Annotated in this window: 97 protein-coding genes and 1 pseudogene (2 of these 98 running past the window's edge); 58 read left to right on the top strand and 40 right to left on the bottom strand. The window is 62.4% G+C overall.

Features of this window, described 5'->3' with window-relative positions:
* The 11 genes from B9N88_RS02480 to B9N88_RS02430 form a co-directional block, all read left to right on the top strand.
* Window positions 1–913 carry the 3' portion of a glycosyltransferase family 2 protein gene (locus B9N88_RS02480; RefSeq protein ID WP_027608682.1) on the top strand. 23 nt of this gene lie to the left of the window's left edge, so the window shows 913 of its 936 coding nt (coding positions 24–936); the start codon falls outside the window, past its left edge; its stop codon occupies window positions 911–913.
* Between the two features lie 69 nt (window positions 914–982).
* Entirely contained in the window at window positions 983–2,104 is a 1,122-nt protein-coding gene (gene gmd, locus B9N88_RS02475) for a GDP-mannose 4,6-dehydratase (protein WP_027608681.1), read from the top strand.
* Window positions 2,105–2,106: 2 nt separating this feature from the next.
* Complete coding sequence (locus B9N88_RS02470) at window positions 2,107–3,084, top strand: GDP-L-fucose synthase (RefSeq protein WP_027608680.1); 978 nt, start codon at window positions 2,107–2,109, stop codon at window positions 3,082–3,084.
* The gene (locus tag B9N88_RS02465; RefSeq protein WP_027608679.1) at window positions 3,084–4,292 is read left to right on the top strand and encodes a glycosyltransferase WbuB; all 1,209 of its coding nucleotides are present in this window, start codon (window positions 3,084–3,086) and stop codon (window positions 4,290–4,292) included. The genes B9N88_RS02470 and B9N88_RS02465 overlap by 1 nt, the downstream gene beginning before the upstream one ends.
* Before the next feature lie 5 nt (window positions 4,293–4,297).
* The gene (locus B9N88_RS02460) at window positions 4,298–4,756 is read left to right on the top strand and encodes a GDP-mannose mannosyl hydrolase (protein WP_027608678.1); all 459 of its coding nucleotides are present in this window, start codon (window positions 4,298–4,300) and stop codon (window positions 4,754–4,756) included.
* A 23-nt stretch (window positions 4,757–4,779) separates the two neighbouring features.
* On the top strand, window positions 4,780–6,189 hold the full coding sequence (locus B9N88_RS02455; protein ID WP_027608677.1) for a mannose-1-phosphate guanylyltransferase/mannose-6-phosphate isomerase: 1,410 nt from the start codon (window positions 4,780–4,782) through the stop codon (window positions 6,187–6,189).
* Window positions 6,190–6,367: 178 nt separating this feature from the next.
* Window positions 6,368–6,607: a hypothetical protein gene (locus B9N88_RS02450; protein ID WP_027608676.1), complete on the top strand. Its 240-nt coding sequence runs from the start codon at window positions 6,368–6,370 to the stop codon at window positions 6,605–6,607.
* 87 nt (window positions 6,608–6,694) lie between these two features.
* Window positions 6,695–7,807: a polysaccharide biosynthesis/export family protein gene (locus B9N88_RS02445; protein WP_027608675.1), complete on the top strand. Its 1,113-nt coding sequence runs from the start codon at window positions 6,695–6,697 to the stop codon at window positions 7,805–7,807.
* Window positions 7,808–7,819: 12 nt separating this feature from the next.
* Window positions 7,820–8,473 carry a YjbF family lipoprotein gene (locus B9N88_RS02440; protein ID WP_223841601.1) on the top strand — a complete coding sequence of 218 codons (654 nt, stop codon included), beginning with the start codon at window positions 7,820–7,822 and terminating at the stop codon, window positions 8,471–8,473.
* Complete coding sequence (locus B9N88_RS02435) at window positions 8,470–9,237, top strand: capsule biosynthesis GfcC family protein (protein WP_027608673.1); 768 nt, start codon at window positions 8,470–8,472, stop codon at window positions 9,235–9,237. The genes B9N88_RS02440 and B9N88_RS02435 overlap by 4 nt, the downstream gene beginning before the upstream one ends.
* Window positions 9,234–11,309: a YjbH domain-containing protein gene (locus tag B9N88_RS02430; protein WP_027608672.1), complete on the top strand. Its 2,076-nt coding sequence runs from the start codon at window positions 9,234–9,236 to the stop codon at window positions 11,307–11,309. Before B9N88_RS02435 ends, B9N88_RS02430 begins: the two co-directional genes overlap by 4 nt.
* Window positions 11,310–11,516: 207 nt before the next feature.
* On the opposite strand, the gene B9N88_RS02425 is transcribed toward B9N88_RS02430, so the two are convergent.
* The 5 genes from B9N88_RS02425 to B9N88_RS02405 all read right to left on the bottom strand — a co-directional run bounded on the left by B9N88_RS02425 (window position 11,517) and on the right by B9N88_RS02405 (window position 16,439).
* Window positions 11,517–12,908 carry an undecaprenyl-phosphate glucose phosphotransferase gene (locus tag B9N88_RS02425; RefSeq protein ID WP_027608671.1) on the bottom strand — a complete coding sequence of 464 codons (1,392 nt, stop codon included), beginning with the start codon at window positions 12,906–12,908 and terminating at the stop codon, window positions 11,517–11,519.
* Between the two features lie 242 nt (window positions 12,909–13,150).
* Window positions 13,151–13,798, bottom strand: a complete 648-nt coding sequence (locus B9N88_RS02420) for a winged helix-turn-helix domain-containing protein (RefSeq protein WP_027608670.1) — start codon at window positions 13,796–13,798, stop codon at window positions 13,151–13,153.
* Between the two features lie 31 nt (window positions 13,799–13,829).
* Entirely contained in the window at window positions 13,830–14,534 is a 705-nt protein-coding gene (locus B9N88_RS02415; protein ID WP_027608669.1) for a YuxH family protein, read from the bottom strand.
* On the bottom strand, window positions 14,527–15,255 hold the full coding sequence (locus tag B9N88_RS02410; protein ID WP_027608668.1) for a winged helix-turn-helix domain-containing protein: 729 nt from the start codon (window positions 15,253–15,255) through the stop codon (window positions 14,527–14,529). The genes B9N88_RS02415 and B9N88_RS02410 overlap by 8 nt, the downstream gene beginning before the upstream one ends.
* Window positions 15,256–15,575: 320 nt before the next feature.
* Window positions 15,576–16,439, bottom strand: coding sequence for a LysR family transcriptional regulator (locus B9N88_RS02405; protein ID WP_027608667.1), 864 nt, complete (start codon window positions 16,437–16,439; stop codon window positions 15,576–15,578).
* A 101-nt stretch (window positions 16,440–16,540) separates the two neighbouring features.
* Between B9N88_RS02405 and B9N88_RS02400 the strand changes: the two genes are divergently transcribed.
* The gene (locus B9N88_RS02400) at window positions 16,541–17,545 is read left to right on the top strand and encodes a quinone oxidoreductase family protein (RefSeq protein WP_027608666.1); all 1,005 of its coding nucleotides are present in this window, start codon (window positions 16,541–16,543) and stop codon (window positions 17,543–17,545) included.
* A gap of 62 nt (window positions 17,546–17,607) precedes the next feature.
* Here the strand turns inward: B9N88_RS02400 and B9N88_RS02395 are convergent, their stop codons facing one another.
* Complete coding sequence (locus B9N88_RS02395) at window positions 17,608–18,072, bottom strand: phage infection protein (RefSeq protein ID WP_081744503.1); 465 nt, start codon at window positions 18,070–18,072, stop codon at window positions 17,608–17,610.
* Window positions 18,073–18,217: 145 nt separating this feature from the next.
* A complete protein-coding gene (locus B9N88_RS02390) occupies window positions 18,218–18,940 on the bottom strand; it encodes a pirin family protein (protein ID WP_027608665.1) in 723 nt (240 codons plus the stop codon).
* Between the two features lie 181 nt (window positions 18,941–19,121).
* Between B9N88_RS02390 and B9N88_RS02385 the strand changes: the two genes are divergently transcribed.
* Window positions 19,122–20,072, top strand: coding sequence for a GlxA family transcriptional regulator (locus tag B9N88_RS02385; RefSeq protein WP_027608664.1), 951 nt, complete (start codon window positions 19,122–19,124; stop codon window positions 20,070–20,072).
* 95 nt (window positions 20,073–20,167) lie between these two features.
* Window positions 20,168–21,691 (top strand): winged helix-turn-helix domain-containing protein, encoded by a 1,524-nt coding sequence (locus B9N88_RS02380; protein WP_027608663.1) that lies wholly within the window; start codon window positions 20,168–20,170, stop codon window positions 21,689–21,691.
* Here B9N88_RS02380 and B9N88_RS02375 read toward each other — a convergent pair.
* Window positions 21,638–24,400: an ATP-binding protein gene (locus B9N88_RS02375; RefSeq protein ID WP_027608662.1), complete on the bottom strand. Its 2,763-nt coding sequence runs from the start codon at window positions 24,398–24,400 to the stop codon at window positions 21,638–21,640. The two genes, B9N88_RS02380 and B9N88_RS02375, sit on opposite strands and share 54 nt — an antisense overlap.
* Before the next feature lie 58 nt (window positions 24,401–24,458).
* A complete protein-coding gene (locus B9N88_RS02370; protein WP_027608661.1) occupies window positions 24,459–24,857 on the bottom strand; it encodes a helix-turn-helix domain-containing protein in 399 nt (132 codons plus the stop codon).
* A gap of 204 nt (window positions 24,858–25,061) precedes the next feature.
* Between B9N88_RS02370 and B9N88_RS02365 the strand changes: the two genes are divergently transcribed.
* From B9N88_RS02365 to uvrA, 7 genes are all read left to right on the top strand, one after another.
* Window positions 25,062–25,970, top strand: coding sequence for a LysR family transcriptional regulator (locus B9N88_RS02365; RefSeq protein WP_027608660.1), 909 nt, complete (start codon window positions 25,062–25,064; stop codon window positions 25,968–25,970).
* Window positions 25,971–26,062: 92 nt separating this feature from the next.
* Window positions 26,063–26,680 carry a transcriptional repressor LexA gene (gene lexA, locus B9N88_RS02360; protein WP_027608659.1) on the top strand — a complete coding sequence of 206 codons (618 nt, stop codon included), beginning with the start codon at window positions 26,063–26,065 and terminating at the stop codon, window positions 26,678–26,680.
* Window positions 26,680–27,294, top strand: coding sequence for a translesion DNA synthesis-associated protein ImuA (gene imuA / locus B9N88_RS02355; protein ID WP_027608658.1), 615 nt, complete (start codon window positions 26,680–26,682; stop codon window positions 27,292–27,294). The genes lexA and imuA overlap by 1 nt, the downstream gene beginning before the upstream one ends.
* A 7-nt stretch (window positions 27,295–27,301) precedes the next feature.
* A complete protein-coding gene (locus B9N88_RS02350; RefSeq protein WP_027608657.1) occupies window positions 27,302–28,717 on the top strand; it encodes a Y-family DNA polymerase in 1,416 nt (471 codons plus the stop codon).
* A complete protein-coding gene (locus B9N88_RS02345; protein ID WP_218188764.1) occupies window positions 28,693–31,785 on the top strand; it encodes an error-prone DNA polymerase in 3,093 nt (1,030 codons plus the stop codon). Before B9N88_RS02350 ends, B9N88_RS02345 begins: the two co-directional genes overlap by 25 nt.
* A 109-nt stretch (window positions 31,786–31,894) precedes the next feature.
* The gene (locus B9N88_RS02340; RefSeq protein WP_027608655.1) at window positions 31,895–33,607 is read left to right on the top strand and encodes an ATP-binding protein; all 1,713 of its coding nucleotides are present in this window, start codon (window positions 31,895–31,897) and stop codon (window positions 33,605–33,607) included.
* Window positions 33,604–36,123: an excinuclease ABC subunit UvrA gene (uvrA, locus tag B9N88_RS02335; protein WP_027608654.1), complete on the top strand. Its 2,520-nt coding sequence runs from the start codon at window positions 33,604–33,606 to the stop codon at window positions 36,121–36,123. The genes B9N88_RS02340 and uvrA overlap by 4 nt, the downstream gene beginning before the upstream one ends.
* Before the next feature lie 119 nt (window positions 36,124–36,242).
* Here uvrA and tkt read toward each other — a convergent pair whose 3' ends face one another.
* Window positions 36,243–38,300 (bottom strand): transketolase, encoded by a 2,058-nt coding sequence (gene tkt / locus B9N88_RS02330; protein WP_027608653.1) that lies wholly within the window; start codon window positions 38,298–38,300, stop codon window positions 36,243–36,245.
* Between the two features lie 175 nt (window positions 38,301–38,475).
* Here tkt and B9N88_RS02325 point away from each other — a divergent pair, with 175 nt between their 5' ends.
* A complete protein-coding gene (locus tag B9N88_RS02325) occupies window positions 38,476–38,700 on the top strand; it encodes a DUF465 domain-containing protein (RefSeq protein ID WP_027608652.1) in 225 nt (74 codons plus the stop codon).
* A 158-nt stretch (window positions 38,701–38,858) separates the two neighbouring features.
* Here the strand turns inward: B9N88_RS02325 and B9N88_RS02320 are convergent, their stop codons facing one another.
* A complete protein-coding gene (locus tag B9N88_RS02320) occupies window positions 38,859–40,235 on the bottom strand; it encodes a 2-oxoadipate dioxygenase/decarboxylase HglS (protein WP_027608651.1) in 1,377 nt (458 codons plus the stop codon).
* 288 nt (window positions 40,236–40,523) lie between these two features.
* Between B9N88_RS02320 and B9N88_RS02315 the strand changes: the two genes are divergently transcribed.
* Both B9N88_RS02315 and B9N88_RS02310 read left to right on the top strand, forming a co-directional pair.
* Entirely contained in the window at window positions 40,524–41,933 is a 1,410-nt protein-coding gene (locus B9N88_RS02315; RefSeq protein WP_027608650.1) for an OprD family outer membrane porin, read from the top strand.
* 69 nt (window positions 41,934–42,002) lie between these two features.
* On the top strand, window positions 42,003–44,639 hold the full coding sequence (locus tag B9N88_RS02310; RefSeq protein ID WP_027608649.1) for an MGH1-like glycoside hydrolase domain-containing protein: 2,637 nt from the start codon (window positions 42,003–42,005) through the stop codon (window positions 44,637–44,639).
* Window positions 44,640–44,706: 67 nt separating this feature from the next.
* Here B9N88_RS02310 and B9N88_RS02305 read toward each other — a convergent pair whose 3' ends face one another.
* Window positions 44,707–45,021 (bottom strand): SCP2 sterol-binding domain-containing protein, encoded by a 315-nt coding sequence (locus B9N88_RS02305; RefSeq protein ID WP_027608648.1) that lies wholly within the window; start codon window positions 45,019–45,021, stop codon window positions 44,707–44,709.
* A gap of 56 nt (window positions 45,022–45,077) precedes the next feature.
* Window positions 45,078–45,788, bottom strand: coding sequence for a histidine phosphatase family protein (locus tag B9N88_RS02300; RefSeq protein ID WP_027608647.1), 711 nt, complete (start codon window positions 45,786–45,788; stop codon window positions 45,078–45,080).
* A gap of 195 nt (window positions 45,789–45,983) precedes the next feature.
* Here B9N88_RS02300 and sohB point away from each other — a divergent pair, with 195 nt between their 5' ends.
* Window positions 45,984–47,009, top strand: a complete 1,026-nt coding sequence (gene sohB / locus B9N88_RS02295) for a protease SohB (RefSeq protein ID WP_027608646.1) — start codon at window positions 45,984–45,986, stop codon at window positions 47,007–47,009.
* Window positions 47,010–47,243: 234 nt separating this feature from the next.
* Here the strand turns inward: sohB and B9N88_RS02290 are convergent, their stop codons facing one another.
* Window positions 47,244–48,752 carry an MFS transporter gene (locus tag B9N88_RS02290; RefSeq protein WP_027608645.1) on the bottom strand — a complete coding sequence of 503 codons (1,509 nt, stop codon included), beginning with the start codon at window positions 48,750–48,752 and terminating at the stop codon, window positions 47,244–47,246.
* A gap of 150 nt (window positions 48,753–48,902) precedes the next feature.
* Here B9N88_RS02290 and B9N88_RS02285 point away from each other — a divergent pair, with 150 nt between their 5' ends.
* Window positions 48,903–49,799, top strand: a complete 897-nt coding sequence (locus tag B9N88_RS02285) for a LysR substrate-binding domain-containing protein (protein ID WP_027608644.1) — start codon at window positions 48,903–48,905, stop codon at window positions 49,797–49,799.
* On the opposite strand, the gene dhaL is transcribed toward B9N88_RS02285, so the two are convergent.
* The 7 genes from dhaL to B9N88_RS02250 form a co-directional block, all read right to left on the bottom strand.
* The gene (gene dhaL, locus B9N88_RS02280) at window positions 49,756–50,403 is read right to left on the bottom strand and encodes a dihydroxyacetone kinase subunit DhaL (RefSeq protein ID WP_027608643.1); all 648 of its coding nucleotides are present in this window, start codon (window positions 50,401–50,403) and stop codon (window positions 49,756–49,758) included. The two genes, B9N88_RS02285 and dhaL, sit on opposite strands and share 44 nt — an antisense overlap.
* 3 nt (window positions 50,404–50,406) lie before the next feature.
* Window positions 50,407–51,408, bottom strand: a complete 1,002-nt coding sequence (locus tag B9N88_RS02275) for a dihydroxyacetone kinase subunit DhaK (protein ID WP_027608642.1) — start codon at window positions 51,406–51,408, stop codon at window positions 50,407–50,409.
* 87 nt (window positions 51,409–51,495) lie between these two features.
* Complete coding sequence (locus B9N88_RS02270) at window positions 51,496–52,611, bottom strand: MDR/zinc-dependent alcohol dehydrogenase-like family protein (RefSeq protein WP_027608641.1); 1,116 nt, start codon at window positions 52,609–52,611, stop codon at window positions 51,496–51,498.
* Window positions 52,612–52,638: 27 nt separating this feature from the next.
* A complete protein-coding gene (locus B9N88_RS02265; protein ID WP_027608640.1) occupies window positions 52,639–53,394 on the bottom strand; it encodes an SDR family oxidoreductase in 756 nt (251 codons plus the stop codon).
* Window positions 53,395–53,545: 151 nt separating this feature from the next.
* Window positions 53,546–54,553 (bottom strand): substrate-binding domain-containing protein, encoded by a 1,008-nt coding sequence (locus B9N88_RS02260; protein ID WP_027608639.1) that lies wholly within the window; start codon window positions 54,551–54,553, stop codon window positions 53,546–53,548.
* Between the two features lie 36 nt (window positions 54,554–54,589).
* The gene (locus B9N88_RS02255) at window positions 54,590–55,567 is read right to left on the bottom strand and encodes an ABC transporter permease (RefSeq protein WP_027608638.1); all 978 of its coding nucleotides are present in this window, start codon (window positions 55,565–55,567) and stop codon (window positions 54,590–54,592) included.
* Complete coding sequence (locus B9N88_RS02250; protein ID WP_027608637.1) at window positions 55,564–57,051, bottom strand: sugar ABC transporter ATP-binding protein; 1,488 nt, start codon at window positions 57,049–57,051, stop codon at window positions 55,564–55,566. Before B9N88_RS02250 ends, B9N88_RS02255 begins: the two co-directional genes overlap by 4 nt.
* A gap of 283 nt (window positions 57,052–57,334) precedes the next feature.
* On the opposite strand from B9N88_RS02250, the gene rpiB reads away from it, so the two are divergent.
* The 3 genes from rpiB to B9N88_RS02235 all read left to right on the top strand — a co-directional run bounded on the left by rpiB (window position 57,335) and on the right by B9N88_RS02235 (window position 60,963).
* Entirely contained in the window at window positions 57,335–57,796 is a 462-nt protein-coding gene (rpiB, locus tag B9N88_RS02245) for a ribose 5-phosphate isomerase B (protein WP_016969738.1), read from the top strand.
* A 63-nt stretch (window positions 57,797–57,859) separates the two neighbouring features.
* The gene (locus B9N88_RS02240; RefSeq protein ID WP_027608636.1) at window positions 57,860–58,840 is read left to right on the top strand and encodes a sugar-binding transcriptional regulator; all 981 of its coding nucleotides are present in this window, start codon (window positions 57,860–57,862) and stop codon (window positions 58,838–58,840) included.
* Between the two features lie 554 nt (window positions 58,841–59,394).
* Window positions 59,395–60,963, top strand: coding sequence for a TerC family protein (locus B9N88_RS02235; protein WP_027608635.1), 1,569 nt, complete (start codon window positions 59,395–59,397; stop codon window positions 60,961–60,963).
* 22 nt (window positions 60,964–60,985) lie between these two features.
* On the opposite strand, the pseudogene B9N88_RS02230 reads toward B9N88_RS02235, so the two are convergent.
* Window positions 60,986–61,273: pseudogene (locus B9N88_RS02230) on the bottom strand (thioredoxin family protein); the annotation flags it as partial.
* 75 nt (window positions 61,274–61,348) lie between these two features.
* Entirely contained in the window at window positions 61,349–61,597 is a 249-nt protein-coding gene (locus B9N88_RS02225; RefSeq protein WP_027608634.1) for a hypothetical protein, read from the bottom strand.
* Window positions 61,598–61,929: 332 nt separating this feature from the next.
* Between B9N88_RS02225 and B9N88_RS02220 the strand changes: the two genes are divergently transcribed.
* The 8 genes from B9N88_RS02220 to B9N88_RS02185 all read left to right on the top strand — a co-directional run bounded on the left by B9N88_RS02220 (window position 61,930) and on the right by B9N88_RS02185 (window position 68,425).
* Window positions 61,930–62,778: a transporter substrate-binding domain-containing protein gene (locus B9N88_RS02220; protein WP_027608633.1), complete on the top strand. Its 849-nt coding sequence runs from the start codon at window positions 61,930–61,932 to the stop codon at window positions 62,776–62,778.
* A gap of 52 nt (window positions 62,779–62,830) precedes the next feature.
* Window positions 62,831–63,493: an amino acid ABC transporter permease gene (locus tag B9N88_RS02215; protein ID WP_027608632.1), complete on the top strand. Its 663-nt coding sequence runs from the start codon at window positions 62,831–62,833 to the stop codon at window positions 63,491–63,493.
* Window positions 63,494–63,504: 11 nt separating this feature from the next.
* A complete protein-coding gene (locus B9N88_RS02210) occupies window positions 63,505–64,167 on the top strand; it encodes an amino acid ABC transporter permease (RefSeq protein ID WP_027608631.1) in 663 nt (220 codons plus the stop codon).
* On the top strand, window positions 64,164–64,946 hold the full coding sequence (locus B9N88_RS02205; RefSeq protein ID WP_027608630.1) for an amino acid ABC transporter ATP-binding protein: 783 nt from the start codon (window positions 64,164–64,166) through the stop codon (window positions 64,944–64,946). Before B9N88_RS02210 ends, B9N88_RS02205 begins: the two co-directional genes overlap by 4 nt.
* 16 nt (window positions 64,947–64,962) lie before the next feature.
* On the top strand, window positions 64,963–65,352 hold the full coding sequence (locus B9N88_RS02200) for a RidA family protein (protein ID WP_012723821.1): 390 nt from the start codon (window positions 64,963–64,965) through the stop codon (window positions 65,350–65,352).
* Between the two features lie 168 nt (window positions 65,353–65,520).
* Complete coding sequence (locus B9N88_RS02195; RefSeq protein WP_027608629.1) at window positions 65,521–66,285, top strand: IclR family transcriptional regulator; 765 nt, start codon at window positions 65,521–65,523, stop codon at window positions 66,283–66,285.
* A 9-nt stretch (window positions 66,286–66,294) separates the two neighbouring features.
* The gene (locus B9N88_RS02190) at window positions 66,295–67,503 is read left to right on the top strand and encodes an amino acid deaminase (protein ID WP_027608628.1); all 1,209 of its coding nucleotides are present in this window, start codon (window positions 66,295–66,297) and stop codon (window positions 67,501–67,503) included.
* A gap of 10 nt (window positions 67,504–67,513) precedes the next feature.
* A complete protein-coding gene (locus B9N88_RS02185) occupies window positions 67,514–68,425 on the top strand; it encodes a sugar kinase (protein WP_027608627.1) in 912 nt (303 codons plus the stop codon).
* 81 nt (window positions 68,426–68,506) lie between these two features.
* Here B9N88_RS02185 and B9N88_RS02180 read toward each other — a convergent pair whose 3' ends face one another.
* The 12 genes from B9N88_RS02180 to B9N88_RS02120 form a co-directional block, all read right to left on the bottom strand.
* Window positions 68,507–68,782 carry a peptidylprolyl isomerase gene (locus tag B9N88_RS02180; RefSeq protein WP_010564624.1) on the bottom strand — a complete coding sequence of 92 codons (276 nt, stop codon included), beginning with the start codon at window positions 68,780–68,782 and terminating at the stop codon, window positions 68,507–68,509.
* 31 nt (window positions 68,783–68,813) lie between these two features.
* Complete coding sequence (locus B9N88_RS02175) at window positions 68,814–71,321, bottom strand: PAS domain-containing hybrid sensor histidine kinase/response regulator (protein ID WP_027608626.1); 2,508 nt, start codon at window positions 71,319–71,321, stop codon at window positions 68,814–68,816.
* Between the two features lie 134 nt (window positions 71,322–71,455).
* Window positions 71,456–73,414 carry an acetoacetate--CoA ligase gene (locus tag B9N88_RS02170; protein WP_027608625.1) on the bottom strand — a complete coding sequence of 653 codons (1,959 nt, stop codon included), beginning with the start codon at window positions 73,412–73,414 and terminating at the stop codon, window positions 71,456–71,458.
* 61 nt (window positions 73,415–73,475) lie between these two features.
* A complete protein-coding gene (locus B9N88_RS02165) occupies window positions 73,476–74,249 on the bottom strand; it encodes a 3-hydroxybutyrate dehydrogenase (protein ID WP_027608624.1) in 774 nt (257 codons plus the stop codon).
* Between the two features lie 7 nt (window positions 74,250–74,256).
* Complete coding sequence (locus B9N88_RS02160) at window positions 74,257–75,648, bottom strand: GntP family permease (RefSeq protein ID WP_027608623.1); 1,392 nt, start codon at window positions 75,646–75,648, stop codon at window positions 74,257–74,259.
* A gap of 293 nt (window positions 75,649–75,941) precedes the next feature.
* Window positions 75,942–77,333, bottom strand: a complete 1,392-nt coding sequence (locus tag B9N88_RS02155; RefSeq protein ID WP_027608622.1) for a sigma-54 interaction domain-containing protein — start codon at window positions 77,331–77,333, stop codon at window positions 75,942–75,944.
* Window positions 77,330–78,904, bottom strand: coding sequence for an ABC transporter ATP-binding protein (locus tag B9N88_RS02150; protein ID WP_027608621.1), 1,575 nt, complete (start codon window positions 78,902–78,904; stop codon window positions 77,330–77,332). The genes B9N88_RS02155 and B9N88_RS02150 overlap by 4 nt, the downstream gene beginning before the upstream one ends.
* 10 nt (window positions 78,905–78,914) lie before the next feature.
* Window positions 78,915–79,937: an ABC transporter permease gene (locus tag B9N88_RS02145; protein WP_027608620.1), complete on the bottom strand. Its 1,023-nt coding sequence runs from the start codon at window positions 79,935–79,937 to the stop codon at window positions 78,915–78,917.
* Entirely contained in the window at window positions 79,937–80,998 is a 1,062-nt protein-coding gene (locus B9N88_RS02140; RefSeq protein WP_027608619.1) for a microcin C ABC transporter permease YejB, read from the bottom strand. The genes B9N88_RS02145 and B9N88_RS02140 overlap by 1 nt, the downstream gene beginning before the upstream one ends.
* Entirely contained in the window at window positions 80,998–82,857 is a 1,860-nt protein-coding gene (locus B9N88_RS02135; protein WP_027608618.1) for an extracellular solute-binding protein, read from the bottom strand. Before B9N88_RS02135 ends, B9N88_RS02140 begins: the two co-directional genes overlap by 1 nt.
* Before the next feature lie 130 nt (window positions 82,858–82,987).
* Window positions 82,988–83,269: a peptidylprolyl isomerase gene (locus B9N88_RS02130; protein WP_003208024.1), complete on the bottom strand. Its 282-nt coding sequence runs from the start codon at window positions 83,267–83,269 to the stop codon at window positions 82,988–82,990.
* Between the two features lie 585 nt (window positions 83,270–83,854).
* Entirely contained in the window at window positions 83,855–84,349 is a 495-nt protein-coding gene (locus B9N88_RS02120) for a DUF1543 domain-containing protein (protein ID WP_027608617.1), read from the bottom strand.
* A 106-nt stretch (window positions 84,350–84,455) separates the two neighbouring features.
* Here B9N88_RS02120 and B9N88_RS02115 point away from each other — a divergent pair, with 106 nt between their 5' ends.
* Complete coding sequence (locus B9N88_RS02115; protein WP_027608616.1) at window positions 84,456–85,277, top strand: aldo/keto reductase; 822 nt, start codon at window positions 84,456–84,458, stop codon at window positions 85,275–85,277.
* A 53-nt stretch (window positions 85,278–85,330) separates the two neighbouring features.
* Here B9N88_RS02115 and B9N88_RS02110 read toward each other — a convergent pair whose 3' ends face one another.
* Window positions 85,331–85,846 carry an Hcp family type VI secretion system effector gene (locus B9N88_RS02110; protein ID WP_027608615.1) on the bottom strand — a complete coding sequence of 172 codons (516 nt, stop codon included), beginning with the start codon at window positions 85,844–85,846 and terminating at the stop codon, window positions 85,331–85,333.
* A 478-nt stretch (window positions 85,847–86,324) separates the two neighbouring features.
* On the opposite strand from B9N88_RS02110, the gene tssA reads away from it, so the two are divergent.
* From tssA to B9N88_RS02030, 16 genes are read left to right on the top strand one after another with little or no spacing between them, the layout of a single operon-like run.
* Window positions 86,325–87,872, top strand: a complete 1,548-nt coding sequence (gene tssA / locus B9N88_RS02105; RefSeq protein ID WP_027608614.1) for a type VI secretion system protein TssA — start codon at window positions 86,325–86,327, stop codon at window positions 87,870–87,872.
* Between the two features lie 31 nt (window positions 87,873–87,903).
* Window positions 87,904–88,401 (top strand): type VI secretion system contractile sheath small subunit, encoded by a 498-nt coding sequence (gene tssB / locus B9N88_RS02100; RefSeq protein ID WP_027608613.1) that lies wholly within the window; start codon window positions 87,904–87,906, stop codon window positions 88,399–88,401.
* 28 nt (window positions 88,402–88,429) lie between these two features.
* Entirely contained in the window at window positions 88,430–89,905 is a 1,476-nt protein-coding gene (gene tssC / locus B9N88_RS02095) for a type VI secretion system contractile sheath large subunit (RefSeq protein ID WP_051429442.1), read from the top strand.
* Between the two features lie 14 nt (window positions 89,906–89,919).
* Window positions 89,920–90,321: a type VI secretion system baseplate subunit TssE gene (gene tssE, locus B9N88_RS02090; protein WP_027608611.1), complete on the top strand. Its 402-nt coding sequence runs from the start codon at window positions 89,920–89,922 to the stop codon at window positions 90,319–90,321.
* Window positions 90,311–92,098: a type VI secretion system baseplate subunit TssF gene (gene tssF, locus B9N88_RS02085; RefSeq protein WP_027608610.1), complete on the top strand. Its 1,788-nt coding sequence runs from the start codon at window positions 90,311–90,313 to the stop codon at window positions 92,096–92,098. Before tssE ends, tssF begins: the two co-directional genes overlap by 11 nt.
* Window positions 92,062–93,069 carry a type VI secretion system baseplate subunit TssG gene (tssG, locus tag B9N88_RS02080; RefSeq protein ID WP_027608609.1) on the top strand — a complete coding sequence of 336 codons (1,008 nt, stop codon included), beginning with the start codon at window positions 92,062–92,064 and terminating at the stop codon, window positions 93,067–93,069. The genes tssF and tssG overlap by 37 nt, the downstream gene beginning before the upstream one ends.
* Before the next feature lie 12 nt (window positions 93,070–93,081).
* A complete protein-coding gene (locus B9N88_RS02075) occupies window positions 93,082–95,520 on the top strand; it encodes an AAA family ATPase (protein ID WP_027608608.1) in 2,439 nt (812 codons plus the stop codon).
* Window positions 95,517–97,049, top strand: coding sequence for a sigma-54 interaction domain-containing protein (locus B9N88_RS02070; protein WP_027608607.1), 1,533 nt, complete (start codon window positions 95,517–95,519; stop codon window positions 97,047–97,049). The genes B9N88_RS02075 and B9N88_RS02070 overlap by 4 nt, the downstream gene beginning before the upstream one ends.
* A 59-nt stretch (window positions 97,050–97,108) precedes the next feature.
* The gene (locus tag B9N88_RS32790) at window positions 97,109–97,240 is read left to right on the top strand and encodes a type VI secretion protein (RefSeq protein ID WP_081744502.1); all 132 of its coding nucleotides are present in this window, start codon (window positions 97,109–97,111) and stop codon (window positions 97,238–97,240) included.
* A gap of 16 nt (window positions 97,241–97,256) precedes the next feature.
* Complete coding sequence (tagH, locus tag B9N88_RS02060; RefSeq protein WP_027608606.1) at window positions 97,257–98,441, top strand: type VI secretion system-associated FHA domain protein TagH; 1,185 nt, start codon at window positions 97,257–97,259, stop codon at window positions 98,439–98,441.
* Between the two features lie 5 nt (window positions 98,442–98,446).
* On the top strand, window positions 98,447–98,947 hold the full coding sequence (gene tssJ, locus B9N88_RS02055) for a type VI secretion system lipoprotein TssJ (RefSeq protein ID WP_027608605.1): 501 nt from the start codon (window positions 98,447–98,449) through the stop codon (window positions 98,945–98,947).
* Window positions 98,934–100,262: a type VI secretion system baseplate subunit TssK gene (gene tssK / locus B9N88_RS02050; RefSeq protein ID WP_027608604.1), complete on the top strand. Its 1,329-nt coding sequence runs from the start codon at window positions 98,934–98,936 to the stop codon at window positions 100,260–100,262. The genes tssJ and tssK overlap by 14 nt, the downstream gene beginning before the upstream one ends.
* 5 nt (window positions 100,263–100,267) lie before the next feature.
* Entirely contained in the window at window positions 100,268–101,131 is an 864-nt protein-coding gene (gene icmH / locus B9N88_RS02045; RefSeq protein WP_027608603.1) for a type IVB secretion system protein IcmH/DotU, read from the top strand.
* A gap of 15 nt (window positions 101,132–101,146) precedes the next feature.
* On the top strand, window positions 101,147–104,521 hold the full coding sequence (gene tssM, locus B9N88_RS02040; protein WP_027608602.1) for a type VI secretion system membrane subunit TssM: 3,375 nt from the start codon (window positions 101,147–101,149) through the stop codon (window positions 104,519–104,521).
* A 5-nt stretch (window positions 104,522–104,526) separates the two neighbouring features.
* Window positions 104,527–105,243, top strand: a complete 717-nt coding sequence (locus tag B9N88_RS02035) for a PP2C family protein-serine/threonine phosphatase (RefSeq protein WP_092357246.1) — start codon at window positions 104,527–104,529, stop codon at window positions 105,241–105,243.
* On the top strand, window positions 105,240–106,082 hold the full coding sequence (locus B9N88_RS02030) for a serine/threonine-protein kinase (RefSeq protein ID WP_027608600.1): 843 nt from the start codon (window positions 105,240–105,242) through the stop codon (window positions 106,080–106,082). Before B9N88_RS02035 ends, B9N88_RS02030 begins: the two co-directional genes overlap by 4 nt.
* 8 nt (window positions 106,083–106,090) lie before the next feature.
* On the opposite strand, the gene B9N88_RS02025 is transcribed toward B9N88_RS02030, so the two are convergent.
* Window positions 106,091–106,420: a DUF6388 family protein gene (locus B9N88_RS02025; protein ID WP_027608599.1), complete on the bottom strand. Its 330-nt coding sequence runs from the start codon at window positions 106,418–106,420 to the stop codon at window positions 106,091–106,093.
* A gap of 287 nt (window positions 106,421–106,707) precedes the next feature.
* Between B9N88_RS02025 and B9N88_RS02020 the strand changes: the two genes are divergently transcribed.
* Entirely contained in the window at window positions 106,708–108,783 is a 2,076-nt protein-coding gene (locus B9N88_RS02020) for an EAL domain-containing protein (protein WP_027608598.1), read from the top strand.
* Here the strand turns inward: B9N88_RS02020 and B9N88_RS02015 are convergent.
* Genes B9N88_RS02015 through B9N88_RS02005 form a run of 3 tightly spaced genes read right to left on the bottom strand, consistent with a single transcriptional unit; the run spans window position 108,780 to window position 112,054 of the window.
* Window positions 108,780–109,613 (bottom strand): metal-dependent hydrolase, encoded by an 834-nt coding sequence (locus B9N88_RS02015; protein WP_027608597.1) that lies wholly within the window; start codon window positions 109,611–109,613, stop codon window positions 108,780–108,782. The two genes, B9N88_RS02020 and B9N88_RS02015, sit on opposite strands and share 4 nt — an antisense overlap.
* A 15-nt stretch (window positions 109,614–109,628) precedes the next feature.
* The gene (locus tag B9N88_RS02010) at window positions 109,629–110,519 is read right to left on the bottom strand and encodes an SDR family NAD(P)-dependent oxidoreductase (RefSeq protein WP_027608596.1); all 891 of its coding nucleotides are present in this window, start codon (window positions 110,517–110,519) and stop codon (window positions 109,629–109,631) included.
* The gene (locus B9N88_RS02005) at window positions 110,516–112,054 is read right to left on the bottom strand and encodes a flavin-containing monooxygenase (protein WP_027608595.1); all 1,539 of its coding nucleotides are present in this window, start codon (window positions 112,052–112,054) and stop codon (window positions 110,516–110,518) included. The genes B9N88_RS02010 and B9N88_RS02005 overlap by 4 nt, the downstream gene beginning before the upstream one ends.
* Before the next feature lie 275 nt (window positions 112,055–112,329).
* Between B9N88_RS02005 and B9N88_RS02000 the strand changes: the two genes are divergently transcribed.
* The 3 genes from B9N88_RS02000 to praA form a co-directional block, all read left to right on the top strand.
* Entirely contained in the window at window positions 112,330–113,328 is a 999-nt protein-coding gene (locus tag B9N88_RS02000; protein ID WP_027608594.1) for an alpha/beta fold hydrolase, read from the top strand.
* A 294-nt stretch (window positions 113,329–113,622) separates the two neighbouring features.
* Window positions 113,623–114,903: an alkane 1-monooxygenase gene (locus B9N88_RS01995; RefSeq protein ID WP_027608593.1), complete on the top strand. Its 1,281-nt coding sequence runs from the start codon at window positions 113,623–113,625 to the stop codon at window positions 114,901–114,903.
* Between the two features lie 117 nt (window positions 114,904–115,020).
* On the top strand, window positions 115,021–115,343 hold the 5' portion of the coding sequence (gene praA / locus B9N88_RS01990) for an alkane oxidation protein activator PraA (RefSeq protein WP_027608592.1). 172 nt of this gene lie beyond the right edge of the window; the window shows 323 of its 495 coding nt (coding positions 1–323); the start codon lies at window positions 115,021–115,023; its stop codon lies beyond the right edge, outside the window.

Raw genomic sequence — 115,343 nt, 5'->3', positions numbered from 1 at the left:
GATCATCCTCACCTACAACGAAAGCCTGCATATCGCCCGGGCCATCGAGTCGGTACGGGCCTTCAGCGACGAAGTGCTGGTGGTCGATTCGTTTTCCACCGACGACACCTGCGACATCGCCCGGCGCCATGGCGCGCTGGTGGTGCAGCACGCCTTCGTCAACCAGGCCAAGCAGTTCCAGTGGGCGCTGGATCACCTGCCGATTACCGGCAACTGGACGATGCGCCTGGACGCCGACGAAATCATCGAGGCCGACCTTGCCGCCGCGATCAATACCCGGCTGCCGACCCTGGCCCGGGACATCACCGGCATCAACTTCAAGCGCAAACATATCTTCATGGGGCGCTGGGTGCGCCATGGCGGCCGCTACCCGTTGAAGATGCTGCGGCTGTGGCGCACCGGCCAGGGGCGCATGGAGGACCGTTGGATGGACGAGCACATCTCGGTCGCCGAGGGCCGCACCATCACCCTCGACGGCGGGTTTGCCGACCATAACCTGCATGACTTGACCTTCTTCACCCACAAGCACAACCAGTACGCCACCCGCGAAGCGATTGAAGTGCTTAACGCGCGGCTGGGGCTGTTTGCGATACGCGATGAACTGCATGCCGGGCAGAGTTCGTTCCAGGCCAAGGCCAAGCGCCTGGTCAAGAACCGCGTGTACAACCGCGTGCCGTTCACCCTCAGTTCCACCGCGTATTTCCTGTGGCGCTACATCATCCAGCTGGGGTTTCTCGATGGCCGCAGCGGCCTGGTCTATCACCTGCTCCAGGGCTATTGGTACCGCTTTCTGGTGGGCGCCAAAGTGCTCGAACTGGAAACCGCGATTGCGCACTTAAACGATAAGGAAGCCATTGTCCGGGAACTCTCAAAGTTGACCGGCCATAACTTGAACCTGCCCACACCGAAGTAACTGAGCGTTTTCAACAAACACCCAAGTCTGGGTGTCGGCCTTCGCTCGCCTATCAATTGGGAGACAGACATGAATAAAGTCGCGCTTATTACCGGGATCACCGGTCAGGATGGCTCGTACCTGGCCGAGCTGCTGCTGGAAAAAGGCTATACCGTGCACGGCCTCAAGCGCCGTTCTTCGTCGTTCAATACCCAGCGCATCGATCATATTTACCAGGACCCCCAGGCCCTGCGTAAAAACCTGATCCTGCACTATGGCGACCTGGCGGATTCGTCGAACCTGACGCGTATCATCCAGCAGATCCAGCCCGATGAAATCTACAACCTCGGCGCCCAATCCCATGTGGCGGTGAGCTTTGATTCGCCGGAATACACCGCCGATGTGGATGCCCTCGGCACCTTGCGCATCCTCGAGGCGATCCGCCTGCTGGGCCTGGAAAAGAAGACCCGTTTCTACCAGGCCTCGACCTCCGAGCTGTACGGGCTGGTGCAGGAAACCCCGCAGAAGGAAACCACGCCGTTCTACCCGCGTTCGCCCTATGCGGTGGCCAAGCTGTACGCCTACTGGATCACCGTGAACTTCCGCGAAGCCTATGGGCTGTATGCGTGCAACGGCATCCTGTTCAACCACGAGTCGCCGCGTCGCGGTGAAACCTTCGTGACGCGCAAGATCACCCGCGCCCTGAGCAACATCGCCCTGGGCCTGGAACAGTGCCTGTACATGGGCAACATGGATGCACTGCGCGACTGGGGCCATGCCAAGGACTACGTGCGCATGCAGTGGATGATGCTGCAACAGGAACACCCCGAGGACTTTGTCATCGCAACCGGTGTGCAGTATTCGGTGCGCGACTTTATTCGCTGGTCGGCGGCGGAACTGGGGCTGCATCTGCGCTTTGTCGGCGAGGGCGTGGAAGAGGTGGCGGTGGTCGAGCGGATCGACGGCGACCTGGCGCCGGGCATCCTGGTGGGCGATGTGATTGTGCGCGTCGACCCGCGTTACTTCCGCCCGGCGGAAGTCGAGACGCTGTTGGGCGACCCGTCCAAGGCCAAGCGCCTGCTCGGCTGGGTGCCGGAAATCAGCGCCCAGGAAATGTGCGCGGAGATGGTCCGCGAAGACCTCAAGGTCGCCCAGCGCCACGCCTTGTTGCGCCTGCACGGGCATGACGCACCGATTGCCGTGGAGAACTGAGCATGGCACGTGACTTTGATGCGCGGATCTTCGTGGCCGGCCATCGCGGCATGGTCGGCTCGGCCATCGTGCGGCGCCTGTGGGCCTTGGGCTACACACAGTTGCTCACCGCCGGTCGTGACGAACTGGACCTGCTCGACCCGGCCGCGGTGCAGGCGTACTTCGCCCGGCACCGTGTGGACCAGGTGTACCTGGCGGCCGCCAAGGTCGGCGGGATTCACGCCAACGCAACGTACCCGGCCGATTTCATCTACCAGAACCTGATGATCCAGGCCAACGTGATCCACGCCGCCCACAGCCATGGCGTGGAGAAGCTGTTGTTCCTGGGCTCGTCCTGCATCTACCCGGTGCATGCCCCGCAACCGATGATCGAAGCGGTGTTGCTCGACGGCGCGCTGGAACCCACCAACGAACCCTACGCGGTGGCCAAGATCGCCGGGATCAAGCTGTGCGAAAGCTACAACCGCCAGCATGGCCGCGATTACCGCAGCGTGATGCCCACCAACCTGTACGGGCCGGGCGACAACTACCACCAGCAGAACAGCCATGTGATCGCCGCCTTGCTGCGGCGCTTCCATGAGGCGACCCAGCGCGGCGATGAGGAAGTGGTGATCTGGGGCAGTGGCAAGCCACGGCGCGAGTTCCTGCATGTGGATGACATGGCGGCGGCCAGCGTGCATGTGATGGAGCTCAGCCAGGAACGCTACCGCGAGCAGACCCAGCCGATGCGTTCGCATTTGAACGTCGGTACCGGGGTGGATTGCACCATCGCCGAACTGGCCCAGGCGCTGGTGCGGGTCACCGGCTTCAAGGGGCAGTTGCGCTTTGACGCGAGCAAGCCCGACGGAGCACCGCGCAAGCTGCTGGATGTGAGCCGGATCAATGCCCTCGGCTGGGAAGCCTATGTGCCGCTGGAAGAGGGCCTGCGCGACGCCTACAACGCTTACCTCGCGGCCCTCGAACAGCCTCGGGGCCACTGATGAAGATCCTCCTGTACGGCATCAACTACAGCCCGGAGCTCACCGGCATCGGCAAGTACAGCGGTGAACAGGCGCGCTGGCTGGCAGGCCAGGGCCATGAGGTGCGAGTGGTGACGGCGCCGCCGTATTACCCGCAGTGGCAGGTGGGCGAGGGCTATTCGCCGTGGCGCTTTCGCACCGAGCAGGACGACGGCGTGACGGTGATTCGCTGCCCGCTGTATGTGCCACGCCAGCCCACGGCGTTGACGCGCCTGCTGCACCTGATGAGCTTTTCCGCCAGTTCGTTTTTGGCGGTCATGGGGCACTGGCGCTGGAAACCGGACCTGGTGATCCTGGTGGTGCCCACGCTGTTTTGTGCGCCCCAGGCACTGTTGTTGGCCAAGCTGAGTGGCGCGCGCTCGGTGCTGCATATCCAGGATTACGAAGTGGACGCGATGTTCGGCCTCGGCATCGGTGGCGGCTCCCTTGTGCGGCGCCTGGCGTTTGGGCTTGAACGCTGGCTGTTGCGGCGCTTTGACCGGGTCTCGACGATTTCCAGCGGCATGCTCGACAAGGCCCGGGGCAAAGGCGTGAACGGCAAGCGCCTGCTGTTCTTTCCCAATTGGTCGGAGACCGCCCGCTTTCGCCAGGTGCCCCGCAGCCCCGGGCTGCTGCAGCGCCTGGGTGTGGCGCCGGGCCAAAGGGTGTTGTTGTACTCCGGCAATATCGGCGAGAAGCAGGGCCTGGAACTGATCCTCGACGCTGCCCAGGCCTATGCCGATCGCCCGGAGCTGGTGTTCCTGATCGTCGGCCAGGGCACCGGCAAGGCCCGCTTGCTCGAGCGTGTACAGCGCGATGGCCTGCGCAACGTGCTGTTTGCGCCGTTGCAGCCCTACGAGGATCTGCCGGTGCTGCTGGCCTCGGCCGACGTGCACCTGGTGATCCAGAAGCGCGGGGTGGCGGACGCGGTGCTGCCTTCCAAGCTGACCAATATCCTCGCGGTGGGCGGCCACGCCATCATCACCGCCGACCCCGGCACCACCCTCGGCCGCCTGTGCGAGGAACACCCGGGCATTGCGGTGCTGGCTGAACCGGAGTCCGTCGCCGCGCTGAACACCGGGATCGAGCGGGCACTGGCATTGCCTGCGCGCAATGAGGTGGCGCTGAACTACGCCAAGGAGTTCCTCGACAAGGAACGTATTCTGCAACGCTTTATGGCACAGGTCTGATGGGTATGTGGCTTGATTTACCGACCTTCAATACGGTCGTGGCATCGACGCCGCTGGTGGCGATCGACCTGGTGGTGAGAAACGCCCGTGGCGAGGTCCTGCTGGGCCTGCGCGTCAATCGGCCGGCCTATGGTTTCTGGTTCGTGCCCGGCGGGCGTATCCAGAAAAACGAACACCTCGACAACGCCTTCCGGCGCATCACCCGCGACGAACTGGGACACCCGTTCGAGCGCGCCGAGGCGCGGCTGATGGGGGTGTACGAGCACTTCTACGACGACAGCGTGTTCGCCAACGCCGGGGCCGGGCCGGACACCCATTACGTGGTGCTCGGCTATTGCCTGGACCTGGGCGAAGGCCAGACCCTGCAACCGCCCACGGAGCAACACCAGCATTACCGCTGGTGGTCCGAGGACGAACTGCGCATCAGCCCGCGGGTGCATGAACACACTCGCGCCTATTTCTGACTCTCTCTCCCGAGGACGCTCTCATGTTGTTACCGGTGATCATGGCAGGCGGTTCGGGGTCGCGCCTGTGGCCGCTTTCGCGGCAGCTGAACCCCAAGCAGTTCCTGCGCCTGACCGACGCGCACCTGTCGATGCTGCAGCAGACCATCACGCGGCTGGAAGGCGCCAACGTCGCGCTGCCGCAGTTGATCTGCAATGAGCAGCATCGCTTCCTGGTGGCCGAGCAATTGCGCCAGTTGGGCATGGAACAGGCCAGCATCCTGTTGGAACCGGTGGGGCGCAACACGGCGCCGGCCATCGCGCTGGCGGCGTGCAAGGCGCTGGCCGAGCACCAGGACCCGATCCTGCTGGTGCTGGCGGCGGACCATTTGATCGAAGACATCCCGGCGTTTCATGCCAGCCTGGAAGTGGCGCTGCCGCTGGCCCGCGACGGAAAGCTGGTGACCTTCGGGATCACGCCCACCTGCGCCCATACCGGCTACGGCTATATCGAACAAGGCGCGGCGGCGGGCGAGGGCGGTTATCGGGTCAAGCGCTTTGTGGAGAAGCCGGACGCCGCCACCGCTGCGGCGTACCTGGCCAGCGGCGGGTATTACTGGAACAGCGGCATGTTCATGTTCCGCGCCAGCCGGTACCTGGAGGAGCTGGAGCGCTTCCAGCCGGCGATCCTCGAGGCCTGTCGCGTGGCGCTGGAGGGCGGCAGCCAGGATCAACCCTTCACCCGCGTGCATGCCGCGACCTTTGCCGCGTGCCCGGACGATTCCATCGATTACGCGGTGATGGAAAACACCCATGACGCGGTGATGGTGCCGTTGCAGGCCGGCTGGAGTGATATCGGCTCGTGGTCGGCGTTGTGGGAGGCCAGCGAAAAAGATGCCAGCGGCAATGTGATACGCGGCGACGGGCTGAGCCTGGACACCCGTGACACCTACGTCCACGCCGACAGTCGGCTGGTGGCCACGGTGGGGGTGCAGGACCTGATCATTGTCGAGACCAAGGACGCGGTGCTGGTGGCCCACAAGGACCAGGTGCAGCAGGTCAAGGCCATCGTCGACCTGCTCAAGCAGGCCGGGCGCCATGAGCATCTCAACCACCGCGAGGTGTATCGGCCATGGGGCATGTACGACTCGGTGGACAACGGCCAGCGCTATCAGGTCAAGCGCATCACGGTGAAACCGGGGGCCAAGTTGTCGGTGCAGATGCACCACCATCGCGCCGAGCACTGGATCGTGGTCAGCGGTACGGCGCGGGTGACCAATGGCGAACAGACTTACCTGGTGTCGGAAAACCAGTCGACCTATATCCCCATCGGCCAGGTGCACGCCCTGGAAAACCCGGGGGTGATCCCGCTGGAGTTGATCGAAGTGCAGTCGGGCTCTTATCTGGGCGAAGACGATATTGTGCGCTTCGAAGACAAGTACGGCAGGGCCTGAGGTTTTCCGACAATTAATAACGTTTTTAATAACTTTACCGGGCGCAATGCATTGAAGGCCGGGGCTTGCCGGGAAAACGTTATTTTCAACTAAGTCGGCTGAATATTATCTGTCTGGTGTGCTGTTTAGTTGAATGGCACTATCGGTTTGCCTGCTCACTGATGATAAGGAGTCTGAAATGAGAAAATCACTGGCTATTTTGGTACTCAGTGTCTTGAGTACCTCGGCGATGGCCGACGAGTTGCCGTTGGGGCTTGATACCACAGTGGCCGGAACCGTTACGGTGGGGCAAACGTTGTTGGTCGGCACTGCCCTGGTTGCCGGTGTTGCCGCTGTTTCCAACAGCGGCGGCAGCTCCAATGGCGGCACCACCACGGGTACTACCGGCACCACCGGCACTACGGGTACCAGCAACTAGTCGTACACCTTCCGCTTTTAAGACCGCTTGGAATCCCCGCCCAAGTGGTCTTTTTTTCTTGTCGTCTATCGCGAGTGTCCTAGCACTATGATGCGTATTTTTTCTATTGCAGCCGTGGCCGCTGCATTATTGCAAGGCTGCATGTTTGCCCCGGGTCAATCTATGGACACGGCCGCCCTGACCGAAGAGGGCGGGCCTGAAAACAGTCGCGTGGATTTAATTCCGATCACCCCAAAGTTATTGGCCATGGACGCGGCAAGTCATGTGCCTTATTCCATTCCAGCAGAACTCTTGAGTTATAAACCCGGGCCGTATTTGATCGGCGCCAATGACGCGCTGTATATCACGGTGTGGGATCACCCTGAACTTACCGCGCCGTCCGGCCCGCAGCAGCAGATCGATGCCAACGGTCGCCTGGTCAGCCCCGAGGGCAACCTGTTTTATCCCTACGTCGGCGAGGTGGTTGCCAAGGGTCGCAGCATTGAAGCGCTGCGCAGCGAGATCACCGACAAGCTGCGCCAGTACATCGACAGCCCCCAGGTGGATGTCAGCGTGTTGCGCTTTGCCAGCCAGAAAGTGGTGATCAGCGGCGCGGTGCTCAAGGCCGGGCCGGTGCCCCTCACCACCATTGCCATGAACGTCAGCGAGGCCCTCGGCGCCGCCGGGATCGACCCGATCAACGCCGACCTGTCGAACCTCACCCTCACCCGTGGCGGCAAGCGCTACACCCTGGACCTCGACACGCTCAACCTTGAGCAGTCGCGCCTGAATGACATCTACCTCAAGGACGGCGACCAGCTGTACCTGGCCTACAACGACCGCAAGCGCATCTACGTGATGGGCGAGGTGATGCAACCCCGCGCGCTGAGTTTCAAGACCCGCAGCATGAACCTCTCCGACGTGCTGGGTTCAGTGGGCGGGGTCAACCAGAACACCTCCAACGCCGATGCCATCTACGTGATTCGCGGCGCGCAGAACATCGATGTGGAACCGGCCAAGGTGTTCCAGTTGCAAGCCGGCTCCCCCTCGGCCATGGCCCTGGCCACGCGTTTTGATGTGCAGCCCCAGGACGTGGTGTTTGTCGGCCCGGCGAATATCACGCGCTGGAACCGCTTTATCAGCCAACTGGTGCCGTCCGCGTCGATCATCGGCATTGGTGCATCCACCCAGAACAACCTGAGCGAAGCCAGCAGCCGATAGGGTGGTACCTGCGTGAACAGTTTGAAAATCGGTACGTACGCAGGGTTGGCGTGGCTGTTGGCTGGCTGCAATCCGCTGATGCAGGCCTCGCTGGATACCTTCAGGGCTGCCGTCGGCGGGCCGCCGCCGCTGGTGTTGAGCCAGGCCCAGGTGGATGCGGTGCCGTTCCCCCAGATCAAGGTCACCACGGTGTCCGGCGCAGGGGTAATGGCGCTGATCCGCCAGCGTGACGACCTGCAGTTCTGGGTGGCATCCGGCAAACAGGTGCTGCTGCTGCGCGACGGTCTGGTGGTGCGCACGGTGGGCCTGGGCACTGACCTGGATGGCACGCGCTGGCAAGGCCGGTCACCGTTCCAGCAAGGGTTGCATCGTGTCCCGGACGGCTATCGCAGCACGCGCCAGATCGACGTGGTCGACGGCTATCGCCTGGGCGTTACGGTCAACAGCCGCATGACGCGCCAGGGGCTGGAGAGCGTCGAGATTCTCGACAAATCCTATGCCTTGCTGCGGGTGGATGAAGACATCGAGGCCGCCGGCTTTCACGCGCGTAACCGTTACTGGGTCGACCCCGGCGACGGTTTTATCGTGCAGAGCGAGCAGCACCTGACGCCCGACCTGACGCTCACCATTACCCAACTGCAACCGACCCGCAAGGATGCCCCATGATGCTGCGAAAATTGGCCGCGCTGGTGCTGTTGTGCAGTGGCGCCAGTGTGACCCTGGCGGCGATGACCGTCAGCGGCGAGGTGCGCAATCCGGGGCCGATCCCCTTGGCGCCCGAGGCGCGCTTGCTGGATGTGATCACCGCGTCGCAACCGGATGCCCAGGGCTATTGGCTCGGTGCGGCCTGGCTGCGCCAACCCTTGCTGGCACAGCAGGCACGGCTCAAGGCCGGTGTGCTGTTTGACCTGCAAACCCTGCAGCGTGCGGCGTTGGCGGCCGGTCGCGAAGGTCGCGCGCATGCGGCGGCTCGGCTCTATCAACAGGTGCAGGCCTTGCCGGTGACCGGCCGCCAACAGGCGATGCTGGATCCGGTGGCGGTGGAAGTCGGCTTTGCGCCGAACCCGCTGGTCAGTGAGGGCGACCGCCTGGTTTATCCGCCGAGGCCGCACAGCGTGCGCGTGGTGGGGGCCGTCGCCGCAGCCTGCACGTTGGCATTCCAGCCGATGCAGCGGCCCCTCGATTACCTCCACGCCTGTCCGGCCCTGGCGGAAGCGGACCGCGATTACCTGTGGCTGATCCAGCCCGACGGCCATGTCACGCGCCTGGGTATCGCGGCATGGAATCGCGAGGAGGGCACGCCTCCCGCGCCGGGCAGCACGTTGCTGGTACCGATCCGCAGCGACGACCTGGACCCGCTCACCCCCGAACTCAATCAGCAACTGGCCGAGTTTCTTGCCACCCAACCCCTGGCCGAGGTCACGCCTTGAAATTATGTATTGCAGCCGTGCTGCTGGTGCCCTGTGGCGTCGCCCATGGCGATCCCCGTTACACCCAAAGCGATTTCGGCGGCGTCGGGCTGCTGCAAACCCCCACCGCCCGCATGGCGCCCGCCGGCGAACTCAGCGTGAATGCCAACCGCACCGAACCCTACAGCCGCTACAGTTTTTCGGCGCAACCCCTGGACTGGCTGGAGGGCACCTTTCGCTACACCGCGATCACCAACCGCCCCTATGGCGCCGAGTCCTTCAGCGGCGGCCAGAGCTATAAGGACAAGGCCGTCGACGCCAAAGTGCGCCTGTATCAGGAAAGCCACTGGCTGCCCGAGGTGGCGCTGGGGTTCATGGACCTGGGTGGCACCGGGTTGTTTTCCAGCGAGTACCTGGTGGCCAACAAGCGCTACGGTGACGTGGATTTCAGTGCCGGCATCGCCTGGGGGTACCTGGGCAGTCGCGGTGATTTCGGCAACCCGTTGGGCGCCTTGGATGATCGTTTCAACCAGCGGCCCACCGCCGAAGGGTCCGGCAGTTTTTCCAACGGCTACTTTCGCGGCCGGCCCGCGTTGTTCGGCGGGATTGCCTATCAGACGCCCTGGGCACCGCTGAGCCTCAAGCTGGAGTACGAGGGTAACGACTATCAGAACGAACCCCGCGACAACAACCAGCGCCAGGACTCGCCCATCAACCTTGGCCTGGTCTACAAGCTGGCCGACTCCATCGATGTGAGTGCCGCCTGGGAACGTGGCAACACCGCCATGTTCGGCATCACCCTGCACACCAATTTCGTCAGCCGCAAAGCCCCGGTAAAAACCTACGACCCACCGGCCCCCAAGCTGCCTGCCAGGGCCCCGACCACACCGATGGACCAGGTGGATTGGGCCGCCGTATCCCGGCGCCTGCACGATAATGCCGGCTACAACGTGCAGCGCATTACCCAGCGCGGGCCGGAATTGTTGGTGTACGGCGAACAGCAGCGCTACTTCTACAGCGCCAAGGCGGTGGGCCGCGCCAGTCGGATTCTCGATAACAGCGTGAATGACCAGATCGATTGGTTCACCCTGGTGAGCGAGCGCTACGCCATGCCGATCGAAGAAACCAGCGTGCCGCGCGAGACCTTTCGCGAGGTGGTCAACCACCGCGAGGACCTGCAGAACCTGCATCGCCAGGTCGAGGTCAATCGCGCCAGCAACCGCAGCCAGACAGTGCTGTACACCCAGCCACCCAAACCCTTCACCTATGGTGTGGGGCTGGGCTACAAGCAGAACGTCGGCGGGCCGGATGGCTTGCTCTACCAGGTGTCCGCCGACCTCGACGGCGAGTATCGTTTCACCCGCAATACCTGGTGGAGCGGCCTGCTCAGCGTCAACCTGCTGAACAACTACGACGGGTTTACCTACGATGCGCCCAGTGGCTTGCCCCGGGTGCGGACCGACCTGCGCCGGTACATGACCACCTCCGATGTGACCCTGCCGACCTTCCAGCTCAACCATGCGCAGCAGTTGGACCAGGACCTCTACGGCATGGTCTACGGTGGTTTGCTGGAGTCGATGTACGCCGGTGTCGGCAGTGAAGTGCTGTACCGCCCCATGGGCCAGCGCTGGGCGTTGGGAGCCGACCTGAACTACGTGCGCCAGCGCGGTTTCGAGCAGGATTTCAGCTTGCGCGATTACCGCACCGTCACCGGGCATATCACCGGCTATACCGATCTGCCCTTCAACATTCAGGGCGCCTTGAGTGTGGGGCGCTACCTGGCCAGGGACTGGGGCGCGACCCTGGACCTGTCGCGGGAATTCAACAATGGTGTGCGGATTGGCGCGTGGATCACCCGCACCACTGCATCCAGCGCAGAGTACGGCGAAGGCAGCTTCGACAAAGGCCTGTACCTGTCCATTCCGTTCGATGAGTTGATGAGCCTGTCGACGATGCGGCGCGCCAACCTGGTATGGGCACCGCTGACCCGCGATGGCGGCGCACGCTTGAACCGCGCCTACTCACTGCATTCGATGACCGATGGGCGCGACAGTGAGCTGTTCTACAAGAACATCGACAAGATCACTGAATAGACCCCGCTACCTCTTCGACGTAGCGCTGTCGCGCAGCAAACTGGGACCTTTGTGGTGAGCGGGCTTGGCGAAGTGTCGCACCGCCCGCGTTGGGGTGCGAAGCGCCCCTGATGAAGACGAATGCGGTGTATCAGGCACTCCTCTGGGCCTGGTTTTGGGGCTGCCGCGCAGCCCCTCCCACATTTGAACTGTATTGATTGTCGGCTATCAGTAGATGTCCTTGGACAGCAGCGTAAACGGCGTCTTCAGCAGAATCTTGATGTCCAGCCACAGCGACCAGGTGTTGATGTAGCGCAGGTCGATGTCGACGCGCTGTTGCATCTTTTCCAGGGTCTCGGTCTCGCCCCGGCAGCCATTGACCTGGGCCAGGCCGGTGATGCCGGGTTTGATCCGATGGCGGGCCATGTAGGCGCGGATTTTCCCCGAGTAGTAGTCGTTGTGTGCAATCGCATGGGGGCGTGGGCCGACCAGTGCCATGTGGCCTTGCAGCACGTTGAACAGCTGCGGCAATTCGTCGATGGAGGTGCGCCGGATAAACCGGCCGACCGGCGTAATGCGCGAATCGTTGCGACTGGCCTGGCGTACCTCATGGTCGTCATGCACACGCATGGAGCGGAATTTCCACACCTTGATCACCTCGCCATTCCAGCCGTGGCGGTCCTGCTTGAAGATCACCGGGCCGGGGGACGTCAGCTTGATCAGCAGGGCGACCAGCAGCAGCAGCGGGCTCAGCACGATGATTGCCAGAGCCGCCAGGCTCTTGTCCAGCAGCGACTTGCTCAGCGCCGCGGTGGGGCGGCTGGTCAGCGGGCTTTCGTTGAGGTAGATCGCCGGCAGTCCATCCACTTCGGCCACGCAATGGTTGAGCAGCAGCATGTTATTGAGGTCGGGCACCCAGATCACATCCACGCTGATCTCCAGCAGGTTGAGGTACAACGCCTCAATGTGGGTGGCGTCCTGCAATGAATGGGTGATGTAGAGCCGACGGATGCCGTGTTGCCGGATCAATTGGGGCAGTTGCGGCAGCTCGCCGAGGATCTGCGCTTGCGCATCCTCGGTCGCCTCGGCACGGCTGCCGACCAGACCCACCAGGGGCGAGCGTTTTTGCCGTGAGAGGGTCCTGGCCAGGTCCACCGCAAGCTTGCCAGTGCCCACGATCAATGATTTTTGGCGTTCGTGAAGTTGGCGGTGGTAATACCGGGACAGGCTGTGCAGCGGTATGTAACACAATGCCAATAACGGGTAACTGACCGCCGCCCAGAGTAATAAGGTTTCCACAGGGAACAGTGCGCTGGCATTACAGGCTACGCCCACGGCAAACAATATACCCATGGTTAACAGCCAGCCCATGAACAAGCGTCCAAGGCCCACGGCATAATCATCTTTCTTGCTGTAGACATCGCACAAGGTATACGCCGGGAGAGAGGCCAATATCGTAAAGGCGGCCAGGACGCGGTAGTAATACTCCAGTTGGCCAGTCTTCAAGATAACCAGCGTAAATAACAGTGCAACAACTAAGCTCGATGCGAGTGTCCATTGCCCCCAGAACGTCAAACCCCTGGGGGTCAGGTTGCGATGCATTCTAGTGTTATTAAGCATAGTTCTGCTCCCGGTGATGACCGCGCACGTGGTGGCAGGCGTTAAGGGTTAACGGTTAACTTTTATAAACGACAGGCACGCGCAGGCGCGTGCCCATTGATAGTAATGAACGGCAGGGGGCAGTGGCTGACGACTTATAACAAGGTCAAGAGGGTCTGGCGGAGTGAATGTTATAAAAGGGCAGGTAGAAGAGTTTTTAATAGGCAGGGTGAATTAAAAAGTCTGGGTTGTTTTTATTTTTGTTAACGGCGTGGCTGACTAAGCTCGAGCGGCTTTTTGATTTTTTGCGTCAGGCAATAACCACGGTTTCTTACCGCACGAAACAGGCGTTCACCGTCGTTGACCCGCTTGAACTTTTCCTGCAAACGACTCAGGCACATTTCCAATCCGCGATATAAATCGGGTTCACGACCTATATTACGGATCAACTCTTCTTTGCTGACCACGCGTTCTTCATGGTGCAGCATCTTTTTAATCAGCGCCGATTCAATAGTGGTCAATGAAATGCGCAGGCCGCCCTTGACCAGTGCGCGATCATGTTGGGTGAGCAGCCAGAAATCCTGTGGATACAGTGGCGTTCGTTCGGCGCTGATCTCTTGAGTACGCGTATGGTTATTCGGCGCGCTGTCAGGGGCCTTGGCGGTTGGCATTCTGGATTCTTGCCGCTTGGGGTTAAACGATTGTGAGGGCAAGTTAAGGGTGTGGGTAATAATGTAGGTATTAAAATGCGGAGTGATCTGTGGTTGGGAAAACGCCGGATTTGTATCGGCGGGGTCCGTGGTCGCGGGGGCGTTTACATCGTAATAGAAGAGCTCTGCGTTGGGCGTGAAGTCCTGCAGTGCGATAGACGCAAGTGTTGGAGCGAAGGCGTGTTTCTTGAAAGAACTCATAGGGTCCACCCATATCAGGAAGATGCAGTTGTTAAAGGCAGTCAGCGGGGGAGTAATAGCCGCCCTGAAAGTATTCGAACGGCAAGTTTTTAGCCAGCATGGCGCTGTCGGCAAACTCGACCTGATCGGCGATGAAGCAGACCCTGCAGGCACTGATCAGTTCCAGCATGTGATCGTAAAGCCGGTCGTACAGGTCCGAACGCGTGTTGAGGCTGAGCCTGAGGGCAGAATCCGGAAAGGGCATTTTTATATAGTCGTAGAGCTCGAGGTCGACCAGCAGGTCTGCCGGCTTTGTATCGAGTCTGTAGTTGTTGTAGGCCAACGTGATACCGCTATGGTCTTTCAACTTATACAACTGACGCACCATCGCCCGGCGTTCTACCGGACCGGGCAGGGCGTCCAGTGGGTTGTCGAGACTGAGGGTGAAGGGTTGTTTGTGGTCTTCCAATGCCCGCGCGGCTTGAATGATCGCCTTGAGGATGTCGTCGTTCATCAGGGCCGATTGACCCATGCGCAGAAGCGTATGACTCGTCGCCGGGCTGACTGCCTTAAGCGTTTTGCGCGGTGGGTGGATATGGCGCAAGGCCTCAGTGCAGGCACTTTCAAGTTGTTCGGGATCAACGCCATCCGCTACGCTGATTTCGCTGCCCCACCAGGCATGACCGCGATCAACGATGGCTTGCCTGATGATCTTGAAGTGCGGGGTATGTACAGGGGGCATTTTTTCACTATTCACGGCTCGGCCCCTCCTTAGTGGGTTGGAAATGGCTGGCGCAAATAAGACCCCGGCTGAGTTTATAACCATAACCGCGAATATTTTGGATGATGTTTTCACCGTAGTGCGCCTTGATTTTACTGCGCAAACGGCTGATGGATTTTTCCAGTGCGCGGGAGTCGTAGTACTTGGTATTAAGTCCCATGACACGGGCGATCTCATTATGACTGAGCAGTCGGTTCTGAATAAGCGCTTCCAATACTTTCATTTCGACGAAGGATATTTCCAACTTTTTCCCGTCGCCATACAGGCACATGCGGTCCTGGTCGAGAATCAGGTCGCACTGATTGAGTCGAGCGCTTTCACTGAGAAAGGCATCAAACAGGTTCAACTTTTTTTCGGGTGAAGTTTCGATTACCTTGATGCAGTAATCGGCGCCAGCCAGGTAGTATTTTGTTTTGCTCAGGGTCGACGCAAAGGTGATCACGACGAATATCGTGCAGTCGGGGTTTTCAGTTCGCGCTTTTTTTATTATGTCCAGGCTCATATTGCTGGCGGAGGGTGTATCAATTTCTATAATGATGGCACGGTAATGTACGTGGCTTTCCTGGGTGTCAATTAGTTGTCCGTAGCAACGTGTATCGACTTTTAAATTATTCGCTACAGTGCGAACTAAAAGCGCCCGAAAGTCCTCTGATTTCGATTGAGTCCGTGCAATAGCGAGGACGTTGGAAAAATGCATCACCTACTCCCTTTTCCGGCATGCAAGGCCGTCAGTTCAATCGCTGCTAGCGTTTAGATACTAATCGAATTGATTCCGCTAAAACGTGACAAATTTTAACATTCACCACTTGGTTTTTACGAGCGCAGGGGGGATTAGGGGAATATTTCACGGCAGGTTGTACCGACTTACACATATGCTAGTGCAAACTCTTAATGCTCGATAAGTATTTTAGTTCCAACGATTTTTTTTGACGGGTGCAGGTTTAAGCGTTGACCTTCTCAGGCAAAAAAACGCCTGCAGAGCGCCCCGAAGGTTGGCGGCCGTCCCCTCGGATGGGCTCAACGGCGCAACTGCACTTCGGCCTCGATGCACGCCACCAGAAACTCCATGACCACCTTCACGGACGGCGAGCGGCGCATGTCGGGGTACACCGTGAGCCAGATATCACGCAAAGGGCCTTCGACCGCAGTGGGCAGCCTGACCAGCAACGGGTCGTGATCGCCCACCAGGGTCGGCAGCACCACCGCGCCGACCTGGGCCCTGGCCGCCATTTGCTGGGTGGCCAGGTCGCTTGCGGCAAACGCGATCTCACGGCCGGCGCGCAGTTGGTGCATCCAGGCTTGCTGGGGCAGGTGGTCACGGCTGCTGTCGTAGGCGATGAAAGTCCACTGCGCAGCCGGCAATTGCTGGAACGTCGGCGGGCCATACAGCCCGAAGCGCACCACCCCGACTTTCCTGCGTACCAGGGCTTCCTCATCGGGACGCACCGTGCGCAGGGCAATATCCGCTTCACCTTTGTCCAGCGCGGCCAGTTGGGTCGACGGCATCAGCACCAGGTTCAACTGCGGGTATTGGGCGCGCAGCCGCGCTATATGGGGCGCAATGCAATAGTGGGCGATAGACGGCGGGCAACTGACCCGCACCGTGCCGGCCATTTCGATCGACGCGACCCGCGACAGGCGCATCACCTGGGTCGCCATGTCGTCCATGCCCGCCGCCAACTCCGCCAATGCCAGGCCTTGCGCGGTCAGCGGGCGGCTGCGCGGCAGGCGGTCCACCAGTTTGACGCCGAGGGCTTTTTCCAGCGCATCGACGCGGCGCCCGACGGTGGCGTGCTCCACCTGCAACTCGCGGGCGGCCGCCGACAACGACTGGCTACGTGCCAATACCGTGAAGTAATACAGGTCCTGCCAATCGAACATCGGGTTATTTCCGCACGGAGGTTGGGAAGCTTTGGGGAATTTTCCTACTGAGAGCGTCCTTTTACCATGGCCGCTTCCCAGTGCACACGGAGTTGTCCCCGATGAAAGCCATTACCTTGCAAACCTACGGCGGCCCTGAAGTCGTCCAATTGCGCCATGACGTCCCCAAACCCCAGGTGTTGGCCGGGCATGTGCTGGTCAAGGTGGCGTGCGCCGGGATCAACTTCATGGATATCCATACCCGGCAGGGCAAATATGCGCAGTCGTCGACCTATCCGGTGCGCCTGCCCTGCACCTTGGGTATGGAGGGCGCCGGCGTGGTGGTGGAAGTCGGCGCAGGCGTCAGCCATTTGGCCGTCGGCGACCGGGTGGCGTGGTGCATCGCCTGGGGCGCCTTCGCCGAGTACGCCCTGGTGCCCGCGGCCAAGGTGGCGCAGATTCCCGGTGCCATCGCCTTCGATCAAGCGGCTGCGGCGATGTTTCAAGGCTGTACCGCCCACTACTTGATCGAGGATGTCGCCAGGTTGCAGGCCGGCAGTACCTGCCTGGTCCACGCTGCGTGCGGCAGCATCGGCCAGTTGCTGGTGCAGATGGCCAGGCGCTCAGGGGCTACGGTGTTCGCCACCGGCAGCACCGCTGAACGCTGTGCCATTGCCCACGAGCGCGGGGCCCACCAGGCCTGGGTCTATGACGGCGGCCGATTTGCCGAGCGGGTGTTGGAGGCCACGTGCGGGCAGGGAGTGGATGTGGTCTTCGATTCGCTCGGCAAAAGCACCCTGCGTGACAGCTTCCGCGCCTGCCGCACGCGCGGCCTGATCGTGAACTATGGCAATGTCTCGGGTTCGTTGACCGACCTCGACCCGATGGAACTGGGGGAGGCGGGCTCGCTGTTTTTGACGCGCCCCCGGCTGGCCGACCATATGGCTGACGGCGCGAGCGTACAACGGCGCGCCAACGCGGTATTTGCGGCGATGCTCGAAGGTACGTTGACGGTGGCTATCGAAGGGCATTACACGCTGGAAACGCTGCATCAGGTACATGAGCGCATCGAAGCGCGGCAACAGATCGGCAAGGCTGTGGTGTGGGTGGACCGCGACCTGCATTAATCGAAGGCGAAAAAAAACCGGCTGATCAGGCCGGTTTGGGGTGCCCCGCGAACAGTGCGGGATTAAGCGTGGTTGTCCAGCAGGCGATCGGCACCGCCTTCAACAATACCGCGTTGCTGCAAACGATCGGCACCGCCTTCGGCCAGGCCACGTTCCTGCAAGCGATCAGCGCCACCTTCGGCAACGCGGTTGCCTTGCAGGCGATCGGCACCATCTTCGGCGACGCGGTTGCCTTGCAGGCGGTCGGCGCCATCTTCGGCGACGCGGTTGCCTTGCAGGCGATCAGCGCCACCTTCAACAATACCGCGTTGCTGCAAGCGATCAGCACCACCTTCGGCAACACGACGTTCCAGCAAGCGATCCGAGCCACCTTCGGCAACACGACGTTCCAGCAGGCGATCCGAGCCACCTTCAGCAACACGGCTTTCGATCAGGCGAGCCGCGCCGCCTTCAGCAACAACAGGGTGGGCAAATGCGTTTGCAGCGAGTACCGAGAAAGCGAGGCTAAGCAAGATTTGGCGTTTCATGAGGGTGTGCTCCGAGTGTTTTAGTTGGGTGTTGCCTGGTATGGGTTTGATGTTACGCGTTGCATTTTTTAAGAGAACTTCATTGGGATGATGGTGACTATCGATGCCAGCGATGGCCCGTTTCAAAGGGCCAACGCCGAGCCGGTCACGGCATCTGTGGCCGTTCCTGGGGGCGCAGGTCGAACACCAGCACCTCGGCATCCTGGCCCTGGCTCAGGCGGATTTGCCGCTCATCGCGCACTCGGGCACCGTCGCCTTCCTGCAAGCGCTGGCCGTTGATGTCCACGCTGCCCCGAGCCACATGGATGTACACGTGACGATCCGGCGGCAGGTCGAGGGTCGCGGCTTCGTCGCCGTTGAACAGCCCGGCGTACACCCGGGCGTCCTGGCGCACGGTCAGGGAGCCGTCGCTGCCGTCCGGCGAGATGATCAGTTGCAGGCGCCCTTGTTTCTGCGCTGCGCTGAAGTGCTCCTGTTGATAGCGCGGCTCGGCGCCGGCCACGGCGGGTACGATCCAGATTTGCAGGAAGTGCACGCCACGGGTCTGGCTGTGGTTGAACTCGCTGTGGGCCACGCCGCTGCCGGCGCTCATCAGTTGCACATCGCCGGGGCGAATCACCGAGCCGGTGCCCAGGGTGTCCTTGTGTTCCAGGGCGCCTTCAAGCACATAGGAGAAAATCTCCATGTCGCGGTGCGGGTGCTGGCCGAAGCCTTTGCCGGCCGCGACGCGGTCGTCGTTGATCACCAGCAGGTCGGAAAAACCCTGTTCATCGGGGTTCCAATAGTTGGCGAACGAGAAGGTGTGGAACGACTTCAACCAACCGTGATTGGCGGCGCCGCGTTCGGAAGCTTTGCGAAGGGTCAGCATGGTCTTGTCCTCAAGTGAGCGCGGGCTGCGAGATGCAGGGCGCTTGCGTTGAGAAGAAGGTTACTGGCAACCTGAAAATTCATTAAGAAGCTGAAATTTGAATAACTGTCTCCTTGAGATTGACAGTAAAAGCCATGCCATAATGCCTTTCGCTTTCTTCCCCTCGATGGATGCTTCCCGTATGAAAACCGTGGCCATGGCGCTGTTCCCGGACTTCCTCCTGCTTGACATGGCCGGGCCGCTCGAAGTGTTTTCCATTGCCAACCGCTACCTGCCGGCGGCCGAGCATTACCAGATCCTCACCCTGGGTACCGAGCCCGGTCCGTTGCGCGCCTCCAATGGGGTGCTGGTCCAGTCCGACCTGCTGCTGGACCAGGCCCAGGCGGCTTATGACCTGCTGCTGGTGCCCGGCGGCCCGGGTGCCTATAACGAATGCCATCCGGCGCTGCTGCCCTGGCTCAAGGCGGCGGCGCCACGGGCGCGGCGCTTCGGCTCGATCTGCACCGGCGCCTTTGTGCTGGGCCACGCCGGGCTGCTCGACGAACGCCGCGTGACCACCCACTGGCACTACACCGAGCGCCTGATCAAGGCCTTCCCCAAGGCCATCGTCGAGACGGATCGCATCTACCTGCAGGACGGGCGGTTGATTACCTCGGGCGGGGTCACCGCCGGTATCGACCTGGCGCTGTCGATCGTCGCCCAGGACCATGGCAAGCAAGTGGCGGTGGATGTGGCCAAGGTGCTGCTGGTGGTGATGAAGCGCCAGGGCGGCCAGGCCCAGTTCAGCCCGATGACAGCGTCCGTGGCGCCCCAGGAAACCGCGATCACCCGGGTGCAGAACCATGTGCTCGCCCATCTGGACCAGCCCTTCACCATCGAGTCCATGGCCGAACTGGCCGGCATGAGCCCGCGCCACTTTGCCCGGCTGTTCGCCAAGGACGTGCAGATGACGCCCATGGCCTTCCTGCAGGGCGCGCGCATCGACCGCGCCCGGCAACTGCTGGAAACCACCGACCTGCCGCTCAAGACCGTGGCGTTCCACGCAGGCTTCGGCAGCGTGCGGCACATGCGCTTTCTATTCAGTGAAAAACTCGGCCTCAACCCGACCCAATATCGCCAGCAGTTCAGTTAACGACAGGATGTCCGTCTCGCGCACCCGATTGTCCGTATCGCTCCCTGTGCCAGCATTGCCCTGTCACGGGTAGCTGGCAAGATAAGGTCGAGCCCATGGAAAAGGATGCGCGGAAGCCCAAGATCGGGCCTTTCAGCGCGATTGCAGACATGAATATGCCTCAGGCGATTGACGCGGATAGTACGGTGCGCTTCGGTGACTATGCCTTTCATCGGCAGCAGCGGCTGGTGAGCAAGGCGGGTTGGCCGGTGCCGTTGGGCGGGCGGGCTTTGGATATTCTGGCGGTGCTGCTGGAGTCGCCAGGGCAATTTATCAGCAAGGCCACCCTGATCGAGCGGGTCTGGCCGTGCAGCGTGGTGGAAGAGAACAACCTGCGGGTGCACATCGCCGCACTGCGCCGTGCCCTTGACGGGCAACGCTTGATTATCAACGACCCCCAGCGCGGTTACTGCTTCGCCGCCCCCGTGCGGGTCGCGGCTGCCGCGGTGCTGCCCCGGCATAACCTTGCCCCCCGGCTCAGCCCGCTGATCGGTCGCGATGAACTGCTGGGCGTGCTGGTGCGGCGGGTGTCCGGGCAGCGCCTGATGACCCTCACCGGGTGCGCCGGCGTGGGCAAGAGCACCTTGGCCCTGGCCCTGGCCGAGCGCGTGTTGCCGCGCTACCGCGACGGTGTGTGGTGGGTCGACCTGGCCACGGTGGAGGCGCCGCTGATGATGCTGCGCCACCTGGCCACGATCCTGCACCTGGAACCCGGCGGCAGTGTCACGCAGTTGTGCCGCCAACTGGTCTCCCGGCAATTGCTGCTGGTACTCGACGGCGCCGACCTGCTGCTCGGAGCCTGTCGACATCTTTTACGGACGCTGCGCGAAAATGCGCCCCAGGTCAGCGTGCTGGTCAGCAGTCGCGAAGCGTTGCAGGCCCCAGGCGAATGGGTGCTGCGCGTGCCCCCGCTGGGCGTGCCGGCGCCGTCGGCGCTGGGCAGTGTTGAACAGGCGATGGCGTTCCCCGCCGTGCAACTGTTCGTCGCCCGGGCGTGTGCCGGCCAACAGGGCTTTGTGTTGCGCCGACAGGACCTGGCGCCGTTGCGGGACATCTGCCGGCGCCTCGACGGTATTCCCCTGGCCCTTGAACTGGCGGCGGCCCAAGTGGATGCGCTGGGCGTGCGCGGTCTACAGGCGCAGTTGCACAGTGGATTGCAGGTACTGACCCGGGGCCGCCGCACAGCGGTGGAGCGCCACCAATCCCTGACCGCCGCCCTGGACTGGACCTACGAGCGCCTGAGCCTGCCGGAGCGCTGGCTGTTCCTGCAACTGAGCCTGTTCAAGATGGCCGTGACCTTGCCCACCCTGGGTAAGCTGGTGGCCGGCACCGAGCTGGAACACGCCGATTTGTCGTACCTGCTCGGGCGGCTGGTCGGCACCTCGCTGCTGAGCCTCGAACCCGGTCCGGGTTATCCGCGCTATCGTCTGCTCAACAGCACGCGCAGCTATGGCCTGGCACTCCTGCGCAACCCGCAGCAGGTGGCGCGTTTGCAGCAGGGCTATGGGCATTACCTGGGAGCGTTCTCAGGCCGGCCGTTTGTCCTGCAACTCGTCGAGCAGGCGGCGTACGCGGACTAGGTCCTGGGTGGCGAAGCCTTCGCTGAATCGCGCGTAGACCGAACCCAGCAGGTCGCGGGCGGCCTGCACACGACCCTGCTGTTGCCACCGCCGCGCCAAGGAGTCCGCACAGCGCAGCTCCCAGGCCAGCGCGCCTTGCTGGTGTGCCAACTCCAGGGCTTCGAGCAGCAGCGCCTCAGCCCCTTGGGGATCGGGCATGGCCTCGGCGCGCACGCGCAGGATTTCCGGGCTGCACCAGCCGGCCGCACCGCTCCGGGCGCGTTCGAACAAGGCTTCATCCACGGCTCGGGCGTTGAAGGTCACCAGGATGTCTGCGACCAGCCCCAATCCCTGCATATCGGCGATCTGCGCCGTGCCTTCGTAGCATTGCGCCCAGGTGTGGAACAACTGCACCGAATGCTTTTGCGCCTGTTGCAGGAGGAGGTCCAAGCGGTCGCGGGCCGCGAGGGTGTCGCCGTTGCAGTGGGCGATGACCACCCCGGCCAGGGCCAGGGTGTAGCAAATCGACGTGCCGTGGTTGATCTGCAACGCCAGCTCCAGCGCCTGGCTGGCGGTGCGCCACGCACGTTCGGGAAAACCGCGCAGCCACAGGATGCGCGCGAGGATGGTCAACGAGGCCACGCTCTGGTCGTACTGCACGCCAAAGCCGTGGGTAAACCGGTTGAGATGGCCGCTCTGGGCCATGCGCTGGATCACCTGTTCGGCATTCTGCTGCGCCAGTACCTGATTGCCGGCGAAGTGCTGCGCCAGCACCCTCAGGCGTTGGGCGCTGAGGGCCAGCAACGGTTCGGCCTGCGGCCCCAACCGGTCGAAATGCAGGCTTTGTTCCAGGGCCTCGCGGTAGTTGCCGCCACACAGGCTGACCGCCATTTGCCCCGACACCGCGCGCAGTTGGCCAACCAGGTTGCTGTCGGCTTCGGCCAGGCGCCGTGCATGGGCAAAGGCTTCGATGGTCTGCGGCGTACCGCCCTGGGTGTGGTAGGAAAAACTGCCGAAGGCCAACTGCAAGGCCATGTTCAAGTGCGGGCTCGGCGTGCTCGATTGCCCCAGCCGCGCCAGGGCCTTGCCCACGTACAGTCCGTGTTCGCGCAGCAGCGACAGCTCCTGCCACAACGGCATGGCGCTGACGGTGAGACGAATACCCAGCAGGTGCACGCCCTGGTCGCCCAGGCCCCAGTCGAGGGCGGCACGAATGTCTTCGCGCAGCGGCGCATAGCGGTCGATCCAGGTTTGGGTGGCGGTCTGTTCCCAATCGTCCTGCGCCTGGTTCATCAGCACCAGGCAGCGCTTGGCGTGGTGTTCACGGGTGGCGTCGAGTTCATTGGCGACGCTGAGTTTTTCCAGGGCATAGGTGCGGGTGATGTCCAGCAGACGGTAGACCACCTCGTCATCCCCGGCTTCCACCGTGAGCAGGGATTTCGCCACCAGCTGGGTGATCGAACCCAGCACCTCGGCCGGTGCAACCTGTTGCCCGGCGATCACCGCCGCCGCACTGGCCAGGCTGAAACCACCTCGGAACACCGCCAGTCGACGCAGGCAGATTTGCTCGCAGCCGGTGAGCAATTCGAAGCTCCAGTCCAGGGTGGCACGCAGGGTTTGATGGCGGGGCAGGGCGCTGCGTCGGCCACGGGTGAGCAGGCGGAAGTTGTCTTCCATCTGCACCAGCAGGCCGGGCAAGCCGAAGCGCTCGATCTGCGCGGCCACCAACTCGATTGCCAGGGGGATGCCGTCCAGGCGTTGGCAGATATCAATGGCCAGGGGCAGTTCGGCTTCGCTCAGTTCGAAGCTGTCCTGATGGGACATGGCCCGCTCGATCAGCAGTTGCAGGGCCGGATAACCCAGGGCCTGGGCGCGGTTACCGGTGGCGGGCGGGCAGGCCAGGGGTTCCAGGCGCTGCACCGACTCGCCCTCGGCGCGCAAGGCCTCGCGGCTGGTGGCGAGGATGTGCAATTGGGGCGCGTGGCGCAGCAGGGCCTCGCTGATCAGCGCGATGTCGTCCAGCAGGTGTTCGCAGTTGTCGATCACCAGCAGCAACTGGTGCTCCTGCAGGCGGCGCGCAAACACGGGCAACGGTTCATGCTCGGTGTGGGTGAGGTCGAGGAGCGCGGCGAGATTGGGCAGGATCATCGACGGCGCGCTGAGGGGCGCCAGGTCCAGCAGGCGAATACCGTCGCGGTAATGTCCGATCAACAATTCCGCCACGCGCAAGGCAACGGTGGTCTTGCCGATGCCGCCGGCGCCGGTCAGGGTGATAAAGCGTTTCTCGGGCAGCTGCTGTACCAGGCTGTCGATCAGGGCCTGGCGGCCAAGCATGCGCGTGCGTCGCAGCGGCAGGTTGTGGCTCGGGCGTTGGGGGGCGCCTTCGGTCGGTAGGCTCATCGGCTCGATGCTCAGTGGCGCCACAAAACTGTAGCCGCGCTGGGCCACCGTAACGATATAGCGCTGCCCGGCCTGGCCATCGCCCAGGGCCTTGCGCAGCGCCGCCATGTGCACCCGCAGGTTGCCGTCTTCCACCACGCTCTTGGGCCAGACCCGGGCGATCAGTTCCTGCTTGCTCACCACTGTGCCGGCCTGCTCCAGCAGGATCAGCAGGATGTCCACGGCCCGCCGTCCCAAGCGCAATGGGCGACCAGCCTCCAGCACCAGGCGCTGGCGCGGGTGGACACGGTAAGGACCGAAATGCACGGCCTGGTCGCGTGGGTCACTCATGGGTGGCCATGCTCTGGGAAAAGTAAGCGGCCAGCATATTCCAAGTGCGTGCCGACCACTAGGCAGCGATCTCCCGAGGCTTGTGACGCAGTTGGTGATTTCGCCAGGTCATCGGGTTGACGCCCTCGCTGCGCGTGAACATATGGCAGAAATGCGCCTGGTCGCAAAAGCCGCACTCCAGGCTGATTTGCGTGAGGCTCAAGGAGGAACCGGTGATCAACTCCTTGGCCCGCTGGATGCGTTGCTGGCGTATCCATTCCTGGGGCGACAGCCCGGTGGTGCACTTGAACGCGCGGGAAAAATGGCTGCGCGACAGGGCGCAGGCCTGGGCCAGGTCGGCAATCGCCAGGCTTTCACCGAGGTTGGCGAGGATCAATTGCTTGGCGATTCGTTCGCGCCGGGGGCACAGGCCGCCGGTGGCGGATAAGCGAGGAGCACAATACGCAGGTCGGGCCATGACGGATATCCGCAGTCGATGGGAGCGTTCCCGGTGAATGGATGCAGTGTAGACCGGCTCATTTTTGGCGCCCCGCCGGCTGGCTGGCGAGTTAATCGTTGTTAATTTCGCCAGGTTCGGTCGCGGAAAAGACAGCACAGGCATGCAATCCAGGCAGTGTCCTGTCTGCTTAGCTGGGAGCCTGCTAACCGTTTGGATACCGCCATGAACCGCAATGACCTGCGCCGCGTCGACATGAACCTGTTGGTGATTTTCGAAGCGCTGATGTTCGAGAAGAACCTGACCCGGGTCGCCGAAAAGCTCTTCATGGGCCAACCGGCGGTGAGTGCGGCATTGGGCCGGCTGCGAGATTTGTTCGACGACCCGTTGTTGCTGCGCAACGGCCGGGGCATGGAGCCCACGCCACGCGCCGTGGCGATACTCAAGGAGCTGCAACCGGCCATGGACACCATTTCAGGCGCAGTCAGCCGCGCCAAGGATTTCGACCCTTCCACCAGCTGTGCGGTGTTCCGCATCGGCCTGTCCGACGACGCCGAGTTCGGCCTGTTCCCGCCGTTGCTCAGCCAACTGCGCGAAGAAGCCCCGGGCATTATCGTGGTGGTACGCCGCGCCAATTACCTGCTGATGTCCGCATTGCTGGCCAGTGGCGAGATCTCGGTGGGCGTGAGCTACACCACTGAACTGCCGGCGAATGCCAAGCGCAGGAAACTGCGGGACATTCCCTGCAAGGTGCTGCGCGGGGATGACGGCGTCGAACCGCTGACCCTCGACGACTATTGCGCACGGCCCCATGCGATGGTGTCGTTCTCGGGGGACTTGAGCGGCAATATCGACCTGGACCTGGCCCGTATCGGCCGTGCCCGGCGGGTGGTGCTGGCGGTACCGCAGTTCAGTGGCTTGCGGGCGCTGCTGGCTGGTACGCAGATTATTGCCACGGTGCCCGACTATGCGGCGTGTGCGTTGACCGAGGGCACGGCGCTGCGGGCAGAGGATCCGCCGTTTGCGATCGACGCGGCGGAGTTGTCGATGGTGTGGAGTGGTGTGCATGACAATGACCCGGCGGAGCGGTGGTTGAGGGGCAGGATTGCGCAGCATATGGCGGGAGGGGGATGAGCTTGGCGGCTTCTGGGCCTCCCCCGGTTTGATCTGCATACCCCCCAACCCCGACTACCGGCTCTTGTAAGAAATTTCCCAGAGGAGTACAAATGTACTCCATGACGACCCTGACCCCCCGCCGCACCGCCATCCTGACCTTCATCCGCGACCGTATCGCGCAGCAAGGCCAACCCCCCAGCCTCGCCGAGATCGCCGAGGCGTTCGGCTTTGCCTCCCGCAGCGTCGCACGCAAGCACGTCGTGGCCCTGGCCGAAGCCGGTTTCATCGAGGTCAACCCCAACCAGGCGCGCGGCATTCGTTTGCTCAACCAGCCCCCGCGCCCGGAGTGGCTGGATGTCCCGGTGCTCGGCCGAGTGGCGGCCGGCCGGCCCATCGGCGCGGATGCCGACGTGCACAGCCGCCTGCAACTCGACCCCGCCACTTTCGCGAAAACCCCGGATTATCTGTTGCGGGTGCAAGGCGACTCGATGATCGAGGACGGCATCCTCGACGGCGACCTGGTGGGCGTGCGCCGCAGTGCCGAAGCGGTGAACGGGCAGATTGTGGTGGCGCGCCTGGACGGTGAAGTCACCATCAAGCGTTTCGAGCGCAGTGGCGAGCGTGTGCGTCTGCTGCCGCGTAACCCCGCATACGAACCTATCGTGGTCGGCCCCGACCAGGACCTGGCCATCGAAGGGGTGTTCTGCGGCCTGGTGAGGCAAGGCTGATGGGCGCCGTGGTTGCACTGGATACGCTGTTCAATGGCGGCCGCGTCTGGAAAGGCCGGCCTGTCGCGCCTCCGGCCAGCGTGCAGCCTACGGGGCTGGCGGCGCTGGATGCGGTGCTGCCCACGGGCGGCTGGCCGGAGTCGGCCTTGAGCGAAATCCTGATGGCCAGGGACGGTATCGGCGAACTGCAACTGGTGCTGCCGACCCTGGCGCGATTATCGGCGGCGGGGGAGCGCATTGTGCTGGTGGCGCCGCCCTACACCCCGTACCCCCACGCGTGGCAGAACGCCGGGGTGGATTTGCGCCAGCTGTCGGTGGTCCAGGCCGAGGCGCGCGATGTGCTGTGGGCGGTGGAACAATGCCTGCGCTCCGGCAGTTGCGGCGCGGTGCTGTGCTGGCCGCACAAGGCGGATGACCGCGCCTTGCGTCGCTTGCAGGTGGCTGCGGAAACCGGGCAGACCCTGGCGTTTGCCTGGCGCGCCTTGAGTGAAGCGATCAACCCTTCGCCCGCCGCCCTGCGCCTGGCCGTCGAGGCCAAACCTGCCCGGGTGCGGGTGCTCAAGTGCCGGGGTGGCTTGGCTCATCCGGCGCCGATTGCACTGGCGGGGCACTGAGGTTGCCATGCGCTGGGTGTGTATTGTCTTCCCGCAATTGGCGCTGGACGGGGTGCAGCGCCTGCACCCCGAGCCCGACCAACCCCTGGCGCTGCTGGCCGGCACGCCGCAGCGGCGCGTGCTGCAAACTGTCAATGACGCCGCCCGCGCATTGGGCCTGCGCCCGGGGCAATCGCTGACGGCCGCCCATGCCCTGGCCAAGACCTTTGCCTGTGCCGAATACGACCCCGTGGAGATCGAGCGCTGGCAGCAGTTCCTCGCCGCCTGGGCCTACCGCTTCAGCTCCCAGGTCAGTGTGTATTACCCGCGTGCCTTGCTGTTCGAGATCGAATCGAGCCTGGGCCTGTTCGGGCCCTGGCCTCGGTTCGAGGCACGCCTGCGCCAGGAACTGAGCGAGCTGGGCTTTCGTCACCGTATCGTCGCCGCCCCCAACCCGGCGGCGGCGCGGGTGCTGGCCAATCTCTACGATGGCCTGGCCGTGGCCGATGAGGATGCGTTGCTCCAGGCCCTGGCGCCACTGCCCATCGACCGCGCCGGCCTCGACCCGCAAGCGGCCACCGCGTTGTCGCGCATGGGCCTGCGTACCCTGGCCCAGGTGCAGGCGTTGCCCCGGCACACCCTGGCGCGGCGCTTTGACGCCAGCCTGCTCAAGCACCTCGATGTCTTGACCGGACAACGGCCGTTGGCCCTGGCGTTCTATCAGCCGCCGGACCAGTTCGATGTGCGCATCGAGCTGAATTTCGATGTGCAATCCCACCAGGCCTTGTTATTCCCCCTGCGCCGTCTGACCGGCGACCTCTCGGCGTTCCTCTGCGGCCGGGACAGTGGCGTGCAGCGTTTCGACCTGCACCTGGAACATGCCGATGCACCGGACAGTGTGATCAAGGTCGGCCTGCTGAGCGCCGAGCGTGAGCCGGCGATGCTGTTCGAACTGGCCCGTGGGCGCCTGGAGCACGTGCAAGTCACCTCGCCGGTGCGTGGTTTTCGCCTGGTGGCCCAGGACCTGCCGGTGTTCGTGCCGCAACGCCAGGACCTGTTCGACGATCGCCCGCAACAGACCCTGCCGTGGGAACAATTGCGCGAACGCCTGCGTGCACGCCTGGGGGATGAGGCGGTGCAAGGCCTGCGCTTCCATGCCGACCATCGCCCCGAATGCGCCTGGCAAATGGCGGCGGATAAAAGCCCGTGCGCCACCTTGAGCAAGGTGCGGCGTCCCGGCTGGTTGCTTGACGAACCGACCTTGCTGGCCGAGCAGGGCGTGCAGATCCTCATGGGCCCGGAGCGCATCGAATCCGGCTGGTGGGACGGTGCTGATATTCGCCGCGACTACTACCTGATCCAGACCCGCGCCGGCCAGCAAGGCTGGGCCTATCGCTGCGTGGGGCAAAGCGATGGGCTGTGGCTGCAGGGCTGGTTCGCATGAGTTATGCCGAGCTGCACTGCCTGTCCAACTTCAGCTTCCAACGCGGTGCCTCCAGCGCCCTGGAGTTGTTCGAGCGGGCCAAGCGCCAGGGCTACAGCGCCCTGGCGATCACCGATGAATGCACCTTATCGGGCATCGTGCGGGCCTGGCAGGCGGCGAAGGCGGTGGGCTTGCCGCTGATTATCGGCAGCGAAGTGCGCATCGAAAACGGCCCGAAACTGGTGCTGCTGGTACAGGACCTCAGCGGCTACCAGCACCTGTGCCGCTTGATCACCGTGGCCCGACGCCGGGCTGAAAAAGGTCGCTACCGCCTGCTGCTGGAAGACTTCGAGCAGCCGTTGCCCGGCCTGCTGGCGCTGTGGGTCGCCGAAGACAGCGACACCCAGGCCTCGATCCACTGGCTGCGCCGTACCTTCGCCGAACGCCTGTGGCTGGCGGTGCACCTGCACTGCGGCCAGGACGATGCGCGGCATCTGGAGCAACGCCTGCACCTGGCCGCCAGCCTGCAGATTCCGGCGGTGGCCTGCGGCGATGTGCATATGCATGCCCGTGGCCGCCGCGCCCTGCAAGACACCATGACCGCGATCCGTCATCACGTGCCGGTGGCCGACGCCGGCACGCGCCTGCACCCCAATGGCGAGCGGCATCTGCGCAGCCTCGACGCCCTGGCCATGCTGTACCCGCAAGCGCTGCTCGACGAAACCCTGGCCATCACCCAGCGTTGCAGCTTCGACCTTAGCCAGTTGCGCTACCACTACCCGCGCGAATTGGTGCCCGAGGGTCATGATGCCGAATCCTGGTTGCGCGCCGTCACCGATGAAGGCATCGCCCGGCGCTGGCCCCACGGGGTCGACGCCAAGACGTTGCAGCAGATCCATCACGAGCTGACACTGATCAGCAAACTGGGTTACGAAAGCTACTTCCTCACGGTGCACGACATCGTGCGCTTCGCCCGCAGCCGGTCGATCCTGTGCCAGGGCCGGGGTTCGGCAGCCAACTCGGCGGTGTGTTTTGCCCTGGGCATCACCGAGATCGACCCGAGCCTGACGAGTACGTTGTTCGAGCGCTTCCTGTCAGAGGAGCGCAACGAGCCGCCGGACATCGACGTCGACTTCGAGCACGAACGTCGCGAAGAAGTGCTGCAGTACGTGTTCCAGCGCTATGGCCGTACCCGCGCGGCGCTGACGGCGGTGGTCAGCAGTTACCACGCCGCCGGCGCAGTGCGCGATGTGGCCAAGGCCCTCGGCTTGCCGCCGGACCAGATCAACGCGCTGGCCGAATGCTGCGGGCGCTGGAGTGACGATGCGCCGCCCCTGGAACGCCTGCGCGAAGGCGGCTTCGACCCGGACAGCCCGATCCTGCGCCGTGTGCTGACGCTCACCCAGCAACTGATCGGTTTTCCCCGGCACCTGTCCCAGCACCCCGGGGGCTTCGTGATTTCCGAATACCCGCTGGATACCCTGGTGCCGGTGGAAAACGCCGCCATGGCTGAGCGCACCATCATCCAGTGGGACAAGGATGACCTCGATGCGGTCGGCCTGCTCAAGGTGGATATTCTCGCCCTGGGCATGCTCAGCGCGATCCGTCGCTGTTTCGATCTGCTGCGCCGCCATCGTGGCCGTGACCTGTCGCTAGCGACGATCCCCCAGGAAGACCAGGCCACCTACGCGATGATCAGCAAGGCCGACACCATTGGCGTGTTCCAGATCGAGTCGCGGGCGCAGATGTCGATGTTGCCCAGGTTGCGGCCGCAAACATTCTACGACCTGGTGATCGAGGTGGCCATTGTGCGCCCCGGGCCGATCCAGGGTGGTATGGTGCATCCGTACCTGCGCCGACGGAACAAGGAAGAACCCACGACTTACCCGTCGCCGGAGTTGGAAACCGTGTTGGCGCGCACCCTGGGCATCCCGCTGTTCCAGGAACAGGTGATGCAGATCGCCATGGTCGCCGCCGACTACAGCCCCGGCGAGGCCGACCAGTTGCGCCGTTCCATGGCCGCCTGGAAACGCCACGGTGGCCTGGAGCCGCATCAAGCACGGCTGCGCACCGGCATGTTGAAAAACGGCTACACCGAGGCTTTTGCCGCGCAGATCTTCGAACAGATCAAGGGCTTCGGCAGCTATGGTTTCCCCGAGTCCCACGCCGCCAGTTTTGCCTTGCTGACCTACGCCAGTTGCTGGCTCAAGTGCCATGAACCGGCGGCCTTCGCCTGTGCGTTGATCAACAGCTGGCCCATGGGGTTCTACAGCCCGGACCAGATCCTGCAGGATGCGCGGCGCCATCGCTTGCAGATCCGCCCGGTGGATGTGCAGGCCAGCGACTGGGATTGCAGCCTGGAACCCATCGATGGCCAGCAGCCGGCGATTCGCATGGGGTTGCGCATGATCTCGGGGTTTCGCGAAGAGGATGGGCGGCGTATCGAAGCCGCACGTCAGCGCCGGGCGTTCAGGGATATTGCCGATCTGGACGCCCGCGCCGGGCTGGATGCGCGCACCCAGGCATTGTTGGCGGATGCCGGGGCCTTGCGTGCCCTGGCCGGCAACCGGCATACGGCGCGCTGGGCCGTGGCAGGGGTGCATAAGCAGCTTGGCTTGTTCGCCGGCCTGCCCAGCCCCGATGAGGCGCGGGTGGAACTGCCGAAACCGACGGTGGGTGAGGATCTGCACGCCGACTACGCCCTGCTTGGCACCACCCTTGGCCCGCACCCATTGGCGCTGCTGCGCGCCGAGCTGCGTAAACGGCGTTGCCGCAGCTCGAATGAACTGCAGGCGGTGGAGCATGGGCGCACTGTCAGCGTCGCCGGGCTGGTCACCGGTCGCCAGCGCCCCGGCACGGCCAGTGGCGTGACCTTTGTCACCCTCGAAGATGAATTCGGTAACCTCAACGTGGTGGTCTGGCGCGACCTGGCCGAACACCAGCGCCAGGCCCTGGTGGGGTCGCGGTTGCTCAAGGTGGACGGGCGTTGGGAGGCGGTGGGCGAGGTGCGGCACCTGATCGCCGGGCGCCTGACCGACCTGACGCCGCTGCTGGACGGCATCACGGTGCGCAGCCGGGATTTTCACTGAGGCGGGTAGCGCTGGCGGTGATTAGCCCCTAATTTATAGAAAATGAAACCATCGCCCCTTGATACGCTCCAAATTTTGCGACCGTCCTTTCTCTGCGCAGAGCCGAACGATGCAATTCTTATCCGACCCCCACGGCTGTGAAGGTTGGGCCGGCGAAATGGCCCAGCGCATTCGCGCATTTGACTGGTCAACCACCGACCTGGGACCCCTTGATCGCTGGTCCACCAGCCTCGCCTGTACCGTGCAGATGATGCTGGCATCCCCCGTGCCCATGGTGATGCTCTGGGGGCCGGCGGGGTACATGATCTACAACGACAGCTATTCGGTGTTTGCCGGTGGCCGCCATCCTTATTTGCTCGGCACGCCGGTGGAGCTGGGCTGGCCGGAAGTCGCCGACTTCAACCGCCATGTGGTGGACACCTGCCTGGCCGGCGGCACCTTGTCGTTCAACAACAAAGACCTGGTGCTGCTGCGCAACGGCCAGCCGGAAACGGTGTGGCTGGACCTCTATTACAGCCCTGTCGCCGGAGATAACCAGCAACCGGCCGGCGTGCTGGCGATTGTGGTGGAGACCACCGCCCACGTGCATTCCGAACGCGTGCGCCAGGAACTGACCCATAACCTGGAGCAACGGGTGGCCGCCGAAGTCCAGGCGCGTTCCGCCGCCGAAGACCAACTGCGCCAGTCGCAAAAGCTCGAAGCCATTGGTGGCCTGACCGGTGGCGTGGCCCATGACTTCAATAACCTGTTGCAAGTGATCGCCGGCAACCTGCACCTGCTGGCTCGCCATGAACCGGAGAATGCCCAGGTGCAGCGGCGGGTCACGGCGGCCATTGCCGCGGTGGAGCGGGGCGCCAAACTGTCCTCGCAACTGCTTGCCTTTGCCCGGCGCCAACCGTTGTCACCGGCCGTGTACAACCCGCAGCGCATCTACGCCGGGCTGGGCGAACTGCTGCAACGTGCGTTGGGTGAAACCATCCATATCGACGTGCAGCTGCCCCAGGATTCCTGGTGCATCAACGTCGATCGCAACCAGTTGGAAAATGCGCTGCTCAACCTGGCGATCAACGCCCGCGACGCCATGAAAGGCGAAGGCGTGATTCGCATCACCGGTGAAAACATCATCCTCAACCCCAAGGATTGCCGTGGCAAAAGCATCAAGCCAGGCGAGTATGTGCGCCTGGCCGTCACCGACATTGGCGTGGGCATGCCGGCGGCGATCCTGTCGCGGGTGTTCGAGCCGTTTTTCACCACCAAGCGCGATGGTCACGGCACCGGCCTTGGCTTGAGCATGGTGTTTGGTTTTGTCCGCCAGAGCGGTGGGCATGTGGACGTGTGGAGCGAGGAGGGCAAGGGCACCGTGGTGCAAATGTACTTTCCGCGCAGCCTGGGCGAAGAAGTCCAGGAGACTCACCCAGAACCCGTGTCCCACGACATGGGCCAGGAGACCATCCTGGTGGTGGAGGACAACGAGGATGTGCGGGTGACCGTGGTGGACCTGCTCGAACAGGCAGGCTACACGGTGTTGACCGCCGAAGACGGCGACCGCGCGATGCAAGCCTTGCAGGACGGCGTGCGGCCCGACCTGATCTTCACCGATGTGGTGATGCCCGGCCGTATCAAAAGCACCGACCTGGCCGAGTGGGCCCGCGTCCAGACGCCGCCGGTGGCGGTGCTGTTCACCTCGGGGCACACCCGCGACATCCTCTCCAGCAATCACCTGCTCAGCGCTGACATTCACTTGCTGAGCAAACCCTACAGCCCCGAGGCCCTGACGCAACGGCTGCGCAGCGTGCTCACCGCCAGACAAGGTTGTTCATGACGTCACAACGCACCATGCCTCCGATCACTGCCCAGCACCTTGGATTCGTAAAGGTGCGCGGCGCCCGCGAACACAACCTGAAGAACGTCGACGTGGACATTCCCCGGGATGCCCTGGTGGTGTTTACCGGCGTCTCCGGCTCGGGCAAATCGTCCCTGGCGTTTTCCACGGTGTATGCCGAGGCCCAGCGCCGCTATTTTGAATCGGTGGCGCCCTATGCACGGCGCCTGATCGATCAGGTCGGCGTGCCCGATGTGGACAGCATCGAAGGCCTGCCGCCCGCCGTGGCGTTGCAGCAGCAGCGCGGCACGCCGAGTGCGCGTTCCTCAGTGGGCAGTGTGACCACCCTCTCGAGCCTGATCCGCATGCTGTATTCGCGTGCCGGCAGCTACCCGCCGGGACAGGCGATGTTGTATGCCGAGGACTTCTCGCCGAACCTGCCCCAGGGCGCGTGCCCGCAATGCCATGGCCTGGGCCGTGTGTATGAAGTGACCGAGGCGCTGATGGTGCCCGATCCGTCCCTGACCATCCGCCAGCGCGCGGTGGCGTCCTGGCCCCTGGCGTGGCAGGGCCAGAACCTGCGCGACATTCTCGTGACCCTGGGCTATGACGTGGATGTTCCCTGGCGCGACCTGCCGAAAAAGCAGCGCGACTGGATCCTGTTCACCGAAGAAACCCCCACCGTACCGGTGTATGCCGGTTTCACCCCGGCGCAAACCCGCGATGCACTGAAACGCAAGCTGGAGCCAAGCTACCAGGGCACGTTCAGCGGCGCGCGGCGCTACATTTTGCACACCTTCACCCACACCCAAAGCGCGCTGATGAAGAAGCGCGTGTCGCAGTTCATGCAGGGCAGCGCCTGCCCGTTGTGCGAGGGCAAGCGGCTGACCCGGGCGGCGCTGTCGGTGAAGTTTGCCGGGGTGGACATTGGCGAGTTGTCGCAACTGTCATTGACGCAATTGGCCACGTTGTTGCGGCCGGTGGCGGCGGGGCAGGACAAGATGAAGCTGTCGGTGGAAAAACGCCTGGCGGCCCAGCGCATCGCCGAGGATCTGCTGGAGCGGGTCAGTACCTTGATCGAATTGGGGTTGGGCTATCTGTCCCTGGAGCGCAGCACGCCGACCCTGTCGTCCGGGGAGTTGCAGCGCCTGCGCTTGGCCACGCAATTGGGTTCGCAATTGTTCGGGGTGATCTATGTGCTGGATGAACCTTCGGCAGGCCTGCACCCGGCGGATGGCGAAGCGTTGTTCACCGCGCTCGAACGCTTGAAAGCGGCGGGCAATTCGTTGTTTGTGGTGGAGCATGACCTGGAAACCATGCGCCGCGCCGACTGGTTGATCGATGTGGGCCCGGCCGCCGGCGAGCATGGCGGGCACGTGCTGTACAGCGGGCCACCGGCCGGTCTGGCGGACGTTGAGGCGTCGCAGACCCGGGCCTATCTGTTCGCCGACAAGCGCCCTGGGAACCCGGCGCGCCGTGAACCCAGCGGCTGGCTGAGCCTGGAAGGCGTGACGCGCAATAACCTCAAGGACCTGAGCGTGGATGTCCCGTTGGGCTGCTTTACGGCGGTCACCGGTATTTCCGGCTCGGGCAAGTCCAGCCTGGTCAGCCAGGCGCTGCTGGAACTGGTGGGCAGCGGCCTCGGCAGCCGGGTGGAAAACGACGAAGAGCCGAGCCTGGAAGACGACGCCCCGCAAATCAGCGGCGGGCGCATCAGTGCCGGCCTGGAGCACATCCGCCGCCTGGTGCAGGTGGACCAGAAACCCATCGGCCGCACCCCGCGTTCCAACCTGGCGACCTACACCGGTTTGTTCGACAACGTGCGCAAGTTGTTCGCCGCCACGCCAGCGGCGAAGAAGCGCGATTACGACGCCGGGCAGTTCTCCTTCAACGTCGCCAAGGGCCGTTGCCCGAACTGCGAAGGCGAGGGCTTTGTCAGCGTCGAATTGCTGTTCATGCCCAGCGTCTACGCACCGTGCCCGACCTGCCACGGCGCGCGCTACAACCCTGAAACCCTGGCCGTCAAATGGCAAGGCCTGAGCATCGCCCAGGTGCTGGGGCTGACCGTGGAACAAGCGGTGGAGGTGTTCGCCGAACAACCTGGGATACTGCGTTCACTGCACGTGCTGCGGGATATCGGCCTGGGTTACCTGCGCCTTGGGCAGCCGGCGACGGAACTGTCCGGCGGCGAAGCGCAACGCATCAAACTGGCCACCGAGCTGCAACGCAATGCCCGTGGCGCGACCTTGTATGTGCTGGACGAACCCACCACCGGGCTGCATCCGCGGGATGTCGACCGCCTGCTCAGCCAGCTCAATCAACTGGTGGATGGGGGGCATACGGTGGTCGTGGTGGAACATGAAATGCGCGTGGTGGCCCAGAGTGACTGGGTGATCGACATCGGACCGGGAGCCGGGGACCTGGGCGGCAAGGTGGTTGCCAGTGGGACGCCGCAGAAGGTGGCCAAAAACAAAACCAGCCGCACCGCGCCATTCCTGGCCCGAGAGCTGCTCTGACTAGCGATGTTGTCCAAATGTGGGAGGGGGCTTGCTCCCGATGAGGGAGTGTCAGTCGCTAATAATTTGACTGAGCCACCGCCATCGGGGGCAAGCCCCCTCCCACATTTTGCTCAGCGTTAGGTCAGGTTGATCTGTGCCCTGGCCTGCTTCACCACATTCTCAACCGTAAACCCGAACTGCTCCTGCAACTTCGCCAACGGCGCCGACGCGCCGAAGCTGTTCATCACCACCTTGGCGCCGGTCTGGCCGACATAGCGGTCCCAGCCCAGTGGCCCGGCCTGTTCCACCACTACCCGGGCCTTCACTGCCGGCGGCAACACGCTGTCGCGGTAGGCCTGGTCCTGGTCTTCGAACAGTTCCCAGCTGGGCATTGATACCACCTGCGCGGCAATCCCTTCGCCTTTCAACTGCTCATACGCCGCGACCGCCAGGCTGACTTCACTGCCGCTCGCCAGCAGAATCACCTGAGGATCATCCGCCTTCGCCAGCACATAGGCGCCCTTGGCCGCCCCCGATGCCGCCGCGTACTGGGTACGATCCAGCGTCGGCAGGGGCTGGCGGGACAGCACCACGCAACTTGGCCGGTGGGTCTGCGCCAGCGCGACCTTCCACACTTCCAGGGTTTCATTCGCGTCGCCGGGGCGCAGGGTCAGCAGCCCCGGCGTGGCGCGCAGTTGGGTCAGGTGTTCGATGGGCTGGTGGGTCGGCCCATCTTCGCCCACGCCAATCGAGTCATGGGTAAACACGAACACCACCGGCAGCTCCATGATCGCGGCCAGGCGGATCGGCGGCTTCATGTAGTCGCTGAACACCAGGAATGTCGAGGTGTACGGCCGCAGGTAGGACAACGCCATGCCGTTGGCAATCGCGCCCATGGCGTGTTCGCGGATGCCGAAGTGCAGGTTGCGCCCGCTGTAGTCGTCGGCGCTGAAACGCCCGGCACCGTCGAAGGTGAGGTTGGTCTTGGTCGAGGGCGACAGGTCCGCCGAGCCGCCGAGCAGCCACGGGATCTGCCGGGCAAAGGCATTCAGTACTTCGCCACCGGCGGCACGGCTGGCCACGCCCTTGGCGTCGGGGTCGAAACCGGGCAGGTCATCCTGCCAATGCTCCGGCATTTCGCCGGCACGCATGCGGCGCAGCTCTTCGGCCAGTTGCGGCTCGTGCTGCTGCAGCTGCGCCAGGCTATGCTGCCAGGCGTCATATAACGGCTGGCTGCGCTCCAGCAGGGCGTCACGCAACACCGTGCGGGCCTCGTCGGGGACCAGGAAGCTGGAATCCTGCGGCCAGCCATACGCAGCCTTGGTCAGGCGGATCTCTTCATCGCCCAAGGGCTCGCCATGGGCGGCGGCGGTGTTGTGTTTGTGTGGCGAACCGTAGCCGATCACGCTGTCGACCACGATCAGGGTCGGCGCGCCGGTGTTGCCCTTGAAGGTGTTGAGCGCCTCGCTCAAGGCCTGCAAATCATTCGCGTCGGTGACGTGCACGGTGTGCCAGCCATAGGCCTGGAAGCGCTTGATCACGTCTTCGCTGAAGGCCAGCTCGGTATGGCCTTCGATGCTGATGGTGTTGTTGTCGTAGATCCAGCACAGGTTATCCAGCTTCAAGTGCCCGGCCATGGACGCGGCTTCACTGCTGATACCCTCCATCATGTCGCCGTCGCCGCACAGGGTGTAGACGTTGTAGTCGAACAGCACCTGGTCGTCGCGGTTGAAACGCTTGCCCAGCCAACGCTCGGCCATGGCCATGCCGACACTGTTGGCGCAGCCCTGGCCCAGCGGCCCGGTGGTGGTTTCCACGCCGGTGGTCATGCGGTACTCGGGGTGGCCGGGGGTCTTGGAACTCATCTGCCGGAACTGCTTGATATCGTCCAGGCTGATCGCCGGTTGCCCCGAACGTTTGCCGTGGGCATCGATCTCGACCACACCGGCCAGGTGCAGCAGCGAATACAGCAGCATCGACGCATGCCCCACCGACAACACAAAGCGGTCACGGTTGGGCCAGTCGGGATGCTCGGGGTGGTAACGCAGGAAGCGGCTCCACAGCGTATACCCCACCGGTGCCAGGCCCATGGGCGTGCCGGGGTGGCCGGAGTTGGCCTTCTGCACGGCGTCCATGGCCAGGGTGCGCAGGGTGTTGATGCATTGGGTGTCGACAGCGGTGGCAGCATGAGTCATGAAACCGTTCTCCCTCGGGTGGCGATTTACAGTGGAGGGCGGGGTGTGGCAAAGGTTTGATCCCATTGCCCGCGCCGCGACGAACGGGGATGGATTGACCCTGAACATGACAAGACCGGCTGGAATGGGCTAGCTTCAAGGGGGTAAGCCATTGATCAACTTGCGGAGGTACGCCATGCCAGTGAAACACGACCTGTATCAGGATTTGGGGTTGAGCAAGGAAGCCGTTCACGAACGCAGGGCGAACGACAAACGCCTGGACTCGCTGTTCACTCAATACGATGCGGCCGATGGGGAGGTGCTGAAGGCGGAATCGGCCAAGGCCAGCGATGAGGAGGTGGAGAAGCTGAAGAAGAAACGCCTGTTGGTCAAAGACGAGATTGTGGGGCGATTGGGTTAAGCGCAACACTGCGCCTGCCATAGCGGGCGCAGATTTTTTCAGAATTGCCTGAAAGACATCTCTGCGCCGCCTGCCTATGATCCCGCTCGCCCTTCCGGCTCTGGGGACTGTTGCGGCGCAAGGATTGCGCCGGTGAGCCGGGTGGGCACTTTCCGTTTCTACACCAGCAGTGCCCGAGTGCATTCATCTATGGAGCGCTGCTGCGTCTCGCCATACACCTTCAATTCATCGACAGTCGTGCGCCCCAGGGCCTTCTCGAATTCGGCCTGGTTCGAATTGGCTGCGTAGTGACTCTGCGCCCCATCCCCCAGGTTCGACTGGAAAATCCCCGCCGCACTCACTGGCAGGAAATCCTCATACACCAAGGGTTCGACAGCCACATGGCCGGCGGCGACCAGTGCCTCCAGTGTGCGCGGTTGATCGGCCTGGCCGCGTGCCGCCAGGCCTTTCTCCGTGGCGAAGTAGCGGAAGTAGGCCAGATCCTGCTCACGCATCTGCCCGTGGTTATCCGGGAAGGCCTGGAAGTGCTGCTCCATCAACTGCATGTAACGCGCGGCATTGCCCTCGTTGGGGAAGGCGCCCAGTTCGTCGCGCGCGGCATTCAGCAGTTGGTCGTACAGCGCGCGGCCCTTGGGCGTCAGCGCCACGCCACGCTGTTCGATTTCGCCGAAACGCGCGCTGTGGCTGCCCTGGGCATCGGTGAAGGCGATGGGTTCGTCGAGGGCCTTGAAGCTGGTCTGGCGCAGCAGGATCGGGCACTGGCGGCGGGGCGGGCCTTCGATCACGGCCTTGGGGGTGATGCCCTTGCCGGGCATGGCGGCCTGGACCTGGTCGATGTCCAGGGTGCGCGGGGTCAGGTGGTTGATGTGCGGGCCCTTGAAGGCCACCACGTCGGCGATCAGGCGGTGCTGGTCGCTGAGTTGCTGGTACTGCGCGGCGGTCACGGTCGCGGTGTGGTGCCAGCGGAAGGTTTCCAGGGCCTGGCGCACAAACTCATCGGCATCCGCAGCGTTGAGGCCACCGTCCTTCTCCGCTTGTTCGATCAGCGCCAGGGCGCGGGGAGTGAAGATCGAGCGCTTGGCCAGGGCGGTTTCGGCAAACCTGCGCAGCTCGGGGTTTTCGATCAGCTCCAGGCGTAGCAGCGAGGTAAACACGCGAAACGGGCTGGTCTGCAGCGCGCTTTCGTGCACGGCGCGGAACGCCGTGGAATGCACCGGCACGCCGGCGGGGGTCAGGTCGTAGTAACCCACCGGCTGCATGCCCATCACCGCGAACAGGCGGCCGATGGTCGCCAGTTCCGCCGCGGTGCCGAGGCGGATGGCGCCATGGCGTTCCATGTCCAGGCGCTGGATCTCACCGGTGCGTTGCAGCTGTTGCGCCAGGTCCGGTTCGCTGGCGAGTACGCGGGCGTTGGTGGCGGCGACCAGCTCCATCAGTGCGCCATACAGCGGAACTTCATCTCGGTACATGTCGGACATGGCCTTGGAAAAGCCCTTGCGGATCTCGTCGGGGCTGACATGTGCGGTGCTGTGCATAGAAAAATTCCTGATCACGATGCTGATGGGAGCGGCCGATACCTGGATTTTGTTGGGCTGTGGGCGGGCGTGCAAACGAAGAATCCTCTGGACTTCATTCTGCAAATGAATGAAATGACGTGAATATGACAAAAAACGGCGGCAGGGAAATTTCATTTTCCAGGCCCTTTTCTAAAGAAAGCTTCACGAGGTCCGCCCTGGCCGGCATGAAAGAATCGTCACGTTTGCAGAGCCGACAGTGGGTTTGCACGCCAAACACGATAAAAAAACATTCAGGGGCCGCAGTTAATGAAAATTTCTACACTGGCGCTGTCGATCACCGCCGCCGTTCTTGCACAACAGGCTTACGCTGATGACTTCGGGCTCGGCTCGCTGGGTACGGGCAATGGCCACAGCGGCTTTCTCGAAGACAGCCATGCGTCCGTCAGTTCGCGGACCATGTACTACAGCGCAGATAACCGCTCGGGCACCAACAACGACTTGCGCGAAGCTGCTACCGCACTGCGTTTCGACTACAAATCCGGCTTCACCCAAGGCACCGTTGGCCTGGGTTTCGACGTGATGGCCTTCGGCGCCCTGCGCCTGGACGGCGGCGATGGTCACACTGCGGGCCCGGGCCTGGCGGGTAATGGCAACAGCTTCTTCCCAACCAAAAACAACGGCACCGAGCCGGCCGACTCCTTCGGTCGCGCGGCCGGCAACGTGAAGTTCCGCATTTCCCAGACCGAGTTGCATGTCGGTGGTGGCCTGGCGCCGGTGTTGCCGATCCTGGTCTCCAACGACAGCCGCGTGGCGCCGCAAACCTTTGACGGCGGCATCCTCACCTCCAACGATATTCCCAACGTCACCTTCACCGGCGGCGAGCTGAACCGCGCCGAAGGCCGTGCCTCCAGCAACTCCACGGGCTTGAGCGTGGCCGGCGGTACGCGCGACAGCGACAGCTTCAAGTTCGGTGGGGTGGACTACAAGCCGTTTGGTTCGTCCGACAACGCCATCGCAAAAAACCTGACGTTGCAGTACTACTACGCCCAGTTGCAGGACTTCTACAAACAGAACTACGTCGGCCTGGTCCACGTGCTGCCCCTGGGCAACGACCAGTCGTTCAAGACCGACCTGCGTTACTTCGACAGCAGCAGCGACGGCAAGAATGGCGAGAGTGGCTACCAGTTCAACAACAACGGCGGCTACGCCAAGCACGCCAACGAAGTGGACAACAAAACCTACAGTGCCGCGTTCACCTACCAACTGGGCGGCAGCAGCCTGATGCTCGGCCACATTGGCGTGGGTGACGATGGTGGTTTTGTGTGGGTCAACCAGGGCAGCCTTGCCGATCCCCACGCCCAAGGTGCCGGCGGCAGCGACTTCTACCTGTTCACCGATGCGGTGGTGGGCCAGTTCTCCCGAGCGGGCGAGCAGGTCAACTTCGGGCAGTATGCGTATGACTTCAAGGCCTACGTGCCGGGCCTGAAAGCGTCCGTGGCCTACCTGGACGGTACGGATATCAAGTCGAAGGTCGCCGGTGGCCCTGACCAGAAAGAAAACGAAACCGACTTCCGCCTGGACTACGTGGTGCAGGCCGGTCCTCTGAAAGGCTTCGGTACCACCTTGCGTACCGGCACCTATCACGGCAAAAACACCGGCACCGCCGACCAGGACCAGACCCGCCTGATCTTCAACTACACCTACGCCATCTTCTAAGTCTTCATGTGCACCCGGGCGTCATTGGGCTCTACACTGCTCCTCACCTGGTAGGCGATGGAGGACCCGATGACGGCCACACCCGACACCCGAATACTGGACACGATCGAAGGCCAACGCCTGGCGACGCCGGATGCCGAGCGTTGGCGCGAGTGGGGCCCCTACCTGAGCGAACGCCAATGGGGCACGGTGCGCGAAGACTACAGCGCCGACGGCGATGCCTGGGCTTACTTCCCCCATGAACATGCACGCAGCCGCGCCTACCGCTGGGGCGAGGATGGCCTGGCCGGGTTCAGCGACAAGGCGCAACACTGGTGCCTGGGCCTGGCCCTGTGGAACGAGCGCGACGCGATCCTCAAGGAGCGCCTGTTCGGCCTGAATAACGCCGAGGGCAACCACGGTGAAGACGTCAAGGAGTTGTACTTTTTCGTCGACGGTGTGCCCAGTCATGCCTATATGCGCATGCTCTACAAATACCCCCATGCGGCCTTTCCCTACGCCGACCTGATTGCCGAGAACGCCCGGCGTGGGCTGGGCGATGCCGAGTACGAGATCCTCGATACCGGCGTGTTCGAAGACAACCATTACTGCGACGTCAGCGTCGAATACGCCAAGCACCAGCCCGACGATATTTTCATGCGCGTCACCGTGCACAACCGTTCGCAGCAGCCGACGCGCCTGCAGGTGCTGCCGCAGCTGTGGGCGCGCAATGACTGGAGCTGGACCTCGGATGCGCCCAAGCCACAGTTGAGGCTGGACGGCGAACACGTGCTGGCCCGTCATCATGCACTGCCCGATCTGCGTCTCAGCGCCTGGGGGCAGGCGGGCGTGGAATGGCTGTTCTGTGAAAACGAGAGCAACTTCCCGCGACTGGGCGGGCAACCGGCGCCGGGGCCGTTCAAGGACGGGATCAACGATTATGTGGTTGAAGGGCTGGACGCTGCGATTCGCCGCGACACCGGTACCAAGGTGGCCGCACGCTTTATCCTTGAGCTGGCGGGCCTGCAAAGCAAAAGCCTTTACCTGCGCCTTGCACCCGTGGACGCGCCCGAGGTCAACGCGCGCAAACTGTTTGAACAGCGGCGCCAGGAGGCCGATGACTTCTACGCCGCCTTGCAGCAAGGCATTACCGATGACGACGCACGCAATGTGCAGCGCCAGGCCCTGGCCGGCTTGCTGTGGTCCAAGCAGCTCTACTATTTCGATGTGAACCAGTGGCTCGACGGCGACCCGGCCCAGCCCGCGCCACCGCCCGAGCGCCTGCATATCCGCAATACCCATTGGCGGCACCTGTCCAACTTCGACATCCTGTCCATGCCCGACACCTGGGAATACCCGTGGTACGCCTCCTGGGACCAGGGCTTCCAGGCGGTGGCGTTTGCCCTGATCGATCCGGGGTATGCCAAGCAACAGCTGTTGTTGCTGGTGAAGGACCGCTTCATGCACCCCAACGGCCAACTGCCCGCCTATGAATGGCGCTTCGACGACGCCAACCCACCGGTGCATGCCTGGGCCAGCTGGCGCGTGTACCAGCAGGACAAGGCGCTGACCGGTGTGGGCGATCTGGATTTCCTCGAGCGGATCTTCCACAAGCTGCTGCTGAATTTTTCCTGGTGGGTCAACCGCAAGGACGCCGAGGGTCGCAACCTGTTCCAGGGCGGCTTCCTGGGGCTGGACAATATCGCCTTGTTCGACCGCTCGGCCGCGTTGCCGCCGGGGTATCAGCTCGATCAGGCCGACGGCACCGCCTGGGTGGCGGCGTATGCGCTGGACTTGATGCGTATCGGCCTGGAGTTGGCCAAGCGCAATGTCGTGTACGTCGATATTGCGGTAAAGTTTTTCGAGCACTTCCTGTACATCGCCGGCGCCATCAACCGCGTCGATGACAGCGCCGAAGGCCTGTGGGACGAACAGGACCTGTTCTTCTACGACGTACTGCACCGTCCCGACGGCCAGAACGAGCCGGTGCGCCTGCGCTCCATTGTCGGCCTGATGCCGTTGTTTGCCGTGCTGGTGCTGGAGCAGCGCGAACACGAAGGGCTGGAGGGGTTGCGTGAACGGCTGTTGGGGTTCATGCACCACCGGCCGGACCTGGCCAAACTGGTGTCGCGCTGGAACGAACCGGGGCAGGGCAATCGCCTGTTGCTGGCGCTGTTGCGTGGCGAGCGCACCAAGGATTTGCTGCGGCGCATGCTCGATGACGACGAATTCCTCTCGGCCTTTGGCGTGCGCTCCCTGTCCAAGGCGTTTGCCGAGCAGCCATTGGCGCTGAAGATGAATGGCGACACCCTGTGCGCCCGTTACCAGCCGGGTGAATCCGACTCGCGCCTGTACGGCGGCAATTCCAACTGGCGCGGGCCCTTGTGGATGCCGGTGAACTACATGCTGATCGAATCGCTGCGGGAATTTCACCGCTACTACGCGGACAACTTCTCGGTGGAATACCCCACGGGCAGCGGGTATCTGGCATCCCTGGAGGACGTGGCCGACAGCCTCAGCCAGCGCTTGACCCGCCTGTTTCTGCGGGATGAAAACGGTTCACGACCGTCGATGGCGGGGTATGCGCAGTTGGAGGCGGACCCGGCCAGTCGTGACCTGGTGTTGTTCCATGAATATTTCCATGGCGAGACGGGGCGGGGGTTGGGGGCTTCGCACCAGACCGGATGGAGTGCGTTGGTGGCGTTGCTGCTACAGCCCAGGATCTGAATACCACCGTAGACCAAATGTGGGAGGGGCTTGCCCCCTCCCACAGAGATTCAGGGTTGCCCGTGAATCAGGAAGGGAACAGTTCGCTCAGCTTCATGGCCAGCATCATGTCGCCTTCGGTGCGCAGCTTGCCTCCCATGAAGGCCTGCATGCCGTCGGTCTCGCCGCTGACGATGCCTTTCATAGTGTCGCCGTCCATGACCAGGGTCACTTGGGCGTCAGGGTTTTCGCCTTCCAGCAGTTCGCAGGTGTTGTTCTTGACCACCAGCGAGAAGTTCTGGGTGTCGTCGATACGGAAACCGAACACCAGGTCCAGGCCGTCGGCGGCGGCTGGGTTGAATTTGGCTTTCATTGCTTCTACGGCTTTAGCTACGTCAGTCATGGTTTCGATCCTTTTATGGTGAGTCCAGTGACCTTGGGGTCACGGTTGGCCGCACTTCATCGGAAGGTGATGAGTTGCGGCGCCTTCAACAGTTGCAAGTGGGTGTGACTGTTGAAGGAAGCCAGTGCCACCTCGCGACCGCGGAATTTCAGCTGGTTGAGCGAGGTGTTAACAATTTGCCAGTTCAGTTCGAAGGCCTGGGCGGCAGGCATCCGGGTAATCAGGTGGAGCAGGGCGGTGATGGTGCCGCCGGAGGTGAACACCGCGATCTTCTGCGTGTTGTCCGCCGCTTCCAGAATGCGTTGCAGGCCACCCTGGACGCGCTCCACGAAGCCCAGCCAGCTTTCCAGTCCCGGCGGGTCATAGGTGCCGGCCAGCCAGCGCTCGATGATCAGGGCGAAGATGCGCTGGAACTCGCTGCGGTTTTGCGCGGCGTTGCGCAGGATGTCCAGGGCGTCGGGTTCGCTGCCGAGCAGGTCGGGGAGCAGGGCGCGGATGATTGCGTCGGCGTCGAATTCGTTGAAGGCGCTGTCGGTTTCCAATGCTGGCACGGGCAGGCCGAGGGTGCTGTATTGATCGAAGGCGGCAGCGGCCGTGTGCTGCTGGCGGCGCAGGTCGCCGGCGATGCAGCGGTCGAACACCAGGCCCATATCCGCCAGGTGGCGGCCGAGCACTTGCGCTTGTTCCACGCCGACGGGCGACAGCACGTCATAGTCGTCTGCACCGAAGGAGGCCTGGCCATGTCGAATCAAATAGATGCTGCCCACGTCCGTTTTCCCGGTACGTTGAAAGTCTGGCGAGGTTATGAGGATGCCAGGGTGCTGTCAATGAAAAAACATACGCTTGTTTTAAAAGCTCGTTGGAGCGCGTTCCTGCTGGCGGTTTGAGCACTGGCCGCCCGGCGATCCCGTCGGTATGCTTGGGCAATCCGCGCCTGGCGCCGTGCATTGTTAAGGAGACACATGGATTTTTTGGCTGAATACGCGAGCTTTCTGGCGAAGACCGTCACCCTGGTGGTCGCTATTCTGGTGGTCTTGATCAGCTTCGCGGCACTGCGCAGCAAAGGGCGTCGCAAAGCCGCCGGCCAACTGCAGGTCAGCAAGCTCAATGACTTCTATAAGGGCCTGCGTGAGCGCCTGGAGTCGAGCCTGCTCGACAAGGAGCAGCTCAAGGCCCTGCGCAAGTCCGAAAGCAAAGCCGAAAAGAAGAACGGCAAGAAGAAGCCCGAGGCCAAGCCACGGGTGTTCGTGCTGGATTTCGACGGTGACATCAAGGCCTCGGCCACCGAGAGCCTGCGCCATGAAATCACCGCGCTGCTGAGCCTGGCCACGCCCAAGGACGAAGTGGTGCTGCGCCTGGAAAGCGGCGGCGGCATGGTGCACAGCTACGGCCTGGCGTCATCGCAACTGGCGCGTATCCGCCAGGCGGGCGTGCCGTTGACCGTGTGCATCGACAAGGTCGCGGCCAGCGGCGGCTACATGATGGCGTGTATCGGTGAGAAGATCATCAGCGCACCGTTTGCCATCCTCGGCTCCATTGGCGTGGTGGCGCAGTTACCCAACGTCAACCGCCTGCTGAAAAAGCACGACATCGACTTTGAAGTACTGACCGCCGGCGAGTACAAGCGCACCCTCACGGTGTTTGGCGAAAACACCGAGAAAGGCCGCGAGAAGTTCCAGGAAGACCTGGACATCACCCATCAGTTGTTCAAGAACTTCGTCTCGCGTTATCGCCCCCAGCTGGCGATTGATGACGTAGCGACCGGAGAGGTGTGGCTGGGTGTGGCCGCGCTGGATAAGCAACTGGTCGACGAACTGCAAACCAGCGACGAATACCTGGCCACCAAGGCCAAGACCGCCGAAGTGTTCCACCTGCACTATGCCGAGCGTAAAAGCCTGCAGGAACGGGTGGGCCTGGCGGCCAGCGGCTCGGTAGACCGGGTGCTGCTGACCTGGTGGAGCCGCCTGACCCAGCAACGCTTCTGGTAAGCCCCTTTGAGGTATAGGTAATACCTGTGGGAGGGGGCTTGCCCCCGATGGCGGTGGGTCAGTCACAGTTGCATTTACTGACACACCCTCATAGGAGCATAGGTATCTACACAACGTTGGCTCAGCGCTGAACGCCTGGCAGATAGGGCTGTTGTGGCGAGCGGGCTTGTCGAATCGTCGCAGTTACTGTGTTCCTCCTTAACTGACTGGTATTAGGGCAAGCCCTCTCCCACATTAGTTCGGTGTGGGTATCGGCTTGCGCATCAGCCTCCCCACCACCAGCGCTCCGAGCAATCCCAGCACCCCCGCCACCCACAATACGTAACTGAATCCACCCACAAACGCCTGTCGCGCCAGCGGTTGCACCACCGCCTGTGCCGGCTCGGGCAACAAGCCCATTGCCGCCGGCATGTCCCCGGCCACCACCCGTGAAGCAATCCCCGCCGCCTGCGCCTGCCATTGCGTGTCGATACGTGCGCGCAATATGTGCTCGCTGTGGCTGCTCAGCAGTGCGCCATACACGCCAATCGCCAACATGATCGCGCTGAACCGCATGGTGGTGCTCATGCCCGACGCCATCCCTGCACGGTCCCGTGGCACGCAGGCCATGATGTTTTTTTGCGTATCACCATTGAGCAAACCCGCACCGGCACCGGTGACGGCAATCGCCAGGGCGAAGGGCAGGTAACCGCCGATATTCACCGCCCAGGCACTTAGCAGGTTGCCGCAGCCCACCAGGGTCAACCCGGCCGCCATCATCGTTGCCGGTGCGAAGCGCCCCGCCAGCCGCGCGCCGATCCGGGGGCAGACCAGCATGGTCAGGGCGAACGGCAGCATGCCCAGGCCCGAGGCAATCGCGGAGAAGTCCAGGCCGTTCTGCAGATAGAACGGCAGCAGCGTCATCATCACTTGGGCGCAGCCGGCGTAGGCAAACATCCCGAGCAAGGCGCCGATAAAACGCGGGTGGTGAAACAGTTGCAGGTCCACCATGGGCCGCTGCTGCACACGTTCGACCCCTACAAATACACCCAGCAACACCGCACCGCCGATCAGGCGTGCATAGGTCAGCGGGTTATCCCAGCCGATACGGTTGGCCTCGATCAGGCCCCAGATCAGGCACAACAGGCTCGCGCTGAAGGCCAGGCTGCCCCACGGGTCGAGGCGGGCGGATTGGCTATCGCGGGATTCCGGAATCGCGTGCAGCACCAGGCTCATCAGCGCCAGGCCCACGGGCAGGTTGAGGTAGAAAATCCAGCGCCAGCCCAGGTACTCGGTGATCACGCCGCCCAGGGTCGGCGCGGCCGTCATCGCCACGCCCATGCAGGCGCCCCAGAACGCCCAGGCCTTGGCCCGCTCGACTTCATCGTGGAAGGTATGGCCAATGGAGGCCAGGGCTGACGTGAGCAATAACGCTGCGCCGACGCCCTTGACCGCGCGGGCGATGTCCAGCCACAACGCACTCGGCGCCGCCCCGCAGCCAAGGGAGGCGAGGATAAAAATACTCAGGCCCCAGACCAGGGATTTCTTGCGTCCGAACCGATCGGCCAGGCTCCCGGCCGGCAGGAGCAAGGCGGCAAATGCCAGCATATAGGCGCTGACCACCCACTCGATATCGGCAAAGTTCGCCCCCAGGTCGCGAGCGATGCTCGGCAGGGTCACGGCGACGATATTGGTGTCGAGCACGATCAGCGAGCAGACACCGGACGCGGTGAGCAACGTCAGGCGTGGGCTGACCCGGCTCATGATTGGATTACCTTGCAGGCAATAGGTGGAATGCAGTTGACGGACATCACAAGGGCTCTGCAGTGTTGAGGTGCTTCGAGCTTATCCCTGGCCACTGCTGGTATTGTTAGCCGCTGTGGAGCACTTCATTACCTTTGAGCTAATCCTGTTATGGATATCCGCCATTTTCGCTACTTCCTCGCCGTGGCCCGGCAGCGCAACTTCACCCGTGCCGCCGAGCAATTGGGCATTGCGCCACCGACCCTGAGCCGGCAGATCCAGGACATGGAAACCAGCCTGGGCACGCGCTTGTTTATCCGCCGGCAACGCGAAGTCAGCCTCACCGAAGCCGGCGCCGCCTTGCTGGTCGAGGCCGAAGCCACCGTGCGCCAGTTTGAATTCGCCCAGCACCATGCCCAGCGTGCCGGGCGTGGCGAGATCGGCCATATCGAATTGGGTTACGTGGCTTCGGCGCTGTACGCCGGGCTGTTGCAGCGGCAGATGCGTGCGTTCGGCCAGGCATTTCCCGACGTCAGCGTGACGGTGCGCGAATGCGCCATGGCCACGCTGCCGAGTGCGGTGGCGGACGGGCGCTATGACATCGGCTACATCCGCTCGCCGATGACCTTGCCCGAGGGAGTAGAGGCGGTGCGTCTGGACGGCGAAGGTTTTGTCCTGGCGCTGCCCCAGGATTCCTGGCTGCTGGGGCTCGCGGCCATTGGCTGCGAACACCTGCAAAACGAGACATTTATCCTGCCGGAGCAAATCAGCGGCACCCTGCATGTCGCCGCGCAAGGCGGTTATGCCCCGCGCCTGGGGCCACAGCCGGGCGGGCTGGTCGCGGTGGTGGCGCTGGTGTCGATGGGGCAGGGCGTGGCGGTGGTGCCCGCGTCAATGGTCGGGCATGTGCAGTTGCCGGGCGTGGTGTATCGCAGCATTCAGGGCTGCGACGCGTCCTCGTGGCTGTCGCTGATTCACCGGCGCTTCGAGAAAGCGCCGGCGGTGGCGCGGTATATCCAGCAGGTCAAGCACTCAGGCGCGGCTGCACCGAATCCGCCAGGCGCGTAAGGATCAGGCAGCACGACACCGCCCCTGCATCCAGCACGCCCAGTGAGCGCTCGCCCAGGCGACTGGCGCGGCCGATCTTCGCCACCAGGTCCTTGGTGGAGTCGCGTCCCTGGGAGGCGGCGGTTTTCATTGCCTCCAGTGCATCACTGAAGGACGCCCCCGAGGTGTGCGCGCGCTCGAAGGCTTCCACCGCCGGGATCAATGTGTCCATCAGGCACTTGTCGCCCACGCCCGCTTCGGTGATGTCCTGCAACGAGGTCAGGCCGCCGCGCAACAGGTGGGCGAAGGTGGCTGCGTCGATGTCGTCACGGCCGCGCACTTCGTCGGCCATGCCGATAAACAGGCTGCCATACAACGGCCCCATGGAGCCGCCGATGCCTTCCATCAGGCTCAGGGTCAGCTCATCCAGGGCTTCGGCGAGGGTCAGTTGGCGACCTTCGATCGTGCGCCCGCAATGGGCGAAGCCCTTGGCCATGTTGATGCCATGGTCGCCGTCGCCAATCGCGCCGTCGACTTCGCTGAGGTATTCACGGTTGGCCACGATCACACTGACCAGGTCGGTGACGATGGCGCTGCCGTGGTGGCTGGAAAAATGCTGGCTCATGGTTCAGTCCGCCTGGGTCATGCCGATGGAGCGGCAGGGTTGGTCGATCAGGGTTTTCAGCTCCGCGTCGAGGCCGAGCAGGGTCAGGGTCACGCCCATCATTTCCAGGGAGGTGAAGTAGTTGCCGACGTAGCAGCGGTGAATCTTCAGGCCCTTGGCGTTGAGTTGGCGTTCCACCTCGGCATAGAAAATATACAGCTCCATCACCGGCGTGGCGCCAAGACCGGAGACCAGCACCACCACGCTGTCATCCTGGCTGAAGTCGCGGTCGGCGAGGATCGGCGCGAGCATGCGCTCGGCCATGGCGGCGGCGGACTCAATGGGGATGACCTCAATGCCCGGTTCGCCGTGATGGCCGATGCCCAGTTCCATCTGGCCGTCGGGGATCTGGAAGTTGGGCTTGCCCACGGCGGCAATGGTGCAGGGCGTGAGGCCGATGCCAATCGAGCGGCAGTGGTCGACGGTTTTCTGCGCGACGCGAATCACGCCGTCGAGGTCGTAGTGCTGGGCGGCGGCGGCACCGCCGATCTTCCACATGAAGATTTCCCCGGCCACGCCGCGACGCTTGGCGATCTCGGTCTTGGGCGCGGAGGCCACGTCGTCGTTGGCGACCACGGTGCGGATGCGCATGTCTTTGCTGGCGGCCATTTTCATCGCCAGCTTCACGTTCATATTGTCACCGGCATAGTTGCCGTACAGGCAGGCCACGCCGGCGCCATGGTCGGCGGCGCGGAAGGCGTCGAAAAAGCTCTTGGCGGTGGGCGAGGAGAAAATCTCACCGACGGCCACCGCGTCGACCAGGCCGGGGCCGACATAGCCGAGAAAGGCCGGCTCATGGCCGGAGCCGCCCCCCGTGACAATGCCGACACGCCCTGGCCCGGAAGGCCTGGCCTTGACGATCACCCGTGGGTTGCTTTCGTACTGGCGCAGTTCGGGGTGCGCGACCAGGATGCCGCGCAGCATGTCCTCGACCACGTGGTCCGGATCGTTGATGACTCGATTCATAACGCGGGTTCCTGTTTTTATGGGTTCACCGCTATCCAACTGTGGGGGGAGGGCTTGCCGCCTCCCACATTTGGACCTGTCGGGTGCTTAGGGCTCTAGTACAACCTTGAGCGACTTGTCGCCACGTTCCATCACCGCAAACGCTTCCTTGAAGTCCGCCAGGGCGAACTTGTGGGTCACCACATCGCGCATATCGATCTTGCGGTTGCCGATAAAGTCGATGGCCCGCGGGTACATGTACGGCCCCAGGTGCGAGCCGAGGATGTCCAGCTCCTTGCGGTCGCCGATGATCGACCAGTCCACCGTGGCTTCGTCGTTGAACACGCTGAACTCCACGAAGCGCCCCAGCTTGCGCAGCATCGCCAGGCCCTGGTTCACCGCCTTGTGGTGCCCGGTGGCCTCGATATAGATGTCGCAGCCATAGCCGTCGGTGATCGCGCGGATGTTGGCCAGTACGTCCACTTCGGCCGGGTTCCACACTTCGTCGGCGCCCATGCGCAGGGCGAGGGCGGCGCGTTCGGGTTTCATGTCGAGCACGATGAGTTTTTTCGGGTTGCGCAGGCGCACGGCGCCGATGATGCCCAGGCCCAGGGTGCCGGCGCCGGCCACCACCACGACGTCGTCATGGTCGACGTTGGCGCGTTCCGCCGCATGCAGTGAGCAGGCCAGGGGTTCGATCAGGATCGCTTCGTCGGGGGCGATGGATTCCGGCACTTTGTGAATGATGCCTTCCTTGGTGAAGATCATGTACTGGGCCATGGCACCCTGCACATTGTTCTGGAAGCCATAGAGGTCGTGTTTCTGGCACATCCAGTACTGGCCGTGGTTGCAGAAGCGGCAGCCCCAGCACGGCACGATCTGCTCCGAGATCACCCGGTCACCGACCTTCACGCCGCGCTTTTCCGCGCCTGGGCCCAGGGCCACCACGCGACACACGAATTCATGGCCGGGGATCATCGGCGGCTTGACGTAGCGCGGTTGCTCGGCATCGCCCCAGAACGACGGCGCGCCGCGATAGGTCTTGATGTCGCCCATGCAAATGCCGCACAACTCGACCTTGGTGAGGATTTCATCGGGGCCGGGCGTGGGCACGTCGACGGTTTCCAGGCGATAGTCTTCCGGGCCATGGCAAACCACGGCCTGCATGGTTTTCGGGATGACCGGCGAGAGTTGTTCGGGTGTGCGTTCGGTGACAGTGGACATGACAAAACCTCACGACAGATAAATGAATTACTGAATGCTGTAGCCGCCGTCGATCACCAGGTTGGCGCCGGTGATCATCTGCGCGGCATCGCTGAGCAGGTACAACGCCAGCCCGGCGATTTCCTCCGGCTGGGCAAAGCGGCCCGCCGGGATCTGCAATTTGGCCCGTTCGCCGACTTCACCGGCCCAGGCCTTCTTGCCCAGCGCGGTCTCGACGATGGTGGGGGAGATGGCGTTGACGTTGATGTGCGGCGCCCATTCCATGGCCAGCACCTTGGTCATGCCGACGATGGCCGCCTTGCTGGCGCAGTAGGCGACGTGGCGGTCGAGGCCGATCACCGCGGCCTGGGACGCGAGGTTGACGATGCGTCCGCTGCCCTGGGCGAGCATGTGCCGCGCGCAGGCCTGGGCCACGAAAAAGCTGGCCTTGAGGTTGATGTCCAGGGTGGTGTCCCAGGCGCTTTCGCTGACATCGACGGCCTTGTCCAGCAGGGCCACGCCGGCGCTGTTGATCAGGTAGTCCAGGCGTTGGAAGTGTGCGAAGACCTGGTCGATGGTGTGTTGCACCTGGTTGATCCGGCTGAGGTCGACGGCAATGCCCAGATGCCCGGCACCCAGGCTTGCTGCCACTTCAACCACCGCCGGGTCGCGGTCGAGCAACGCTACGCGGGCGCCGCGCTCCACCAGCAGGCTGGCGCAGGCCAGGCCGATACCGGCGGCGCCGCCGGTGATCACCGCGCAACGGCCGTTGAGGTCGAAGGCTTGGTTCCAGAATCCAGACATTTACATGACTCCATTTTCGAAAACAGTGAAGATCTCATGTGGGAGGGGGCTTGCCCCCGATGACGGTGGGTCAGATCACCTGATCTATCACTGGTACACCGCCACCGGGAGCAAGCCCCCTCCCACACTTGCCTGTATTTCAAGCCAATAACTACTTACCGCCACTGACCTGTTTGTACAGTGCATCGGCGTTGGCGTTAGTCACGGGCACCCACGGCAGGATGTAGGTCTTGGCCGTGCCATCGCCCCATTTCACGTCCTTGGCATAGCGCTCCCAGATCACCGACTGCGGTTTGTAGTCCTTGCCGGCGAGTGCGCGCAACGCCACGTCCAGTGCGCCCTGGGACTGGGCCTGGGCATCCTGGAGGAAGGTGGTGACTTCGTCTTTTTTTGCTGCCTGGATCGCGTCCGGCATGCCGTCGATGGACGTGACGGGCACATCCTTGGAGGTCAGGCCGTGGGATTTGAGGGCCTGCACGGCACCGAGGGCCATGTCGTCGTTCTGCGCGATCACGCCGTTGATGCCTTTGGGGTGGGCGTTCAGCCAGTCTTCGGTCAGCGCGAGGGCCTGGGCGCGGTCCCAGTTGGCGGTCTTCTTCTCGATGATCTTGATGCCAGGGTGCTTGCCCAGCACTTCCAGCTCGCCTTTCTCGCGGTCGATCTGCGCCGACTGGCCAATCGGGCCCTGGATGATCACCACGTTGCCCTTGCCGTTGAGCTTGTCGACCATGGCCTGGGCCTGCAGGCGGCCGCCTTCCACATCATCGTTACCGACGTAGGGCACCGAGGCGTCGGCGACCTTGGTGTTGGAGGCGATAACCACCACGTCGTTGCTCATGGCTTGCTTGACCGTGCCGACGCCGGCCTTGGTGTCGATCGGCACGAACAGGATTGCGTCGTAGCGCTGGGTCACCATGTTTTCGATCTGATTGTTCTGGGTCAGGGCGTCGTAGTTGCCGTCGAACACGGTCAACTGCACGGTGCCGTCCTTGACCGCCGGGTGCTCCTTGAGCTCGCGGACCCAGTTCTGCATGAACTGGCCCTTGAGGCCGTAGACGGCCGCGCCGACCTTGTAGGTCTTGCCATCGGCGGCCATTGCGATACTGCCGGCGAGCAGGGAGAGAGCCGCCGCGGCGGCCAGGGTGGTACCAAGTTTCATGGGGGGAACTCCGGTTATTGTTGTAGTGGTCGTTCTCTAGCGTTTTTTCTTGCGCCACACGTCGATCAGTACTGCAAACACGATGATCAGGCCCTTGGCGACCTGCTGGTAATAGGAGGACACGCCGAGCAGGTTCAGGCCGTTGTTGATCACGCCGATCAACAACGCGCCGAACAGCGTGCCGACAATGCTGCCGGTGCCGCCCGACAGGCTGGTGCCGCCGATCACCACGGCGGCTATCGCGTCCAGCTCATAGGAAACCCCGGCCTGGGGCAGGGCGGAGGTGGTACGTGCCGACAACACCACGCCGGCCAACCCGGCGAGCAGGCCGGACACCACGTACACCGAAAACATCACCTTGCGCACGCCGATCCCGGAGGTGCGCGCGCTTTTTTCATTGCCGCCCACCGCGTACACGTAGCGGCCGTAGGTGGTGTAGCGCAGCACCATCCAGAAGATCAGCGCGACCACCGCAAAGATGATGATCGGCACGCCAATCGGGCCGATCTTGCCGATGCCCAGGGCCAGGTAGGCGTCGGGCAGGTCGGTGATCGGGCTGCCGTCGTTGAGGATGAAGGTCATGCCGCGGGCAATGCTGAGCATGCCGAGGGTGGCCACGAACGGTGGGATCGACAGGTTGGCGACCATAAAGCCGTTGACCACGCCGAGCATCGCCCCGGCAAACATCCCCGCGCTCACCGCCGCCAGCAGCCCGTAGCCCTGGGTCGCGACCATGGCGCTGCACAATCCGGCAAAGGCCAGGATCGAGCCGACGGAGAGGTCGATGCCCTTGGTCAGGATCACGTAGGTCATGCCCACCGCGAGGATGCCGTTGATGGAGGTCTGGCGCAGGATGTCCATCCAGTTGCGCCAGGTCATGAAGTACTCGCTGGAAAACGCCATCACCACGCACAGCAGGATAAACACCAGCGGCAGGCCGAAGCGGTCGAGGGACAGGCGCAGGCGGTTGCGCGGTGCGGTGGTGATAGGGGCGGCAATGGTTTTGGCGTTCATGAGGCAAGACTCAACAGGGCTTCCTGGGAAAGGGCGGTGTCGGTGCTGATGGTCACCAGGCGACCGCCCTTGAAGACGGCGATGCGGTCACTCAGGTGCAACAGTTCCGGGGCTTCCGACGACACCACGATGGCGGCGCCACCGGCGCGCACGAATTGATCCAGCAGGTGGTAGATCTCCTGCTTGGCGCCCTCATCGATACCCCGGGTCGGCTCATCGCACAGCAGGCACACCGGTTCGGTCGACAGGCATTTGGCAAGCACCACTTTCTGTTGGTTGCCGCCGCTCATGGACGCCACCGGCAGTTCCAGTGAGGTGGTTTTGATCTGCAGGCGCTTGACCATGTCCTGGGCCAGTTGGGTTTCCTTGCGTGCGTTGATCAGCGACCAGCTCGACAGGCGCTTGTAGGCCGACAGCGCAATGTTGGAAAGAATGCTGCCGGTCAGCACCAGGCCGCTGTCCTTGCGGTCTTCGGTGACCAGCGACATGCCGGCATTGATGGTCGCCTTGGGCAGGCCGACGGGCATGGGCTTGCCTTGCAGAGTGACGCTGCCGGAGTCGGCCACGGTCAGGCCATAGATGCAGTTGAGGAATTCACTGCGCCCCGAGCCCATCAGGCCGTAGATGCCGAGGATTTCACCCTGGCGCAGTTGCAGGCTGATGTCGTGGAACTCGCCGGCGCGGCTGAGGTTGTCGATTTGCAGGCAGGTGTCGGCGGCGCATTCGCGGCCGACCTTGTGGTCGATGCGGGTCAGTTCCTGGCCAACGATGCCGCGCACCAGGTGGTCGCGGTCGATATCGGCCATGCGTCCGCTTTCCACAAAGGCGCCGTCGCGGAAGATGCTGTAGTCATCAGCGATCTGCGCCAGTTCGCTCAAGCGGTGCGATACATAGACGATGCCGGCGCCCCGCGCGGTGAGGCGGCGAATCGCCTTGAACAGGGTTTCGGCTTCGCGCTCGCCAATGGCCGACGTTGGCTCGTCCATGATCATCACCTGGCAGTCATGGCTGAACGCCTTGGCGATTTCCACCAGCTGGATCTGCGCCACGCTCAGTCGGTGCATGGGGCTGCTGGCGTCCACCTCGAATTCCAGGCTTTCCAGCAGCTCGCGGGTGCGGCGGTTCAAGGCCTTGTTGTCGACGATGCAGCCGGCGCGGCGCGGTTCGCGGCCCAGCCAGATGTTTTCGGCGACGGTCATGTAGGGGATCGGTTCCAGTTCCTGGGTGATCATCGCGATCCCCGCCGCGAGGGCTTCGCTGGGGCGATTGAACTGTACGGCGGTGCCGTTGAGCAGAATGCTGCCGGCATCGCGCGAGGTGATGCCCATCAGGATGCTCAGGAAAGTCGACTTGCCTGCGCCATTGCCGCCGCACAGGGCGTGGACGCTGCCGGCCCGCAGAGAGAGGCGCCCGTCACGCAGGGCAGGGATCCCGGCGTAAGCCTTGGCGACGTGTTCAGCCTGGAGCAGTAATGGCGTGGCCATCGGCGTGTCCTCGTGCTGTGAATTCTTATTAGGTCGCACAGTCATGTTTCGCTGTGATCATATGTGTATCAAATGAAATTCTGATCAGTCAATCTCTTTCATGTAAATGCTGCGATTCTGATCTTTTTCGCCAATTACCCTTTTTTAGAGCGCTTTGACTGGCAGGTCAGTTAAATCCCGCTTGACAGAAGAGGGGTAACGCCTGCGAAATGAATGAGAGAAATTTCATTGAGTGATCAATTGATCAGTCGTAAGCACCCTCACGGCAGCGGAGCCAGACATCATGAACACACCTTTCCCGGTGGCTATCGGATGCGATGAAGCGGGTTTTGAGCTCAAGGAGCTGTTAAAGCGCCATATCGAGGCGCTGGGCTATCCGGTGACCGACTTCGGCACCCATTCCACCGCGCCGGTGTTGTACCCGGACATCGCCCTGGCCGTGGCCACCGCCATCAACGCCGGGCAGCAGCGCCTGGGCGTGCTGGTGTGCGGCACGGGGATCGGCATGGCGATCTCGGCCAACAAGGTGCTCGGGATTCGTGCGGCCCAGGCCCATGACACGTACTCGGCAGAGCGGGCGCGCAAGAGCAACGATGCGCAGATCCTGTCGATCGGCGCGCGGGTGATCGGCGCCGAACTGGCGAAAAGCATCGTCAAGTCGTTCCTGGAGTCGGAGTTCGAGGCGGCCCGTTCCGGGGCCAAGGTCGAGCGCATCAATGCGATTGAGCGCGATGGGCATCAATAGTGGACGTAGCAGGGCAAGAGTCGGGAGAATGCGCCTTTGACGCCGAAACGGAAGCCCGTCCCCATGAGTGACAGTACCCAGCGCATGGCCAGCGATATTGATCAGATGACCGAAGTGGCGATGCTCTATTACCTCGAGAACGTCACTCAGGAAGCCATCGCCAAGCGCTTCGACCTGTCCCGGGCAAAAGTCAGCCGATTGCTCAAGCGCGCGCGGGATGAGGGCATTGTCGAGGTGCGCGTCTTGCAGCATCCGGCGATGAACAACGAGCTGGAACAGGCCTTGGTGGCGCGCTTCAAGCTGGATCGCGCGTTGATCGCGGTGGACCACAGCGACCCCGATACCCAACGCTCGGCCGTCGCCAGCCTGGTGGCCAACTACCTGAACAAGACCTTGAGCGACGGCATGATCGTCGCCGTGGGCATGGGCCGCAACGTCGGCGCCGTGGCCGATAACGTGTTCCTGCCGGTGACGCGCAACTGCACATTTGTCTGCGCCATTGGCGGTTCGCTCAAGGCCGGCGAATACATGAACCCCGATCACATCTGCCGGCGCCTGGCCCTGCGCTTTGGCGGCGAGAGTGAAAGCCTGTACGCCCCGGCCCTGGTGGCCAACCCGGAGTTGCGCGGGGTGTTGATCAACAATGACACGGTGCGCTCCACCCTCGACCGTGCGCGGCGGGCTGACATGGCGCTGATCGGCATCGGCGACATGAGCGAGAACAGCAATATGGTCCGTATGGGCTGGTTCTCGCCCCAGGAAATCGCCCAGGCACGCTTGTCCGGCACCGTGGGCGACATGATGGGCTATGACTTCATCGACATCCACGGCCAGCCGGCGGTCAACGCGATCCAGGGGCGAGTGATCGGGTTGACGGTGCAGGAGTTGTTCCGCATCCCGGACGTGGTGGCGATTGCCAGTGAGAACACCAAGGCGGCGGCGACGTTGGGGGCGTTGCGGTCGGGGGTGATCAATACCCTGGCGACGACGGTGACGAATGCCCACACCATCCTGGCGCTGGACGATGCAACCCGTAAAACCTGACACGCCCTCATCGGGGCATGGGTATCTACACAACGTTGGCTCAACGCCGGACGCCCGGCAGACAGGGCTGTTGTGGTGAGCGGGCTTGTCGAATCGTCGCACCGCCCGCGCTGGGCTGCGAAGCAGCCCCAGTAAAGAAGAACGCGGTGTATCAGGCACTCTGTAGAGGCTGGTTTTGGGGCTGCTTCGCAGCCCAGCGCGGGGCAAGCCCGCTCACCACAGAGATTTGGCAAGATCTTAAAAGTTGTGTAGATACTCATGCTCATCGGGGGCAAGCCCCTTCCCACATGATTTTGTGTGGGGCTCGAAGACAGGTTTTGTAATAGTTTTGCGTTGCAGGAAATTTGTATTTCGCCTGTAGGATTCAAGTCCTTTTGTTATTTCAGGACCTGCATGAACATCCTCTCGGAGCCTCCCAGTCGTCTTTCCCCAAGACATCCGCCGCCGCTGTTCCCGCTGAAACACCCCGTATCCCGACTGCCAGCCGTGTCCCGGTCCACCGACCGCGCCTTGCCGTGCCCGGCATTCTGAAACCTGTAGAGAGACTGATATAAATGGAATGGTTAGCGGATCCAACGGCCTGGCTCGGCCTGTTGACCTTGATTGTGCTGGAACTGGTGCTGGGCATCGACAACCTGGTGTTTATTGCGATCCTGGCGGACAAGCTGCCGCCGGAGCAGCGCGACCGTGCGCGCTTGATCGGTTTGTCCCTGGCGCTGCTGATGCGCCTGGGCCTGCTGGCGAGTATTTCCTGGTTGGTGACCCTGACCCAGCCGCTGTTCGAGGTGTTCGACAAGAGCTTCTCCGGCCGTGACCTGATCATGCTGTTCGGCGGTGTGTTCCTGTTGTTCAAGGCCACCATGGAATTGCATGAACGCCTGGAAGGCCATGTGGCCCAGCGCACCGGCAACGTGGCATACGCCATGTTCTGGCCGATTGTGGCGCAGATCGTGGTGCTCGACGCGGTGTTCTCCCTGGATGCGGTGATCACGGCCGTGGGCATGGTGGATGAGTTGGCGGTGATGATGATCGCGGTGATCATTTCCATCGGCCTGATGATCGTCGCGAGCAAGCCGCTCACACGCTTCGTCAACGCCCACCCGACGGTGATCATGCTGTGCCTGGGCTTCCTGATGATGATCGGTTTCGCCCTGACCGCCGAAGGCCTGGGTTTCCATATTCCCAAGGGCTACCTGTACGCGGCGATTGGTTTCTCGATCCTGATCGAGGTGTTCAACCAGATTGCCCGCGCGCGTCGCAAGAAGTCGGCCCAGGGCGTGTTGCCGGTGCGTGAGCGCACGGCCCATGCGGTGATGCGCTTGCTCGGCGGTCGCAGCCTGGCGGTGGAGGAGGTGGGGGAAGAGGTGGCTGACCTGCTGGGCGAGACGGATGCCGCCCAGGGGCCGCTGTTCGACCGACGCGAGCGGGTGATGATCAGCGGTGTGCTGCAACTGGCCGAGCGGCCGATTCGCAGCTTGATGACGCCGCGGGCCAACGTCGACTTTATCGACCTGGCGGACGACCCCGACACGATTCGCCTGAAGCTGATGCACTCGTCCTATTCGCGCCTGCCGTTGATCCGCAATGGCGCGGTGGATGAGCCGCTGGGCTTTGTGCACAAGAAGGAATTGCTCAAGGAATACCTGGCCGGCAATGAGCCGAACCTGGAGCACCTCGCACGCCGGGCGATCAACCTGCTGGAGAGCTTTTCGATCCTCAACGCCCTGGAGCAGATGCGCCAGGAATCCACCCATATCGCCTTCGTGATCAACGAGTTCGGTGACTTCATGGGCGTATTGAGCATGACCGACATTCTTGAATCCATTGCCGGTGAGTTGCCGGATGCCAGTGAGATCGAAGGGCCGGATATTGTCGAGGAGGGCGCGGGCTTCCGTGCCAATGGCGCCCTGAATCTCACCCAGATTCGTCAGCGTACCGGCTTCAAGGCCGTCGCGACCGAGGATTACCAGACCCTGGCCGGCCTGGTGATGAGCCTGCTCGACCGCCTGCCGGTGGTGGGTGATAGCCTGGAGCATGAGGGCTGGCGCCTGACGGTGGCGGCGGTAGAGGAGCGGCGGGTGACGCAGGTGTTATTGCAGCCTTGCGGCGTGCATAACGCCTGAAGGTGTCCTCCACAAACTGCGTTTGCTGCTCCTCGGGTCCGAAACCCTTGAATGTTTCCATCAAGGTGCCGTTCTGGAAGATCAGCAGCGTCGGGGTGCCTGTAACCTGCGGGTGCCTCGGCGTTTTCGCGCAATCGAGCACCAGGCTCACTACTGATCGGTACTGGGCGGCAATCTGCTCAAACAGCGGCCCGGCTACCCCGCAGGCCGGGCAGTGAGCTGAGATGAACAGCATGAATACCGGGCGCGAACTGCTCAGCACGCGCCGGTAGTCGTCGGTAGTGGCAATGGTCGCAGTGGCAATCCCCATGATGATCTCCCTTTGGGCCTTGCAGGGTTTTTGCCAACGCTAAGCCCGGGGACCGTTACCGTCTACTGTCAACCTTCACAGGTCTGCCTCACGCTCCACACGTTCCCGGGCCTTGCGCGCCTGGTTTGCGCACTTGCGGTATTCCTCATTGTCCCGGGAGGCCTTGGCCCGGCGATAGTCGTGGTGGTTCTGGCTGGTGTAGTTGGTGTCGAAGGCTTCCTTGAGCCTGCGCAGTTCTTCCTTGCAGTCGCGGCGGTCGTTGCTGGCCGACGCGTTGCCGGCTGCCAGCAAGGTGAGCACCACCAGGGTAAGACATGACTTCATCAGGGCAGGGTCCTTGTCGGCAGGGATGTGCCAAGGCTAGTCCAGCGTGGGGATTTTTCCACGCTGCACGCGCACTGCAACGGTGCGCGGTAACGCTGTTGCAGTGCGTCCGCCGGGACCTGTCACCGCCATATGGGGCCCTGGGTAGCAAAGAGATTGCAGATGCTGGCGTAGCGCCTTGTCTCCCCAAAATATTTATCTATCTGATTTAACAAGCCTTTATTGCAGGCATGTTTTTCTTTGAGGGCGTGTGGCACACTTTCTGCTGTCTATTCCGTTGTTACATACTAAGTTCCGGTATAGCGGAATACACAACTCCTGGAGTGCTTGTCATGCATCACCGACCTTCCGTGTTCAAAGCGTGTGTTTTTCTCTTCGCCGCATCGGCTTCCCTCGCAGGCATCGTGCAGGCGGCGGACAGCAAGCTCGATGATGTGCTCAAGCGTGGGCACCTGATCGTGGGTACAGGCAGTACCAATGCGCCGTGGCACTTCCAGGGAGCGGATGGCAAGTTGCAGGGGTTTGATATCGACATCGGCCGCATTGTGGCCAAGGGCTTGTTCAACGACCCGAGCAAGGTCGAGTTTGTGGTGCAGTCGTCCGACGCACGCATTCCCAACCTGCTGACCGACAAGGTCGACATGAGCTGCCAGTTCATCACCGTCACCGCCAGCCGTGCCCAGCAAGTGGCGTTCACGCTGCCGTACTACCGCGAAGGCGTGGGCCTGCTGCTGCCGAACAACAGCAAGTACAAGGAAATCGAAGACCTGCAGGCGGCGGGCGATGGCGTCACCGTCGCGGTGCTGCAGAACGTGTATGCCGAAGAGCTGGTGCACCAGGCGCTGCCCAAGGCCAAGGTCGACCAGTACGACAGCGTCGACCTGATGTACCAGGCGGTGAACTCCGGTCGCGCCGATGCCGCCGCCACCGACCAGTCCTCGGTCAAGTACCTGATGGTGCAGAACCCCGGCCGCTACCGCAGCCCGGCCTACGCCTGGAGCCCGCAGACCTACGCGTGCGCGGTCAAGCGTGGCGACCAGGACTGGCTGAACTTCGTCAACACCGCGCTGCATGAGGCCATGACCGGTGTGGAATTCCCCACCTACAAGGCGTCGTTCAAGCAGTGGTTCGGTGTGGACCTGCCGGAACCTGCCATCGGCTTTCCCGTCGAGTTCAAGTGATTCGTGAAAACCGGGGCGCCGCCAACGGCGCCCCCATCAGGTACTGCTGACCATGAACTATCAGTTGAACTTTGCCGCCGTGTGGCGCGATTTCGACACCTTGCTGGCGGGGCTCGGCCTGGGCCTGCAACTGGCATTGCTGTCGATCGCCATCGGTTGCGTGATCGGCCTGTTGATGGCGTTTGCCATGCTGTCCAGACACCGTGCGTTGCGAATCCTGGCCTCGGTGTATGTGACGGTGATCCGCAATACGCCGATCCTGGTGCTGATCCTGTTGATCTACTTTGCGTTGCCCAGCCTGGGTATCCGCCTGGACAAGATCCCGTCGTTCATCATCACCCTGTCGCTGTACGCCGGTGCCTACCTGACCGAAGTGTTCCGCGCCGGGCTGTTGAATATTCCCAAGGGCTTGCGCGAAGCCGGACTGGCCATCGGCCTCGGCGAATGGCGGATCCGTGCGTATATCACCGTACCGGTGATGCTGCGCAACGTACTGCCCGCGCTGTCGAACAACTTTATCTCGCTGTTCAAGGACACCTCGCTGGCCGCCGCCATCGCAGTGCCCGAGCTGACCTATTACGCCCGCAAGATCAACGTCGAAAGCTACCGGGTGATTGAAACCTGGCTGGTCACGACCGCGCTCTACGTGGCGGCCTGTTACCTCATTGCCATGCTGCTCCGTTACCTGGAGCAGCGTCTGGCGATCCGTCGTTAAGGAGGGTGTCCATGTACGAGTCCCCCAGCTGGCTGCATGAGTTGTGGATCGCCCGGGATACGCTCTGGGCGGGGTTTCAGGCCAGTGTCGCGGTGTCGGCGCTGGCGATTATCTTTGGCACGCTGATCGGTATCGTCGCCGGGTTGATCCTGACCTACGGCAAATTCTGGATGCGCGCACCGTTTCGCCTGTATGTCGACCTGATCCGTGGCACGCCGGTGTTTGTGCTGGTGTTGGCGTGTTTCTACATGCTGCCGGCGCTTGGCTGGAAAATCACCGCGTTCCAGGCCGGCGCCGTCGGGCTCACGCTGTTCTGCGGCTCCCACGTCTCGGAAATCGTGCGCGGTGCACTGCAAGCCATTCCCCGTGGGCAACTGGAAGCGGGCAAGGCGATTGGCCTGACGTTCCAGCAGTCCCTGGCCTACGTGCTGCTGCCCCAGGCGCTGCGGCAGATCCTGCCGACCTGGGTCAATTCCTCGACGGAAATCGTCAAGGCCTCGACCTTGCTCTCGGTGATCGGCGTGGCCGAATTGCTGCTGAGTACCCAGCAGGTGATCGCGCGTACCTTCATGACCCTGGAGTTCTACCTGTTCGCCGGGTTTCTGTTCTTTGTCATCAACTACGCCATCGAGTTATTCGGGCGCTACATTGAAAAGCGGGTGGCCTTGCCATGAACCAACCTCAAACAACCGAGCCGCTGCTGGACATCCGCGGCCTGCGTAAACAATACGGCGAGGTCGAAGTGCTCAAGGGCGTCGACCTGTCCATGGCGCGCGGCAACGTGGTGACGTTGATCGGCTCCAGCGGCTCGGGCAAGACTACCTTGCTGCGTTGCGTCAACCTGCTGGAAGAATTCCAGGGCGGGCAGATCACCCTGGATGGCGAGTCCATCGGCTACAGCGACATCGGCGGCAAGCGCGTGCGTCACCCCGAACGCGTGATCGCCCAGCACCGGGCGATGACCGGCATGGCGTTCCAGCAGTTCAACCTGTTTCCCCATCTGAGCGCATTGCAGAACGTCACCCTCGGCCTGTTGAAAGTTAAGAAAATGCCTAAGGACGAGGCGGTGGCACTCGCGGAAAAATGGTTGGACCGTGTAGGACTTTTGCAGCGCCGCGATCACTTCCCCGGCCAGCTGTCCGGCGGCCAGCAACAGCGTGTGGCGATAGCCCGTGCCATTGCCATGAACCCGAGCCTGATGCTCTTCGACGAAGTCACGTCGGCCCTCGACCCGGAACTGGTGGGCGAGGTGCTCAGTGTGATCAAGGGCCTGGCGGAAGAGGGCATGACCATGTTGCTGGTCACCCACGAAATGCGCTTTGCCTATGAAGTCTCGGACAAGATCGTCTTCATGAACCAGGGCCGGATTGAAGAGCAGGGCTCGTCGAAGGACATCTTCGAGCGGCCGCAATCGCCGCGCCTGGCGGAATTTCTCAAGAACATTCGTTTTTAATCAGGAGCATCGTTTTATGAGCATCACTCGTTACGGAGCCGGCAGTACGGCCGGCGGTGGCCAGCCGCGTCCCTTCGCCCGCGCGGTGGAAGCGGACGGTTGGCTGTACGTCTCGGGCCAAGTGCCTGCGGTGGACGGCGAAATCATCACCGGCGGGATCATCGAGCAAACCCGGCAGACCCTGCGCAACGTGGTGGCGATCCTCGAAGAAGCCGGCTACGAGTTGAAAGACGTGGTGCGGGTCGGCGTGTGGCTGGAAGACCCGCGGGACTTCTGGAGTTTCAACAAGGTCTTCGGCGAATACTTCACCCCGGAACACGCGCCGGCGCGCGCCTGTGTGCAGGCCAACATGATGGTGGACTGCAAGGTCGAGATTGATTGCGTGGCCTACAAGAAAAAGGGCTAAATTGCCCCACTCTTAAGCCCACTGCAAATCCAATGTGGGAGGGGGCTTGCCCCCGATGGCGGTGAGTCAGTCACAAATGCATGTGCTGACACTCCCTCATCGGGGGCAAGCCCCCTCCCACAGGAGAATTGTGTCGTACCCAACAACTTCGACCGGACCGATATCGCCATGACCGAAGACACCATCAAACGCCGCGCCAAAGGCCTGGACCGTGCATTCGATATCCTCGATTTTCTCAAGGAAATCGGCCAGCCCCTGCGCCCGAATGATATTGCCAGTGGCATCGGCAGCCCCAAATCCACGGTCTACGAATTGGTCGCCTCCTTGTTGGAGCGGCGCATCCTCGAAACCGTGGGCAAGGACGGTCACGTCTACCTCGGCCGTCAGTTGTATTTCCTCGGCCAGGCCCACTTGCGTCATTTCGACCTGACCCGCGAGGCCGACCACGCCTTGCAGGAGATCGTCAGCCAAACCCACGAAACCGCGCAGATGTGCCTGCTCAACGGGCGCAAATACACGGTGGCGCTGATGCGCGAAGGCGAGCGGCATTTCCGCATTTCCTCGGACATCGGTGAAGACGCGCCGATCCCATGGACCGCCTCCGGGCGCCTGTTGCTGGGGCACTTGAGCGACCAGCAGATCATCGAACTGATCGACCACGACGACTTTATCCTGCCGGACGGCCAGCGCCTGCCGCTGGAGACCTTCCTCGCGCAAATCCGCCAGGCCACCCTCGATGGGTTCTTTTCCTTCGACAGTGTGGCCGACACCTTTACCCACTGCTTTGCCGCCCCGGTCCGGGACGCGCAGGGCGTCAGCATTGCGACGCTGTGCATCGTCGCCCCTCGGGCCGATGCGAGCAAAAACTACAACGACTATCGCCGGGTGTTGATCGACAGCGCCAACAACCTGGCCCGTCGCATCAACGAATAGGAGTTTTCCATGTCAGCCATCAATGCCGTTGAAAAGGGCGCCGCCGCCGTCGGTGCCCACCTGGTCCGTGACGTCAGCCTGCCCGCCCTGGTGCTGCACCGCGACGCCCTGGAACACAACATTCGCTGGATGCAGGATTTCGTCAGCAACAGCGGCGCGGAACTGGCGCCCCACGGCAAGACCAGCATGATGCCGGCATTGTTCCAGCGCCAGCTTGCCGCGGGCGCCTGGGGCATCACCCTGGCCAACGCGGTGCAGACCCGCGCCGCCTATGCCGGTGGCGTGCGCCGGGTGCTGATGGCCAACCAGTTGGTGGGCGCACCGAACATGGCGTTGATCGCCGACCTGCTGGCCGACAAGGATTTTGACTTCCACTGCATGGTCGACCACCCGGACAACGTCGCCGACCTGGGCCTGTTCTTCGCCGCCCGTGGCCTGCGCCTGAACGTGATGATCGAATACGGCGTGGTCGGCGGCCGTTGCGGTTGTCGCAGCGAGCAGGAAGTGCGCGACCTGGCCAAGGCGATCAAGGCCCAGCCGGCCCTGGCCCTCACCGGTATCGAAGGCTACGAAGGGGTGATCCACGGCGAGCACGCCATCAATGGCATCCGCGACTTCGCCGCGAGCCTGGTGCGCCTGGCCGTGGACCTGCAAAACAATGGGGCCTTCGACCTGCCCAAGCCCATTATCACGGCGTCTGGGTCGGCCTGGTACGACCTGATCGCCGAGTCCTTCGAAACCCAAAACGCCGCCGGCCGTTTCCTCAGCGTATTGCGCCCCGGCAGCTACGTGGCCCACGACCATGGCATCTACAAAGAGGCGCAATGCTGCGTGCTCGACCGCCGCGGCGACCTCCAGGAAGGCCTGCGCCCGGCCCTGGAAGTCTGGGCCCATGTGCAATCGTTGCCTGAGCCGGGCTTTGCGGTGATCGCCCTGGGCAAGCGCGACGTGGCCTACGACGCCGGTTTACCGGTGCCGCTTAAACGCTATCGCGCCGGGATCCTGCCGGCGGAAGGCGATGATGTGAGCGCCTGCACCGTCACCGCCGTGATGGACCAGCACGCCTTCATGACCGTTGCGGCAGGTGTCGAGCTGCGCATCGGCGACATCATTTCCTTCGGCACCTCGCACCCTTGCCTGACCTTCGACAAGTGGCAGGTCGGCTGCCTGGTGGATGAGCAGTTGCGGGTGATCGAGTCCCTGGAAACCCGTTTCTGAGTGTAAAGCCATGACCACCACCCACCCCCGCATCGCCCTGATCGGCGAATGCATGATCGAATTGCAACACCGCGCCGACGGCAGCCTGCAACAGAGCTTCGGCGGCGACACCCTGAACGCGGCGGTGTACCTGCGCCGTGAGCTGGGGGATATCGGCACGGTGGACTATGTCACCGCCTTGGGCGATGACAGCTTCAGCGACGCCATGTGTGCGCACTGGGCCGAAGAAGGCTTGGGCCTGGAGCGGGTCCAGCGCCTGCCCGGGCGTTTGCCCGGCTTGTACTGCATCCAGACCGATGCCAACGGCGAGCGCAAATTCCTCTACTGGCGCAACGAAGCGGCCGTGCGCGACTGCTTTACCACGCCGGCGGCTGCGCCGATCCTGGCGGCATTGCCGGACTACAAAGTGGTGTATTTCAGCGGCATTACCCTGGCGGTGCTGGGTGAAGTCGGGCGCCAGCGCCTGCTCGAAGTGCTGATCGAAACCCGCCGACGTGGCGGCGCAGTGGTGTTTGACAACAACTACCGGCCACGGCTCTGGGCCACGGTGGACGTTGCCCGCGAGGCTTATCGCAGCGTACTGGCCGAGGTGGATATCGCCTTGCTGACCGAGGATGACGAACGCGCGTTGTTTGGTTATGCCGACAGCGAACAGGTATTCGCGGCGTACCCGGCGATTGCGGAAGTGGTGCTCAAGCGCGGTGCGGATGCGTGTTTGATCCGTTGCGACGGTGAGCGCCTTGCCGTGCCGGCGCTGAAGGTGGAGAAGGTGGTGGACACTACGGCGGCGGGGGATTCGTTCAGTGCGGCGTACCTGGCCAGTCGGCTCAAGGGCGGTTCGCCCCAGGAGGCTGCTTTGGCCGGGCATCGATTGGCGAGCCGGGTTATCCAGGTGCCGGGGGCGCTGATCCCCAGGGAGTAGATGAATGGCCGCCTGCGGCGGATCGGGAGCAAACCCCTGTGGGAGGGGGCTTGCCCCCGATAGCGGTCTTAAGCCAAAGCCTCAATCCCGGTAAAACACCTGCACCAGGTGATACCCGAACTTGCTCTTGATCGGCCCGTGCACCACCTTCACCGGTTTCTTGAAGATCACCGCATCGATCACCCCGACCATCTGCCCCGGCCGCACTTCACCCAAGTCGCCGCCGCGCTTGCCGGACGGGCACGTGGAGTACTTCTTGGCCAGCACATCAAAGGCTTCGCCCTTGGCAATGCGCTGCTTGAGCTGTTCGGCTTCTTCGCTGGTTTTCACCAGGATATGGCGGGCTTGGGCTTTCATCGGTCTCTACCAGGTGTGCGACGGCGCGCGATTATGCCTGAACTGAATCATCGACGCTGATCATGCTGCGGATTTTGGTCGCCAGCAGGTCGATGGAAAACGGCTTGGCGACCATGTCCATGCCGTCCTCCAGGAAGCCCTGGCGTTCGGCGGCTTTCTCCGCGTAGCCGGTCATGAACAGCACCTTGAGCCCCGGCCGATGCTGGCGGGCGATCTCCGCCAGTTGGCGGCCGTTCATGCCGGGCAGGCCGACGTCTGTCACCAGCAGGTCCACGCGCAAGTCCGACTCCAGCAACGGCAGCGCCGCACGCGCATCCGCCGCCTGGTGCGCGGTATAACCCAGCTCGTCGAGCACATTGACCACCAGCATGCGCACCGCCGGGTCATCCTCGACCACCACCACCGCTTCGCCGGCAAGGGCCAGCGGGACTTCGCCCGGATGGGCGGGCTGGCTGCTTTCCAGGGAGGTGCCGTGCAGGCGCGGCAGGTACAGGCGCACGCAAGTGCCCTGGCCCGGTTCGCTCTGGATGGTCACGTGGCCACCGGACTGCTGGGCAAACCCATAGATCATCGACAGCCCCAGGCCAGTGCCCTGGCCGATGGGCTTGGTGGTGAAGAACGGGTCGAACGCCTTGGCGAGAATCTTCGGTGCCATGCCGCTGCCGTTGTCACACACGCCGAGCATCACATAGTCGCCGGCCCTGACCGGTTCGAGGGTGGTGATATCGGTGCCGTCCAGGTAGCTGTTGGCGGTTTCGATCAGCAGTTCGCCGCCATCGGGCATGGCGTCGCGTGCGTTGATTACCAGGTTGAGCAGGGCGTTTTCCAGTTGGCTGGCGTCGGTGTTGACCGGCCAGATGTCGCGGCCCAGTTGCACCTTGAGCGTGATATGCGCGCCCTTGGTGCGCTGGAACAGCTCCTCCAGGGACGCTACCAACTGGTTCGGATCCAGCGGGCGAAGGTCCAGCGACTGGCGCCGTGAAAACGCCAGCAGACGGTGGGTGAGGGCGGCCGCGCGATGGGCCGAGGACACGGCGGCGTCGGTAAAGCGGCCGATCTCGTCGCTGCGCCCGGCGGCGATGTAGCGCTGCATCAGGTCCAGGCTGCCGATGATGCCGGTGAGCATATTATTGAAGTCGTGGGCGATACCGCCGGTGAGCTGGCCCACCGCTTCCATCTTCTGCGCATGGCGCAGGGCATCTTCGGCGCGCTCGCGCTCGAACATCTCGTTTTGCAGGCGTTCGTTGGCTTCGGCCAGCGCCTGGGTGCGCTGGGCCACGCGCTCCTCGAGGTTCTCGTTGAGGTGGCGCAGGGCTTCTTCGGTGAGTTTGCGTTCGGTTTCATCGATGACAAAGATGTAGAAACCGTTCACCGAGCCGTCATTGCTGAAGCGTGGCAGGTATTTCATCAACGCATGGCGCGGGCGGCCATCGCGATGGGGGGTGACGGTCATGAAACTGCAGGCCTTGCCCCTGAGCGCAGCGGCGATCTTGTCCTCGCGCCCGGCGTACACATCGTCGCCGAGCACTTCGCGGATGGTCTTGCCGTACAGCTCCTGGGGCGTCAGGCCGTACCAGTCGAGGTAGGCACTGTTGTTCAGGCGAAAACGCTGCTCGTGGTCGACGTAGCCGATCAGCACCGGCATGGCGTTGATGATCAACTGCAGTTCGGTCTGGCTCTGGCGCAGGGCCTGCTCGGTATTTTTGCGCTCGGTGAGGTCCAGTGCCGCGCCGAGGAAGCGCGCGGGGCGGCCTTGATGATCCTTGTAGCAACGCCCCCGGGCGAACACCCAGCGCACCTGGCCGTCGGCCTGTTGCAGGCGATATTCCTCGGCGTATTCAGTGCCGTAGGTGATGCAATGCTTGATGCTGCGCGCCACCATGCCGCGGTCTTCGGGATGTACGCCTTGCAGGTAGTCGCTGATCGGCAACCGGCTGGCGTCGCTTGGATCAACCCCGTGCAGGTAGGCGAAGTGCGCGTCGGCGATAAAGCGGTCTTCGCCAATGTCCCAGTCCCAGGTGCCCACCGCATCGGTGGCGGCCAGGGCCAGTTGCAGGCGTTGTTCGGTGTTGTGCTGGGCCTTGCGCCGTTCGTTGGTTTCGATGGCCGTGACCAGGATGCCGGCCACATTGGCGCTTTCATCGCGGATCGGGCTGTAGGTCAGGTCCAGCCAGATTTCGGTGTCGCGATTGTTGCGTTGCAGGACAAAACGCTGCTCGCTGAAGGTGCGCACCTGGCCGGTCAGCACGGCGTCGTAGATCGGCGCAGTGAAGCTTTCGAGTTCCGGCCAGGTCTGGTGCGCCGGCTGGCCCATGGCGTCCGGGTGTTTATTGCCCGCCAGCAGGGCGAAGCCGTCGTTGTAGAGTTGGGTGAGTTCGCTGCCCCACAGCAGGAGCATCGGCATCGGAGAGTGGATGACGATGTCCACGGCTGTGCGCAGGCTTTGCGGCCAATCATTGGCCTCACCGAGGGGGCTGTGCGCCCAGTCCAGCCGCGCAATCAATGCAGCGGCTTCGCTGCCGGTGGTTGTTCCCTTCATAAAAAGCCCTGAGCGTAACGCTTTGAAAAATGACAACACCCATTATCCCGTGGGACACCGATGGGTGACTACCCTCGAAAAATAGCATGCATTGAGGGTTTGTCTTCAAATGAGTGCGGCAGGGCTGAAACCTTTCATCTTTCCGCCAGTTCGGGGCGGTCGCGAAATTGCTCCAGGGCCTGCGGGTTGGCCAGTGCGTCGGTATTCTTCACCGGCTCGCCGTGCACCACGTTGCGCACCGCCAGTTCGACGATCTTGCCGCTGATGGTGCGGGGGATATCGCTGACGGCGAGGATCTTCGCCGGCACATGGCGCGGCGTGGTGTTGGCGCGGATCACCTGGCGGATCTGCTGCGCCAGGGCCTCATCCAGTTCGATGCCGTCATCCAGGCGCACAAACAGCACCACCCGCACATCGTCCTGCCAGCGTTGGCCGATGGCCAGGCTTTCCAGCACCTGCGGGACTTTTTCCACCTGGCGATAAATCTCCGCGGTGCCGATGCGCACGCCGCCGGGGTTGAGCACTGCGTCGGAGCGGCCGTGAATCAGCAGGCTGCCGTTGGGGCGTTGCTCGGCGTAGTCGCCCTGGGCCCACACGCCGGGAAACTGGCTGAAATACGAGGCGCGCAGCTTCTTCTGGTGCGGGTCGTTCCACAAGCCGATGGGCATCGCCGGGAAGTGCCGGGTGCACACCAGCTCGCCTTTTTCCCCGACCAACGGTTGGCCCTGGTCGTCCCACACCTCGATGGCCATGGCCAGGCTCTTGCACTGCATTTCTCCGCGCCGCACCGGCAACACCGGATTGCCGATCACAAAGCAGGAGACGATATCGGTGCCGCCGGACATCGAGGACAGGCACAACTCGGCCTTGATCTCGCGGTACACGTAGTCGTAGCTCTGGGGCGACAAGGGCGAGCCGGTCGAAATCAGGCCCTTGAGGCTGCCCAGGTCGTGGCTCAGGCGCGGTTGCAGCCCGGCCTTTTCCAGGGTGGCGAGGAACTTGGGGCTGGTGCCGAACACGCTGATCTTTTCCGCGTCGATCAGGTCGATCAAGCGTTCCGGGCCGGGGTGAAACGGCGAGCCGTCATACAGCACCGCCGTGGCCCCGATCGCCAGCACCGAGACCAGCCAGTTCCACATCATCCAGCCGCAGGTGGTGTAGTAGAACAGGCAATCCTCGCGGGAGATATCCGCGTGCAGGCCGTGTTCCTTGAGGTGGGTGAGCAGCACGCCGCCGGTGCCATGGATGATGCATTTGGGCACGCCGGTGGTGCCGCTGGAGTAGAGGATGTACAGCGGATGGTCGAACGGCACTGCGACGAACACAGGCTCGCCGCCGGGTTGGTAGAAGTCGTTCCACAGGGCGACGCGGGCCTGGGTCTGATAGTCCTCGACGCAGGCCTGGGGCCGTACATACGGGACGATGATCAATTGTTCCAGGGACGGCAGGCGTTCGAGGATTTCATTGAGCTTGACGCTTTGGTCGATGGTTTTACCGGCGTAGCGGTAGCCGGCGCAGGTGATCAGCACCTTGGGCTCGATCTGGCCGAAGCGGTCGATGACGCCTTGGGTGCCGAAGTCTGGCGAGGAGCATGACCAGATCGCGCCGAGGCTGGTGGTGGCCAGCATGCCGACCAGGGTTTGCCAGGTGTTGGGCATGCAGGCGGCGACCCGGTCACCGCGGCCGACACCGGCCGCCCGCAGGCTGTCCTGCAGGCCGGCGACGTGGGCGGCCAGTTCGGCGTAGGTCAGTTGTTCGCGCTGGCCGTCTTCGCTGATCGCGACCACCGCCGGGTGATCGTCGCGGCGGCGCAACAGGTGTTCGGCAAAATTCAGGGTCGCGCCGGGAAACCACTGGGCGCTGGGCATCTCGACGTCTTCGATCAGCACTGCACTGGGCGGGCTGCGAAACTGCACATCGAAGAACGTGACGATCGCCTGCCAGAAGTCCGGGCGCTGGTCGATGCTCCACTGGTGCAGGGCCGGATAGTCGCTGAGCTGCACGCCGTGGCGATCATTGATAAAGCGCCGGAACTGGTCCATTCGCGTGGTGCGGATGCGTTCGGGGGAAGGTTGCCAGAGGATTTCGGACATCAGCACGGTCTCTTGTTCTTATGCAGGTTTTCCAAACTATAGCGTTCTAATGTGTCTGGCCTTATTGGGCCAGCCAGCCGCCATCAATGTTCCACGCCGCCCCCCGCACCTGGGCACCGGCCTCGCTGCACAAGAACAGCACCAGCTCTCCCAGCTGCGACGGCGTCACGAACTCCAGGGACGGCTGTTTCTCCGCCAGCAGATCATGTTGCGCCTGCTGCGGATCGACGCCGTTGGCCACGCGATCATCAATCTGCTTCTGCACCAGCGGCGTCAGCACCCAGCCGGGGCAGATCGCGTTGCAGGTCACGTTGCTGGTGGCGGTCTCCAGGCCCACCACCTTGGTCAAGCCGATCACGCCGTGCTTGGCTGCCACATAAGCGGCCTTGCCCACCGAGCCGACCTGGCCGTGCACCGAGGCGATGTTGACGATACGCCCCCAGCCCTTGGCCTTCATGCCCGGCAGGCTCAAGCGCGTGCTGTGGAACACCGAGGACAGGTTGATCGCGATGATCGCGTCCCAGCGTTCCACCGGGAAGTCCTCCACCGCCGCCACATGCTGGATGCCGGCGTTGTTCACCAGGATGTCGACACCGCCGAACTCACGCTCGGCGTAGGTCAGCATGTCGGCAATCTGCGCCGGGTCGCTGACGTCCGCCGGGTGATGGCCGACCTTGCCGCCAAACGCCTGCACCTGGGCGACCACCGCGCTGGCGTCGCCGAAGCCGTTGAGGATCAGGTTGGCACCGGCCTTGGCCAGGCTCAGGGCGATACCCAGGCCGATGCCGCTGGTGGAACCGGTGACCAGGGCGGTCTTGCCGTTCAATCTCGTCATGAAAACCTCACACAATGCCGGTGGCGTAGAAAGTACCGATCACCACGAACACCGCGAGGGTCTTGATGATCGTGATGCCGAAAATGTCCTTGTAGGCTTCGCGGTGGGTCAGGCCGGTCACCGCCAGCAGGGTGATCACCGCGCCGTTGTGGGGCAGGGTGTCCATGCCGCCGCTGGCCATGGCCGCGACCCGGTGCAGCACTTCAAGGGGAATATTGGCCGCATGGGCCGCCGCAATAAAGCTCTCGGACATGGCCGCCAGGGCGATGCTCATGCCACCGGACGCGGATCCGGTGATACCGGCCAGCAGGGTCACGGTAATCGCTTCGTTGACCAGCGGGTTGGGGATGCCCTTGAGCCAGTCCGCCAGCACCAGGAAGCCCGGCAGCGAAGCGATCACCGCGCCGAAACCATATTCGGAAGCGGTGTTCATCGCCGCCAGCAATGCGCCGCTGACCGCGCTCTTGCTGCCGTCGGCGAGCTTACTTTTGATCGCCGACCAGCCGAATACCAGCACCATGATGATGCCCACCAGCAACGCCGCCTGCACCGCCCAGATCGCAGTGAGCTTGGCGATTTCAGTGGTCACCGGCGCGCTCATGCCCGGCAGGCTGAGGCTGTGGGTCTTGCCATACCACTGTGGGATCCAGTGGGTGAACAGCAGGTTCATCACGCCCACCAGGATCAGCGGCGACAGCGCGATCCACGGGTTGGGCAGCGTGAGGTTTTCGGCGGTTTCCGGCTCGTTGCGCAGCTCGGTGCCGTAGCCTTCACCGGCGCGCTGGGCCTTGTTGCGCTGGCGCGCCAGGTAGAGCATGCCGGCGCAGAACACGAAAATCGTGCCGATCAGCCCCAGCCACGGCGCCGCCCAGGCGGTGGTGTTGAAGAAGGTGCTGGGGATGATGTTCTGGATCTGCGGCGTGCCGGGCAGGGCGTCCATGGTGAACGAGAACGCACCGAGGGCGATGGTCGCCGGGATCAGGCGCTTGGGGATATTGCTCTGGCGGAACATCTCCGCCGCAAACGGGTACACCGCAAACACCACCACAAACAGCGACACGCCACCATAGGTGAGCAGGGCGCAGACCAGCACGATCACCAGCATCGCCTGGCGCGTGCCGAGCAAACGGATCGCCGCCGCCACGATAGAGCGCGAGAAACCCGACAGCTCGATCAGCTTGCCGAACACCGCACCGAGCAGGAATACCGGGAAATACAGTTTGATAAAGCCGACCATTTTCTCCATGAACACCCCGGTAAAGGCAGGGGCGACGGCGGACGGGTCGGTGAGCAGCACGGCGCCGAGGGCGGCGATGGGGGCAAACAGGATAACGCTATAGCCACGGTAGGCAGCCAGCATCAGCAACGCGAGCGCTGCCAGGGCAATGATCACACTCATGGTGTGTCTCCATCGGATTGTTATTGTTGTGGGTGAAGCAGTGGGGAGGGCTATAGCGAGATGTGTGCCATATTTTCAAGTTATTGAAATATATGGATATTTTTTAATTTCTTTCGAGTGTTTTTGAATGCTGTCTCTATTTGGAGACAAATGAAGATCAAATGTGGGAGGGGGCTTGCCCCCGATAGCGGTGCATCAGCCAGCATATGTGTTGACTGACCTAATGCTATCGGGGGCAAGCCCCCTCCCACAGGGAATGTCTTTGTATGGAGAATTTGGTCTCTATTTTGAGACTAGGCGATACCCAGTGCCACCATCTTCTTGTACAACGTCGATCGCCCCAGCCCCAATCGCTTGGCCGCCTCCACCACATTCCCGTCACACGCCTCGAGCGCCGCCGCAATCACCTGCCGATCAAACCGCTCCCGCGCCGCCGCAAACGTCTCACCTTCAGCCGTGTCCACCGCGCCGCGCGTCACCGGGCTGAACGTGCCAATCGCCGCACGAATGTCCCCAGCGTTCAACACCAGGTCATCGCTCAGCAACGCCGCGCGCTCCAGCACGTTGCGCAGTTCGCGGATGTTCCCCGGCCACGCATGCTGTGCCAACAGCGCCAGGGCCTCGCGGTCCAGTTCATGCTGGCTGCGCAGTTCCTCGAGGATCGCTTCGCTCAGCGCCGGAATGTCCTCCAGCCGCTCACGCAGCGGCGGCACCTGGATCGGCAATACGTTCAGGCGGTAATACAGGTCCGCACGGAACTCACCGCGCTTGATCGCCGCTTCCAGGTCCATGGAGGTGGCCGCGATCACCCGCACATCGCTGTGCAGCATTTCGTTGGAACCCACCGGTTCGAATTCCTTTTCCTGCAACACCCGCAGCAGCTTGCTTTGCAGCGGCAGCGGCATATCGCCGATTTCATCGAGGAACAGCGTGCCGCCCTGGGCAATCTGGAACTTGCCCGGACGGCCCTTGCGATCTGCACCGGTAAAGGCGCCCGGCGCGGTGCCGAAGAACTCGGCTTCCAGCAGGTCATGGGGAATCGCCGCGCTGTTGATGCTGACAAACGCCTTGTGCGCCCGCGGTGAGGCGCCGTGGATCGCCTGGGCGAGCAATTCCTTGCCGGTGCCGGTCTCGCCCAGCAGCAGCACCGGCGATTCGGCGCTTGCGCTGCGCCGGGCACGGCGTTTGACTTCCAGGCTGGCGGCGCTGGTGCCGATAAAGTGCGCGAAGTTGTACTTGCTCTGGCGTGAGCGCAGCAACGAGCGGGTGGAGGCCAGTTCCTGCTGCATGCTCAGGTAGCGCTCGATCAGCGGCGACAGGTTGCGCAGCTCATCGAACAAGGCAAAACCAATCGCACCGATCACTGCACCGGCATCGTTGTGGATCGGCAGGCGCATCACCACCAAAGGGCCTTTGGGGGTGTCCTGGATGTCCAGCAGAATCGGCCGGTCGGTGCGCACCACCTGGCGCAACAGGCTGTTGGAAATCACCTGCTCGCACGGCTGGCCGATGGCTTCATCGGCACTCTTGAGGCCGAAGCGCTTGGCGTAGCGCTCGTTCATCCAGACGATATTGGCGTCGCGGTCGACAATCACCGTGCCTTCGCTGGACTGCTCGATGATCTCGAACAGCGACTGGATCGCCAGGCCGCGAACCTGTTGGTAGTCCGTCAGGCTGGTACTCATGACGACAGCCCGCCGGCCGCCGCCAGGAGTTCCTTGGTATACGGGTGCTGCGGCGCTTCGAAAACGTCATGGCTCGGCCCGCGCTCGACCACCTTGCCGTCCTTGATCACGATCATGTCATGGGCCATGGCGCGCACCACGGCGAGGTCATGGCTGATAAACAGGTAGGTCAGGCCGTACTTTTCCTGCAATTCACGCAGCAACGCTACGACCTGCTTCTGTACGGTGCGGTCGAGGGCTGAGGTAGGTTCGTCCAACAGCATCAACGCCGGCTTGAGCACCAGCGCGCGGGCGATGGCGATGCGTTGGCGCTGGCCGCCGGAGAATTCATGGGGGAAGCGATGGCGACTGGCGGGGTCGAGGCCCACGTCCTTGAGCACCTGGATCACTTGCGCATCGCGGTCGGCCAGGCTGCACGGCGCATGCACCTCCAGGCCTTCGCTGATGATCTGCTGCACCGACATGCGCGGGCTGAGGCTGCCGTAGGGGTCTTGGAAGACCACTTGCATCTGCTTGCGCCACGGGCGCATCTGCTTGTGGTTGAGCGGGTCGAGGGCCTCGCCCTGGAAGCGGATGCTGCCGGTGGAATCCAGCAGGCGCAGGATCGCCTGGCCGAGGGTGGACTTGCCCGAACCGGACTCGCCGACAATCCCCAGGGTCTTGCCGCGCTGCACGCTGAGGCTGATGCCATCCACCGCGCGCAGGTAGGTCTTGCGCCGGAACAGACCGCCGCCCAGGGGGAATTGCACGCTCAGGTCGTGCACGTCCAGCACGGTCTCCCGTGGCTCGCTGCACAGCACATCGCCGGACGGCTCGGCGTCCAGCAGCAGGCGGCTGTAGGGGTGTTGGGGGGCCGTGAACAAGGTCTCGCAGTCAGCCTGCTCGACAATCTCGCCGGCACGCATCACGCACACCCGCTGGGCAATGCTGCGCACCAGGTTGAGGTCATGGCTGATCAGCAGCAGCGACATGCCCAGGCGGTGTTGCAGGGACTTGAGCAGCAGCAGGATCTTGCGCTGCACGGTCACGTCAAGGGCGGTGGTGGGCTCGTCGGCGATCAACAGCTCCGGCTCACAGGCCAGGGCCATGGCGATCATCACCCGTTGGCGCTGGCCCCCGGAGAGTTGGTGCGGATAGGCCTTGAGGCGTTCCTGTGGTTTCTGGATGCCCACCAACTGCAGCAACTCGAGGATGCGCGCCTGCGCCGCCTTGCCGCCCAGGCCCTTGTGCAGCAGCAAGGTTTCGCCGATCTGTTTTTCGATGCTGTGCAGCGGGTTGAGGGAGGTCATCGGCTCCTGGAAGATCATCGCAATGCGGTTGCCGCGCAGTTTCTGCAAGGTCGATGCCGAGGCGCCGACCAGTTCCTGGCCGCGATATTTCACGGAGCCACGGGTGTCGGTGCCGGCTTCGGGCAACAGTTGCAAGATTGAGTGCGCCGTCACCGACTTGCCGGAGCCGGACTCACCCACCAGCGCCAGGCACTCGCCGGGACGGACGTCCAGGCTCAGGTTGCGTACCACGGTCTGGCCGCTGAAGGCGACGCTGAGGTCGCGGATTTCGATCAGGTTCATACGCAGTCACTCATGAACGTGGGTCGAAGGCATCACGTAATGCCTCGCCGATAAAGACCAGCAGCGACAGGATCAGCGCCAAGGTGAAAAACGCCGTCAGGCCCAGCCACGGCGCTTGCAGGTTCTGCTTGCCCTGGGCAATCAGCTCGCCCAATGACGCACTGCCCGCAGGCATGCCGAAACCGAGGAAGTCCAAGGCGCTCAGGGTGGAAATCGCCCCGGTGAGGATGAACGGCAGGTAGCTCAAGGTGGCGGTCATGGCGTTGGGCAGGATGTGCCGGCGAATGATCTTGCCGTCGCCCAGGCCCAGGGCCCGTGCGGCCTTGACGTACTCCAGGTTGCGCCCGCGCAGGAACTCGGCGCGCACCACATCCACCAGGGCCAGCCAGGAAAACAGCGCCATGATCCCCAGCAACCACCAGAAGTTCGGCTCGACAAACCCCGACAGGATGATCAGCAGGTACAGCACCGGCAGCCCGGACCACACTTCAAGAATGCGTTGGCCGAGCAAGTCCACCCAGCCACCGTAATAGCCTTGCAAGGCCCCGGCGGCGATGCCGATGGTGGCGCTGATCGCGGTGAGTGCCAGGGCAAACAGAATCGACACCCGCGCGCCGAAGATCACCCGCGCCAATACATCCCGCGACTGGTCATCGGTACCCAGCCAGTTCACCGTCGAGGGCGGGCTGGGGGCCGGGCGGGTCAGTTCGTAGTTGGGCGTGTCGTCGCTGAACGGGACCGGCGGGAACAGCATCCAGCCGCCGTCCTGCTTGATCAGCTTTTGCACGTAGTCACTGCGGTAATCGGCCTGGAACGGCAGTTGTCCGCCGAACTGCTGCTCGGTGTAGCGCTTGAATGCCGGGAAATACAGCTCGTGCTTGTAGCTGAGCACCAAGGGCTTGTCGTTGGCGATCAACTCGCCGCCCAGGGTCAGGATAAACAGCCCGATAAACAGCCACAGCGACCACCAGCCACGACGGTTTTTCTTGAAGCGTTCGAAACGTCGACGGGCCACGGGAGACAGGTTAAGCATCAGGCGTTCCTCGCGGCGAAGTCGATACGCGGGTCCACCAGGGTGTAGCAGAGGTCGCCGATCAGTTTTATCAGCAGGCCGAACAAGGTGAAGATAAACAGCGAGCCAAACACCACCGGGTAGTCCCGGGACACGGCCGCTTCGTAGCTCATGCGGCCGAGGCCATCGAGGGAGAAAATCACCTCGATCAACAGCGAACCGGCAAAGAACACGCTGATGAACGCCTGGGGAATCCCCGAGATCACCAGCAGCATGGCGTTGCGAAACACATGGCCGTACAGCACCCGCCGTTCGCTCAGGCCCTTGGCGCGGGCGGTCACTACGTACTGGCGCGTGATTTCATTGAGGAACGAGTTTTTGGTCAGGATGGTCAGGGTGGCGAACCCGCCGATCACCAGTGCGCTGACGGGCAACACCAGGTGCCAGAAGTAGTCGGCGATCTTGCCCACGGTGCTCAGCTCGGCGAAGTTTTCCGAGACCAGCCCGCGCACCGGGAACCAGTTCAATGACGTGCCTCCGGCGAACACCACGATCAGGAACATCGCGAACAGGAACGCCGGCATCGCGTAGCCAATCACGATGGCGGTGCTGCTCCACACATCAAAGCTGCTGCCATGGCGCACCGCCTTGCGAATGCCCAGGGGGATCGACACCAGGTAGGTGATCAGCGTGGCCCACAGGCCGAGGGAAATGGTCACCGGCATTTTTTCCAGGATCAGGTCGATCACGGTGGCGCCGCGAAAGAAGCTGTTGCCGAAATCCAGCTGGGCGTAGCTCTTGAGCATCAGCCACAGGCGTTCCGGCGCGGGCTTGTCGAAGCCGTATTGTTTTTCGATGTCCTTGATCAGTTTCGGGTCCAGCCCGCGGCTGGCACGGGAGCCGCTGCTGACACCGTCGCCGGATGAGCCGCCGACCGCGCCGCCGCCGATGCCCTGCAAGTGGGCGATGGCTTGTTCCACCGGTCCGCCGGGGGCGGCCTGGACGATCACGAAGTTGACCAGCAGGATGATCACCAGCGTCGGGATGATCAGCAGCAGGCGCCGCACGATATAGGCAAACATCAGCGAGCTCCCGCGCGTTTTTTCAACTCGGTATTCATTTGTTCATTGGTCAGCGGGGTAGGGCTGATTTCCCACCAGGTTTCCAGGGCTTCATCATTCCTGGCCTCGATGGCCGGGCGGCCGAAGCGGTTCCACCACGCGGCGGAGGTGCCGGGCGGGTAGTAATTGGGGATCCACAGGTAATTCCATTGCAGCACCCGGTCCAAGGCATGGGCATAGGTAAGCATCTGCGCCTGGGTGTCGGCCTTGACCAGGCCCTTGATCAGGCTGTCGACGGCCGGGTCCTTGAGCACCATGTAGTTGTTGGCGCCCGGATCGAATGCGGCGGTCGAGCCGAAGTAGTTGTACAGCTCCATGCCGGGCGAGGTGGTGACCGGGAAGCCGGTGACGATCATGTCGTAGTCGCGGGCCATCAGGCGGTTGACGTATTGCGAAGAATCGATGCGGCGGATGTTCAAGGTAATGCCGATCTGTGCGAGGTTGCGTTTGTACGGCAACAGCAGGCGTTCCAGCCCGTTCTGGGCATTGAGGAAGGTGAACTCCAGCGGCTCGCCCTCGGCGTTGACCAGTTTGTCGCCGTCTGGCTTCCAGCCGGCTTCTTCCAGCAGCGCCAGGGCTTGCAGCTGTTTGTCGCGGATCATGCCGCTGCCATCGGTGACCGGGGCCTTGAACACCTGGGTGAATACCTCGTCGGGAATCTGCCCGCGCAAGGGTTCCAGAATCGCCAGTTCTTCCGGGGTGGGCAGCTGGGTGGCGGCCAACGGGCTGTTGGAGAAGTAGCTTTGCTGGCGGATGTACAGGTTGCGCATCATCTGCCGGTTGGCCCATTCGAAGTCCCACAGCATCGCCAGGGCCTGGCGCACGCGACGGTCCTTGAACATCGGTTTTTGCACGTTGAACACATAACCCTGGGCCGGTTGCGGCATGTCCTTGGCCAGGTGCGCACGTTGCAGGCGGCCATCGTCCAGGGCCGGGCCGTTGTAGCCGATGGAATAGCCGGTGGCGGAAAACTCACGGTTGAAGTCGTAGGCGCCACCGCGCAGTACCTGGCGGGCCACTTCGGTGTCACCGAAGTACTCCAGGCTCAGGTGATCGAAGTTGTACAGGCCGCGGCTGACGGGCAGGTCCTTGCCCCACCAGTCGGGGTCGCGGGTAAAGGTGATGGTGCTGCCCGAGTCGATCTTGCCGACCTTGTACGGGCCGCTGCCCAGTGGGGCTTCGTAGCCACCGCCGTTGGCGAAGTCGCGGGTTTTCCACCAGTGCTCGGGAAACACCGGCAGGGTGGCGACATCCAGGGGCAGGGTGCGGTTTTCATTGCTGGAGAAATCAAAACGGACCTGGCGCGGGCCTTCGACTTCGACGTGCTTGACGTCGGCGAACAGCGTGCGAAAGCGCAGGCTGCCTTGGGTCATCAGCAGGTTGAAGCTGTAGCGCACGTCTTCGGCGGTGATCGGCTTGCCATCGGCAAAGCGCGCCTTGGGGTTGAGGAAGAAGCGCAGGGACAGGCCGTCCTCCGCGCGTTCCATCTTCTCGGCCACCAGGCCATACACCGTATAGGGCTCATCCAGGGAACGCAGGGCCAGGGGCGCATACAACCAGCCGTCGACCTGGGAGACGCCGATGCCTTTGTCGATATACGGCAGCACATGGTCGAAACGCCCGATCTCCAGCGCCGAGCGCCGCAGGCTGCCGCCCTTGGGGGCGTTGGGGTTGGCGTAGTCGAAATGGCTGAAACCGGCGGGATACTTGGCCGGTTCGCCGTACACGGTCATGGACGGTTGGGGCGCCGCGATCACGGCGCTGCTGGCCAGCAGCAGGGCCAGGGAGGTACTGAACAGTCTGGAAAAAGCCAATCGCATTGTCAGCCTTGAACGCCGGGTGAAGAAGAATAAGGATTTGTACGCTAACGGCATCAGCGTCGCCAGTCGTCACATGCACAACGGCCCACCAAGAGGCGGGCCGTTGTTTCAAGCAGCAGCGCGGACGGGATCAGTCCTGGCGGCTGGTGACTTCCAGCAGGTGGTAGCCGAACTGGGTTTTTACCGGGCCTTGCACGGTGTTGACCGGGGCGCTGAAGACGACGGTGTCGAATTCCTTGACCATCTGGCCTGGACCGAACGAACCCAAGTCACCGCCCTGGCGGCTGGATGGGCAGCTGGAGTTGGCTTTGGCGACTTCTGCGAAATCGGCGCCGCCTTCGATTTGGGCCTTGAGTTCGTTGCACTTGTCTTCAGTGGCAACGAGGATGTGACGGGCGGTGGCTTTGGCCATGGGGATTAACTCCTTGAGTAAAAACGGTGAGCGTACCGGATTCAGGCGGTTATTTCCTGGCAAAGTTCCGCTGGGGTTCAGGTTGGGGCGTTGGGCTTGGGTATTGGCGTGATGGAGTGAGACCCAGAGCAGGCTGGTATCTACCTGATGCATAGAGATCACATGTGGGAGGGGCGGTGCGACGATTCGACTTGCTCCCGATGGCGGCCTGATGGCCGACCAGGATTTGGGATCAGACCGAGTACATATCCGTTGCTGCGGTAACGGCCACCTAGGGTTCCGCCCTTACGGCGGCTCACTTTGGAAAAGCCCCAAAGTAAGCAAAGGGCTCTTGCCCCAACACTCGGCACCTCGCCTAGGCTCGGTGTGCCCTCACTCCGGCTTGACTCCGTGGGCCGCCGTCATGGGCCATCCCTGGCCCAGGACGGCTAACCCGGCGTCCTGCCGGGTTACCCACGGATTCAAGCCTGCGTTCGGCCAGCGTGTTTGACGGGGCGCCTGAGATCAAGAGCAACAGCAACAGCAACAGCAGTGTTACGTCTGACGTTGCTGGAGTTATCTGATGTCAGGTCGAATAAGCCTCCATCAATTCAAGACGATATAGTCGTTCTGCTGAATGATCGGCCGATGGGCGCCTTGCATCAGGTGAAGGTAGCGGCCGTCCACCAGGTCGATGGGCAGGCAGTCGTCGATATCCATCACGCCGTCGGTGTGGGCCTGGGACCAGTGGCGCAGCATTTGTTGCTTGCCCTTGCTGGCCGCCTCCCGTTTGTTGCGGGCGACCACCAGCAGGTAGTGGTGGGCCTCGCCAAAGCTATTGGTTTCATAACCGCCAAGGTTGATGAAGTACAGGTGATGGGCGTCGGCAGCGGGGGCCAGGTGGCTGAGTTCGACTTTCCAGCCGTCGACGCCGTCCACCGCCATCCACGAATCGATATGCACGCCCTTTGGGCTGCCAAACCAGCCCTCGCGCAGTTGCGGGTAGGTGCCTTCCAGGGTGTCTGCTACGGCGAACACCACATCGTGCACTTCAATCCTTGCCCGTGGGTGCTTGCCCCCTAGCATCACGACAAACAGCATTGCAGGTCCTTACTGGCGACTTGGCAAAGGGCAACCATACTTCGATTGAACCCTTTTGTCCGGTCAATGCCACACTGTTAATTCGCGAACTCATCAGGAGGTTGTCATGCGCACCATTGATCTGGCGGGTGTTCCCGTCCCTGTCATCGGCCAGGGAACCTGGCGCATGGGCGAAGACCCGGACCGGCGCCGCGCTGAAGTCGCGGCATTGCAACTGGGGATCGACGAGGGCATGACCCTCATCGACACCGCCGAGATGTATGGCGAGGGTGGCGCCGAGGAAGTCGTCGGCGAAGCCATCAGCGGCAGGCGTGACCAAGTGTTCCTGGTGAGCAAGGTCTACCCGCACAACGCCAGCCAAAAAGGCGTGCCCCGTGCCTGTGAAGCCAGCCTCCGGCGCCTGGGCACGGACTACATTGATCTGTATCTGCTGCATTGGCGTGGCCAGTACCCCCTTGAAGAAACTGTCGAAGCGTTCGAGCGCCTGCGTGAGGCCGGCAAGATCGGCCGCTGGGGCGTCTCGAATTTCGATGTGGCCGACCTGCAGGAGCTCGCATCCCCGGCCTGCGCGACCAACCAGGTGCTGTACAACATCGAAGAGCGCGGGATCGAATTCGACCTGTTGCCCTGGTGGCAACAACACCATTTGCCGCTGATGGCGTACTGCCCGATTGCCCAGGGTGGGGCGTTGCTGTCCAGCCAGACCCTCAAGCAGATCGCCCGCCGCCACGAGGTCACGCCTGCCCAGGTTGCCTTGGCCTGGGTGCTGCGCCAGGACGGTGTGATCGCCATTCCCAAGGCGGTCACCCCGGAGCATGTACGGCTCAATGCGGCCGCCGCCAAGGTGGTGCTCGATGAGCACGACCTGGATGCCATCGACCGGGTGTTCGGCGCACCCAAGCGCAAGCATCCCTTGGCGATGGTGTAGTTGCCTGGCAGAAACGGTGCCGTCCCTGGCTCCCGTTCCTGCTCAGGTCCGACTTAGCCCGCTACCGGGTTGCGCCAGTCATCCGATCCGGATGTGCCCGACACTTCGTGGGTCCACACGATCTTGCGATAGGTGAAGTACACATCCTCCAGGTGAGTGAAGTGGGCATTGTCCGGGTCCTGGCAATTGGGCATGCGGGACTGGATGTCCACGAGCGTCGCGCCCTCCAGTTCTATCGTGAAGTAGTGCTCCTGGGTGCCGGCCGATGATGTGCGGAACCACTCCAGTCGGCATTTGACCTCTTCACCGCTGGTCAATGCGCTGAACAGCAAGGGCGATGACTTATCGAAGACCTTGCTGATCATCAGCGGCTTATGGACCCTCTGGCCCGTCGGCTGACCCGACTGCGGATCGCGGGGGATGATTACTTGATGAGCAAAGGCCTGGACCAGAATCTGGTCTTCATGACCTTCCTGATAAATGTTGCCTACCGAGTCCTGGGTAAATGTGCCTGCCGTAATCAAACCTTGTTTGACACCGGTGATGGAAAGATACGCGGGTGTTGGCATGACGGGTTTCCTTGTCTGATTGATGAAGTAGTTCCAACGGTTAATCGTGCCGGTTGGGAATGTGGTTATTACAAGAAGCGTGCCGGAAAGTGCGGGAACCAATACGGACTTGGCATGCTGTGGATATAGGCGTTTGGTTTAAACGGGTATTATGGTTTTTTTGGCTGTTTTACGGAAAGTGTTTGCGCATAAGTGCGCATTTAGTTGCTCATATTGCTACGTCTCTTAGTAGTTGGTTTTCCGCTGGGGTTAGGTGAACTACATCTCTGTAGCTGCGCAAAAGTCTGCATATGCCTTGGTTTACGGGGTGTGTAGGAAATGTCTTAAGTGTGAGCCTGTTGCTTGCTGGATGTTATTGTCGTGGCTAAGGTTTACGAACTTCGCGGCGAATCAAGCGAAGGGTTCATGGCGATCTGGTGTGAAAGTTAAATGCACTTAGTTTGTCTCTCGTGCCTTGGATAGTCGAGTGCGCTCCTAAATGGTCCATTCAGAAAAACTCTGCGCTTATTACCTCGAGCTTGCCCGGCAGCCCTGTTTGCCAGCGAACTTTGCCGGCAGTGATATGCGCTATTCAAATGAATATGAAACCCTGGAGTCCGAACTGGCAAAGATGCAGTCCATGCATGGCGCCGGCCAGCCGGACTGGCAAAAGCTCCTGGAAATCAGCGAATGCCTGTTGCGTGAGCAGTCCAAGGATCTGCGCGTGGCCGTCTGGCTGACCTGGGCGCTGTACCACCGCGAGTCCTTTGCCGGACTGCTGGCTGGCCTCGGGTTGCTGCGCCATCTGTGTGAGCACCATTGGTCGGCGGTATACCCTGGAAAGCTGCGCACCCGCGGCGCGGCGTTCGGCTGGCTGGTCCTGCGCCTTGAGACACTGCTTGTCCAAGACCTGTCGGTTCAGGACCAGCAACCCCTATTCCAGTCCATGCTTGAACACCTCACGCGCCTTGATGAACTCTGGACTGCACATTTGGGAGGCGACACGCCGCTGTTGCTGCCGATTCGCAAACAATTGGAGCAGTGGTTGGCGCTTGCTGTGCAAGGCCATCCCCCTGTCGCCGGGTTGAACGCCGCCGTTGCGCAAGTGCAACCCGCTGCTACGCCATCCTCAACGGCCAAACCGACGGTAAACAACGAAAAAGACGCGCATGAATTGCTGTATGCCTTGCAGGAACAAGCTCGTCCGTTGTGTGCCTGGTGGTTACGCCAGGACGCCGCCGACCTACGGGCCTTGCACCTGAGTCGAACGCTGGCCTGGCTGTCAATCGTCCGCTATCCGGATGCCAACGGTGAGCGAGTCACCGCGTTGTGCGGGCCTGCCCCCGACAGACTCAAGTACTACCAGCAACGTTTTGCCCAAGGCCATCACGCCGAGCTGCTGCCTGAACTTGAGGCCGGCCTCTCAGGTGCGATGTTCTGGTTCGACGGGCTGTACATGCTCTGGCAATGCCTGGAAGCCCAGCAGGCGGAACTGGCCATGAGCGAGTTGGAAGTGAGTTTCGCCCTGCTGTTGCAACGATTGCCGGACTTGCCGGCGTTTCGCTTTCAAGGGGGCGTTCCTTTTGCCGACGACGCCACTCGCGACTGGATCGCACTGCATGTCTCCCATTACCTGCAAACCCCTGAGGCGCCCCGCGTGGGGGGCGATGCCGAGCCCTGGGAGATCGCCTTGCAGGATGTGCTACCGCGGCTGCGCAAGGATGGGCTCAAAGCCGCGGTACATGAGCTCAATCAAGGCCTCCATGCCGCTCGCAGCGATCGCGCCCGCTTTTATTGGCGGTTGGCCCTGGCGCGCTTGTGTGCACACGCTGGCAAACATGAACTGGCGAAGATCCAGCTCGAACAACTGGACTTCGAGCTGCAGCGCTCGGGCCTGGAGCGCTGGGAGCCGGAGCTGGCGTTTCAAGTGACACGCCTCTTGCACCGCTGCTGCGACCTGCTGCCACAAAACCATGCCGTGCGCGAGCGCAAGGAAGACACCCACCGCAGGCTGTGCCTCTTCGATCTGGAAGCGGTACTTGAATAGGCTTACGAGCCGCTTGAAAAGGAGATTTACCATGGCCAAAGAAGGTTCGGTAGCACCCAAGGAACGCATCAATATCACCTTCAAACCCGCCGTCGGCGGTGTGCGGGAAGAAGTCGAGCTTCCGTTGAAACTCCTCGTGCTGGGGGACTTCACCCAGCGTGAGGACCTGCGCAAGCTTGAAGATCGCAAGCCCATCGCCCTCAACCAGAACACCCTCGATGAGGTGTTGGCCAAACAGGCGCTGAGCCTGACGCTGAATGTCCCCAATCGGCTCCAGGACGGCGCCGAGGTCGAAGACCTGGCCATCCAGTTACGAATCAATTCGATGAGGGATTTCAACCCGGCGAACCTGGTGGAGCAGATCCCCGAGTTGCACAAGCTGATGGCCCTGCGTGAGGCGCTCATGGCGCTCAAGGGACCACTGGGCAACACGCCGAGCTTTCGCAAAGCCATCGAACAGGCCCTGGCCGACGACGAATCCCGTGCCCGAGTATTGGCGGAGCTGGGCCTGAGCGGCCGGACCGCCTGACATTCTTCAGTAAAAGGACACTGGCGCCATGACGACTCAACACACCTCGATACCCGTACTCATCACTGACGAGCACAGCATTCTCGACAACATCATCGCCCAGACTCTGTTGAGTGCGGATGATGAGGCCTACGGCATAGCCAGGCGTGGCGTCTCGGCATTTATCGAAGAGCTGATCAAGCCGCAGAACAGCGGGGAACCGGTCAAGAAACACCTGGTTGACCGGATGATTGCGGAGATTGACGAGAAGCTCGGTCGGCAAATGGATGAGATTCTGCACCACCCGCGCTTCCAGGCCCTGGAATCCTCATGGAAAGGCCTGCAGTTGTTGGTCGAGCGCACCAACTTTAGGGAAAACATCAAGATCGAACTGCTGAATGTCTCTCGGCAAGACCTGCTGGATGACTTCGAAGACTCACCCGAGGTGACCCAGTCCGGGCTCTATAAGCACGTCTACAGTGCGGAGTACGGTCAGTTCGGCGGTCAACCTGTGGGCGCAATCATCGCTGACTTCTTTCTTTCCCCCAGCGCCCCCGATGTGAAGCTGATGCAATACGCTTCCAAGGTCGCCTGCATGGCCCATGCACCGTTTATCGCGGCCGCCGGGCCGACTTTTTTCGGCTTGGAAAGCTTCACCGATCTGCCTGACTTGAAGGATCTCAGGGATCACTTCGAAGGTCCGCAGTTCGCCAAATGGCATAGCTTTCGCCAGAGCGAAGATGCCCGTTATATCGGGCTGACGGTGCCGCGATTCCTGCTGCGCACGCCTTACGATCCCCTTGAATGTCCGGTCAAGACCTTCGCCTACCGGGAAACCGTGGTGAACAGCCACGAGCACTACCTTTGGGGTAATACCGCCTACGCCTTTGCCACACGATTGACCGACAGTTTTGCGCGGTTTCGTTGGTGCCCGAACATTATCGGTCCGCAAAGCGGCGGCGCAGTGGAGGACTTACCCTTGCATCACTTCCACAGCATGGGCGAAATCGAAACCAAGATTCCCACTGAAGTGCTGGTATCCGACCGTCGCGAATACGAACTGGCGCAAGAGGGTTTCATTGCCTTGACGATGCGCAAGGGCAGTGACAATGCCGCGTTTTTCTCCGCCAGCTCGGTGCAACAGCCAAAGCGTTTCGGCATCAGTGCCGAGGGCAAGGAGGCCGAGCTGAATTACCGCCTGGGCACCCAGTTGCCCTACATGATGGTGGTCAACCGCCTGGCCCATTACCTCAAGGTCCTGCAACGGGAGCAACTGGGCTCGTGGAAGGAACGTACCGACCTGGAGCTGGAGCTCAACAAGTGGATTCGCCAGTACGTGGCCGACCAGGAAAACCCCAGTGCCGAAGTGCGTGGGCGGCGGCCATTGCGGGCGGCACGTATCGTTGTCAGTGATGTCGAGGGCGAGCCTGGCTGGTACCGCGTCAACCTGAGTGTGCGACCGCACTTCAAATACATGGGGGCGGATTTCACCCTGTCCCTGGTTGGCAAGCTCGACAAAGAATGAGCAGGGGCCAAGGGATGACGCGTAACCAAAACCTCTTCGAGCGACTTGAAAGTCCGGCCGCAAAATCATCATGTGCCGTGACGTCCGTCGCAGCTCATCTGGGAAAGATGCTCAGCATCCGCGCTGGCAGCGTGCAGACACTGGAGGATTACGGTATGCCGGATCTCAATGACATGAGCCAGAGTCTGCATGAGTCATTGAGCCAGTCGCGCTTGTTGATCGAGCGGTTTATCCGGGCCTATGAGCCCCGCTTGAAGGATACGCACGTGAGGGCGTTGCCTTGTGGTGACGATCCTCTGGCGCTGGCGTTTGCCATTGACGCCACGCTCTGCGTCGACGGGGTGACGCAGCCCGTGGTGTTCACCGCGCGCCTGCAGGATGCTGGACAGGTTGAGGTCTTGCCTGATGTCCTTTAACCACTATTACCAGAGCGAACTCAGTGCGTTGCGACAGCTCGGGCGGCGCTTTTCCGAGCGCAATCCTGCTCTCGCGCCCTTTTTAGGGGAGGCCGGTCAGGATCCGGATGTGGAGCGGCTGCTGGAAGGCTTTGCTTTCCTCACCGGTCGCCTGCGCCAGAAGCTGGATGACGAGTTGCCTGAGCTGACTCATTCCTTGATGCACCTGCTGTGGCCCAACTACATGCGGCCCCTACCTGCGTTCAGTATCCTGCAGTTCGAGCCGTTGAAACATGCGGGGCCCGGTGTGATGGTCGCACGGGATACACCGGTCGAAAGCGCTGCGGTCGATGGTGACCGCTGTCGTTTTCGAACCTGCTACGCCACCTGCATCTTGCCGCTGCAACTGAGCGCGCTGGAGTACTGCGTCCAGGGAGAGCAGGCGTTGCTGAGCCTGCGCCTGGACATGGGCGGCGAAGGCAATTTCAGCGAATGTGCGTTCGATCAATTGCGCCTGCATTTGTCGGGAGACCGCTACATCAGTCAAGCGTTGTACCTGAGCCTGTTGCGCGAGGTTGAGGGTATCGAGTTGCTGCCATTGGGCGGTGATGGGCTTGCGGTCAGCGGGGCTGATGGCCAGCCCCTGCTGTTGCGATTGGGTGGCGATCAGGTCAGTCCGGTGGGGTTCGCGGAGGAGCATGCGCTGATGCCTTATCCGCAGAATACCTTTCGTGGATACCGCCATCTGCAGGAGTATTTCGCCTTTCCTGAAAAGTACCTGTTCGTCGATGTGCTTGGCCTGGATGCGTTGCAGCGGTTGCCCCAGGACGTACTCAAGCAAATCTGCAGCGTCAGGCTGTGCTTCAAGTTACGCACCCGGTGCCAGGCAACCGGATACCCCACGATGGACAACGTGAGGCTGTACTGCACGCCCATCGTCAACCTGTTCAAACATGATGCGGTGCCGATTCGCCTGGACGGCAAGCAGGACGAATACCTGTTGATTCCTGGGGAATATGCGCGCGCAAACGCCTGTGTATTTTCCGTCGACAAGGTCACGGGCTGGCGCCCCGGCGGGCTGGGGTATCAGGCGTACGTACCGTTTGAATCCTTTGAGCACGACGGCGTTATCGATGCATCGGCAGCGCCCACCAGCTACAGCATTCGTCAGCGTGCTTCGGCGCATCATGCCGGGCTCGATACCTGGCTGGGGTTCGGAAGCGGGCGGGGGCATACCCAGGAAACGCTGTCGATCGAGCTGACATGCACCAATCACAACCTGCCTCGGCAATTGCAGGCAGGGGAAATCAATCAGCCCTGTGAGCAGACACCGGAGGGCTTGTCATTTCGCAATATCTGCGCACCGACTGCGAGTTTCGCACCGCCCCTGGACCAGGACTTTCTCTGGCGACTTATCAGCAACATGTCGCTCAACTATTTGTCACTGAGCGACATCAATGTCTTGAAGGTGGTCCTCGAAACCTATGACGTGCCGCGTTACCACGATCTGCAAGCGAAAAAGGTCAGCCAGAGAAGGCTGGGGGCCTTGCGATCCATCAGCCATACGGCCGTCGACCGCTTGCACCGGGGCATGCCGCTTCGAGGGGTGCGGGTCGACCTGAGCATTGATTCCCAAGGTTTCCTGGGGGCGGGCGAAGCGTTTTTGTTCGCCTCGGTGCTCAACGAGTTCTTCGCGCTTTATGCCAGCCTTAATGCCTACCACGAGCTGCGTGTCATCAGCACACAAGGAGATGTGTACCTATGGCCACCTCAGATGGGGCAGCAGCCCCTGCTTTGAAGCAACTGTGCCGTGCCATCCGTGAATATTCGCTGTTCCAGGCGATTTCGCAGGTGATCAAGCGCCTGCGCGATGCCCATCCGCTACTGGATGACAACGCACTCTATGAGCGGCTGGAGTTTCAGGCCAACCCGGGTCTTGGTTTTCCCGGTCACGATATTGACCGGTTGGAGTTTTTTGTTGAACACGATCAATTGCGTGCGCGTCTTCGCCTCAATGTCCTGGGCCTCTGCGGCGCAGGTTCACCCTTGCCGGCCTTTTACGGTGAGCAGGCGAGTGCCGATGGAGCGGGCGGCCACGCGACTCGAGACTTCCTGGACCTGTTTCACCATCGTCTGCAACGGCTGATGCTGCCGATCTGGCGCAAATACCGCTACCAGGCGTGTTTCCAGGCGCAGGCGCGTGATGCTTTTTCCGAGCAGATGTTTGCGTTGATCGGGTTGAGGGGCCAGCGCATCCGTACCGCCGCGCAGTTGGACTGCAAGCGACTGTTGCCCTACCTGGGGTTGCTTGGCCTGCGGGCGCACTCGGCGGCGGTGATCGAAACAGTGCTGCGTTACTACTTCGGGCATGAGCGCATGTTTATAGAGCAATGGGTGGAACGCACGGTTGCCATTGCTCCCCCGCAGTTGAACCAGCTTGGCTGTGCCAACAGCCTGTTGGGCTTCGACCAGGTACTGGGAAGCCGGATCACCGACTGCAACGGTAAGTTCCGGGTGCATATACAGGATCTGGATTGGCAGCGCTTCCATGGTTTCTTGCCGACGGGGTCGGAGTATCCACTGCTGTGTTCGTTGGTGCGACTGGCTGCACGAGACCCGCTGGAGCATGACCTGCGGCTGGTGCTGGCCAAGGAGGCGCTCAGGCCGTTGCACGTGGGTGAACACAATGTCTGCAGGCTGGGGTGGACCACTTGGCTGGCACACGAGTGCGCCGATGGTGCGGTCATCGTGGCCAGCAATGCTCACTAGGGACTAATGACCATGATGAATGTAGACCTGCAACAGCTGATCCTGACATTGACGCCCGCAGTCCGTCAGGACCTGGAGCGCTCGGCCGAACGTTGCGTGACGCGAGGTGGCAGGGAGGTCCTGGTGGAAGACCTGCTACTGACCCAGCTGGAACGTCCCAGGGGGCTCTTGATACGAGCCTTGGCCGACGCCGGGATCGAGGCGCAGACGCTGCAAGCAACGCTGCAGCCCAAGGGGCAGGCAAGTGCCACGCGTAATCCGGTGTTCGCCCCGGCCCTCGTGCAGTGGTTGCAACAGGCGTTGATGGTTGCCCATCTGGAGTTGCGCCAGAGCGTCGTGGACCACGGTGCACTGTTACTGGCGTTGTTGCGTCACCCGCTGCAGCACGCGGGTACCGGCTATCACGCGTTGTTGAGCGGTTTGGATGCACAGCGTATACACGGGTTTGTGCTGGACCAGGGGCCTGACGTCTGCCCGGCAGCAGGCGGCGAGTCACTGCTGGCGCGCTTTACCCATGATCTGACACACCAGGCCCATGAAGGGCGTATCGACCCGGTGCTGTGTCGTGAGGGTGAGATCCGCCAACTGATCGACATCCTTATGCGGCGGCGCAAGAACAATCCGATCCTTGTCGGCGAGGCCGGGGTGGGCAAGACCGCAGTTGTCGAAGGCCTTGCCCTGCGCATCGCCAGCTCGCAGGTGCCGGAGCCACTCAAGGGTGTGCGTGTGCTGACCCTGGACATGGCACTGCTGCAAGCCGGTGCCAGCATCAAGGGCGAGTTCGAGCGGCGTCTCAAAGGCGTGATCGACGAAGTGAATGCCGCGCCGACACCGGTGATTCTGTTTATCGACGAGGCGCATACCCTGGTGGGGGCGGGTGCCCAGGCGGGTGCCGGCGATGCCGCCAACCTGCTCAAGCCGGCCCTGGCCCGCGGTGAGTTGCGTACCCTCGCTGCCACCACGTGGTCCGAATACAAGAAATACTTTGAAAAAGACCCTGCCTTGGCGCGGCGTTTCCAGCCTGTGCTGGTTGGCGAGCCCAGCGTTGAACAGGCGACTTCGATCCTGCGCGGGCTGGTCCCGGCCTACGAATCCAGCCATGGCGTGCATATACGTGACGATGCCGTCGTCGCGGCGGCGCAGATGAGCGCCCGCTACCTGGCAGGGCGTCAGTTGCCCGATAAGGCCGTGGATGTGCTGGACACCGCCTGCGCACGTGCGCGAATCAACCAGATAATGGTGCCCGAGGCATTGGAGCGCCTGTGTACCGAGCACGCTGAAGGCTCGCGGCAGCGCGACTCGCTGAATCGAGACAGGGACGCCGGATTGCCAATGGATGAGCCGGCTGCACAAGCATTGGGCCTGCGATTGGCGGCTGTCGAGAGTGAGCGTCAACTTCAGGAGCAGCGCTGGCTGGAACAGCGCGCGTTGGCGGAGCCGTTGCGTGTATGCCCGCGACTGGTGGCACAGGTCATCAGCGCCTGGACCGGCATTCCGGTTGAACAACTGTCCCTTGAGCACAGTGCATCGGTGCTGGGGGTTGCCGATGCGCTGCGGTCGCGCATTCTCGGCCAGGAACCTGCCATACAGGCGCTCGACCGCAACCTGCGCGCGGTGGCTGCCGGACTGAACAAGGCCGATGCGCCGGTCGGTGTGTTTCTGTTGGTAGGCCCAAGTGGTGTGGGCAAGACCGAAACGGCCTTGGCCCTGGGTGATTTGCTGTATGGCGGCGAGCGTTTTGTCACCACCCTCAACATGTCGGAGTTTCAGGAAAAACACGCCCTGTCTCGGCTGATTGGCGCACCTCCCGGTTATGTCGGCTATGGAGAGGGCGGAGTGCTGACGGAAGCCGTGCGCCGGCGCCCCTATTCGGTGGTGCTGCTCGACGAAGTCGAAAAGGCCGACCCGGAGGTGTTGAACCTGTTCTATCAGATCTTCGACAAGGGGCTGGTCAACGATGGCGAAGGCCGGGAAATCGATTTTCGCAATACGCTGATCCTGATGACTTCCAACCTGGGCAGCGATTGCATTATCGACTTATGTGCAGGCGGCCGACGACCTGGCACACAGGTGCTGCAGGACGCAATTCACCCTCTGCTGCGCGACTATTTCAAACCGGCACTGCTCGCCCGGATGCGAGTCGTACCCTATTACCCGTTGATGGGCGCTGTGTTGCATGACCTGGCAAGACTCAAGCTCGACCGTCTTGGGCGAAGGTTGCAGTCACGCAAGCTGGCCTTGAGCTATACGGCCGAACTGGTCACGCATATGGCTGAGCGGTGCGTCCATAGCGACAGCGGAGCGCGGTACATCGACCAATGGATCGAGATCCACCTGTTGCCGCAGATGGTCGATCGACTGCTTGGGGCGGTGGCGATGGGTGAGCCGCTGTCGCGGGCCCACGCCTGCCTGGATGGTGACGGGCTGCCGATCTGTGAGTTCAGCCAATGATGAACGATGTGCTGGCCCCTTTACCCCAGCCCCTGGCCTACGCCGAGACGTTGCTGGCCTGGTTCACCCGAATGGGCATCGAGGGTGACGAGACAACGTTGCCAGGCCTGTGTGTTGCAGCGGCTGCGCAACTGAGTGAATGCGAACTCGGCCAGTTATATTGGCGGGACGAGGACACGGGTCGGCTGGACTTGATTGCCCAGTATTTTCCTGGCGCATTGCCCCTCGGCGAGGGTGCTTGCGGCGCAGACTTTCAGCATCAGCAACTGTTGCGTCACGTGCTCGGCCATCCCAGTATCCTGAGCGTGGATAACCTGGACGACAGTGTGTACGAAAGCGGTTTTCTACCCGCGACAGCTACGCCCTGGCACTCGTTGATATGCCTGCCGCTGTTCGCTCGCCACAAGGCCGTTGCCGGTCTATTGCTGTGCGCCAGCCAGCGGCCGAAACTGCTCCAGGACTACGGACCCTCGTTAAGCCAACTGGCAAGCTTCGCCTTGAGTCAGCTGGCGCTGTTGCGACGTGTGCGTCCGCCGCACAACGGCTCCCAGGCCAGGCCTTGTCTACCCTCGGCGCGTATGACGTATGGGCTGATCGGCAACAGCGCAGCCATGGAAGAAACCTACCGGCTGATCGGCAAGGTGCTGAATGCGCCCTGCACGGTGCTGCTGCGCGGGGAGACCGGAACCGGCAAGGAGGTGGTGGCACGGGCCATCCATGCTGCCGGGCCGCGCAGTAGCAAAGCCTTTGTGGTGCAGAACTGTGCGGCCTTTCCCGAGGGGCTGCTGGAGAGCGAGCTATTCGGTTATCGCAGGGGCGCCTTTACAGGCGCCGAACGTAACCATGCGGGGCTATTTGACGCCGCCGATGGCGGCACGTTGCTCCTCGACGAAATCGGCGATATGCCGCTGTCACTCCAGGCCAAGCTGCTGCGGGTGTTGCAGGAAGGCGAGGTTCGCCCGTTGGGAGCCGATGCGGCCCATAAGGTCGATGTGCGAATTATCGCAGCGACCCATCGTGATCTGGCTGCAATGGTGGCGGAGGGCAGTTTTCGCGAGGACCTGTACTACCGACTGGCGCAGTTCCCGATCGAATTGCCGGCCTTGCGCGAGCGCGACGCAGATGTGCTGCTGTTGGCGCGACAGTTCGCACAATCGGCCTGCGCGGCACTGGGGCTCTCGCCGGTGGAATGGTCTGCTGCGGCCTTGGATCAACTCTCGTGCCACCCTTTTCCCGGGAATGTCCGTGAACTCAAATGCCTGGTCGAGCGCGCGGTACTGCTGTGTGACGACGCAGTGGTGCTGCCTGAACACCTGGGCCTGGCGTCCGGGCCGACCACTATTGCCGTCGGCGCGACGTTGCGCCAGCGCCTGGAACGGGTTGAACGGGTATTCCTGATCGACTGCCTGCACAAGAACCGTGGCAACCGGACCCGTACGGCACGCGAGTTGGGGCTAGCACGCCGCACCCTGCTTTACCGCCTTGCACGCTTGAACATCCCTGGCGGCGATGTCCGAGGGGGACGCTGAATGGTGCACGTATGGCTTCCACTCTTCGCCGCCAGCCTTACTTTCATTGGAGATACCTGATGCCACTTCGTACTTGGAAATCCTTGGGGCTTGTCCTGTGCTTGTTGAGCGGCTGCAACGCCAATTACGTTTTTGATGACGCTGACTACCGTCCGCTGGGTGACCCCCAGGCGACACGTCGCAGCGATTGAACAGCGGAGCCTTGTCATGCAACTAGTGTTTGAGGTGTGCAATACCGGAAGCGGTGAGCCTGCATCCTGTAAGACATTCGACGGCGTCGGCGGCGTGATCGGCCGCGGGATCGGCTGTGACTGGGTCATCCCGGACGCGAGTCGCTTGCTCTCCAGTCATCATGGCCTGGTCAGTTACCGGGATGGCCAGTATTTTTTCACCGACATCAGCAGCAATGGCATTGGCGTGTCGGGCAGCGCGGAGCGCTTGTGCAAAGGGCAGGCACGACTGATCAGCGAGGGTGATGTCTACCAACTGGGGCCAGTGGATATCCGTGCACGACTTGTGGCGCCCGGGAGACAAAATGGCCGGCAGGTGTTTTTCGGCAACGATACGATTCCGGATGACGCGTTTTTGGTGCTTGACCCCTTGCGAGCACTCGATAGCGAGCAGGTGCATGGCAGCTCACCCGGGGATCCGGAGGCGCTGAAACTCTCGGCTGCGAGGGCGGCCTGCGCACTGTCCCACTGCCCCCTGGAACGGGATCACCTGATCGTGCCGAGATGGGCCGAGCCAGTAACGGAAGAGGCCTCGACTCAACCCGCCCAGGTGACTGCAGCCAGTCGTGCTCCATTCTGGTCGCAGTTCGCGGACGCGATGGGCGTGCCCCTGGATACGCTTGATACCCAGGCATGCGAAGCCCTGGCGATCAAGGTGGCTGGTCTGTTCAGGCAAACCATCGAAGGGCTGCAGCAGAGTCTGCGTACTCGCGATGAGCTGAACGGCGAGTTGAACCTCGGTTGGACCGTGCCTGCCATTAAGAGTCACAACCCCTTGAAGGATTGCACCGATACCCCGTCTGCCCTGGCCTCACTGTTGGGCCTCGGTGAGCCGGGCCCGCTGCCTGCAGAGGTAGCGGTCGCCCAGGCATTCCGGGAAATGCAAATCCACCAGCTGGCCTTGGTCGTGGCTTGCCGTGCTGCAATACGTGGCGCTGTGGAGGCATTTGCACCAAGCCATCTGTTGCTGTGCTTCGAGCGCCAGGACATGCCGGCCAGGTTCTCTACCGATGGAGCCCACTGGCGGGCCTACCAGCGCCATTACCGACACCTTATCGACGAGCAACCCTTGGGCGAGCAGCTGTTGCGTAACCAATTTTCCAAAGCCTACGCGGAGCAGGTGCGCCTGGTCGCCACGCTGCATGCGCCTTATCCGGGATGACTGTCATGTATCGAGCTGCCGTTCTGTCAATGCTGCTTGTACTCGGCCTGCTGACCGGGTGTGCCAGCGTGTCACCGTATTCAACCCTGACCAAGCTGGACCTGGCGTTGAGCGCCAGCGACGGCGTCAACCGCGACCTTCACGGTCGCCCGTCTCCCATCGTGGTGCGCCTGCTGGAGCTGCGGCACGCGGTGGCGTTCGAAAACGCTGATTTCTTCACCCTCTATAGCCGCGCAGAGCAGGCGCTGCCCAAGGACTGGGTCAACAGCGAGGAGTTGGAGCTGCGCCCCGGTGAGCGGCTGGCGCTGAAGCTCAGTGTCGAACCACAGAGTCGTTATGTCGGGGTGGTGGCTGCCTATCGGGACCTGCCCCATGTGCAATGGCGGCTTGTGCTGCCCGTCGCCCGGCAGCGCCTGACGCGTGTCGAGCTGATGCTCGACGAGTCCGGGGTTCGCGTCGTTACCCCTCAAGCCCGGAGGTCGGAGGATAGACATGCAGGTTCATAAAGTCGTGTGGCAGGAGGGCATGCTGCTGCGCCCCCAACACTTGCAGCACAACGACCGTTACTACCACCAGCAACTCAACCGTACCCGTTTGCTGGGCATTGATGGTTGGGGGTTCCTGACCCTTGATGTCGATATGCAGTACCTCAATCTGGGGAAGCTGGTCGTCAACCAGGCCAGCGGTGTATTTCCCGATGGCAGCTTGTTCGAGCTGAGCAGCGTGATGGAGCCACTGGCGTTGCAGGTTCCTGCCCACACCAGTGGGCAAGCCATTTACCTGGCGTTGCCGTTGGCCATCGGCAATCAGGTGGAAGTGCGCCAGCAGGAGCACAGTGATGTGCTGGCGCGCTACGTAAGCTGCGAAGCGGAGATCACTGATTCAAACGCTGGCTTTGATTCCCGTTGCCGGATCAACTGCGCACGCCCGGACCTGCGATTGCTGTTAGGGGAGCAAACCAGTGACACGTTGCAGGTGAAACTCCAGGTTGCCCGGGTGCTGGATTCGACCCGCGAGGGCGGCGTGCGGCTGGACGCGGATTTCGTACCGGCGTTTATCTATGTGCAGGGCTCAGGCTATGTCGCGTCATGTATCAAGGAAGTGCTGAGTCTGCTGGGCACCCGAGGCGATGCGATTGCCGCGAGGATCCGGGGAGGTGGCGGGGCGGAGGGGGCCCAGGTCGGCGATTTCCTGATGCTGCAACTGATCAATCGAACCGAGCTGGTGTTGCGTCACTTCCTGAGTCAGAGCCAGGTACGTCCGGAGGTGTTGTACAGGCAGTTGTTGACGATCCTCGGCGAGTTGTCGACGTTCGCCACCGACAACAAACGCGCGCAACTGGAGACTCATTACCAGCATGGTGAGCAGGGGGCGAGTTTTCGTGGGTTGATGGAAGGCATTCGCACCGTGCTGTCGTTGGTGCTGGAACAACACGCCACTGAGCTCCCGTTGGAGCCGCGACAGTATGGTGTGCTGGTCTGTCCGGTGAGTGATCTCAAACTGCTGGGTAGCGCAACATTCATTCTGGCGGCAACTGCCCAATGCGATTCGGAGGAGCTGCGCCACCGCCTTCCGGCGCACTTGAAAATCGGCTCCGTGGAACGCATCCGCGAGCTCGTCAATCTGCATCTGGCCGGCATCAAGGTCAAGCCACTGCCGGTGGCGCCCCGACAGATCCCGTTCCATGCCGGCAAGACCTATTTCATGCTCGAACTCAGTGCCCGTGATATCACGCAGCTGGAACAATCGGGCGGTTTTGCCTTCCACGCCAGTGGCGAGTTTGCCGAACTCAAACTCAATTTCTGGGCCATCAGGAACTGAATGCCATGACAATGGACAGCGAATACCCGCAGGACGAAAAAACTATCCTGCTTGACCTCGATGGTCGCGCGCCCGCAGGGGCGCCGGTGACGGACTTCCCATCGCCACCGCGCTTCGAACGGTTGGAAGACCGGATGATCTACACCGCCAGCCTGCAAGGGGCACAGAGTTTCAAGATCGGGCCCAACATCCTGGTGGCCGCCGCCTGGGAACTCCTGTCGCAGGTCGTTCGACTCAAGCGCAGTTCCGGCCGGGAAAGCTTGCAGGCCCTCAATGACCGGTTGTCGTCGGGGATCACGGCGTTTGAAGCGTATGCCTTGCACCAGGGTGCAGAGGACAGGCAGGTCATGTCGGCGCGCTATGTACTGTGCAGCGTTATTGACGAAGCCGTGGTCACTACCCCGTGGGGCAGTCGCAGTGACTGGTCGAAATCCAGCCTGTTGAGCCGCTTTCACAACGAAACCTTCGGTGGCGAAAAATTCTTCCAACTGCTGGAGCGTTTATCCCGCGACCCCGTCAAGCACCTGGCAATGCTGGAGTTGATGTACCTGTGCCTGTCGCTGGGGTTTGAAGGTAAATACCGCGTCATGGAGCGGGGCGGGCCGCAGTTGGAAGCGGTACGCGATGGCTTGTATCGACAGATCCGGCATGTGCGCGGTGAGCGCCCGCCGATGCCTGTACCCGCTGCCGCAGCACAGGCACCGGGTGCCGGGGTGCACATCTTTTCCCCTGCCGGGGTCGTCGTCTTCACGCTCGCCTGTTTGCTGGCCATGTACCTGGGTTTTGCCTGGGCATTGGGCAATGAACGCATGGCGGTGCTGCAACCTTTTCAATCTTTGGCGTCGGATCAGACACGGTCGCCGTTGTAACGCTGGGAGCAATGAATGAACGCATTCTTCAAGGGCGTGGGCACGGCGCTGCGCAAGACTTGGGTCTGGAGCCTGTTTGTGGTGTTCGCCAGCGCGTTGCTGGTGTGGTTTTTCGGGCCATTGCTGGCGGTGGACGACCACCGTTTCTGGCAGGGCGCTCCAGCTCGTCTGTTGACCATAAGCGGGTTATTCCTGCTGTGGGGGTTAGCGATGGTCATGGTCGACTCACGCCGTACCGCACGATTGAATCGGCGCCAGCACCAGGAGCGCCACCAACGCAAGGGGTTGATTGACGAAGAGCGGAGGCAGGTGCGGGGGCGTTTCAAGGAGGCGTTGCACACACTGAAAACCTCCCGTCGTTATGGCGAGCGCAATGAGCGTTGGCGCAACGACTTGCCGTGGTATCTGTTGCTTGGCCAGCAGGGCAGCGGCAGAACCCGTCTGCTGGCCGCCTGCGGATCGCAGTTCCCACTTGATCGGGAGGAAGCGATGGCACCGGGCGCAACCCAATATTTTGATTGGTATCTCGCCGACGAAGCTGTCCTTGTCGAGAGCGCAGGGCGCTACCTGGCCCAACCTGACAGTGCCGTGGATGGGGCCGGTTGGGCGACGTTTCTGGAGCAGCTCAGATTGCGGCGCAGGGCTCGCCCCCTCAATGGCGTGGTGGTGACGCTGGCGGTGGAGACGCTGCTTGGCAGCAATGATCGCGACCTGGACATGCATGCGCGCCACGTGCACACCCGGTTGCAGGACGTACAGCAGATGCTGCATGTGGATGTGCCGATCTATCTGGTATTGACCCAGGCTGACCGGTTGCCGGGCTTTGTCGAGTTCTTCGATGCGTCCCAGGGCGACGGCGCCGAAGCCCTGCTCGGAGAACCTGTGGCAACAGGTCCGGCCGGTACCGCGATCACCCAGGTTCGCGAAGCGTTTGAGGCGTTTCTGCAACGCCTTGGAGCAGAGCTGATTGCGCGTTTGCATCAGGAACGCAATATCGAACGTCGCGGGCTGATGCTCGATTTTCCTCGGCAGGCTGCGCAAATCGGTGAACGTTTGTGCCTGTTTGTGGAGTCTGCGTTCTCCTCTCATCGCTTTCAGCGTATTAACGGATTGCGTGGCTTTTACCTGACGAGTGCGCAGACTGCCGACAGGCGTTCCTACTTCGTCCAGGGCCTGTTCAAGCGGGTGATTTTTGCCGAGGCCAATCTCGCCGGGCTGCAGACTCCGGAACGACAGCGTATCCGTCGACACCAAGGGTTGCTGGCGTTGGCCGCCTCCCTGGTCATTGTCGCGGCGGGGTGGCTGTGGGCACACAGTTATTCGATCAATCACCAGCGGCTGGTGCAACTGGCGCAACTGCTCAAGCCACAGCCGCCCGCGTCACCCGGTCTGGACGATACCCTGGTGCTCCTGCGTCTGCTGGACGACCGCCTGGCTGCGACCCAAGTGTTTCCAGCGTTGGCGGAGGCCCGTGCGGTGGAGCGGGGCGGCTTGTATCAAGGGGAGGCGAGTCGGCCACTGTTGGTCAGTGCCTATGAAGACTTGCTGCACCAGCAGTTGTTGCCGCTGGTATCTACGATGCTTGAAGAACAGGTACGGGCCAGCCTTGGCGACCGCGAGGGGCTTTTGGACATCCTGCGGGCTTACCTGATGCTCAGTCTTCGCGAGCGTCGCGATAAGGTTTGGCTGGCGCAGCGCGTGGCCGTTCATTGGGCTGTGCGCTATGCCGGGGATGCTTCGGTGCAGAAACGATTGAATGCACATTTTGCACGGCTGCTTGAGCGCCCCTTCGCGATGCCCTTGAACGTTGAGCTGCTCGCCGAGGCCCGCCAGGAACTGCGCGGCGAGTCGTTGGCGGGCGTGGTCTATCGGGTGCTGCGTGACCAGGCGCGTGACCTTGAGCCCTTGCGCCTGGCCGAGGGGAGGGGGTTCGCAGCGGTCGAGCAGCCCATCCCCGGCTTCTATACCCGGCGGTATGTGCAGTACTTCGAAAGGCAGGGCTCTCGGCTGGTGAATGCCATTGTTCAGGACAACTGGGTACTTGGGGAGGACGCAGACCTCAGCAGCCTGGATTTGCGCCAGTTGATGCTGGAGCTCGAGCAACGTTATTTCAGTGAGTACGCCGACACCTGGAGCCAAGCCATTGGCCAGGTGCGCCTGCAGGAAAGTGACAGCCTGAGCCAGCATGCTGACGGGCTTGCCAGCCTGGCGTCTGCGCAGTCGCCGTTGGTGCAGCTGTTGCGACAGGTTCGGGAAAACACACGCCTGCTGTCGACCAACGATCCCCTTGAGGATTTCAGCCCGCCCTCCGGCGAGTTCGGGACCAGCGCTTCCAGCGTGCTGCCCAGCCAGCTGCATGGGCAGGCAAAGCCTGATTCTGCCCGGCGTGCACTGCAGCGTCGGTTCGAGCACCTGCATCAATTGCTGGACGCGGATCAGAATCCTGGAGCTGAACTGACGCAGGCGTTGCGGCTGCTCGATGAATGGCATCTGCAACTGGCGGCCCATAACCGCGAAGCTACCCCAGGGCAGGCGGCATTCATGATGGCCAGGCAACGAATGGAAGGGCAGCAGCCATTGCTGGGGAATCTGCGGGATGCTGCCGGGCGCCTGCCGTTGCCGGTCAAGGGGTGGTTTGAAGGCATTGCCGATGACAGTTGGCGGCTGCTGCTCGATGATGCGTATGTGTATATAAATCAGCGTTACCAAAGTGAGGTCTATGGCTTTTACGCCAAGGCGATCCAGCGTCGGTACCCATTCAACCCACGGTCCGAGAGTGATGTTGCCCTTGGCGATTTCCAGGACTTTTTCAAGCCGCGGGGTGGCATGGCGCGCTTTTATGAAAGCTACCTGCGGGCCTTTGTCAGTGCCGAGTCCGGTCGCTATCGTCTACGCGGCCTGGATGGCCGTAGCCTGGCGCTGTCGCGCTCATTGCTGGACCAGCTGACGAAGGCCCAGGTGATTCGCCAGGGGTTTTTTACCGAGGACCAGGGTGAGTGGGCGGTTCGCTTCACGCTGGCGCCCTATAGCCTGGACCAGGCGGTCAGCCGAGCGATCCTGAGCATTGGTGATCAACACCTTGAATACCGCCATGGCCCGATCGTGCCCATGGCTTTCCAGTGGCCAGGCGAGGCGGACGATGGCCGTAGCAGCCTGGTGCTGGAGCGGGGGGCGGAGCGGCCGCTGGGCATGGAAAAAAACGCTGGTCCCTGGTCGTTGTTCCGGTTTTTCGAGCTGATGCAAAGTGAGCCTGGGAGCGGCCGGGGTTCTCGGCTGCTCAAGGCTGAGCTCGCTGGCACGCATGCCACCTTCCTGCTCAACAGCCATCGCAACCCTGGTCCTTTTCAGATGGCGAACTGGCGCACCTTCCGTTTGCCGGAGCAACTGTGAGGCAGGTGCATGCCGATGGGTGCAGCGCCGGGCGAACGGCGCGAGGCAAGACGCGCGCGCGTAATGAGGATGCGTTCCTCGACTGCCCCCGGCGCGGTTGTTGGGCGGTAGCGGACGGAATGGGTGGGCATCTGGCTGGGGATGTGGCCAGCCACTGGGTCATCAGCAGCCTGGCTTCGTTGCCCGACCAGGGCAGCTTTGACGAACGGATCGATGCCATACGATGCTGCTTGCGACGGCTCGACCGTCAAATGGGGCAAGCCACCACGGAACAAGCTGCCGACGGCATCATGGGCAGCACCGTGGTTGCGTTGCTGCTGGAGGGTAATCGCGCAGCCTGCATCTGGGTCGGGGACAGCCGTTGCTATCTTTGGCGGGGACGACGTTTGTACCAACTGTCGCGGGACCATTCCCTGTGGCAGCAACTGATGGACAAGCAGCAATTGAGCCTGGAGCAGGCCCTGGCGCATCCGGATGCCAGGGCCTTGACCCGTGCCATCGGTGGGCGGCAGCCATTGAGCCTGGCGGTGCTGGAGTTCATTACCCAACCTGGGGATGTGTTTTTATTGTGCAGCGATGGTTTGTATCAGGGGCTCAGCCATGGCGAGTTGGGCAGCGCCCTGAGTGTGGGGCCGCCCCGCCAGGTAGTGGATCGGTTGTTTTCCGACGTGCTACGGGGGGCGGCCCAGGATGACCTGACGGCCGTGGTAGTCCAGCCATGAGCGAGGTCGCCGGCCCGCCGAAACTGCTTGCGGGACGCTATCAGCTGGATCGGTTATTGGGCAGCGGTGGCATGGGAGTGGTCTACCGAGCCCGGGATATGCTGCACGAGGCGTTCGGCGAGCCCGACGCGTGGGTGGCACTCAAGTTGTTGAGCGATACGCTTGCCGAATCTTCCGACGGCCATGTATTGCTGTACAGCGAGTTCGCCCTGACCCGGAGCCTGCGGCATGATCACGTGGTCAGAACGTACGCTTTCGAGGTCGATACTCCGCGTCAGGTGGCGTTCTTCACCATGGAACTGCTGCAGGGCAGGACCCTTGACCGCATCCTCTCGGAGTGCCCGGATGGATTGCCGTGGCGGGAGTTGCAACCCATCGCCCTGCAACTGTTGGATGCACTGGCTTATGCCCACAGGCGGGGCGTTCTCCATGGCGATGTGAAACCGGCCAATATCATGCTGGGCGAGCAGGGAGTGCGGCTGTTCGATTTCGGCCTGGGCCATGCCGAGGCGGAGCAGGCTGCGGGGCTGCCCACTTTGAGTCGCAGTCGCTTTAAGGCTTGGACGCCCGGGTATGCGGCGCCGGAACTGGTGGCCGGGGGGAACATCTCCGCCAGGGCCGACTTGTATGGCGCCGCCTGCGTAATCTATGAGCTCGCCCAGGGACGGCGCCCCGGCGAGCATCAGTCGGATCAGCCATTGTCCAGGCCTCGGCAATTACCTCGGCGGTGCTGGCCGGCATTGCGTTCTGCGCTGGCCCTGGACCCTGAGTGCCGAACCATTGCCGTCGAGGAGTTGGGCGAAGCGATGAATAGACGACGGCGCTACTGGTTTGTGTAGTGGGGGTGTCAATCAGCCAAATCATGCAGTTGGCAGTATTCGGTCCAACTCAAGCCGGCCATCTGGGCAACTTCCTTGTGTACTTCCAGGCGCCGCGCCTCGAAGTCAGCAGGGGATTGGCTGGTCAGCCTGAGGGTCAGCTCCCAGGCAAACAAACCCAGGCGTTCTGCTTCCGCCTCGAAGGCTTCATGCAGCCGTTCGGCGCGGTACTGTGCCAGGGTTTCACCCTTGGCCTGAGCGGCCAGTGGGTTCAGGGTGTTCAGTTCGGCAGCCACATCGGGATGTTCGTTCAGGAATCGATCCAGCGCGAGCTGGTGGTTATCGCCGGGAGGTGACAAGGGCGTGCTCCAAATCAGGTGGGACCAGGCCTCGGTTTCTGGCCCGGGGCAAGCCGTGTGTGCACAAGCAACACGGATAACGGGTATTGAAGCAGATTCCAGGACCGGTCCAGACCAGAAAATTAAACTATTGGAGATACCCGGCTTTGACTGTCACTCATTGCTGGAAATTCACCGATACCCATGGCAAAGGACTTTCGCTCCCGGTGCCAGGACGTGTAGCGTTAGCCCCGGTGCTTCCGACCCTGCTTTCCAAGGGCAGCGGGCGATGGGCAGAGGGATGGGTCATGGCGCAAACGCTGTTCAAACTTTTCTTTACCCAGCGCCTGGCCGCTTTGGCCAGTGCCGATTCGTTGCGAGCGATCCGCGAAGGGCTGCTGTGGATCTTGCCGTGCCTGCTGGTGTCTGCGGCCTTTCTGATCCTGTCCGAATGCGCTCGGGTGTTGGGCTGCAGCCCGCAGGTGGTGAGCTTCCTGGCGGGGTTGCACAATCAGATCAGTTCGGTGATCCCGTGTCTGGTGGCCGCCTCCATTGGCTACATGCTGGCGATCCAGCACCGCCTGCCGCAATTGCCGGTGGCGTTCCTTTGCCTGGCCCATGTGGTCTTGGCGACGTTTATCCTGCGGGAATATCCCCGGGCATCGGCCACCTTCCTGCTTTTTATTGCTATTGCCTCGCCGCTGCTGAATGTACCGGCCTTGGCCTGGCTGCACCGTTTTCGCTGGACGCGCCTGGTTAATGAAGACCTGGTGGGGTACAACCTGCGAGGCACGATCAATATGGTAGTGCCAGGGGCTATTACCGCCCTGGCGCTGGTGGCTGCGCTGTCCTTGTTGTTACAGATACCCTATGTGGCGCAGCTGCAGGGCCCCCAGGTGCTCGATGCGCTGGAGTCGCCCTACGGGAGCGGTTTGTTTGTCACCCTGATGAACTCGCTGTTGTGGTTTTTCGGGGTTCACGGCGTCTATGCCATGCAACCGCTGTTTGATGTGCTGGACCAGGCCGTGGTGCTCAACGGCGCCGCGTTGGCAGCGGGCGAGCCAATCAGGTATGTGCTGAACGGCGGCCTGTTGGGCAGCTTTGCCTTTATCGGTGGTTCGGGCGGTGCGTTGTGTTTGTTGATCGCAATCCTGCTGTTTTCCAAGAGCCAGTCCATGCGCCTGGTGGCCGTGGCGAGTTTGCCGCTCTCGCTGTTCAACGTCAGTGAAGTCCTGCTGTTCGGCCTGCCGATCATCCTCAACCCGCGTCTGTTCATTCCGTTTCTGCTGGTGCCTGCGTTGAACGCAATGGTGGCGCTTACCGTGGTGCAACTGGGCTGGGTATCCCCGGCGGTGGCCAGCGTCCCGTTTACCGCACCGGTGTTGCTCAATGCCTACCTGAGTACTCATGGCGACCTGGCGGCCGTCGCGCTGCAAGTGACGCTCCTGGGCCTGGGCACGCTGGTGTATGCACCCTATGTGCGCGCGATTCATCGCCAGGCTGCCGAAGGTGGCACGGTGTACCTCAAGTCCCTGGACATGACCTTCCGCGGCCTGGAAGAAAAAGGCCGGCTGCGCGAACTGGACCCGGTCCTGGCTTCCCACAAGGCGCTGGCGCGCCAGGCCAATGAACTGAATCGCATCCAGCAGATCAGCGATTATGAGTTCTACCTTGAATACCAGCCCCAGGTCTCGACCCGCACCGGGCTGTGTACTGGCTGCGAAGCGCTGATGCGCGCCCGCGATGCCCAGGGTACGGTGCATTCACCCTGGGAGTTCCTGCAATGGCTGGCCCAGGCGCGGTTGATGCCGGACGTGGATATGTGGGTGGCATCCCAGGCGATTCGCCAGTACCAGAAATGGCAGAAACTCGGCTTTACCCTGCCGATGACCATCAATATTTCCAGCGCCACCCTGACCGACGCCGCCCACGGCGAGCGCCTGGTGGAGATCCTCGCCCAGGCCCATGGCCAGGTATCGGTGGAGATCACCGAAGATGCGCTGGTCAGCGATATCCCTGCCACGCGCCAAAACATCCAGAAACTGCAGGGCATCGGCGCCAAGGTCTATATCGATGATTTCGGCACCGGGTTTTCGGCCTTGAGTTACCTGCACCAGTTCCCGGTGGACTTCATCAAGATCGATCGCAGTTTCGTGGTGGCGCAGCACGATCCCAAGGGCGCCCAGGTCCTGACCGGCATGCTGCGTTTCTGCGAAGCGCTGAACCTGGGCGTGGTGGTGGAGGGCGTGGAGACCGCCGAGCAGTTGGCCTTCTTGAACACCGGCGCCGAGCTGATTATCCAGGGCTGGTATTTCAGCAAGGCGTTGCCCGGAGATCAGTTGGAGGGCTTTGTGCGCCAGCGTGCGGCCATGGCGCAGGTCTAGTAGCCGCGCTGGGTCTGTTCGATCTCCTCGACCAAGCGATCGATACCCGCCAGGCGTGCACGGTTGTCGTGATCCCAGGGGTGAAAGCCGGGTTTGAAGTAGTGCAACCACGGCCTCAGCATGCGTGGGAAGACGCCCTTGGGGCCATAAAGAAATTTCAACATGCGCCAGAAGCCTTTGAGGTGCCCACCCGCCTTGCGGTCGGCAATCAACAGACGCACATGAAAATCCAGCACCACCAGCCAGAAAAACACCGTAGTTGTCAGCATGGTCCCGGTGCGCAGCAGGTAACGCTTGGGCCCGGGTTTGATCACCGTGTTCCACACATCAAAGGCCACGGCCTTGTGTTCGGTCTCTTCCAGGGCGTGCCAATACCACATCTGCTGGTAGCCCTTGAGCGAATCGCCAAAGCGCGACGGGTCACTCAGGAGGATTTCCGCGAGCATCGCCGTGTAGTGCTCAAGGGCAATGGTGATCGCCAGGTTGAACGACGGTGCGAAGTGTTTCTTCTGCAGATCGAGAATGAATTTAAGCCGACGGTCCAGGGTGTGCGCCGGAAGCCCGGCTGCTTGCATCAGGTCGTTATAGGCCACATGTTCGCGGCTGTGCATGGCCTCCTGGCCGATAAATCCCTGGATCTGTTTCTTTAGCGCCGGATCGTCGACGCGTTTGCGGTAGTGACGCACGCTGTCCATGAAAAACAGTTCGCCCTGGGGGAACAGCAGCGACAAGGCATTGAAGAAATGCGTGATGAACGGGCCCTGTTCGTGCCAGTCGGTGATGCGTTCGGCGGGCAGGGCAAAATGGAGGTCGCGGCGGATCGGCAACATGATTCGTGCTCCTGTTCAGAGACGGGGCTCGTCGTTGGTTTCAAACACTGGCCTGCGTTGCTTGGGGGCCATGCGCTTGCTGGCCAGCACCACCAGCGCTTGATAGGCCGCCGGCAGGCAACGGGCGAGCAGGTCGAGGAAATACGCGTCGCGGCCAATCAGCACGCGACGCTTGTTGTTGCGCACGCCTTGCAGGATCACCTTGGCGGCCTGGTCGGCATCGGTGATGAAGAGTTTTTCGAAGTCGGCGCGGGCCTGCTGTTCGCTGTGGATCAGGAAGCCGGTCATGTTCGCGTCGATGCGGCTGCTGCGGCAGATATCGGTGCGGATGCCGCCGGGGTGCACGCAGGTGGCCGAGACGCCGCAGCGTTGCAGGTCCAGCTCCTGGCGCAGGGCTTCGGTAAAGCCGCGCACGGCGAATTTGGTCGCGTTGTAACCGCTCATGCCGGGCTGGGCAAACAGGCCGAATACGCTGGACGTGTTGATCACATGGCCGTCGCCGCTGGCCTTGAGGTGCGGCAGGAACGCCTTGGTGCCGTGGACCACGCCCCAGAAGTTGATGCCGACGATCCATTCCAGATCGGCGTAGTCCACGCCCTCGACCGTACTCGACAGGGCCACGCCGGCATTGTTGAACACCAGGTTGACCTGGCCATGCTCGGCCACGCAGCGCGCCGCCCAAGCCTCCATGGCCTGGCGGTCGGACACATCCAGCACCTGGGTGGTAATCGTCACCGGCGCCAGGGTTGAGGTCTTGATCAGTGCCAGGGTCTGCTCCAGGCCCTGGGCGTTTTTGTCCGCCAGTGCCAGGTGGCAACCTTCGCGCGCGAGTGCCAGGGCCAATGCGCGGCCCATGCCGGATGCCGCGCCGGTAATCGCCGCCACGCGGCCGTTGAATGACTTCATGAGAGGCTGCCTTCTGCGGTGGAGTGGGGCGCCGTGGCCGGGCGGGTAGGAACAGTGAGGGGCAACAGGTCGACCGCATAGTCCTTGAGTGCGAACTGCCGGGTGACCCGCTTGAAGCGCCATGTCGAAGCGGGCCACAGGGTGGTGTTCTTGCCGGTACGTGGGTCCAGGTACCAGCTCTGGCAACCGCCGGTGTTCCAGATAGTGCGCTTGAGTTGGTCTTGCAATTGACGGTTGTAGGCCTGTTCCACCGTCGGTTTGACGTCCACCGTGGCGATGCGATGGCGCTGCATCTGCCTGAGCGCGTCGAGGATGTAGGTCACCTGCGCCTCGATCATCAGGATCATCGAGTTATGGCCCAGGCCGGTGTTGGGCCCGATGATCAGAAACAGGTTGGGATAGCCCGGCACCGTGGTGCCCTTATAGGCGTGTGCACCGTCGCGCCAGGTGTCCATCAGGTCCACACCGTCGCGACCGATGACGCAGTCCCGGGGCAGCGGGTCAGTGGCCTGGAAGCCGGTGCCGAAAATCAGGCAGTCGGCCGGGTGCTTGATACCGTCGGCGGTGATCACGCCGTCGGCTTCGATACGCAGGATTTTGTCGGTCACCACCTCGACATTGCTGCGCGACAGCGCCGGGTAGTAGTCATTGGAGATCAGCACACGCTTGCAGCCGATGGTGTAGTCCGGCGTCAGGGCCTTGCGCAGGGAAGGGCGCGGCACTTGTTTGCGAAGGTGGCGCAGGGCGACTTTCTGCACCATTTTCATCAGCCGCGGATGCAGCGCAAACCCCAGTACACGGCCTTCCAGTGCCCAGTAGAAGGCGCCACGCACCAGGCGCTGGGTAACAGGCAGGTGCTTGAACAGCCAGCGTTCGAACGCTGAAATCCCGCGATCCGGCTTGGGCATGATCCACGGTGGAGTGCGCTGGAACAGATCCAGATGGGCCACCTGCGGCGCAATCTGCGGCACGAACTGGATGGCACTGGCCCCTGTGCCGATCACCGCCACGCGCTTGCCCTTCAAGGCGTATGCGTGATCCCACTGCTGGGAGTGGAAGCGCTTGCCCTTGAAGGTGTCCAGCCCTGGAATCTCCGGCAGCGCCGGGCGTGCCAGGGCGCCCATGCCCGACACCAGCACCCGCGCACTGACGTGGCGGCCATCGCTGAAGCTCAACTGCCAGCGTTGTAGCTGTTCATCGAACACCGCGCGCTTGAGGCCCATGCCGAAACGCAGGTAGGGCGCCAATCCGAAGCCCACCGCGCAGTGTTCCAGGTAGGCGCGGATTTCCGCTTGCGGCGCGAACTGACGTGTCCAGTCCGGGTTGGGCGCAAAGGAAAACGAATACACATGGGACTGCACATCGCAGGCGCAACCTGGGTAATGGTTGTCCCGCCAGGTGCCGCCGAGGGTGTCGGCCTGCTCGGCGATAAAGAAGTCGGTGAACCCCGCTTCCTTGAGTTTGATGGCCATGCACAGGCCGGCAAAACCCGAACCGATGATGGCGATGTCGATGGAATCACTGTGGGCATTCATAGGCGGTCCTTCATGGGCATCGGATGGGCTCCTGTTTTTGTTGTGTCTTTTAGATAGAACACCATTGCAAAGAAAAATTGAATTAATTATTTTAAAAAAGATTTTAAATAATCTACCTGAAAATAGCGCCTACGCTAGGACCTTGTGCCTTATGTGCGACTTGTCCGACGGACGAGCGTGGTACGCACGCCGTTCAGGTCCAGGGTGTGGACGTTGGCCGAGGCCTTGATCAATTCCGGTCAGGTCGCCGGTCACAGGGAAGCTGAGGACGAGCTATGGCTGTGCAATGGGTGATTGCTGCAGGTGTGCTGGTGGGGGCGAGTGCGGTGCTATGGGGTTTCAGCGCCTGGATGACCCGGCGCATCGAAGCCGCCGTTCCGATCAACGGGCGCTTCGTGGAGGTGAATGGCGAGCGCTTTCATTATGTGGAAGAGGGCAAGGGCCCACCGCTGGTGATGATTCACGGGCTGATGGGCAGCAGTCGCAACCTGACCTATGCCTTGTCCGGCCAGCTGCGTGAGCACTTTCGGGTGATCACCCTCGACCGTCCCGGGTCGGGGTATTCCACGCGGCATAAAGGTACCGCTGCGGACTTGCCGGCCCAGGCGCGGCAAGTCGCGGCCTTCATCAACCAGCTTGGCCTGGACAAACCCCTGGTGCTCGGGCATTCCCTCGGCGGCGCGATTTCCCTGGCCCTGGCCCTCGATCATCCTCAGGCTGTATCGGGCCTGGTGTTGGTGGCACCGTTGACCCATCCCCAACCCAGGTTGCCGCTGGTGTTCTGGTCGCTGGCGGTGCGACCGGCCTGGTTGCGACGCTTTGTGGCCAATACCCTCACCGTGCCCATGGGCCTGTTGACTCGACGTTCGGTGGTCAAGGGCGTGTTTGCGCCGGACGCCGCTCCCGAGGACTTCGCCACCCGGGGCGGCGGCTTGCTGGGGATGCGCCCCGACAACTTTTACGCTGCCTCCAGCGAGATTGCGCTGGTCAACGACTGCCTGCCCGGGATGGTCAAGCGCTATCCCCAACTGACCCTGCCCATCGGCCTGATCTATGGCACGCGGGACAAGGTGCTGGACTTTCGCCGGCATGGCCAGGCCCTCGCCGATAAAGTGCCCGGCCTCAAGCTGCAAGTGGTGGAAGGGCGTGGCCACATGCTGCCGATCACCGCCACGGCGCGGGTGGTCGAGGCCGTGCTGCACGTGGCCAAGCGCGTGCGCCCGGTGGAAACGGCCACGGTCCTGCATCCGCCCTTTGCCTTGGCGAACAAATAATCGTGGCCCTCATTGTCGGGTCGAACGTCGCAAATGCCTGCCCTAGAGACCTGACCAAACAGCTGAAAAACAGACTGTCCAGTCACGTAAAAAAGGCCTCGAAAAAGTAGTTGACGACCTAACGATTCCGCGCTATTTATTTAAAAAAATATTTCAATATTTATTTTGAAATGATTTTTGAAATGCCTAAGAGCGAATAAAAATGAAAAAAACGTCTTTTATCGCATGGTTGATTTCCCGGAGCACCCAGCGCTCCCTGAACCTGTTTTCCGCCTGCCTGCCAAGGAGGCTGCCATGAACCGGACTCTGGCAGCGCCAAGCGTTTGGACCGACGGCAAGCGCCACCTGTGGTGGTTGGGCATCCTGCCATTGGCCACCCCTCTGTTGTCCGGCGCCCTCGCCATTGCCACTGGCATCCAGCAACTGTGGTGGGTCGGTGTACTGGTGATCTTTGGCCTGATCCCCCTGATCGACGGGCTGCTCGGCGAAGACATCAGCAACCCGCCCGAATCCGCCGTCAACCACCTGGAATCCCAACGCTACTACCGCTGGATCGTCTACACCGGCGTGCTGTTCGTCATCGCGTCGGTGGTGATTACCGGATGGCTGGCCGCCGGCGGCATCGACTGGATCATCCGGGGCGGCCTGCTGCACGCCACCGCCAACCTTGAACCTTCCAGCTGGTTGGCCCGCGCCGCCGGTTACATCACTGAGCGTGCGCAACTGCATGGCCAACCAAGCTGGTTTACTTACCTGGGCATGGCCATGTCGACCGGCGCCGCCACCGGCATCGCGATCAACACGGCCCATGAACTGGGGCACAAGCCTAATGCCCTGGAAGTGTTCCTCGCCAAGGTCACCCTGGCGCCCACCTTCTACGGGCACTTCTACACCGAGCACAACCGTGGCCATCACGTGCGCGTCGCCACGCCGGAAGACCCGGCCAGCTCGCGGCTGGGTGAAAGTTTCTGGGCCTTCCTGCCGCGCTCGGTGTGGTTCAGCGCACACTCGGCCTGGAACCTGGAGCGCGAGCGCCTGCGCAAACTCGGCCTGCCGGCCTGGCATTGGAAAAACGCTGTGCTCAGTGCCTGGATGTACAGCGTGGTGTTGTGGGGCGCGATGATTGCCTGGCTGGGGGCTGCGGTGATTCCGTTCCTGGTTATCCAGGGCATCTACGGCTTCTCGTTGCTGGAAGTGGTGAACTATGTGGAGCACTACGGGCTTAAACGCCAGAAGTTGCCCAACGGTCGTTATGAACGGTGTTCGCCTCGGCACTCCTGGAACAGTAATCGGATTGTCACCAATATCTTTCTGTTCCAACTGCAGCGGCACTCCGATCACCACGCCAACCCGACGCGCAGTTATCAGTCGTTGCGCCACTTCGATGAGTCGCCGCAACTGCCTTATGGTTACGCGAGCATGATTGTCTGGGCCTATGTACCGTACTTGTGGCGGCGGCGCATGGATCATCGAGTCCTTAATCATTATGCCGGGGATATCACCCTGACCAATCTTCAACCTTCACAGCGTTTGAAGTACCTGGAGAAGTACAGCGGCAGTGCCAAGCCGTTTTGATCTGAAGTAACACTTAGTGTTGTCGTGTACTCGGGGCCTGATTGCCGCGCAGGATTTTATCGCCCCGAGAAAGTGCTTTGACCCGAACAACAATAATTAAAGGGAAGGACGTACACCATGCAAACACCTGCCAAGTTCACCACCCATATCGTATTGGCCGTGCTGGGCCTGATCGCCTATCACCAGGCCCAGGCCGCGCGTATCGAACCGGCGGGCAGCGCCTTTACCGCCCAGGGCCCGATCAGCTTCTCCAAAGGCGCGCTGATCAGCGCCGATTGCACCATCAAGGTGGCCGGCAAGGTCGCTGCGGACGGTTCCTCGGTCAATGTCGACAAAGTCGAATTCGACGGCGGCCTCAAGTGCAGCCGGGTCGAAGCCATCAACTTGCCGTGGATCCTGGTTGCCAAAGATACCAGGAGCGGTTCCATGTCGAAGATCAG

Source organism: Pseudomonas sp. LAMO17WK12:I1 (assembly GCF_900177315.1).
Classification (GTDB): domain Bacteria; phylum Pseudomonadota; class Gammaproteobacteria; order Pseudomonadales; family Pseudomonadaceae; genus Aquipseudomonas; species Aquipseudomonas marginalis.
This window is presented reverse-complemented; position numbering and strand designations above follow the sequence as displayed.

What these genes read in the sequence shown, in the direction of transcription:
- tssA (WP_027608614.1), top strand. Translation starts at nt 86,325, where the DNA reads ATGGTCCATTCAGAAAAACTCTGCGCTTATTACCTCGAGCTTGCCCGG.
- tssG (WP_027608609.1), top strand. Translation starts at nt 92,062, where the DNA reads ATGGCCACCTCAGATGGGGCAGCAGCCCCTGCTTTGAAGCAACTGTGC.
- imuA (WP_027608658.1), top strand. Translation starts at nt 26,680, where the DNA reads ATGGGCGCCGTGGTTGCACTGGATACGCTGTTCAATGGCGGCCGCGTC.
- B9N88_RS02150 (WP_027608621.1), bottom strand. Translation starts at nt 78,904, where the DNA reads ATGAACCTGATCGAAATCCGCGACCTCAGCGTCGCCTTCAGCGGCCAG.
- B9N88_RS02310 (WP_027608649.1), top strand. Translation starts at nt 42,003, where the DNA reads ATGACGGCCACACCCGACACCCGAATACTGGACACGATCGAAGGCCAA.
- tssC (WP_051429442.1), top strand. Translation starts at nt 88,430, where the DNA reads ATGACGACTCAACACACCTCGATACCCGTACTCATCACTGACGAGCAC.
- tkt (WP_027608653.1), bottom strand. Translation starts at nt 38,300, where the DNA reads ATGACTCATGCTGCCACCGCTGTCGACACCCAATGCATCAACACCCTG.
- B9N88_RS02320 (WP_027608651.1), bottom strand. Translation starts at nt 40,235, where the DNA reads ATGCACAGCACCGCACATGTCAGCCCCGACGAGATCCGCAAGGGCTTT.
- B9N88_RS02135 (WP_027608618.1), bottom strand. Translation starts at nt 82,857, where the DNA reads ATGCGATTGGCTTTTTCCAGACTGTTCAGTACCTCCCTGGCCCTGCTG.
- B9N88_RS32790 (WP_081744502.1), top strand. Translation starts at nt 97,109, where the DNA reads ATGCCACTTCGTACTTGGAAATCCTTGGGGCTTGTCCTGTGCTTGTTG.
- B9N88_RS02030 (WP_027608600.1), top strand. Translation starts at nt 105,240, where the DNA reads ATGAGCGAGGTCGCCGGCCCGCCGAAACTGCTTGCGGGACGCTATCAG.
- B9N88_RS02260 (WP_027608639.1), bottom strand. Translation starts at nt 54,553, where the DNA reads ATGAAACTTGGTACCACCCTGGCCGCCGCGGCGGCTCTCTCCCTGCTC.
- B9N88_RS02390 (WP_027608665.1), bottom strand. Translation starts at nt 18,940, where the DNA reads ATGCTGACCCTTCGCAAAGCTTCCGAACGCGGCGCCGCCAATCACGGT.
- B9N88_RS02175 (WP_027608626.1), bottom strand. Translation starts at nt 71,321, where the DNA reads ATGAAGGGAACAACCACCGGCAGCGAAGCCGCTGCATTGATTGCGCGG.
- B9N88_RS02145 (WP_027608620.1), bottom strand. Translation starts at nt 79,937, where the DNA reads ATGCTTAACCTGTCTCCCGTGGCCCGTCGACGTTTCGAACGCTTCAAG.
- B9N88_RS02165 (WP_027608624.1), bottom strand. Translation starts at nt 74,249, where the DNA reads ATGACGAGATTGAACGGCAAGACCGCCCTGGTCACCGGTTCCACCAGC.
- B9N88_RS02350 (WP_027608657.1), top strand. Translation starts at nt 27,302, where the DNA reads ATGCGCTGGGTGTGTATTGTCTTCCCGCAATTGGCGCTGGACGGGGTG.
- B9N88_RS02195 (WP_027608629.1), top strand. Translation starts at nt 65,521, where the DNA reads ATGACCGAAGACACCATCAAACGCCGCGCCAAAGGCCTGGACCGTGCA.
- B9N88_RS02185 (WP_027608627.1), top strand. Translation starts at nt 67,514, where the DNA reads ATGACCACCACCCACCCCCGCATCGCCCTGATCGGCGAATGCATGATC.
- tssE (WP_027608611.1), top strand. Translation starts at nt 89,920, where the DNA reads ATGACGCGTAACCAAAACCTCTTCGAGCGACTTGAAAGTCCGGCCGCA.
- B9N88_RS02435 (WP_027608673.1), top strand. Translation starts at nt 8,470, where the DNA reads ATGATGCTGCGAAAATTGGCCGCGCTGGTGCTGTTGTGCAGTGGCGCC.
- B9N88_RS02255 (WP_027608638.1), bottom strand. Translation starts at nt 55,567, where the DNA reads ATGAACGCCAAAACCATTGCCGCCCCTATCACCACCGCACCGCGCAAC.
- B9N88_RS02140 (WP_027608619.1), bottom strand. Translation starts at nt 80,998, where the DNA reads ATGTTTGCCTATATCGTGCGGCGCCTGCTGCTGATCATCCCGACGCTG.
- B9N88_RS02375 (WP_027608662.1), bottom strand. Translation starts at nt 24,400, where the DNA reads ATGAGTGACCCACGCGACCAGGCCGTGCATTTCGGTCCTTACCGTGTC.
- B9N88_RS02180 (WP_010564624.1), bottom strand. Translation starts at nt 68,782, where the DNA reads ATGAAAGCCCAAGCCCGCCATATCCTGGTGAAAACCAGCGAAGAAGCC.
- B9N88_RS02315 (WP_027608650.1), top strand. Translation starts at nt 40,524, where the DNA reads ATGAAAATTTCTACACTGGCGCTGTCGATCACCGCCGCCGTTCTTGCA.
- sohB (WP_027608646.1), top strand. Translation starts at nt 45,984, where the DNA reads ATGGATTTTTTGGCTGAATACGCGAGCTTTCTGGCGAAGACCGTCACC.
- B9N88_RS02265 (WP_027608640.1), bottom strand. Translation starts at nt 53,394, where the DNA reads ATGTCTGGATTCTGGAACCAAGCCTTCGACCTCAACGGCCGTTGCGCG.
- uvrA (WP_027608654.1), top strand. Translation starts at nt 33,604, where the DNA reads ATGACGTCACAACGCACCATGCCTCCGATCACTGCCCAGCACCTTGGA.
- B9N88_RS02405 (WP_027608667.1), bottom strand. Translation starts at nt 16,439, where the DNA reads ATGTTCGATTGGCAGGACCTGTATTACTTCACGGTATTGGCACGTAGC.
- gmd (WP_027608681.1), top strand. Translation starts at nt 983, where the DNA reads ATGAATAAAGTCGCGCTTATTACCGGGATCACCGGTCAGGATGGCTCG.
- B9N88_RS02425 (WP_027608671.1), bottom strand. Translation starts at nt 12,908, where the DNA reads ATGCTTAATAACACTAGAATGCATCGCAACCTGACCCCCAGGGGTTTG.
- B9N88_RS02070 (WP_027608607.1), top strand. Translation starts at nt 95,517, where the DNA reads ATGATGAACGATGTGCTGGCCCCTTTACCCCAGCCCCTGGCCTACGCC.
- tssF (WP_027608610.1), top strand. Translation starts at nt 90,311, where the DNA reads ATGTCCTTTAACCACTATTACCAGAGCGAACTCAGTGCGTTGCGACAG.
- B9N88_RS02235 (WP_027608635.1), top strand. Translation starts at nt 59,395, where the DNA reads ATGGAATGGTTAGCGGATCCAACGGCCTGGCTCGGCCTGTTGACCTTG.
- B9N88_RS02285 (WP_027608644.1), top strand. Translation starts at nt 48,903, where the DNA reads ATGGATATCCGCCATTTTCGCTACTTCCTCGCCGTGGCCCGGCAGCGC.
- B9N88_RS02305 (WP_027608648.1), bottom strand. Translation starts at nt 45,021, where the DNA reads ATGACTGACGTAGCTAAAGCCGTAGAAGCAATGAAAGCCAAATTCAAC.
- icmH (WP_027608603.1), top strand. Translation starts at nt 100,268, where the DNA reads ATGACAATGGACAGCGAATACCCGCAGGACGAAAAAACTATCCTGCTT.
- B9N88_RS02205 (WP_027608630.1), top strand. Translation starts at nt 64,164, where the DNA reads ATGAACCAACCTCAAACAACCGAGCCGCTGCTGGACATCCGCGGCCTG.
- B9N88_RS02400 (WP_027608666.1), top strand. Translation starts at nt 16,541, where the DNA reads ATGAAAGCCATTACCTTGCAAACCTACGGCGGCCCTGAAGTCGTCCAA.
- B9N88_RS02190 (WP_027608628.1), top strand. Translation starts at nt 66,295, where the DNA reads ATGTCAGCCATCAATGCCGTTGAAAAGGGCGCCGCCGCCGTCGGTGCC.
- B9N88_RS02220 (WP_027608633.1), top strand. Translation starts at nt 61,930, where the DNA reads ATGCATCACCGACCTTCCGTGTTCAAAGCGTGTGTTTTTCTCTTCGCC.
- B9N88_RS02470 (WP_027608680.1), top strand. Translation starts at nt 2,107, where the DNA reads ATGGCACGTGACTTTGATGCGCGGATCTTCGTGGCCGGCCATCGCGGC.
- B9N88_RS02110 (WP_027608615.1), bottom strand. Translation starts at nt 85,846, where the DNA reads ATGCCAACACCCGCGTATCTTTCCATCACCGGTGTCAAACAAGGTTTG.
- B9N88_RS02215 (WP_027608632.1), top strand. Translation starts at nt 62,831, where the DNA reads ATGAACTATCAGTTGAACTTTGCCGCCGTGTGGCGCGATTTCGACACC.
- B9N88_RS02450 (WP_027608676.1), top strand. Translation starts at nt 6,368, where the DNA reads ATGAGAAAATCACTGGCTATTTTGGTACTCAGTGTCTTGAGTACCTCG.
- B9N88_RS02455 (WP_027608677.1), top strand. Translation starts at nt 4,780, where the DNA reads ATGTTGTTACCGGTGATCATGGCAGGCGGTTCGGGGTCGCGCCTGTGG.
- B9N88_RS02325 (WP_027608652.1), top strand. Translation starts at nt 38,476, where the DNA reads ATGCCAGTGAAACACGACCTGTATCAGGATTTGGGGTTGAGCAAGGAA.
- B9N88_RS02270 (WP_027608641.1), bottom strand. Translation starts at nt 52,611, where the DNA reads ATGTCCACTGTCACCGAACGCACACCCGAACAACTCTCGCCGGTCATC.
- lexA (WP_027608659.1), top strand. Translation starts at nt 26,063, where the DNA reads ATGTACTCCATGACGACCCTGACCCCCCGCCGCACCGCCATCCTGACC.
- B9N88_RS02160 (WP_027608623.1), bottom strand. Translation starts at nt 75,648, where the DNA reads ATGAGTGTGATCATTGCCCTGGCAGCGCTCGCGTTGCTGATGCTGGCT.
- B9N88_RS02340 (WP_027608655.1), top strand. Translation starts at nt 31,895, where the DNA reads ATGCAATTCTTATCCGACCCCCACGGCTGTGAAGGTTGGGCCGGCGAA.
- B9N88_RS02370 (WP_027608661.1), bottom strand. Translation starts at nt 24,857, where the DNA reads ATGGCCCGACCTGCGTATTGTGCTCCTCGCTTATCCGCCACCGGCGGC.
- B9N88_RS02240 (WP_027608636.1), top strand. Translation starts at nt 57,860, where the DNA reads ATGAGTGACAGTACCCAGCGCATGGCCAGCGATATTGATCAGATGACC.
- tssM (WP_027608602.1), top strand. Translation starts at nt 101,147, where the DNA reads ATGAACGCATTCTTCAAGGGCGTGGGCACGGCGCTGCGCAAGACTTGG.
- B9N88_RS02200 (WP_012723821.1), top strand. Translation starts at nt 64,963, where the DNA reads ATGAGCATCACTCGTTACGGAGCCGGCAGTACGGCCGGCGGTGGCCAG.
- B9N88_RS02460 (WP_027608678.1), top strand. Translation starts at nt 4,298, where the DNA reads ATGTGGCTTGATTTACCGACCTTCAATACGGTCGTGGCATCGACGCCG.
- B9N88_RS02225 (WP_027608634.1), bottom strand. Translation starts at nt 61,597, where the DNA reads ATGAAGTCATGTCTTACCCTGGTGGTGCTCACCTTGCTGGCAGCCGGC.
- B9N88_RS02130 (WP_003208024.1), bottom strand. Translation starts at nt 83,269, where the DNA reads ATGGCCAAAGCCACCGCCCGTCACATCCTCGTTGCCACTGAAGACAAG.
- B9N88_RS02170 (WP_027608625.1), bottom strand. Translation starts at nt 73,414, where the DNA reads ATGTCCGAAATCCTCTGGCAACCTTCCCCCGAACGCATCCGCACCACG.
- B9N88_RS02465 (WP_027608679.1), top strand. Translation starts at nt 3,084, where the DNA reads ATGAAGATCCTCCTGTACGGCATCAACTACAGCCCGGAGCTCACCGGC.
- B9N88_RS02365 (WP_027608660.1), top strand. Translation starts at nt 25,062, where the DNA reads ATGAACCGCAATGACCTGCGCCGCGTCGACATGAACCTGTTGGTGATT.
- rpiB (WP_016969738.1), top strand. Translation starts at nt 57,335, where the DNA reads ATGAACACACCTTTCCCGGTGGCTATCGGATGCGATGAAGCGGGTTTT.
- B9N88_RS02420 (WP_027608670.1), bottom strand. Translation starts at nt 13,798, where the DNA reads ATGAGTTCTTTCAAGAAACACGCCTTCGCTCCAACACTTGCGTCTATC.
- B9N88_RS02395 (WP_081744503.1), bottom strand. Translation starts at nt 18,072, where the DNA reads ATGAAACGCCAAATCTTGCTTAGCCTCGCTTTCTCGGTACTCGCTGCA.
- B9N88_RS02120 (WP_027608617.1), bottom strand. Translation starts at nt 84,349, where the DNA reads ATGCTGTTTGTCGTGATGCTAGGGGGCAAGCACCCACGGGCAAGGATT.
- B9N88_RS02445 (WP_027608675.1), top strand. Translation starts at nt 6,695, where the DNA reads ATGATGCGTATTTTTTCTATTGCAGCCGTGGCCGCTGCATTATTGCAA.
- B9N88_RS02020 (WP_027608598.1), top strand. Translation starts at nt 106,708, where the DNA reads ATGGCGCAAACGCTGTTCAAACTTTTCTTTACCCAGCGCCTGGCCGCT.
- B9N88_RS02015 (WP_027608597.1), bottom strand. Translation starts at nt 109,613, where the DNA reads ATGTTGCCGATCCGCCGCGACCTCCATTTTGCCCTGCCCGCCGAACGC.
- tssK (WP_027608604.1), top strand. Translation starts at nt 98,934, where the DNA reads ATGCAGGTTCATAAAGTCGTGTGGCAGGAGGGCATGCTGCTGCGCCCC.
- dhaL (WP_027608643.1), bottom strand. Translation starts at nt 50,403, where the DNA reads ATGAGCCAGCATTTTTCCAGCCACCACGGCAGCGCCATCGTCACCGAC.
- B9N88_RS02275 (WP_027608642.1), bottom strand. Translation starts at nt 51,408, where the DNA reads ATGAATCGAGTCATCAACGATCCGGACCACGTGGTCGAGGACATGCTG.
- tagH (WP_027608606.1), top strand. Translation starts at nt 97,257, where the DNA reads ATGCAACTAGTGTTTGAGGTGTGCAATACCGGAAGCGGTGAGCCTGCA.
- B9N88_RS02250 (WP_027608637.1), bottom strand. Translation starts at nt 57,051, where the DNA reads ATGGCCACGCCATTACTGCTCCAGGCTGAACACGTCGCCAAGGCTTAC.
- B9N88_RS02380 (WP_027608663.1), top strand. Translation starts at nt 20,168, where the DNA reads ATGGAAAAGGATGCGCGGAAGCCCAAGATCGGGCCTTTCAGCGCGATT.
- B9N88_RS02290 (WP_027608645.1), bottom strand. Translation starts at nt 48,752, where the DNA reads ATGAGCCGGGTCAGCCCACGCCTGACGTTGCTCACCGCGTCCGGTGTC.
- tssB (WP_027608613.1), top strand. Translation starts at nt 87,904, where the DNA reads ATGGCCAAAGAAGGTTCGGTAGCACCCAAGGAACGCATCAATATCACC.
- B9N88_RS01995 (WP_027608593.1), top strand. Translation starts at nt 113,623, where the DNA reads ATGAACCGGACTCTGGCAGCGCCAAGCGTTTGGACCGACGGCAAGCGC.
- B9N88_RS02005 (WP_027608595.1), bottom strand. Translation starts at nt 112,054, where the DNA reads ATGAATGCCCACAGTGATTCCATCGACATCGCCATCATCGGTTCGGGT.
- B9N88_RS02410 (WP_027608668.1), bottom strand. Translation starts at nt 15,255, where the DNA reads ATGCATTTTTCCAACGTCCTCGCTATTGCACGGACTCAATCGAAATCA.
- tssJ (WP_027608605.1), top strand. Translation starts at nt 98,447, where the DNA reads ATGTATCGAGCTGCCGTTCTGTCAATGCTGCTTGTACTCGGCCTGCTG.
- B9N88_RS02000 (WP_027608594.1), top strand. Translation starts at nt 112,330, where the DNA reads ATGGCTGTGCAATGGGTGATTGCTGCAGGTGTGCTGGTGGGGGCGAGT.
- B9N88_RS02155 (WP_027608622.1), bottom strand. Translation starts at nt 77,333, where the DNA reads ATGAGTACCAGCCTGACGGACTACCAACAGGTTCGCGGCCTGGCGATC.
- B9N88_RS02385 (WP_027608664.1), top strand. Translation starts at nt 19,122, where the DNA reads ATGAAAACCGTGGCCATGGCGCTGTTCCCGGACTTCCTCCTGCTTGAC.
- B9N88_RS02075 (WP_027608608.1), top strand. Translation starts at nt 93,082, where the DNA reads ATGATGAATGTAGACCTGCAACAGCTGATCCTGACATTGACGCCCGCA.
- B9N88_RS02010 (WP_027608596.1), bottom strand. Translation starts at nt 110,519, where the DNA reads ATGAAGTCATTCAACGGCCGCGTGGCGGCGATTACCGGCGCGGCATCC.
- B9N88_RS02115 (WP_027608616.1), top strand. Translation starts at nt 84,456, where the DNA reads ATGCGCACCATTGATCTGGCGGGTGTTCCCGTCCCTGTCATCGGCCAG.
- B9N88_RS02210 (WP_027608631.1), top strand. Translation starts at nt 63,505, where the DNA reads ATGTACGAGTCCCCCAGCTGGCTGCATGAGTTGTGGATCGCCCGGGAT.